Genomic DNA, 115343 nt, shown 5'->3' with positions numbered 1-115343 from the left:
CCCATTCGGGACTGCCGGGCGGGCCCCACATCGCGCCCGCGTCGAAACCGCCCGCGTCCTTGTTGGCGAAGGTGATCGCCTGCGGCATCCCGAGTGTCGTCGTGGTGAGCAGGCCCGAGTACGAGGCCACGTATTTCATCAGCCCCGGATTGCGGCCGGCGAGGTTCATCGCCGCCGTGCCGCCCATCGAAAGTCCTTGTACGCCACGCACATCCGTGGTTCGCCAATCGCGTTCCAGGATCGGCGGGAGTTCCTTGGTCAGGAAGGTCTCCCACTTGTAGGTGAAGCCGTTGTCGGGCGCGAGCCAGTCGGAGTACCAGCTCGACTGACCACCCACCGGCAGCACCACGTTGACGTTCTTGTCGGCGTAGAAACCCTCGGCGTCGGCGTCTTTGGTCCAGCCGTTCTCGTCGTCCTGCGCGCGCAGACCGTCGAGCATGAGCATCATCGGGAACTTCGCGTCGGGGCGCACATTCCAGTCCCGCGCCAACAGCATCTGCACCTGGATCGGGGTCTTCATGGCGGCCGAGTAGACCCACAGCGCCACCCGCCGATCCGAGAGCCAGTCCACCCGCTGCACCGCCGACACCGCGGGTTGCGCCTGCGCCGGCACGGTGACCGTCGGCGCGAGCAGCGCCGCCGCCATGGCCGCGATGCCGAGGATCCGCCGCATCGGCGCTGAAACACTATGAACCGAGACACGATGTTTCATCACACGCGACCCTCCTCATCCCGGAATTGGGACACAGCATCACCGTCGGTTGTACCGCAATAATGAGCGATAACTGGGGAGGACACGCGAGCCGTGTGCACAGCAAAAAGACCGGCCCACCCTGGGGGTGAGCCGGTCTTCGAGTTGTTGCTGAGCGGAAACTACTAGGCGCCCAGTGCATTCAGGATGTGCGGACGCGCCTTCCACAGCTCGTCTTCCCAGTACTTCCACGAGTGGGTACCGGCGGCACCGACGTCGTAGACGGCGTTGATGCCGAGGGTGTTGAGGCGACGCTGGAACGCGAGCGTGCTCACGAACGAGATGGCCTCGATGCCCATCGCGTTGGCGGTGTTGTAGGCACCGCCGAGGCCGGCGGGCTTGTCGTGCTGGGCGGGCAGGCCGTTGGCCGAGGAGATGAACATCGGCAGGCCGCGCAGCTCGGGCGCGAACACCATCGGGTCCATCCGCAGCCACGCCGAGCTCCACGGCGCGGCCATGGCGTCGACGTTGAAACGGCCCGCGTCGAGCATCATCACGCGGATGGCCTCACGCATGCCGGGAGCGCCCCAGTTCAGCGGGCCCGAGAGCGAGGACGCGTGCTTGAACTGATCGCGGTTCAGCGCGGCGAGGCGCAGCGCGGCCGGACCCGACATCGACAGGCCGAGCACCGCGTTGTTCGAGCGGGACACGCCGTAGCCCTCGAGGAAGGCCGGGAGCTCTTCGGTCAGGAAGGTCTCCCACTTGTAGGTGGTCTTCTGGCCGTTGGTGTTGCTGGCGGCGGTCCAGTCGGCATACCAGCTGGACTGGCCACCGACCGGCATCACCAGGGTGACGTTGTCGTTGCTGAACTGCTGCATCGCGTTGGTCTCGAACGACCAGGCGTTGCGGTCGTCCCGGGCGCGAAGGCCGTCGAGCAGGTAGAGCGCGGCGTTGCCGCCGTTGCGCGCCCACTGCACCTGGACCTTCACCGGGCCCATCTTCGAGGGCACCATGAGTTCTTCGTAGCCACCGGCCGGTGCGCGCAACACGGGTGCCGACACCGACGGTGCGGCAAGCGCGGTCGGGGCCGCTCCCGCGGCGATCGGCAGCACAAGGGCTGCAGCGCCGACAGCTAGAATTCGATTACGCCAACCACGAGATGCCGGCGCGACGGCCTTGCCGAAACGCATGTGAATTCCGCTCTCTTTCTGCTGTTATGGCATGCCAGTCTCGTCTGCCGTCCTCGACGCGGCCCCGACAGCCCGGTCGATCAGACGGATGAAACAACGATCTGGTCACACTTACGCTCGCTGGAGGATATTCGACCCGCCAATTAACCGCAAGGCCAACAGAACTCAGCTGTGAAATGCCCGTATGGGCGGCGTGTCGGGCAGGGTTGGTCAACCCAGGTAGACCTGGGTGGCGAGGGGCCGACGGGAGAAATTAAACGCCCGGCGCAGTTATGCGCCGGGCGTTTGTGAAGATCAGATCGGCTAGCCGATGTTGTTCGACAAATCCGGGATCATCCGCAGTGCTTCGTCATTCCAGTTGTTCCAGGCGTGGATGCCGAAGGCCGGGAAAGAGTAGGTGACGTTACGGGCGCCCAGAGTCGCCATCCTGACTTCGAAAGCCTTGGTGTTGGCCAGCGCCAAGGCTTCCAGCGCCATCCCGTTGACGGTGCCCATGTTCGGGCCGTCGGTACTGGTCGGCAAGCCTGAGCCCGCCGCTATCCACAGCCGGGTGTTGTTGCCTACCAGGTTGGGGGCGAACACGAACGGGTCCATCCGCAGCCACTGTGGGCCCCACGGCGGTGCCATGGAGTCCACGTTGTAGCCGCCCGCGTCGAGCATCGCGAGCCGGATGGCCTCGCGCATGCCGGGCGCCGAGATGTTCAGGTACCCCGAATACGCACCGGCGAAGGAGAACTGGTCCGGGTGGTAGGCGGCCAGCGTCAGCGCGGCCGAGCCGCCCATCGACAGGCCGAACACGCCGTTGCGGAAGCGGTTGAAGCCGAGGCGGTCGGCGAGAGCGTTGCGCAGTTCGCCGGTGAGGAACGATTCCCACTGGTAGCGGTAGCTCTTGCCCGGCCCACCGGCCAGCGCGTTGCCCGCGCCGGAACCCGACGACGGCGCGCCGTTGCCCGCGATACCGAAGAAATCGCTCGGCGCGTTCCAGTCGGCGTAGAAGCTCGACATGCCGCCGACGGGCATCACCACATTGATATTCGCGGCGGCGAGCGCGTTGGGGATATCGGTTTCGATCTCCCAGCCGTTGAGAGTCTCCGGTGCGCGCATGCCGTCGAGAACGTAGACGACCCGGTTGGTATTGCCGTCGGCGGCGCGCAGCACGCGCGACTTGATCGGACCCATCCCGGAATCGACCCAGAAATCGAAGGCATTGCCGTTGAAGCCGGCCGAGGCGGGAGCGATCCCTCCGGTGACGGCCGTCGCGATCGGAACGAGCAGAGCCATGGATACGCCCGCGGCCCAGCGCCGAGCCCACGAACCAGGGGCGGCGGTCTTCACGGGCCTACGCTTGCGGCGCAGTGTTCGCATTCGACTAGACCTTTCTCGCAGACCGAACGCGCAAATCCCGAGCTACGCAGTCGGATCCCTCATCGGACGTCGAGAGAAACCAATCCAGGGCAAAACGGACGATTCAACCTCGACGCATGCTCACTGTGTATAAATCGGCGACGAATGGTCTACATGTTGCTGGAAAGTGACCCAGAGCACAACTCCCGGTGATCTGTCGCACATGATTCGTCACCGCCTGTGGCTCGGATCGTGACGAAAACGAAGAAAACCGCCCGGCGCTGACGAGGCACCGGGCGGTTTTCGGGTCGAGCTGGAGTGACTAGCCGATGTTCGCGGACAGGTCCGGGATCATGCGGTTGACTTCGGTCTCCCAGTTGCGCCAGTTGTGCACGCCGGTGATCGGGAAGTCGAAGTGGGCGTTGCCGCCACCGAGGGTGGCCATCCGGACCTGGAACGCGCGGCTGTTCACCATCGCGAGCAGCTCCAGCGGGACGCCCTGGACGATCTCCATCGGGTTGGACACGTCACCGGCGCCGGGGATACCGCTGGCCGCGGAGACCCAGATGCGGGTGCCGTTGCCGACCAGGCGCGGGGCGAAGACGAACGGGTCCATGTGGAACCACTGCTGGCCCCACGGCGGCGCCATCGCGTCGATGTTGAACGCGCCCGCCGAGACCATCGCCACGCGCATGGCTTCACGCATACCGGGCGCCGAGATGTTCAGGTACCCGGAGAACGAGCCCGCGAAGCTGAACTGGTCGGGGTGGTAGGCGGCCAGCGTCAGCGCGGCGGAGCCACCCATCGACAGACCGAACACGCCGTTGTTGTTGGGGTTGAAGCCCAAGCGCGCCGACAGCGCGTTGCGCAGGTGGCTCGTGAGGAAGGTTTCCCACTTGTAGGTGTTCTTCTTGCCTGCCACCTGGGTGGGCGCGACCGACGAACCGGTCATCGCCGAACCGGTGGCCGCCGAACCGGTGGAGCTACCACCCGAACCGGCGTCGAGGCCGAAGAAGCTGCTCGGCGCGTTCCAGTCGGCGTAGAAGCTGGACTGGCCGCCGACCGGCATCACGACGTTGATGTTGGCGTCCATCAACGCGCGGGCGACATTGGTGTCTTTCTCCCAGCCGCTGAGGTCGTCGCCTGCGCGCATACCGTCGAGCGCGTACACGACCCGATTGGTGTTGCCATCGGCCGCGCGGAAGATCCGCGACTTGATCGGGCCCATCTCCGAGTCGACCCAGAAGTCGAAACCTGTGGGATCGAAGGCCGCCGTCGCGGTGCCGGTGGGACCGGCCACAGCCGCACCGATCGGCAGCACTACAGCCAGGGAGAGAAGCACCGATCGTTTGAGCCAGCCGGCTCCCCGGGCTCTGAGACGTCCGCCACGCATTCTGTTATGGGCCTTTCCTCATGCGGTTCGCGCGGAACCGCGGTTGCAATGACCGCCGACTAGTTACCGGCACACCAGTGCGCCGACGGGCCGTTCCTCCAGTGACCATATCGCTACATACATAGCTTGGCGTTACCGAAAAGTGATTTAGCGGCGAACACCACTAAATAAGGCCTGGCCAGCCGGTGTGTGTCATAGGTCGACGGGTGTCGATACCGACCGGCCGGGCCGATTCAGCGTGGGGGCTCCGGGAAAGGATCAACCAGCCCACAACGCTGGATTTCGTACTTGGGGACCCGGTCGATCCGGTACTTCGAGAAGGCGAGGGCATTGCGGAAGTTGTGCTTGAACCGGTCCAAGGTGAGCGGTTCGCGCACAGAGATCATCAGCGCCTGGGTCTGCGGGCACGACATCGCCGTGCGCGCCTGGGTGACCCATTTCTCGTCCATGTACCAGGGCATCCACGGGTGGATGTCGACCATGCCCGAGTCCGCCACGACCCAGTCCGGCAGCAGGCTCTTGTCGTGGCCGATGCGGCCGTCGGCGAGCCGGTCCGAGTGCGCGGCCAGCGGGTAGGCCAGGCCCATCGGGTCGATCACGCGGACGTCCAGCGGCACGTTCATGCTCGTCATGCCCAGGTTCAGGAAGTAGACCGTGTGCCCGGAACCCTCCTCGGGGATCGGCTCCGGCGGCGGGTCGAGGTACCAGAACGTGAACGCGGGCGAGTTCAGCAGCAGGCCGCCCTTGGGGTTGGCGGCGATGTCGTTGACCATGGCCCGCATGCGCGGGTAGTCGAGGTAGTCCTCGGCCAGGATCGGGTGGTCGTGGCCGGTGTTGAGGACGTAGTAGATGCGCTCGTCGACGATGCCCGACGAGCGGATCTTGGTGCCGGTCGTGATCGCCGTCGTGTTCGACGCGTACAGCGACCAGCCCGCGGTGCCCAGCAGCGCGATCAACAGCAGTGCGACAGACCAGTCGCTGCGCCGCGATCGCACCGGAATCGGGACCACGGCCACCGGCAACAGCAGCAGGAACAGCTGGGTGAGCAGCATCCGGCCGTGCATGAAGTCTCCGCCGACGCGCACCGCGTACACGGTGAGCAGCAGACCGCTGCCGAGCACCATCACCACGACCGCGCTCGGCGAACGCAACCACGCACGCAGGCCCGCCACCGAGAACTGCGGCAGCGCGAAGCCACGCGCGACCCCGGCCACCACACCGGCGATCAGCAGCACGAGCAGCGGAATCCACAGGTAGTACGGTCCGACCAGGTCCCACAGGTAGATGGCGCCCTGCCCCCACTTGGCCCCGCCCGCGTCCTTGGCGACCGCCGTGTTCGGGTAGGGCAGGCCGTAGTAACCCATCCGCCAGATCTGGTACCCCACCGGCACGATCCCGGCGACGAACACGATCAGCGCCCGCAGCGCGATCGGCCCGAACCGGAACGCGGGCATCGGCGCCAGGAAGATCATCCCGAGCGCGAGCACGCCGATCAGCGTGGCCTCGGGACGAACCAGCGGCGCGAGCCCGGCCAGGAACACCAGGCCCAGCAGGCTCGGCACGCGGACGACGGCGGCCTGACTCCAGCGGATCATCAACCACCACAGCAGCCCGACCCAGCAGATCACCAGGCCGCTCTCCAGCCCGGAGGTCGCGTAGTCACGCGCGGGCGGCAGCGCGATGTAGACCAGCACACCGGCCGGAATCAGCAGCTGACCGCTGGTTCCGCCCCACAGCCGCGCGGTGCCGAGCATCGCGAACACCACCGCGAGCACCGAGACCACCAGCGCCACCCCGAGCACCACGTACTCGAGGCGGGCCTGGGTGAGCCAGGAGAAGAACCAGACCAGGTAGGTCCACGCGGTGCTGGTGTTCGCCTCGACCCGCTCGTCGGCATTGAAGACCGGGCCGTTGCCCGCGAGCAGGTTGCGGACCGTGCGCAGCACGATCAGGCCGTCATCGGCGATCCAGCGCCGCTGCCACGCACCCACCGTGAACAGCGCGGCGGTGGCGACCACCCCACCGACGAAGATGGCGCGGGACAGAACCGGAAAGCGCGCGTCAGGACGCGGCGACTCGTCGTCGCGTAGCTGCTCGTCTTCGGTTGAATCCTGCTCCGCTACCAACATCTCGTCAGGTGAGATAGACAGCGACACCTACCGCTCCGATCCAGGCAATAGCGAGGAACTGCAGGATGCGGTCCCCCAACGCGATCTCTTCGGGTTCACCGGCCTCGCCACCATCGACGTCGACCGCGTAACGCAGGATTGCGATGGTAAACGGGATCATCGAGATCGAGTACCACTGGGTGTCTCGAGCCGAGTCCTGCTGGAAAGCCCAGAGGCCGTAGAAGACCACGACCGCGGTGGCCGCGAGCGTCCAGATGAAGCGCAGGTAGGTCGGGGTGTAGTACTCGAGCGACTTGCGGATCTTGGCGCCGGTGTCGAGCGCGATCGCCAGTTCGGCGTACCGCTTACCCGCGGCCATGAACAGCGAGCCGAACGCCATGATCAGCAGGAACCACTGCGACAGCGCGATTCCGGCCGCCGCGCCACCGGCGACGGCGCGCAGCAGGAAGCCCGAGGACACGATGCAGATATCGAGCACGGCCTGGTGCTTGAGCCCGAGGCAGTAGGCCAGCTGGATGCCGATGTAGATCGCCATCACCACGGCCAGGTGCCACGATGCCAGGAACGAACCGGCGATCGAACCGACCAGCAGCACCGCCGACAGCGCGTAAGCCAGGTTGACAGGAACGACGCCCGCCGCGATCGGCCGGAACCGCTTGGTCGGGTGCGCCCGGTCGGCGTCGACGTCGAGCGAGTCGTTGACCAGGTAGATGCCCGAGGCCGCCATGCAGAACACGATGAACGCGATCGCGACATGCACGAGCACGCCCGCGTCGCCGACCGCTTCCGGCCCGACGGCGAGCGGTGCGGCGAGCACCAGGACGTTCTTGACCCACTGACGTGGGCGCATGGCCTTGATGACACCACCGAGCAGCGTCTTCGGCGGGCCCTTCACAGCACCCTCGTCAAGGACGGCGGCGGACGGTTCTTCGCTCATCTGGGCCAAAGTTCTTTCAGTTGCGGTCACTGTCGGAGTCTCTTTTCGGCGGCTAGCACGGCAGCAGCCGACGCGGCCCCCAAAGCGGAACCGGCGATCACGTCGGAAGGGTAATGCACCCCGAGCACAACTCGGGACAGCAGCATCGGTGGGACGATCACCGCTGGCAAGGGTAGCCCGGTCAGCCGCCCGAGCAACACCGCCGCGGCCGTGGTGGACGTGGCGTGCGAGGACGGGAAGCTCAGCTTGCTCGGCGTCGACACGTTGACCTGCACCGACGGATCGTTGGGGCGCGGACGGCGAACGATCCGCTTGATCACGATGGACGCGGCGTGCGCGCCGACCGCGCCGACCGCGACACCGGCCCACTGGCGGCGGCGCGGCTTGTCGACCAGCCAGCCCGCGGCGGCGATGCCGACCCAGCCGAGCGCGTGCTCGCCGAAGTGCGACATGCCGCGCGCGGCGGAGACGACGGCCGGGCTGCTGCCGATGGTGCCCTGCACGGCGTTGAGGATCGCGACCTCGACCGGGACCTCCACGTAGTCGCCGCTGCAATCGCAGCCGCCGCAGCAGCCTTCCTCGGCCATCTCGAGCTCGGGCAGTTCGGTGTCGGTCACTTCTCGGTTCCGTTCAGGCCGAAGGTCTTCTCCCACGCCGCCGTGCTGGTGAGCTCGGCGTGCGCGGCCCGGTAGCGCTGCTGCATCTCCGGGAAGCGGGCGGTGAGTTCCTTGCGCAGGCGCATGGCTTCCTTGAGCAGGTCGCGGGCCTGGCGCGGGTCGCGCTTGCGGTAGACGACGCCGCGGCCGTCAGCGGTGGTCACGGTGACGCCGTCGACCTGCGAGAGCAGGTACCAGCGCGCGTCCAGTGTCGGCACGTTGAGCTGCGGCGTCTCGTAGGCGGCCGGATCGGCCTTGCGGAAGTTGTGCACCACACCCTTGGCCAGGCGCGCGACCTTGGCGATGGGGTTGCCCGGTTCGCCGACCGCGCCGACGCCGTGGCGGTTGGCCAGCGGCAGTTCGGTGGACGAGGGCACGACCACGGCGTCCGGGAACTCCTTGCGCATGCCGTGGATCTTGCCCAGCGCGGTGGGCAGCAGGTCGAACAGACCCTCTGGACCGGCCAGGAAGTCGCGGATCGCCTCGTTCTGGATGGCGACCGTGGAGTACTCCAGGCACAGCAGGTGCTTGAGGGTGGCCTTGATCGTGTTCACGATCATCGGCTTGCCGTCGCCGGGCAGGTGCAGGGACGCGACCACGAGGCGGTTGCGCAGGTGGAAGTAGGCCTGCCAGTCGATGGCGTCGTCCTTGTCGGACCAGGCCATGTGCCAGACGGCCGCACCCGGCAGGGTGATGGTCGGGTAGCCGGCTTCGCGGGCGCGCAGGCCGTACTCGACGTCGTCCCACTTGAGAAACAGCGGCAGCGGCTGACCGATCTGTTCGGCGACCTGACGCGGGATCACGCAGGTCCACCAGCCGTTGAAGTCGACGTCGATGCGCCGGTGCAGCAGCTTGGAGTTGTCGCGGTCCTTGAGCGGGTACTTCGAGAAGTCGTGGTCGTATTCGACATTGGGCGCCGAGGACCACATGAAGATCCCGTGGTCGACGACCTCACCCATGCTGTGCAGGTGCGAACGCTCCTGCAGGTTCAGCATCTGCCCACCGACCAGCAGCGGCGACTTCGCGAACCGGGAGAACGCGAGCGCACGCAGAATCGAGTCGGGTTCGATCTCGATGTCGTCGTCCATGTAGACGATGTACTCGGCGTCGGTCTTGAGCGCCTCGTACATGACCCGGCTGTATCCGCCGGAACCACCGAGGTTGGGCTGATCGCAGATCGAGAGCCGGTCGCCGAGAGTCGCGGCGGCTTCGGTGAAACCGGGCTCGTCGACCACCTTGCGGTTGCCCTGGTCCGCGACGATCACCGCGGCGATGTTGTCGAGCACCAACGGATCCGAGCCGAGCGCGCCGAGCGTCTTGACCAGGTCGGTCGGCCGGTTGAAGGTGGGCATGCCGACCGCGATCGACCCGGTGCCCGCCGCTTGCTGCGGTGCGTACCAGCCGCCGGCCAGCAGCGTGACGGCCGTGTCGGTGGTGATGTCGAACCAGATCCAGCCACCGTCTTCGAACGGGCCGAGATCGGTTTCGAACTCCACGACCACCGAGTCCGCGCCCTGCGCGACGGCGAACTCCTTGCCCTGCACGTGAATTCGCGAACCGTCAGCCTTGGACCGGTAGACGTCGGCGCGGCCGTGCCCGGCCAGTTCCAGGCGAAGGACCACCGACTTCAGCACGCTCCAGCGACGCCAGTAGCTGGCGGGCAGCGCGTTGAAGTAGGTGCAGAACGACACCTCCGACTCCGCGCCGATCGACAGCGCGGTGCGGCTGGTGGCGTGCGCGCGACGGGCGTTGGTGGTGGACTCCTCCAGGTAGAGGGTCCGCACGTCGAGGGGCTCACCCGGCCGCGGCAGGATGACCCGCTGCAGCAGCGAGATGGCGCGAGTTTCGGCGGTCACGTCTTCGAGCATCGCTGTGGTCATGCCTCGTCCACCAGCGGCGCGCCGGACTCCAGGTGCGGACGCAGCACGTTCTCGAACATGCTCAGCGCCGAACCGATCGCCATGTGCATGTCCAGGTACTGGTAGGTACCCAGACGGCCGCCGAACAGCACCTTCTTCTCGGCGGTCTCCTGCTTGGCCCGCTCGCGGTAGGCCAGCAGCTTGGCGCGGTCCTCGGGGGTGTTGATCGGGTAGTACGGCTCGTCGCCGGTCTGCGCGAAGCGGGAGAACTCGCGCATGATGACCGTCTTGTCGGTCGGGTAGTCGCGCTCGGGGTGGAAGTGGCGCGGCTCGATGATGCGGGTGAACGGGACGTCGGCGTCGTTGTAGTTCATGACGCTGGTGCCCTGGTAGTCACCGGTCTCGAGGACTTCGGTCTCGAAGTCGATGGTGCGCCAGCCCAATTCGCCCTCGGCGTAGTCGAAGTAGTGGTCCAGCGGGCCGGTGTAGACGACGGGCGCTTCCGGGTTCGCCGCGACGAGCTCGTCACGCACGTCGAACCAGTCGGTGTTCACCCTGACCTCGATGAGGTCGGAGGCGGCCATGTTCTCCAGCCACTTCGTGTAGCCGTTCTTGGGCAGACCCTCGTAGGTGTCGTTGAAGTAGCGGTTGTCGAAGGTGTAGCGCACCGGCAGGCGGGTGATGTTGCCCGCGGGCAGTTCCTTCGGGTCGGTCTGCCACTGCTTGGCGGTGTAGTCGCGGATGAACGCCTCGTAGAGCGGGCGCCCGATCAGCGAGATCGCCTTCTCCTCGAGGTTCTGCGCGTCGGCGGATTCGACCTCGGCGGCCTGCTCGGCGATGAGCTTGCGGGCCTCTTCCGGGGTGAAGTAGCGGCCGAAGAACTGCGAGATCATGCCGAGGCCCATCGGCAGCGGGTACGCCTGACCCTTGTGCAGCCCGAACACCCGGTGCTGGTACCCGGTGAACTCGGTGAACTGGGTGACGTAGTCCCAGACCTTCTTGTTCGACGTGTGGAACAGGTGGGCGCCGTACTTGTGGATCTCGATACCGGTTTCCGGTTCGGGTTCGGAGTAGGCGTTGCCACCCAGGTGGTAGCGGCGGTCGATCACCAATACCCGCTTGCCCAGCACGTTCGCTGCACGCTCGGCGACGGTCAGCCCGAAGAAACCGGAGCCGACCACGATCAGGTCGTACTGGTTTGCCGGGGCATTGGAATCTGCGTTGACGGAGTTACCCGAGGACGATGCGGCGGTCACGGGTGCCCAGCGTATCGGAAGACCACAGTTTGTCCCGGCGGAGTCTCCGACCACGCCTTGACCAGGGCCGATCCATCCCTCCGGAAAACGACCGACCCAGCAGACGCTGTCAGTACCCCTGCGGCGGGTATGCGCCGGGCCGCCCGGCCCGGATCCAGCGGCCCGTGGACGGTGCGGCGGCCAGGAGCAGGATCAGGAGGGGGATGATGCTAGTGATGATGCCGCCGATCAGGGTGACCGCAGGCTCTTCCGACCCGCTCGAGACCGCCGCCGCGATCGATATCGCGCTGAAGATCAGGGCAAGCGTGGACAGCAGGATGAGGATCACCCGGCCCGCGGTCTTGCGACGGAACAGCAGAATCGCGCCGAGCAACCACAGCAGGCCCACCGCGGCCCCGACCAGCAGGCTGACGGTCGCCGCGGATCGAACCTCGTCCCCGGCGGCGCTCCCGGTGTTCTCGCCGAACAGGATCACCGCGGCGATACCGAGGCCGGCCAGTGCGAGCAGCGACAGCAGCAGTGAGATGACCGCGGCGGTGATCGCCGTGCCGCCGCCCGCTCGCGGCTCACCGTAGCCCGGCGCGTACGGATAGGGCGCGGCGCCGTAAGCCGGTGCGCCATAACCATTCTGGACGGGTGCGCCGTAGGGCTGCGGATAGCCCGGCTGACCGCCGTACGGGTCGGGTCCGTAGCCAGGCTGCGCATACCCCTGCCCCGCGTACGGGTCATAGCCTTGCTGTGGGCCGTACGGATACCCCATGGTGTTCCCCCTCCTGGCGAGCTGTCCCTCTAGCCGCTATCTCGTTTCCCGGCCCCCGAGGCAATGCTGACCTGCTGAAACTATACGTTCGGTCCGACAACATCGTCCGGGCGAGCGAGTGTGTAGGCCGCGGTCCACGGCAGCGCCGCGGACAACAGCACGAGCCCAGCGAACAGCGCGCCCGAAAGTGCCGCCGCCCAACTGTGATTCACAATCGCCGTCACCGCGCCGGGTACCCCGCCGAGGCCGGTCGAAATCGAGCGGATGACGGGTTCGTCGGCGAACCAGTGGATTCCGTACCCGGAGTCGTAGTTCACGAGCGTGGCGAGCAGGCCGAGCACCCCGAGGGCGAGCTGCGCGCCGGCGGCGACCACGATCACCCAGCGCCCGGTGTCGTCCCTGCGCGCCAGAAGCAGGCCGCCGTAAGCGAACGCGAACATCGACACCAGCGCGCCGAGCGTGGCGAACAGCGTGAGCGAGTCGTCGAGTTCGCCGGGATCGCTCAGGAACGACCGCACGAGAACCACCGCACCCACCAGATTCGCCGCGGCGGCGATCCCCGCGAGGCACACAGCGACGATCGCCGCCACCTCACCGCTCTTCGACTTCGTCTCCAGCACGACCATCCCCCGACCGTAGCGCCATCAGCCGCGGCGTACCGAGTTCGAGAACCACGCGCGTCGAGCCGACCGCCACCGCCACGGCCTATCGCGTGATGGTCCAGCGCCGCGTCGGCTCACTCAGGCTGAGCGCGAGGATCACCACGTTGAGCGCCAGCCACGCGTCCAGCGGCCCGAACCGCCAGCCATGACTGGCCCCGTTGAGTACGACGACCAGCAACGTCGCCCCCGCCATCACCGCGGCCATGGTGAGCAGCATGCGCCTGCCGAGCATTCGCCGCCGCAACAGCAGCACCGCCCCGAGCAGATACACCACCCCCAGCCCGCCGACGATCCCCGCGCCCACGTAGTCGAGGTCGATCTCGCGCCCGAGCACGCGGAGTACGGCGGTCGCCGTGCCGACGAAGATTCCCGCCGCGCCGACCAGCACCCCGAGCCAGCCCGCGATCAGCGCGGTCACCGCACGCGAAGGCCGCTCCGGCCGCACCTGTTCCACCACTGCCCCCGCTGTTTCTCGACGTCGCCGTCAGTTATACGGCGCGACGCCCGATCGAGCACTGTGTGGGCGATTGTCACCTCACTACCCGATCGTGCGCCCGTCAACCGCTCAGGCGGGATGAGCTGCGACGTAAGCGCGGAAGGCTTCGAGGATGTACTCGGCCACGCCTTCGCCGTGCACGTCGTAGTTGCCCCGGAAGCGGGGGTCGGCGACGTACATTTCGCCGAGGCCGAGCAGGTATTCGTTCGATACCGCCTTGCCCTGCGTGCCGACGCCGAGCCAGGCGCGATGCCGGGTGACGATCGCCTGGACGACGTCACCTTCCACGGGAAGTCCTGCGGTGAAGGCCTTTCCGAAGTCGGTGGCGATGTCGAGCTGGGTCTGCTGGAAGCCCTTCTTCTCGGCCTCGGTCAGCGAACGCCACCAGCGATCGCCGCTCTCGTAGGCCTCCTTACCCCAGCGCTCGGTGACTTCGTCCTTGTATTGCGTGTGGTCGAAACCATCGAAAACCTCGGCGGCCATGAGTGGTTCACCTCTTTCCGTCTTGTGCAGAGTGGTCGACACCGATTCGATCTGTCGCGCCACCCGATCCTGCAGCTGTCGAAGCAGTTCCAGATGGGTGCGCAGCGCACCGGCGGTGTCCTGTTCCCCGGCGAGGACCTCGGCGATCACGGGAAGGCCGAGGCCGAGTTCGCGCAGCAGCAGAATTCGCTGTAGCCGAACAAGGGAGGTCTGGTCGTAGTAGCGATAGCCGTTGGCCCCGATCCGGCTCGGCTCCAACAGCCCGAGCTGCCCGTAGTGGCGCAACGTACGACTGGTGGTTCCCGCGGCTTTCGCGAGGTCCTGAATGGACCATTCACCCACCATGACCTGCTCCTTTCTCGTCGGTACCTCCACTCTGCAAGTTGACGCTACGTCAATGTCAAGAGGCGAAACCGACCTCGACCTCGACCGTGTCGCGCTCGGTGTACATCTGCCACAACCGCGCGCCGAGCTCGGCATTGCCGATCCGCGGCAGTACCAGCCCGGCGGGCACGAGGTCGGGGTCGGCGTCGATGACCGACTGGACCGCGCTGTTCTCGATGAGCGAGCCGATGGCGAACAGCCCGACATAGACGCCGCTGCCTTCCACTTCGCGTGCCAGCTGCCGCACGTAGGCGCGCTGGGCCCCCAGCGCGACCCCGACATTGGCCAGGTAGGGCTGCAAATACTCCTCGGAGGCGCCGGAGGTGAACAGCAACGTGCCACTGCCGCGGGCGAGCATCGCGGGCAGCAGAGCGCGGGTGAGAAGGATCGGCGAGTGCACCTTGAGCGCGATCGGCAGCGCGAGGGACGGCAGGTCGACGTCGATGGTCGTGGCGCTGCGGACCGACATATCGGCGGCCGCCGAATGCAGCGCGACATCGATCGGCCCCAGCTTCTCCTCGACCCGGCCGATCACGTCGAGCACTTGCGCGGGATCGGTGACGTCGGCGATGAACGGTTCGGCGTCGATGCCCTCCGCACGCAGGGCCGCGGCCCGTTCTACCGGGTCGCGGCCGATCACCGCGATCCGAAAACCGTTGCGGCCGAAGTGTCGTGCTGTCCCGGCGCCGAGTCCTGGTCCGTAGCCGAAGATCGCGAGCGTGCTCATCCGATACCCTTAAGTTGAGTGTTGGTTCAAGTTATGCCGAACGTAGCACTGAGTTGAACCCATGCTCAAGATATTTCGGCCATCGGATTTGTAGGATCAGCGGATGCCCGAGGACAAGCCGTTGCGCAGCGACGCCGAACGCAACCGCGTCGCGCTGGTGACGGCAGCCCGCGAGATCTTCGAAGAACGCGGGCTCGACGCCCCGCTCAAGGACATCGCCGCCCGCGCGGGCGTCGCGATCGGCACCCTCTACAACCGCTTCCCCACCCGCGACGCACTGATCGCCGCCGCCGTCGCCGACCGGCTGGAAGCGGGCGGCCGGGTCGCCGAACAAGCACTCGACATCACCGACCCGTGGGAGTCGTTCGTCTTTCTGGTCGAGAAGATCTGCGAACTCCAGGCGTCCGACCGCATTCTCGGCGACCTCGCCCTGCGAAATCCCCCCAGCGCCGCCGTCGAGCACGCACGCGAATACGGCCACAGCCTCATGCGCCGCATCATCGTCCGTGCCCAGGAAGCCGGTGCCCTTCGCCCGGACTGGACCCTCGAGGACATCGCCTTCATCACCTGGTCCCACATCAGCGTTCTCGCCGCCACCAGCACCGTCGCCCCCGACCTCTGGCGGCGCAACCTCGCCCTCATCTTCGACGGCCTACGCGCGAAAGCCGCGCACCCCCTGCCGGTTCCGGCCCTCACCGAGGACCAGTTGATGCAGGCGATGCGCGGCTGACCCGATCAGCGCTCAGACCCGAACTGTCGCCGAAACCAGCTCCGGTGCACCCGAATTCACGGTCGGCTCGGCATCAGTGCGCCACTCGGCCGGATCCGGCGCCACACCCGCAGGCGAATCCTGTTCTCCCGCCACATCTGCGACGGGGCCGTCGACAGACTTCGACGGCATCTGCCCGAAGACGGTAGCCGCGAGCGCGACACCGAGGCCGAGGATCTGCAGCCCGGTCAGCGCCTGACCCAGCGCGATCCAGCCGATCACCGCGGCCGACACCGGACTGAGCAGACCGAGGAAGGACACCGAAGTCGCCGGCACCCGCGAGATTCCGCGGACCCACAGCCAGTAGGCCAGCGCGGTGCCGATGATGCCGAGGTACAGGTAGCCGCCGACGGCCTCTCCGTCGAGCGCGGGCGGCGCGCCTTCGATGAGCAGGGCGAGCGGCGCGATGAACAGCCCGCCCGCGGTGAGCTGCCACCCGGTCATCGCCAGCGGGCCGACACCGTCGGGACGTCCCCACTTCTTGGTGAGCACGGTTCCCGCGCCCATCGAGGCCGCACCGGCGAGACCGGCGACCACACCGAGGAGATCGAGTTCGACGCTGCCACGGAGTACGACCAGCGAGACGCCGAACACCCCGACGACGCCCGCGATCACCTTGCGCCGCGTCGGCGCTTCGGCCAGCAGCACCGCCGCGAATCCGAGCGCGAACATCGGCGCCACCGCGCCGAGTACCCCGGCGACACCACCGGGCAGCCGATATGCGGCCAGGAACAGCAGCGGGAAGAACGCGCCGATATTGAGCACGCCGAGTACCGCGGCCCGACCGAGCCACTTGCCGTGCGGCAGCACCCTGGTGAGCGCGAGCAAGATCAATCCGGCGGGGAGCGCGCGCATGAGCGCCGTGAACAGCGGCCGGTCCGGGGGCAGGTATTCCGTGGTCACCGCGTAGGTGGAGCCCCACACGATCGGGGTGAGAGCCGTGAGCGCGAGGGTGCCCGCGTAGCCGGTGGAGCGGGTTGCGGTCGTCATGTTCACTCCTGATTGATAATCTCAACGTTGAAATATCTACTCGCCTAGGTATCTCTGCGTCAAGTAGATGAACATTAAGAGTTTCAACCGAGAGGAAAAAGCAATGCGCGACGCGGTCGACCTGATCACCGAGCACTGGAACATCGAGCGCCCGGATGTCGACGTGTCACCGATGGCGATCGTCGGCCGGATCACCCGGCTCTCGCGTGTCCTCGAACAGGATCTGAAACGCTTCTTCGCAGGTCACGGCCTGGAATTCTGGGAGTTCGACGTGCTGGCCACGCTGCGTCGCTCCGGCGGCGAGACCGGCCTCACCGCCGGTGCGCTCAACCGTGCCGCCATGGTCACCTCGGGGGCCATCACCAACCGGATCGACCGCCTGGCCGCGAAGAACCTGGTCCGGCGCGTCCCCTCCCCCGACGATCGCCGCTCGGTCTTCGTGCGGCTCACCGCCGAGGGCCGCGAACTCGTCGACCGGCTGCTGCCGCTGCATGTGGCCAACGAGCAGCGCCTGCTCTCCGCCCTCGGCGCCACGGACCGCGAGCAGCTCGCCGACCTGTTGCGCACCCTGGCCGTCGCGCTGGACGACACGACGCTCGACTGACCCACGCAGAGCGGCCCAGCGTTTGCGGCTGTCTACTCCCCGTCGTGCACGCCGGGGACGGCGACCGGCCCGTGCGGTACCCCATCAACGGCCGGGCTGCGTGGTACCCCGATATGTGCGCCGGGCGCAGCGGGATTCACCGGACCGTGTACCGGCTCGCCCCTGACCTCGGCATCCGAGGGGAACTGCACGCCTTGCGGATTGCCCGGTGAAACGACCTGGGGGACAGTGCCTTCCGGCATCGTCAGTGTGGGCCGGCCCGAAGCCGTCGCGGGCAACTGGTCACCCGCGTCCGGAACGAGCTGGAGCAGCGTGGAGAAGTCGACGACCTGCGCGCCGAGCGTCTTCGTCGCGACGATCACGCCGTTGGTGTACAGCCGATACGTGCCCGCCCGTTGCGGCAGCAGCATTTCCGGACCGATCGGCTCGCCCACCGAACTGCTCGCACCGCCGATCCGCCGGTACTCGGTGTCGATCACCGACTCACCCGCCAGTGCCTCGATGGTCAGATCCGGCTGGGCGGGTGCCGCGGGAACCACTGGGGCGGGGGCGGATTCGACGAGTTCACTGGGCGCCGGTCCGACCTCGAAGGTCTGGATATCGGCCGGCCTGCCGCCATCCGGCGCCGCCGAGTATTCCGAGCGCAGGATCTGCCCGTCACGCAGTAACACCGTGCCCGTGGTGGCGGCGACGGCCTCGGTACTGCGCGAATCCTCCTTCACCGTACCGGGATACGCCTGACAGTCGGTGGTGTCGCAGGTCTGCGCGTAGGCGTAGCGACTCTCGGCGAGCGCGTAGGAGCGAGCCGCGATCGCTTGCGCGCGTAGGGCTTCGAAGGCGCCCTGGTCTGCCCAGTTGGCCTGCATTTCCGCGGGTAGTACGCCGGCTAAATAGTCGTCTAGGTCCACCTGGTTGACGGTGCGGAAGGACTCGCCTTCGAGCGCCACCCCGAGCGCGCCGCGGTAGGCGGTGCCGCCGCAGAGGGTCAGATGTTCGTCGGCGGGTCTGCCCGCACCGGCGCCGACCGGGTAGACGAACGGATCGTCGGTCGCGGCCTGCCACAGAACTTCGCCGTCGCAGCCCGCGGTCACCACCACGTTCGCCCCGCCGTCGGGCAGGGGCGTGAGATGGGCCGCGTCGCCGGGTCCGATCGTGCGACCGGCGACCTGCGCACCGGCGGCGGCGAAGGTGTCGAGGGTGGCGTCGTCCTGCGCCTGGAGCCGGACACCGATCGTTGTCGGGCCGATTTGCCCGAGATCAGCCCCGGGGTAGTAGTGCCCGAGAATCTCCTCGGCCGTCCAGCCCGCCCGCGCGTTGTCGAAGGCCCCGACCTGACTCATGCCGCGACCGTGTCCGGCGCCGACGGTAGGCGTGATCTGCCCCGGCACGATCTGCCACAGCCCGATCGCCCCGGCCATCGCCAGCACAGTTCCGCTGACCAGCACCGGCAACGGCACGGTCCGGATCATCGGCACGGCCCGGCGACGGGTGCCACGGCCGGTACTGCGGGTGATCTTGGTGTCCGCTCTCATACTGCGCTCCCACGGTTTCGCGGTTCGACCGGCGGAGCTCGCGTCGGCATGTCGTCGTCGCCTAGCGGGATCCGAGGGCTACATTCGAGCAATCACATAAGTCTCGAGTTGAGGTTGAGATGTGTGACGTATGTTAACTAGTGTGATGCGTGAGGTTAGAGGAAGCAAGCATCACATGCGCGGAAAAACACGAGCTCGACCCGATAGGAGTCGCACGTGCGATACCGAAAGCCGAAACGTTCCTACGTGCTCCCGGTGGTCACGACCCTTGTTGTCGCCGCACCGATCGGCGCGTTCGCCCTCAGCGACTCGACCGACTACCGCAGCGCGAACGATTCCCAGGTCGCGGCCGTGCCGACGCAGCTGGCCGAGGTCGCGCTGACCTCGGCTCCCGACATCACGGTCCCGCTGCGTGACCTGACCGGCCTCGACCTGCCCGACCTGCACCTCTCGGACCTGCGCATGTTGCAGCTGCCGAGCTCGATCCCGATCCCCCCGGGATTGCCGGTGCCCCCGGGCGTGGCGCTGCCCACGGAGATCCAGCTGCCGCAGCTGCCGACGAAGCCGCAGCCGACCCCGACGCAGCAGGCCACGCCGGGCGCCGCGGCACCTGGGGCCGCAACGCCTGCGCGCCCACCGGTCCCGAGCACGTCGGTCCCGACCGCACCGCCTGCGCCGCCTGCGCCGCCTGCGCCGCCTGCGCCGGCCGCGACACCCCAAGCCCAACCTCCCGCGCCGGGCGCGCCCGCTCCGGGCGCACCCGAAGCTCCCGCCGGAGCCACGCCGACCTCGGCCACACCGGCGCCCGCCGCCCAGCCTCCGGCCGCGCCCGCGACCGGCGCCCCGGTGTCCCGAAGCCGTTCCGGTGGAGCCGAGTTCATCGCCGACCCGGAAAACCTCGAACCCGGCACGACCCCCGACACTCCCGCCCTCTCGCCGGGCGCGGTCGGCGCGGACGTCATCGACCAGGTGGGCGCGCAGGTCAAGGAACTCACCCAGGACACCCCGTTCAGCATGGTCGCCGTCACCGCCCGCGACATGGCGAACACCACCACCAAGCTGCGAGCTCGCCAGCTCGACGGCAACTGGGGCCCCTGGTACAACGCCGATCCGGTCGATACCAGGGCCACCGATCAGACCCCGGCCGACGCACCCACCGGCACCGAACCGATCTACGTCGGCGAGACCACCGCGGTGCAGATGCTGGTCACCCGCAAGCCCACCGCGGGCCCGGACCACGACCCGGCCCACCTCACCGAGGCCGCGCTCAAGGCCGTCCTGATCAATCCGGGGCGGGCCGCGATCGATGCCGCGCTCAACGACGTCGCCGCGGCGCTGCCCGGTGGCGGACCGAGGGTCATCACCCGCGCGCAGTGGGGTGCCGACGAGTCGATCCGCTGCGAGGAACCCACCTACGATGACGGCGTCGGCGGCATCACCGTGCACCACACGGCCGGTCGCAACGACTACAGCCGCTCCGAGTCCGCGGGCATCGTCCGCGCGATCTACGCCTATCACGCCGAGACGCTCGGCTGGTGCGACGTCGGCTACAACGCCTTGGTCGACCAGTACGGCCAGATCTTCGAGGGCCGCTACGGTGGCCTCGACCGCGCGGTCCAGGGCGCGCACGCGGGCGGATTCAACGAGAACACCGCGGGTGTGGCGCTGATGGGTAACTACGAGACCGAGGAGCCGAGCAACGAGGCGATCAACGCGATCGGCAAGTTCATCGGCTGGCGGGCCAAGCTCGCCGGGATCGATCCCAAGGGCACGACCACGATGTACTCCGAGGGCACCGAGTTCACGCCGTACGCCCAGGACGAAGCGGTCGATCTGCCGGTGGTGTTCGCCCACCGCGATGTCGGCAACACCGACTGCCCCGGAGACGCCGCCTACGCGCTGATGGATCGCATCCGCGGGATCGCGGCGGGCAATTCCGGCACCTACACCTCGCCCCCGACGGTGAACCGTCCGCCGAGCCAGCAAGCCCGTGCGCCGCAGGGCAATATGGCCGAACTGGGCGCGATGGTGGACAAGTTCCTCGGCCTGTCCGTCGACAACGCGATCGCCAAGCACTGGGTCGCCAAGGGCGGGGTCGACGGTCCGCTCGGCGCACCGCAGTCGGACCTGATCTCGGGCGCGCAGGGCCGCCAGTACGCGAAGTTCGCCAACGGTTTCGTCTATTCGGGCGAGGGCGGTCAGGTATTCGAGGTGGTCGGCGCGATTCTCGACAAGTATCTGAGCCTGGGCGCCGATTCGGGCGTCCTCGGCCTGCCGACCGCGAGTTCCTATCTCGTCCCGAACGGTCTACGCACCGACTTCCAGCACGGTTCACTGGTGCTCAACGAGCTCACGGGCATCGTCACGACGTTCTGGAAGACCTACGACGAGACCTACAAGCAGGAGATGAACGGTCAGCCGAAGCCGGGTCAGGCCCCCACCGCCCCGACGCTCGGACTGGCGGTTCCGGCGCCGGCACCGGCCGACCCACAGGTCCCCGCGGAACCGCAGGCCCCACCTGTACCCGCTGAACAGATCCCCCTCGAGCAGGCTCCGGCAGACCCGCCGGCTCCCGAACCCGCCCCGATCGGCTAACCCCCGGTCACGGCGAAGAACGGCCGGTGCACCCTCCGAGCGAGGGGCACCGGCCGTTTTATCGGCGTGCTGGCGCTAGCGCCACCAGCGTTCGAGGACCATCGCCACACCGTGGTCGATATTGCTGCCGGTCACCTCGTCGGCCGCCGCCCGGGCCTCGGGATGGGCGTTGCCCATCGCGACGCCGTGCCCGGCCATCGCCAGCATCGGTACGTCGTTGGGCATGTCGCCGAAGGCGACGATCGACGAATGTTCGGCGCCGATCCGGCGCGCGACCTCGGCCAGCCCGGACGCCTTCGTCACCTGCGGCACCGCCAGCTCGATCAGCCCGCTCTCGGTGGAGTAGGTGATCTCGGCGCGGTCGCCGATCAGCGGAGCCAGCGCCGCGCGCATGTCGGAACTGCGGGCCGAACTGAGCCGGATGAGCATTTTGATCGCGGGTGAGTCGATCACCTCGGCGTGTGAGACGACGGTGTCGTCGGGGTTGAGCCAGGCGTGTTCGTAGGTCGGTGAGCTGACGAACTGCGGGGTAACGGCGTCGTGCGCGCTGGCCCCGACCCGCTCGGTGGCCAGGCCGCAACCCGGCAGCGCGTGCTCGGCGATGTCTGCCAGCCAGCTCAGGGTCTCGACGTCGAGGGTGTGGCTCGACAGCACCCGATCGGTGGCGCTGTCGTAGATGACCGCGCCGTTTCCGCAGATGGCGAGCGGTGCGTACCCGAGTTCGCTGACGACCGGGTCGATCCAGCGCGGCGGGCGGCCGGTGGCGAGCACGAAGGTGGCGCCGTCGGCGACGAGGGCCCCGACGGCCGCTTTGGTGCGCGCCGAGATCTTGTCGGAATCGTCGATCAAGGTGCCGTCGACGTCGCTGGCCACCAGCAGCGGTTTCGGGTGCAGGTGCGTCATCCCATCTATCCTGCCGCACGTCGCCACGCGGGGACGCCGGACTGTCCCTATGATCAGGGCCTGATTACCCGATCCAGAGGGGACTGATGACCGGCTTCTTGTTGCGGCGCACACTCAACTACGTTGTGCTCCTTCTGCTGGCATCATTTCTGACGTTCAGCCTCGCATCACTCACGTTCAACCCGCTCGAGAGTCTCGAGCAGCGCAACCCACGCCCGCCGCAGTCGGTGATCGAGGCGAAGGCCGACCAGCTGCATCTCGACGAGCCGATCCCACAGCGCTATCTCACCTGGCTCGGCGGCGTCGTGCAAGGAGATTTCGGGACCACCCTGGCCGGGCAGCCGGTGAGCGAGGAACTGGGCAGGCGGGTGGCGGTGAGTCTGCGGCTGCTGATTCTCGGTTCCGTCATCGGCACCGTGCTCGGCGTGCTGATCGGCGCGGCGGGGGCGATCCGGCAGTACAAGTTCAGCGACTATTTCTCGACGGTGCTGTCGCTGCTGATCATCTCGACACCGATCTTCTTGCTGGCGACACTGCTGAAATACGGTGCGCTACAGATCAATACGATGACCGGTTCACAGATCTTCCTCTACACCGGCGAGACGTCGGCCACTCAGGTCAATGGTTTCTGGAACGAAATGGTCGACCGCGCACAACATCTGGTGCTGCCGACCCTGGCTCTGGCGCTCTACGGCATGGCCGGCTACAGCCGCTACCAGCGCAACGCCATGCTCGACGTACTGCAGAGCGACTTCATCCGAACAGCGAGAGCCAAGGGCCTCAGCCGTAATCGGGCCCTCTACAAACACGGCCTGCGCACCGCGCTGATTCCGATGGCCACCCTGTTCGCCTACAGCCTCGGCGGCCTGATCACCGGTGCCACCTTCGTCGAGAAGATCTTCGGCTGGCACGGTGTCGGCGAATGGCTGGTCGATTCGATCAATGCCCAGGACCTGTACGTCGTGGTGACGGTGACGGCGTTCGCCGGCCTGGTGGTGCTGGTGTCGGGCCTGCTCTCCGATGTCGTCCTTGCCCTGCTCGACCCGAGGGTGCGTGTCTCATGACCGAAACCGAACTCATCGCCGTCGGCGCACCCGAGGTCGCCGCCGCCGGGCGTCGCAAACTCGTGTGGCGCCGTTTCCTGCGCAACAAGCCCGCTGTGGTCGGCGCGGTGATCCTGGTGGTGCTGCTGGTCGCCAGTTTCGCGCTGCCGCCACTGCTGCCGTGGGACTACCAGCAGATGGACTACAAGGCGCTGCTGAAACCGCCGAGCCTCGAGCACCCGTTCGGCACCACCCAGATCGGTCAGGACGTGCTCGCCCAGACCATGCGCGGCCTGCAGAAGTCACTGATCATCGGCTTCTGTGTGGCGATCTGTTCCAGCGTCATCGCCGCGACAGCGGGTGCGGTGGCCGGGCTGCTCGGCGGCTGGACCGACCGCGCGATCATGTGGTTCGTCGATCTGCTGCTGGTGGTCCCCAGTTTCATCATCATCGCGCTGTTCGCGCCGCGCACCAAGGGATCCGGATCGATCGCGATCCTGATCGTGCTGCTGAGCGTCTTCGGCTGGATGATCGCCGCGCGCATCGTCCGCGGCCTCACCTTGAGTCTGCGTGACCGCGAATTCGTCCGCGCCGCGCGGTATATGGGCGCACCGACTCGCACGGTGATCCTCAGTCACATCGTCCCGAACATCGCCTCGATCCTGATCATCGACACCACCCTGGCCGTCGGCGCGGCGATCGGCGCCGAAACCGGTTTGAGCTTCCTGGGTTTCGGTGTGCAGCCGCCGGACGTCTCGCTGGGTTCACTCATCGCGGCGGGCACCAAATCGGCGCTCACCTATCCGTGGCTGTTCCTGTTCGCCGGTGGCCTGCTGATCACGATCGTGTTGTCCGCCAACCTGGTCGGCGACGGCCTGCGTGACGCGTTCGACCCCGGTGCCCGCGGTGCGCGCAAGTCGCGCAAGGAGGTCGCCGAGCACAAGGACCAGGCGCAGGTGGAGTTGAAGAAAGCCGAGAAGCGATGACCGCGTCGACCGCACCCCTGCTCGAGGTCACCGACCTGCGGGTCTCGTTCCCCGGCGAGGAAGGCCGCGTCGAGGCGGTGCGCGGGGTGAACTACACCGTCGCCGACGGCGAGGTGCTCGCCATCGTCGGCGAGTCCGGTTCGGGCAAGTCGGTGTCCTCCCTCGCGGTGATCGGCCTGCTGCCCGACCAGGCACGGGTGCAGGGATCAGTGCGCCTGCGCGGCCGCGAACTGCTGGGCCTGGGCGACAAGCAGATGTCGAAGCTGCGCGGTTCCTCGATCAGCATGGTCTTCCAGGATCCGCTCTCCGCACTGACACCGGTGTACCGGATCGGTGATCAGATCGCGGAAGCTCTGCTCGCGCACGGCGAGATGAGCCGCAAGGACGCGGGCGAGCGGGCCGTCGAGCTGCTCGAGCTCGTCGGCATCACCGATGCCAGGGCCCGTTCCAGGGCGTTCCCGCACGAGTTCTCCGGCGGTATGCGACAGCGCGTGGTGATCGCCATGGCCATCGCCAACGATCCCGCGCTGATCATCTGCGACGAACCGACCACCGCGCTCGACGTGACGGTGCAGGCCCAGATCCTCGCACTGCTGCGCAAGGCGCGCGATATCACCGGCGCGGGCGTCATCATGATCACCCACGACATGGGCATCGCGGCCACCGTCGCCGACCGGGTTGCCGTGATGTACGCGGGCAAGGTCGTCGAAACCGCACCGGTCGCAGAGCTTTTCGCGGCGCCGCGCATGCCGTACACCGTCGGCCTGCTCGGCTCCATCCCGCGCATGGACGGCCCGCCGCGCACCCCGCTGATCCCGATTCTCGGCGCCCCGCCCGCCATGCACGCCCTGCCGCCCGGTTGCTCGTTCGCGCCACGGTGCCCGGTCTCGATCGGCGACTGCACCGCCGCCGAACCTCCGCTGGAGAAGGTGAGCCCCGGTCACTCGGTCGCCTGCATCCGCACCGCCGAGGTCGGCACGCACCAGCTCTTCGAGGCCTACCGCAAGGAGATCCCGGCCCCGGCGCACCCCGACCGCACCGACGACGACGTGGTCCTGCGCGTCACCGACCTGGTGAAAACCTTCCCCCTCACCTCCGGGGTGCTGCTGCGCCGCCGCACCGGCGAGGTCCGCGCGGTCGACGGCATCAGCTTCTCCGTGCGCGCCGGCCGCACCCTGGCGCTGGTCGGCGAATCCGGTTCGGGCAAGTCGACCACCCTGTCGCAGATCATGGACCTGGCGCCCCCGCAGTCGGGCAGCATCGAGGTGCTCGGCAACGACGTCGCCACCCTCACCAAGGCGCGCACCCGCGAGATCCGCCGCAAGATGCAGATCGTCTTCCAGGACCCCAGCTCGTCGCTGGACCCGCGCCTGCCGATCTTCGACGTCCTCGCCGAGCCACTGCGCATCGACGGCCGGTCCCGAGAAGAGGTCAACCGGCGAGTGCCGGAGCTGTTGCGGCAGGTCGGGTTACGTCCCGAGCATGCCGATCGCTACCCCTCGGATTTCTCCGGCGGCCAGAAGCAGCGCATCAGCATCGCCCGCGCGCTGGCCCTCGACACCCAGCTGCTGGTCCTCGACGAACCCGTCTCGTCGCTGGACGTGTCGATCCAGGCCGGTGTCCTCAACCTGCTGCGCGACCTACAGGCCGAGCACGGACTGTCCTACCTGTTCGTCTCCCACGACCTGTCGGTGGTGCGCAACCTCGCCCACGACATCGCGGTGATGCTGCAGGGCAAGATCGTCGAATCCGGTCCGGCCGAGCAGATCTTCGCCGATCCTCAGCACGAATACACGCGCTCGCTCATCGCGGCCGTACCGGAACCCGTCGTCAGCGGCTGAGAACGTCGGTCCAGCCGAAAGAGGAGGCGCCATGAGAACCCGTCGAATGCAAGCAGGGCGTAGTGCTCGATTGCGATGTGCTGCCGTGGTGGTGGCTGCCGGGATGATCGTGGCGGGTTGTGGGGGTGGTGGCGACGAGTCTGCGACCGGGCTGAGTGACGCGATCGGATCCACCAGCGACATCAACCCGAAAAGCGTCGATGAGCTGCGCGAGGGCGGCAATCTACGCCTCGCGACCACCGACTACCCCGCCAACTGGAACATCCTGTCCAATGACGGCAACAACGGCGAGATCGGCTACATCGTGCGCGCGATGCTGCCGCGGTCCTACGAGATCGACGCCGCGGGTCAGCTCAGCATCGATACCGATTTCTTCACCGATATCCAGTTGACCAGCACCGATCCGATGCAGGTGACGTATTCGATCAATCCGAAGGCGGTCTGGTCGGACGGTTCGCCGATCACCTGGGAGGATCTGGCCTCCCAGGCGCACGCGCTGAGCGGGCGCGACAAGAGCTATCTGATCGCGATCACCAACGGTTTCGAATTCGTCGACAAGGTAGAGCGAGGTGCCGACGACCAGCAGGCCGTCCTCACCTTCAGCAAGCCCTACGCCGACTGGCGCGGCCAGTTCTCCGGCAACTCTGCCCTCTACCCGAAGTCGGTGACCAGCACGCCAGAGGCGTTCAACACCAGCCTCGCCGAGGCGATCACGCTCACCGCCGGGCCGTTCACCGTCAGCGCCACCGACCGTGGCCAGGGCCGAATCACCCTGGGCCGCAACCCCAAATGGTGGGGCGACAAACCCGTTCTCGACACCATCACCTACAGCGTTCTCGACGCTACGTCGTGGGTCCAGGCATTGCAGAACAACGAAATCGACCTCATTCGCCTGACCACCCTCGACGACGTGAAAACAGTGCGCGGCACCGAGGGACTCGTGGTGCGCCGCGCACCCGGTAATCGCTGGCGCCACATCACCTTCAACGGCGCGCCCGGCTCGATCCTGGCCGAAGAGGGTGTACGCGTTGCCATCTCGAAGGCCATCGATCGCCAGGGCATCGTCAACGCGATGCAGAACGGACTGGTCGAGGACCCGAAACCGCTGAACAACCACATCTTCCTCCAGGGCCAAAAGGGCTACCAGGACAACAGTCTCGGCTTCGACCCTGCCGCCGCGGCGCAGCAACTCGACGACCTCGGCTGGAAACTCAACGGTGAAGTGCGCGAGAAGGACGGCCGCAAACTGGTGATCCGCGACGTCATGTACAACGACCCCACCTGGGTCCAGATCGCCCAGATCATCCAGCAGAACCTGGCTGCCATCGGCGTTCAGCTCAACATCGACACCAAGCCCGCCGCCGGTCTTTTCACCGACGTCATCCAGCCCGGAGACTTCGACGCCGCCCAGTACGTCTACGAGGGCGACCCCTTCCCACTGAGCAGCATCCGCCAGATCTACTACTACGACCCCACCGACCTCCAGTCCAACTACGGACGCATCGGCTCCCCCGAACTCAACGCCCTCATCGAGCAAACCCTCACCGAACTGGACCCCCAGAAGTCCATCGCCCTCGCAAACCAGGTCGACCGCAAGGTATTCGAAGAAGGTCACTCCCTCCCCCTGATGCAGTCCGACGGCAGCTTCGGCGCCCGCACCACCCTCGCCAACATCGGCTCCCCCGGATTGGCAACGTACGACTACACGAAGATCGGATTCACGAAATGACCACAGCAACGTACGCCAGGCGGCTCCGCCAGGCAGGTTTCCGCATCGCGGTGCCCGTTTTCGCTATGACGTTGGCGATTGGTGGTTGTGCGTCCGATGACAGTTCGCAGCTCGGCGCAGATTCCATCGGTGCCGTGAACGACATCAATCCCAAGGATGTCAGTGAAGTCCAGGACGGTGGCAACTTCCGCCTGGCGCTGACTGCTTTCCCTGAAACCTTCAATTCGGACCACGTGGACGCGAGTGCCGATGTCTCGGCAGTCGTCGGATGGACGCTGCCGGGCACGGTCACGTCGAACGCGGCGGGTGAGCTGTCGGTCGACCACGATTACTTCACCGATATCCAACTCACCGGCACCGCGCCGCAACAGGTGACCTACACCATCAATCCGAAAGCAGTATGGTCTGACGGCACTCCCATCACCTGGGAGGACATGCGCTCCCAGGCGCAGGCACTGAGCGGCAAGGACGTCGCGTTCCAGGTCCGCGGCACCGACGGATTCGACAGGGTGGAGAAGGTCGAGCGCGGCGTCGACGATCGCCAGGCCGTGGTCACCTTCGCCAAGCATTACGCCGAGTGGAAAGGCATGTTCAACCCGCTCTATCCGAAGGCATCCACCGAATCACCTGCCACGTTCGAAAACTGGGCACGTAATAGTCTGCCCGTATCCGCAGGTCCCTTTATGGTCGGCGCGATCGACCGCGCACAACAGCGCATCACGCTGAATCGCAACCCCAAGTGGTGGGGCAATACGCCCAAGCTCGACACGATCACCTTCGCCGTGCTCGACTACTCCGCGCGCATGGCAGCTCTGCAGAACAACGAACTCGACGCGGCTTCCGTTTCCGGCATCGAGGAAGTGAAGACTGCGGCCGGTTCGCCGGGGCTGGTTGTGCGGCGCGCGCCATCGACGACCTACTCGCACTTCACCTTCAACGGTGCCCCGGGTGCGATTCTCGAGGATCCGCAATTGCGGGTTGCGATCTCGAAGGCGATCGACCGACAGACAATCGCGAACGCACGCCAGAACGGCTTGGTAGAGAAGCCGGAGCCGCTGAACAACCACATCTTCATGAAGGGCCAGAAGGGCTACCAGGACAACTCCGCTCCATTGTCCTACGACCCTGCGGCAGCCGCCAAGATGCTGGACGACCTGGGCTGGAAGCTCAATGGTGAGGTCAGGGAGAAGGACGGGCGAAAGCTCGAGCTGACCGACGTCATGTACCAGCAGGACGCCTGGGTGCAGATCGCCACGATCGCTCAGCAGAATCTGGCCGCGGTGGGTGTGAAGCTGAATATCCGCACCGTGCCGGGCAATGGTCTGTTCAAAGATGTCGTCGACCCGGGCAACTTCGATATCGTCCAGTTCAGCTGGTCCGGTGGCATTCTGCCGCTCGGCGTACTACCGCAGATCTACGCCTACGATCCGAACAACCGGCTGAGCAACAAGGGTCGAATCGGAACCCCTGAACTCAATGCGCTGATCGAAGAGACCATCGCCGAGCTCGACCCGGAAAAGGCCATCGAGCTCGCCAACAAGGCCGACCGGATGATCTTCGATATCGGGTTCTCACTCCCCATCGTGCAGTCCCCCGGCGCGATTGCGGTGCGTTCTACGGTAGCCAACTACGGTGCCTTCGGTCTCGCATCGACAGATGCGACCAAGGTCGGCTTCGTCAAGTAACTCTCCGCCACGCGCGGAAAGGAAGGATCACCATGCGAATTCGCTCGCTGGGTACCAAGTTCGCCATTCCGTGCGTGGCGGTCGGCCTGATCCTGTCAGGCTGTTCCTCCGACAACGCCGTAACACCGGGCACCGCCACGATCGGCAGCACCAACGACATCAACCCCCACGATGTGGCGGACCTGCGTGATGGCGGCAATCTGCGGCTGGTGTTGAGCTCATTCCCGGAGTCGTTCAACTATCTGCAGGTCGACGGCGGCACCGAGAGCACCGGTGACGTAATCGAACCGACGTTGCCAGTGGCATACACCAGCAATGCGGCCGGGGAACTGGCGATCAACCACGACTACTTCACCGATATCCAGCTCACCGGCAACAACCCGCAGCAGGTCACCTACACGATCAACCCCAAGGCGGTGTGGACCGACGGAACGCCGATCACCTGGGAGGACATGCGTTCGCAGGCGGCGGCGCTGAGTGGACGTGACACGACCTATCTGATGACAGCCACCAGCGGCTTCGAGCGGGTGGAGAAGGTCGAGCGCGGGGTCGACGACCGGCAGGCGATCGTCACCTTCTCCCAGCCCTATGCCGAATGGCAGGGTCAGTTCAGTCCGCTGTATCCGAAGGCCACCACCGAGTCCGCCGCCGCGTTCAACGACCGCGATCGCAACGGGCTCGCGGTGAGCGCGGGCCCGTTCCAGATCAGCACGATCGATCGTGGACAGAACCGAATCACGTTGACCCGCAATCCGGCATGGTGGGGCGCGACCCCTAAGCTCGACACCATCACTTTCAGCGTGCTCGACAGTTCGGCGTGGCTGCCCGCGATTCAGAACAACGAACTCGACATCGCCTACATGTCCGGCATCGAGAATGTCACCGGCGCGAAGCAGGCCGCCGGCGTAGTGCTGCGGCGCACGCCGGAGCCCAGCTGGTCGCACATCACGTTCAACGGCGCTCCGGGTTCACTGCTCGAAGATCCGCAGGTGCGAATCGCTATCTCCAAAGCGATTGACCGTCAGGGCATCGTCAACGCGTCCCAGAATGGCGTAGTCGACGATCCGAAGCCGCTCAACAACCACATCTTCATGAACGGGCAGAAGGGGTACCAGGACAATTCTGCACCCATCTCCTTCGACCCGACCGCGGCCGCGAAAATGCTCGACGACCTGGGTTGGAAGCTCAACGGCGACGTGCGTGAGAAGAACGGCCGCCGCCTCGAGATCCGCGATGTGATGTACCAGCAGGACGGTTGGGTCCAGACCGCACAGATCGTCCAGCAGAATCTGGCACAGATCGGGGTGAAGCTGAACATCCAAACTGTGCCGGGTAGTGGACTTTTCAAGGATGTGATCGACCCGGGAAATTTCGAGCTGGCGCAATTCAGCTGGGGCGGTAGTTATCTCCCGCTCGGCGCGTTGCCGCAGATCTACGCCTACGATCCGAACAACTTGCAGTCCAACAAGGCACGGATCGGTTCGCCGGAGCTCAATGCCCTGATCGAGCGGACCATCGCCGAACTCGACCCCGACAAGGCGCGCGAACTCGCCAATCAGTGCGATCAGATGATCTTCGCCGAAGGCTATTCGATTCCGCTGAACCAGGCTTCGGGTACGTATGCGGTGCGGGAGAATCTCGCGAACTACGGCGCGTTCGGGCTTGCCACCGCCGACTACACCAAGGTCGGCTTCCTGAAGTGAGCGACGGCCCGGCGCGCGCACTCACCTATCCGCTGCTCGTCACGAGCGGCACCCTCGTGGTGATCGCCGCGTGGGTGCCGTTCGCGGATGTCGATCAGCTGAGTGCGCTCGCCGTGGTCGCTCTCGCCGTACTCGCCTATACCGCGTATCAAGGCGGACTTGCCTTCGGGGTTTTCCCGACGGGGCTGGTTGCGACAGGGACTGTGCGCGGTAGGCGGGTTCGGCAGCAGTATCGGCTGGTCAGCCGGTCGTGGCTGGAGATCAGCAGTGGTGATCGGATGGTGTGGCAGCCGGTGTTCTATGAGCCGTCGCTGTCGGTGCTCACTCCGGCCGAGCTGGAGCTGACCGATCGATCCATTCATGAGGGGGACACGCGATTCTTCCCCTCGGGGCGTGTGCGCACCACCGAGCCGGCGGGCAAGCTCGTGGACAATCCCTCCCGGCCCATCGATCCGCCCACGTTCGGGATCGCCCGCCGTCTGGTCCTCGACCTTCAGCAGGCGGTCGGCGCTCCCCTCGTCGGCCTGCTGTGGGTCTATGTCATGAACGGCGGAATCGGCGCGTTCGTCGCCACCACGACAGTCGCCGCCGCCGCCTTCACCTGGCTTTCCGCCATTCGGGGCTCCGACCCCAGCTGACCGCTTCTTTCTCCTGCGTGTCTATTGTTCCGGTATGTTCATTCCGAATGAACATCGCCAGGAAGTGAACCCAGTACGGGTCCAGCCCGCCGAAATCACTCCACGAACCGCTGTTCGTGCTCGCCCAGAACTCCACTGATCATCGCGATGAGTCGCTGGTGTGACCTATCGAAGACACCACGCATGTCGCCTGCCAGGCGGACCTGCAGTTGAGGATCCTGGACCAGCGCTCTGACCTGAGCGAGTTCAGATAGATCGAGGAGGGCCGCGATGGCATTGCCAATCCTGTGGGCGCCCGCCAGCGCAGTGTCGTAGTCATACATCTCGACCAGGTCGAAATGGCTCACGTAGAGCTCCTCGAGGAGCTGTGCCGTATCACTCCATTCGAGCATCGTCCTGAGGTCGACCGCGTCCTTCGCGCTGGTCCAATGCCGGTCATACCATGCGACCAGTTTCAGCAGCACCTGCGCGGCGATCGAAGGGATGCGAACCATCAGTTGGTCAGGGAGCAAGACCATTCGGCAGACCCGAAGGCTTCACGAAATCCCAGCGTGTTCATCGTGAAATCGCCAGGCCGGGTGACGGTCCGGTCGGCGCGTTCGATCGCGCCACAGGGAATGATATCGACTGGAATGCCGCCGATGGCGATCCGATGCGAATGCCGACCTCGGGCACCGAACATCGACCCGAGCCGCCACACTTCGTCCCAATCGGCAACGCCGACGGCGATGTCCACGTCATGGGTTGCCCTTTCGGGAGTCGCACCGGTAATACTGTGCGCCAACATATTCCGTGCCGTAGCGCCGACGACTAGGAATTCGACCCCGGTCCGGCTTGCGACAGCGTCCAATTCTCGAAGGACTGTTGCAGCCGAGTTGATCTCAGGATCTGTCGATTTCGACAAGTCGAGGGTCACCGCTTCTGATCCTTTCAGCATGAGCGCGTTGGCGAGGATCGCCAGATGTCCACATGTCGGCATAGATCAAAGTACTGGGCACCAATGGATCGAGCGGTTCAGTGGGCCTCCAAAATCGCTGTCGAATAATCACATTCGGCTCGCCATCGACTCGACGCCATCGACGCTCGGCGGCCAGCGCTCGGGGCAGAGCGTCCACATAGAGGATGCCTGTCGTCGAGCTAAGCTCGGAATCCAGTTGCGAGCCCGCCGCTTCACCTCCTAATTGCGCCCTCTCGTCGACAAGGGCAGACCTCGCTTCCAGCCACCAGGTATTGGAGTTGTCGGCGAAATCCGCCAGGCTGATCCGTGGCACGACTGCAGTAGAAAACGCCTCTGTCCAGCGGTCCAGCAGCTCGCGCCCGTTCAGAAGCTGCCGTTGACCGCCGACCGTCACCACGTAGCCACTGCGTTCCAGCTCGCTCACGACGATCTGTGTGGTACCGAGAGATACCTCGCTGCGCTCGGCGATGGAACGCAAGGGCGTGTAGATCGCATCGCCCCAGCTGAGAAGTGTGAACAGCACCTTTGTCCCGGTGGGACTGAACGCTCGAGGAGCGCGCGCGGAGGCTGGTCTCGCCGTGGATCGCCCGGAATTGCCCACGACGGACACATACAGCGATGGCCACGCGAGAGTCATATTGCCGACCGTGTCTACGAAGTCGATCTCGCGGTCCTGCAGAACTTCGGCCGCCTCGCGCGAAATGTGCGGCGCTACCAGGAGCAGTGGTAGCTCGGTCGAACGCAGCGCACGAGCGACCGAACTGGTGATGCGTCCGCGGATTTCAACGACATACGTTCGATCACCGCGAGAGCCCGCATCGAGTCGTGCGATCAGATCGGAACCGGAGCCAGGCCGCTCGGTGGTTTCCAACGTCTCGAAGGAAACTCCACGGGCATCGAGATGGCTCCTGGCCGCGTCAAGGATGTTCATCATTCCTTGACGTTCATTCAAGGTGAACATGGGTAAATAATGAACGTTCATGACGCGACGCACAAGACCCCGCGCCACTCGGGATGGTGGACACCAAACTGGTCTGACCACTTGACCTCTTACCGCCGAGGGCGCATCATCGGGGTATGGCATGGACTCCCGTGGTGAAGCGCTCGGTTTCCGGTGATGTGTTCGAGCAGATCGCCGCCGAGGTGCTGGGCGGGGAGCTGGCGGCGGGAAGCACGCTGCCGAGTGAGCGGCAGCTGGCCGAGGCGCTGGGGGTGTCGCGGCCCGCGGTGCGGGAGGCGTTGCAGCGGTTGGCCGCGGCGGGACTGGTGGCCGTTCGGCAAGGCGAGGCGACGACGGTGCTCGACTATCGGCGCAGCGCCGGGCTGGAAGTGCTTCCGCGACTGCTGCTTCGGGGTGATTCGATCGATCCCGCGGTCGCTCGCAGCATTCTCGAGGCGCGGCTGCACAACGGGCCGAAGATCGCCGAGCTGGCCGCCGCGCGGGTTCGATCGCGAGGGGCGGACGATCCGCGCGTCGCGAGCGACCTGGCGCTGTTGGGCGACTCCGTCGATTCCCTTGTCGCCGAATCGGATCCACTCACCCAGCAAAGAATCGCCCTCGAATTCTGGGACCACATCCTCGACCTCGCCGATTCGATCGCCTTCCGGCTGATGTATTCCATGCTGCGCGCCGCCTACGAACCCGCCTTGGCCGCGCTGGCGCCGATCATGTCCGCCGAGGTGGGCAATGGCGTCGCCTATCGAGACCTGGCCGCCGCGATCGCCGCGGGCGAGCCGGAACGGGCCGCCGACACTGCCCGAGCACTGCTCGGGCCGGCGACCACCGCCCTGATCCATGCCCTCGACGGGGCATGATCCACCCGAGGAATGACATGACCGATCACCGTCCGACAACGACGTCGCACGATTCCGACGAATCCCGTGCGACCGAAACCCGCCGAACCCCTGACCGTGGCTCGCCACGGTCGATCCGGCGCAGCATGCCCCTGAGCGAGGCGGCCCGCGAATTCCTCCGGCATCCGTCACCCTGGATGATCGCCGCGGTCTTCGTGGTCGCGGCGAGTACCCGCATCGCCATCGGTGACTGGCAGCTCACCGATGCCCTTGTCCCCGTGGTGATTCTGGCCGTGTTCCCGCTCATCGAGTGGATCATCCACGTCACCGTGCTGCACTGGCGTCCACGGCATCTCGGCCCGCTGACTCTCGACAGCGAGCTGGCCCGCAAACACCGCGAGCACCACGTCGACCCGCGTGACATCCCGCTGATCTTCATTCCGCCGAAGTCGCTGCTGCTCACGATCGTCGCTCTGGTCGCGATCGCCCTGCTCGCCTTCCCCCGCACCGGCCTCGGCCTCACCTTCCTGCTGACCATCACCACACTCGGCCTGCTCTACGAGTGGACGCACTACCTGATCCACACCGACTACAAGCCGAAACACGCCCTGTACCGAGCGGTTTGGCGTAACCACCGCCACCACCACTACAAGAACGAGCACTACTGGTTCACCGTGACCACCTCCGGCACCGCCGACCGCCTCCTGGGCACCGCCCCCGACCCGGCCACGACACCGACCTCCCCCACGGCGCGCAACCTCCACGCCGGCTAGATCCCAGGCAACACCTCGGGGCAGCACTCGGACCCGGCTCGCACCATCAGGCGAGCCGGGTTTTTGCTTGACACATTAATACCCTAGGGGGGTATGGTACCGAGCACGGGACGCACTCCGCTCGAAAGGACGAAAGTCGTGACTACGCAATCGCAATCCACCAGGAAGTGGTGGGCGCTGGCGGTGATCGCCGCCGCGCAGTTCATGGTCATCATGGACACCTCGATCATCGGGATCGCGCTGCCCAAGATGCAGGCCGAACTCGGTTTCACGCCGGGCAATCTGACGTGGGTGTTCAACGCCTACGTGATCGCGTTCGGCGGTCTGCTGCTACTCGGCGGCAGGCTCTCCGATCTACTCGGCGCTCGCCGGGTATTCGCCGCGGGCTGGGTGGTGCTCGGCCTCGGCTCCGTCATCGCCGGTGCCGCGGGCAATGTCGGCGTCGAGCTGGCCGGTCGGGCGATTCAGGGTGGTGGTGCGGCGCTGATCGCGCCTTCCGCACTCACGCTGCTGATGATGCTGTTCGGCGGCTCGCCCCAGGAGCTCACCAAGGCGCTCGCCGTGTATGGCGCGGCCGCGCCCGCCGGCGGTACCGCGGGCGTATTCCTCGGTGGCGTGATCACCGAATACATCAGCTGGCCTTGGGTTTTCTACATCAACATTCCGATCGCCGTGCTGGCGCTGATCGCCGTGCCGCTGCTGATGCCCGCCGCTCCGGCGCGCAAGGGGTCCATCGATATCGCCGGATCCGTCACTGTGACAGCCGGTTTGGCGGCCGCGGTGTACGCGATCGTGCAGGCACCGGAGGTCGGTTGGGCCTCGGGTGAGACCTGGGGTGTGCTGGCGCTGGCCGCCGCGCTGCTGGCCGGCTTCGTCGCCATCCAGTCCCGGCGTGGCGAGCCGCTCATGCGGCTGAGCATCTTCCGCGCACCGAACCTGGCCGCCGCCAACTTCGCCCAGTTCGCGCTGGCCGCCGCGTGGGTACCGATGTGGTTCTTCCTCAACCTGTACCTGCAGCAGGTGCTCGGGTACAGCGCGTTCCCGTCGGGTGCGGCACTACTGCCGATGACCACGCTGATCATGCTCGGCATGGTGGTGCTCGCCCCGAAGGCGATGCAGCGTTTCGGTGCGAAACCGATGATCGTGACCGGCCTGATCGTGCTCGGCCTCGGCCTCGGGGTGATGTCGCTGGTGCGGCCGACCGGCAACTTCTGGATCGACGTGCTGCCCGCCTCGCTGATAGCCGCAGGGGGTATGTCGCTGGCCTTCATTCCCTCGCTCGGCACCGCCATCTCGGCGGCACGACCCGAGGAAGGCGGGCTGGCCTCGGGCATCGTCAACGTCAGCTACCAGGTGGGTTCGGCGCTCGGCCTGGCCGCGATGACGGCGGTGGCCGCCGCGTTCGGCGCGAGCGAGCTCGGCGACGCCTCGGCACTGACCGACGGCTATTCCGCGGCCTTCCTGGGGGCGGGCGTGCTCGCCCTGGCAGGCGCGGGAATCACCGCGGCGACCATGCGGACCCCGGCCGCCGACAAGGCCGGCGCGACTGTTTGACAAAGTACCCTAGGGGGGTATGGTAATGATCGAGAGCGAAACGAGGAGAGTTCCATGAGCACCACCACTGTCACCGTCACCGGCATGACCTGCGGCTGCTGCGTCAACAAGGTCCGCGACAAGGTCGGCGCCCTGCCCGGCGTCACCGGTGTCGATGTCGACCTGGCCGCAGGCTCGGTAACCATCGACGGCACCGAGCCCGAACGCACCGCCCTCGCCGACGCCGTAGCCGCGGCCGGCTTCCAGCTCGCAGACTGAACGGATACGGAGCATCCCGATGAACGCAACAGGCAAGTTCGCCGGATTCACCCTCGGCCTCGCGGCGGTCTTCGGGATCGCTCTGGGCGCAGGTGCCCTGGTCGGTCCGCAACCTTCCGAACCGGCCGGGCACGGCGAGCACTCGACCGCGGCGGCACCGTCCACCGATCTCCCCGGCGGGCTGCTCGCGACCGACCAGGGCTACACGCTGGCCCTGGACAAGCCGAACACCACCACCGCACCGCAGTCGCCCACAAGTTTTCGCATCCTCGACGCGAACGGCGCACCGGTGACGAAGTACGTGAACAGCCATGACAAAGACCTGCACCTGATCGTGGTCCGACGCGACATGGCGGGCTTCCAGCACGTCCACCCGGTCCTCGATCCGGCCGGAACCTGGACAGTCCCGCTGAACCTCAGCCGGGGCGGCGACTACCGCGTCTACGCCGACTTCACCCCCGAGGGTGGGTCGAACCTGACGCTCGGCGCCGATCTGCGGGTCGCGGGCAACTACGACGTGCAGGCACTGCCCGCCCCCGCCGCCACCGCGCAGGTCGGTGAGTACACGGTCGCGCTGAACGGCACGGTCGCCCCCGGCGCCGCGTCGAAGGTGACGCTGTCGGTCAGCCGCAACGGCACCCCGGTCACCGACCTGCAGCCCTACCTCGGGGCCTACGGTCACCTGGTAGCCCTGCGCGCCGCCGACCTCGCCTACCTGCACGTTCATCCCGAGGGCACGCCCGGCGACGGAGTCACCCCCGCCGGACCCGGCATCGACTTCATCGTGAACGCACCGAGCGCCGGCGACTATCGCCTGTTCCTCGACTTCCAGCACCAGGGCGTGGTGCGCACCGCCGAGTTCACGGTGCGGGTCGCCGCGCCGAACGCCACCGGTGCGAGCAACCCCGCCCCGACCAGCGCGCCCGCCGACCACGGCACCCCCGGCCACGGCCACTGACCCCACCTGTTTCACCCGTGATCGCTCAGCAAGAATTGCTATCAGGAACGAAGGAGCACCCCATGACCGCCGTGACACACCCACCGGGCACCGGCCAGGTAGAACTGGTGATCGGTGGCATGACCTGCGCTTCCTGCGCGAACCGGATCGAGAAGAAGCTCAACAAGCTCGACGGGGTCACCGCCACGGTCAACTACGCGACCGAGAAGGCGCGCGTCGACTTCACCGGTGACGTCTCCCCCGAGGCGCTGATCGCCACCGTCGAGCAGGCCGGCTACACCGCGGCACTCCCCGCGCCGAAGAAGCCCGAGACCGACGAAACGCCGGTCGCCGACGCGGACCCGACGGCCTCGCTGCGCACCCGGCTGATCGTGTCGGCGCTGCTCACCGTGCCGGTGATCGCGATGGCGATGATCCCGGCGCTGCAGTTCACCAACTGGCAGTGGCTCTCGCTCACGCTGGCCGCACCGGTAGTGATATGGGGCGCGCTGCCCTTCCACAAAGCCGCGTGGACCAACCTGAAGCACGGCACCGCCACCATGGACACCCTGGTCTCGATGGGCACGCTCGCCGCGTTCGGCTGGTCGCTGTACGCGCTGTTCTGGGGCACGGCGGGCACGCCGGGAATGAAGCACCCATTCGAGTTCACCATCGCGCGGATGGACGGCACCGGCAGCATCTACCTCGAAGCCGCGGCGGGCGTGACCACGTTCATCCTGGCCGGGAGGTATTTCGAGGCACGGTCGAAGCGACGGGCGGGCGCGGCACTGAGGGCCCTGCTCGAACTCGGCGCGAAAGACGTCGCGGTTCTTCGCGGCGGCGTCGAGACGCGAATTCCGGTGGAACAGCTGGCCGTCGGTGACGAGTTCATCGTGCGGCCGGGCGAGAAGATCGCCACCGACGGTGTGATCACCGAGGGGACGTCGGCGGTCGACGCGTCCATGCTCACCGGCGAGTCGGTGCCGGTCGAGGTCGGCGTCGACGATGGCGTCACCGGCGCCACCGTGAACGTCGGCGGACGACTCGTCGTGCGCGCCACCAGGATCGGCGCCGACACTCAGCTCGCCCAGATGGCACAGCTCGTCGAGGACGCGCAGACCGGCAAGGCGCAGGCACAGCGGCTGGCCGACCGGATCTCCGGCATCTTCGTCCCGATCGTCATCGCGCTCGCCGTGGCCACCCTCGGATTCTGGCTCGGCACAGGCGGATCCATCGCCGCCGCCTTCACAGCGGGCGTGGCGGTGCTGATCATCGCCTGCCCCTGCGCCCTCGGCCTGGCCACCCCGACCGCGCTGATGGTCGGCACCGGACGCGGCGCGCAGCTGGGCATCCTGATCAAGGGACCCGAGGTGCTCGAATCGACCCGCAAGGTCGACACCATCGTGCTGGACAAGACCGGCACCGTCACCACCGGCAAGATGACGCTGCTCGACGTGATCCCCGCCGAGGGCGAACTCGGCAGCAAGGTACTGGAACTCGCTGGTGCGCTGGAGGATTCGTCGGAGCACCCGATCGCGCAGGCCATCGCCAAGGGCGCACGCGACGAGTTCGGCACCCTGCTGCCGGTGGAGGGTTTCGCCAATGTCGAAGGCCTCGGCGTGCAGGGCGTGGTCGACGGTCACGCGGTGATCGTCGGCCGGGCGCGACTGCTGGCCGACTGGTCACAGCCGCTCGACGAGACGCTGGAAACCGCACTGGCGGAAGCGGAATCGGCGGGCAAGACCGCGGTCGCGATCGGCTGGGATGGCAGAGCGCGCGGCGTGCTGGTTGTCGCCGACGCGGTGAAGCCGAGCTCGGCGCAGGCCATCGCGCAGTTCCGCGAGCTCGGGCTGACGCCGATCCTGCTCACCGGTGACAATGCCCGCGCGGCCCGCACCATCGGCGACGAAGTGGGCATCGACGAGGTCATCGCCGAGGTGCTGCCGCAGGACAAGGTCGACACCGTCAAGCGGCTGCAGGCCGAGGGCAAGGTCGTCGCCATGGTCGGTGACGGCGTCAACGACGCGGCCGCCCTGGCCCAGGCCGACCTCGGCCTGTCGATGGGCACCGGCACCGACGTCGCCATCGAGGCCAGCGACCTCACCCTCGTCCGCGGCGACCTCCGCGCCGCCGCCGACGCGATCCGCCTGTCGCGGCGCACCCTGGCCACGATCAAGGGCAACCTGTTCTGGGCCTTCGCCTACAACGTGGCCGCCATCCCCCTGGCCATGGCGGGCCTGCTCAACCCGATGCTGGCCGGCGCCGCTATGGCGTTCAGCTCGGTCTTCGTGGTGAGCAACAGCCTGCGCCTGCGCCGGTTCAGGTCGACCGCGCAGTAGGCCCTCGGCCAGAGGCGAGGTCCGTGGATCTACGGACCTCGCCTTGTCAGAACAGGTACTGCTGGTCTGCCGAGATGAAGAAGCCGTGACCGCCGGCGTCGCAGCGGACGCCCTGCTGGGTGGAGGTGCAGGCGGCGCCGCGGACGATGATGGTGTCGCCGTAGTTCAGGGTCTTTCCGCCGCCCTTGTTGGTGCCGTCCACCGGCTCGCCGACGAAGAAGCCCTGGTTGGTACACAGGAATTCCGCTGTGCCGCCGTAGATGTGGGCGGCGACCTTGCGGGCCGGCGAGTTGTCGCAGGTGGGGAGTTCGGGCGGGATCACGTGTGTATCGGCCAGCTGGCAGCCGACGCCGAGGGTGCCCTCTTCGACGAAGCCGCACAGGATGTTGCCGGTGGGCGACTGGAAGTAGAAGTTGTTGCGCTGCTGGTAGTCGCGGGCGTCGACGGTGGCGTCGTCGCGGGTGGGCAGGTCGGCCGGACTCGGGCCGGTGCCGGGCGCGGTGGGTGGCTCGTTGGAGGCGGGCGCGACGGTCGAAGCGTTGCCCTGATCCGCGGGCTGGGTGGTCACCGGAACGCGCGATTGCGTGGACGCACCGTCACACGCGGCGAGCCCACCGGCGAGCACCGCCAGCGCGGCCACCGCGATTACTGATCTCATGATCTCTCCCCTCGATGTCCGACCCCATTCGAAGGAAGAATCGACAGCAGGAGCGGATTCGTTTCCTTCGCTCATGAACCGTGACCCACCCGAGGTGAGCCCGTGACGACAGCTCAGCACGTCTGGTACGCCGCGTACGGCTCCAACATGCACGCCCGGCGGTTCGCCTACTACCGCGAGGGCGGCACCCCGCCCGGAACCGACCACACCTATCCGGGGTTCCGTGACCGGTCCGCACCGGCCGCCGTCGCACCGCTCGACCTACCGGGAAGCCTGTATTTCGCCTGGCAGAGCCCCGTGTGGACGGGCGGAGTCGGGTTCTATGCCGCGCGCCCGGCGGCGGGCTGGCCGATCGGCGCGGCGGCCCGGGGGTACTTGCTGACCGTCGGTCAGTTCGGCGACCTGCTGGCGCAGGAGATGTATCGAAGCCCGGCGATCGACTTCGATCCGGCGCCGGTTCTCGCCGACGGTGCGGTGCGGCTCGGGCCGGGGCGGTACGAGACGGTGGTGCACGCGGGGACGCACGACGGGATTCCCGTCCTCACCTTCACCTCACCGTGGGACCCGGAAACCGTTGCGCTGCGACGGCCCTCGGCCCGATATCTGACGATGATCGGCGCCGGGCTGCGCGAATCACACGGCTGGGAGCCCGATCGCGTCGTCGAGTACCTGCGGGTTCGGCCCGGAATCGCCGGGCACTGGACCGAAGCCGACCTGCGCGGCGCGCTACTCGGCGGCACCGGACTCGAGCCGCCCTAGATTTTCGTCGCGCCGATCGCGGGTACTCCCCTGGTGCGGGACGTCGACCACCGGGAGCACACGCATGGAGTGGTTCACGGCACCGGAGTACTGGCAGGGCAGGCTGATCTTCCAGCGTGGCCTGGCGGTGATCTACGCCCTCGCCTTCCTGACGGCGGCGCTGCAGTTCCGCGCGCTCCTCGGTGAGCGCGGGATGCTGCCCATCCCGCGATACCTGGCCCGGACGCCGTTCCGCCGTTCACCCAGCCTGTTCCACCTGCGCTACTCCGATCGGTTCTACGCGGGCATCGCCTGGTTCGGTGCGGTGCTCGCGGCGGCGGTCGCGCTCGGCCTCGCCGATCTGGTGCCGCTGTGGGCGGCCATGGCGCTGTGGTCGCTGCTGTGGGCGCTGTATCTGTCGATCGTCAATGTGGGGCAGACCTGGTACTCGTTCGGCTGGGAATCACTGCTGCTCGAGGCGGGGTTCCTGGCGATCTTCCTCGGCAACGACACCGTCGCGCCGCCGCTGCTGGTGTTGTTCGCCGCGCGCTGGCTGCTGTTCCGGGTGGAGTTCGGGGCCGGGCTGATCAAGATGCGCGGCGATCGGTGCTGGCGCGACCTCACCTGCCTGTACTACCACCACGAGACCCAGCCGATGCCCGGTCCGCTGAGCTGGTTCTTCCACCATCTGCCCCGGCCGCTGCACCGGGTGGAGGTCGCCGCCAATCATGTCGCGCAGCTGATCGTGCCGTTCGGGCTGTTCGCGCCGCAGCCGGTGGCGAGCGTCGCGGCGGGCATCATCATCGTCACGCAGTCGTGGCTGGTGGTCTCCGGCAATTTCGCCTGGCTGAACTGGGTGACTCTGCTGCTGGCCACCACCGCCGTCAGCGCGTACCCGGTACTGCCGGACGCGCCGCCGGTGGCCGAGCCGCCCGGATGGTTCCTCGGCGCCGTCGTCGCCTTCGTCGCGATGGTGGTGGTGCTGAGCTTCTGGCCGGTGCGCAACCTCCTCTCCGCACAACAGGCGATGAACGCCTCGTTCGACCCGTTGCACCTGGTCAACACCTATGGCGCGTTCGGCAGCATCACCAGGGTTCGCCAGGAGATCGTGCTCGAGGGCACCGATGCCACCCACCTCACGCCGGACACGGTGTGGCGCGAATACGAGTTCAAGGGCAAACCGGGCGACCCCCGGTACCGCCCACGCCAGTGGGCGCCCTATCACCTGCGGCTGGACTGGTTGATGTGGTTCGCCGCGCTGTCGCCGGCCTACGCGCGATCGTGGGCACTGCCGCTGACGATCCGGCTGCTCGACAACGACCCCGATACCCTGCGCCTGCTGCGGCGCTGCCCCTTCCCCGGCGCACCGCCGCACTACGTGCGCGCCCGGCTGTACGAGTACCACTTCAGTACGCCCGCCGAACTGTTCCGCGAACGGATCTGGTGGCGCCGAACCCTGATCGGCGAGTTCCTGCCGCCGCTGAGTCACGCACGCCTCGACCGGCACCGGGAATGAGAAAAGCCCGGCACGATGGCCGGGCTTTTCGTTGAGCGGATGACGAGATTCGAACTCGCGACCCTCACCTTGGCAAGGTGATGCGCTACCACTGCGCCACATCCGCGTGCCTTCCGAAACCGATCCGGCGAGCGCCGGTGACTTCGTCGTGCGAGTACGAACTTTAGCGCGAAACTCCCGAACTACGAAATCCGGGCTCACTCAGCACCCGGGTCGGCGGTGAGGACCCGCGTCGGCGGACACCGTTAAGCAGGTCACAAGGATGCGGAAAAGGCTGCGGGGGAAGGTCTTTCGCAGGCGGTCCTGACCGCGTGAATCATGGGAGGAACGGCAATGAAGTCTCTGGGGATGATCGCGGCGGGTGTTGCGATGACGGCGCTGACCGTGTTGGGGGCCGGACCGGCGCACGCCGACTTCACCGACCCGGTGGAGTACACCGACAGCGGGGAGAACGTGGAGGACGAAGGGTTCGGGGAGTACGCGGTCAACCGTTCCGACCCGAACTCGTGCCTGGTGGTGCAGAACCACACCGGCGGGCAGGTGACGGTTCGGTTGAACTACCCGACCAGCGGCGGAAAGTGGCTGTTCAACCACGATCAGGTCGGTGTGCTGATGCGCAACGGCAAGGTGGTCACCTCACCGTCCGGGAATTGGAATGTGCGGACGAACCCGCCGATCAGGTTCAACTGGGTCTACGACGGCAATATGAACACCCGCAGGGGCTGCAACGGGTCGTGGGTGCTGACGATGAACTGAGCCGCAGGGGTCCGGTGCGCCGCCACGCACCGGACCCGCCCGGTCAGCTCGGCTTCGACGCGCCGCCTGCGACGACGGGGGCGAAGGCGGCGCGGTGGTCGGCGGCCCAGGCGGCGTAGCCGCGAGGTGGTCTGCCGAGGACGCGCTCGATGTCGTCGGTGATGAGTTCGTTGTGGCCGCCGCGGATGAAGGCCTGGCCGGTCAGTGAGCCTTCCACGAAAGTGGGCGGAAGACCCGCGGCGACCATGAACGCGCGGGCGTCGGCTTCGGCGATGTCGGTGACGGCAATCGGGCGGTCGAGAACCCGCGCGAGAACGTCGGCCTGGTCGCGGGCGGTGTGCAGGTCGGGGCCGGTCAGTGTGTAGATGCGGCCGTGGTGGTCGTTCGAGCGCAGCGCCGCCGCGGCGACCGCCGAGACATCGCGTGGGTCGACTACGGCCTGCCTGCCGTCGCCGGTGAGGTTCGGGACGGGGTGGCCGTTGCCGAGCGGTTCGATCCAGCTGAACGTATTCGACGCGAAAGTGTTGGGGCGCAAGATCGTCCACTCCAAGCCGGAGTCACGCACGGCCTGCTCCCCTGGCACATGCCAGGAACCCGGCACGCCGAGACGTGGGTCGCCGGTGCCGACCGCGGACAGCTTCACCACTCGCCGCACACCGGCCTTTCGCGCGGCAGCCACCAGTGCGGCATCGGTGCCGGTGCCGTCCGGGCCGGGGATCCCGACGAGGAACGCGGCCTCTACGCCCGTCATGGCGGGCCCGAACGTCGCCGGATCGCGGTAGTCCACCCGCACCACCTCGACTCCGGCGGGGAACCCTGCCCGCGCCGGGTCGCGGGTCGCCGCCCGGACCGCGACGCCCTCGGCTGCCAGCTGTCGGACGATGTCGCTTCCGATGGTGCCTGTCGCACCGGTGATGAGGATCATGGAACGAGCATGGCCGCCGGGCTGCCTGCGGATATAGGAGAAATCGGCACGGACATCCCGCCGCGTGCCGCCTACAGTCGACCAGGTGGAGTATCTGACCCCGGCGCACATCGAGACGCCCGTGACGACACCGGAATCGTTGCGCCCGTGGCTCACCGAACTCACCAGCACGCCGCTGTTCGACGACCTCGCTCAGCCGTTCGCCCATCCGCCCGTCTCGACGACCACGGTCGTCCTGCGCACCGAAAAGTCCGGTCGCGGTAGCGCGTTCGTCGTCGGCGCGCAGACGAAGGCGTCCTACTCGACACCCGAGGAGCCCGCCGGGTGCGTGCGGCTGCGCCTGGAACCGGGCGTGACCCGCCAGCTGCTCGGCGTGACCGCGGGCGAACTCACCGACCGCGTCGTTCGCCTCGACGAATTGCCGGGTCCGCTGGGCGGTTTCGCGACGGAACTGACGGGCGTGCCCACCGCACACGCGATCACCCATCTAGAAGATCTACTGCCGCACAGTATCTCGGAGTCGGATACCGATCGGGCGCACCGGATCGTGCTGCGCGAGGCGATCTCGGCGCTCACCGCCGACAACGCCCCCGCACTCTCCGAACTCACCGCGCGCCTCGCTGTCAGCGAGCGCCAGCTGCGCAACCTGTTCACCACGGGAATCGGCCTGTCCCCCAAGCATTTCGCTCGCATTCAACGCCTGCGCCGGGTCCTCGCCTACGCGGGCGACACCCCATGGTCACACCTCGCGGCGAGTACCGGCTACTACGATCAGTCCCACCTCACCGCCGACTTCCGCACCCTCATGGGCGTCCCACCCGCCGCCTACCTTCGCGGCAAGCTGCCGGCACCGACGCGCTGCCGGATTCCGCGCTGAGTCAACCCTCGGCGGGCATCCACCACACCGCCGAACGGGCACGGCGGCGATCACGACGCGGGCGCGGTCACCACCCTGATCGTGGGCGGATGTCGCAGGCTCTGACCGACCACGCAATAACGCTCGGTGAGTTCGCCGAGCTTGACCAAGGTGGCCTCGTCGACGGCATCCGAGGTGGTGACGGTGATCGTCACGGCGATCGGTGAAACCCCGACCTCCGCGGTCCGATCGATGCCCAACGTGCCGGTGGCGTCGAAGGAAGCTGCCGCCTCCACGTCGGCGCCCGTGATCGGCAGGCCCATCGCGGTGGCGACGCTGCGGCAGGTCACCCCGGCGCAGGCCGCCACCGCCTCGAGCAGCATGTCACCCGAGCAGGCGTCGGCGCCGTCACCGCCGGTGGCGCGGTGCAGCCCGGCACGGACCGGGCCCGCGAAGGTCCGCACCGTGCAGGTGATGCCGGGTTCGGTGAACGAACCAGCGGCGCGCAGGGCGGTGACCGCGGCGGCCGGGTCGTCCCGGTAGCGCTGTTTCACCGGAGCTTGCAGGGCCTTCAACTCCGCCGCGGTGGTCATCTCCCGAGCGTATGCCCGCCCGAGGCCGAAATGTCAGCCCTCGGTGTCCTGCGTTTTCTCTGCCTTGCGGGCGAAACGTTCGGCCGCTTCGGCTTCGTCGAGGGCGGTGGCCTCTTCGAGGGAAGGGGCACTGCCACCGAGCCGTTTCGGGACCCAGTAGGCGCCGGGCTCGTGCTCATAGGATTCTTGCAGGTCGGCGAGCATTTCCTGCATGGTGGAGCGAAGCTGGGCGGTGAGGTCGGCGGCGGGTTCGTAGGGCTGGATGGGGGTACCGACGGCGATCGAGATGGGGGTGTTGGTGCGGCCGAGCCGCTTGGGGAAGCCCTTGGTCCAGACGCGCTGGGCGCCCCAGATGGTGATCGGGATGATCGGGACGCCCGCCTCCAGTGCCATGCGGGCCGCGCCGGACTTGAATTCCTTGATCTCGAAGCTGCGGCTGATCGTGGCCTCGGGGTACACGCCGACGAGCTCGCCGTCGCGCAGGTACTGCACCGCCGATTGGTAGGAGTCGGCGCCCGCGGTGCGGTCGACCGGAATGTGCTTGAGAGTGCGCATGATCGGGCCGGAGATCTTGTTGTCGAACACTTCCTGCTTGGCCATGAACCTGATGTAGCGACGGGGGGTGCGCACAGGCAGACCCGCGTAGGTGAAGTCCATGTAACCGGTGTGGTTGACCGCCAGCACGGCGCCGCCGGTGGCGGGGATGTTTTCCGCCCCCTTGACGGTGAACTTCAGACCTTCGAGGAAGAACAGGGTTCGGGCCACGCCGATGATCGAGAAGTAGAGGGGTTCCACAAGTACGCAAGCGTAGTCGTAGATCCCCGCATCGGCAGGGGTGCCATCGGCGCGGGCGGCCACCGTAGAATCGCGGCGTTCGCCCGCGCAGCGAATCCGCTTCGCGCACACCGGTCTACACCCCGGCGAGTCCGCTCGCCCCGACAGTCACTCCCCCGCCGTCGTCACAGGCGGGTGCCACGACCTAGGAATCGAGGAACGTCGTAGTGGAACGCGCCCAGCTTGCCCAGACCCGCCCGCACCGCGCCTACGCGCTGGTCACGGGATTGACCGTCGCCGCGGCACTGGTCGCCGGGTGCGATTCGGTGTCGGGGATCCCGGGCGATCCGGTGGAAACGACCACTACCGCGTCGACCACGACCGCCGCGGCGCCGACGACCGCGACTCAGGCCATCGCACCCGGTGAACCGGCGCCCAACAGCCCACTGCCCGCCGACGCCCCCCAGGTCGGCGCGGTCGCAGGCCACGCCGACGCCGTCACCGCCGTGCGCCGCTGGGCCGCCGACCTACAAACCGGCACGGTGCAAGAACTCCAGGACAACTGCTGGACCATTCCGCCTGCCACCGTCGCCGAGATGTACGCCGACCCCCAGTCGGTGCTGGCTGCCCTCGCCACCCCGGGCACCGCGACCGCCGACACCGTGACCTGGCGTAACCGAACCGTCACCGTCACCGTCGACCGCGAGTCCGTGGCTTCCGGATATGCCTGCGGACGGGTGTCCGCCGCGGGCGTCGAGCCCGGTTACGACGACGCCGACGCGCGCCACGCCGTGCGCCGCTACCTCGCCCGCGCCACCGGCAAACCACTCAACGCGGCAGACATCGAAGCAGACCATCCGCTGACCTGCAAGGCCTCGCCCGCGAGCTGGGATCCCGAGGGCACCGGCAACCCCGTAGCAGCCCCCTTGACAGGCGACTCGGGCAAAGTAGGCAATGTCACCTCCTACACCGGCGAGGAGCTACGATCCGAGCAGGTTCGTGGCGACTACCTGGCAGTTCACGTCCCTGTGACCACCTCACCCGGGGGCACGCGGACGCGCACTTTCACGGTTGTCGCGACCGCTGAGGGCTATTGCATCGGTGACGTAACGATTTAGCCACTACCCTGGTTGGCTGGTACGCCGAAGCAGTCAGGGGGCCCGAGGCGGTAGCTCGCCATTGATCCGGCGAATCAGATCCTGGTAGGAGGAAACAGCTCGTGCAGATCACCAGCGTCGGACACGCCGGCTTCCATATCCGAACCGAGGCCGGCACGATCCTGTGCGATCCCTGGGTGAACCCCGCGTACTTCGCGTCGTGGTTCCCCTTCCCCGACAACTCCCAGCTCGACTGGGAGACCCTCGGCGATGTCGACTACCTGTACGTCTCGCACCTGCACCGCGATCACTTCGACGCCGCCCACCTGGCGAAGTACGTGAACAAGGACGCCACGATCCTGCTGCCCGACTACCCGGTGCTCGACCTGCGCCGTGAGCTCGAGGCGCTGGGGTTCACCAAGTTCTTCGAGACCGAGGACTCGGTCAAGCACACGATCACCGGGCCGAAGGGCTCCGTCGACATCATGATCGTCGCGTTGCGCGCGCCCGCCGACGGCCCGATCGGCGACTCCGGCATTCTCATCTCCGACGGTGAGACCACCTGTTTCAACATGAACGACGCCCGACCGGTGGACATGGACGTCATCCACGACGCGTTCGGCGATATCGACATCCACCTGCTGCAGTACTCGGGCGCCATCTGGTACCCGGCCGTGTACGACATCCCGGCGCGGACCAAGGCCAACTTCGGCAAGCAGAAGCGTCAGCGCGGGATGGATCGCGCGCGCTCCTACATCGAGCAGGTCGGCGCGACCTGGGTGGTGCCCTCGGCCGGTCCGCCGGTGTTCCTCGACTCCGAGCTGCGCTATCTCAACGACGATCGCGGCGACGAAGGCAACATCTTCCCTGATCAGATCGTGTTCCTCGATCAGATGAGCATCCACGGCAACCCCGGCGGGATCCTGATGATCCCCGGTTCGGTCGCCGATGTGCGCGGCAAGGAGCTCGACCTCACGCACCCGTTCGACCCGGATCGGATCTACGGCGACAAGGCCGCCTACATCGAGGAGATGGCGCAGCGTTTCGCGCCGGTGCTGGCCGCGGAGAAGGCGTCGTGGGAGACCGGCGAGGGTTCGCTGCTCGAGCCGCTGCGTGAGCTCTTCGAACCGATCATGAAGCAGAGCGCGCTGATCAGCGACGGCATCGGCTACCCCGTTGGCCTGGTGATCGGCGAGGAGACCATCGTCCTGGACTTCCCGCACCGCACCGTGCGCGCGCCGCTCGAAGGCGAAGGCCGCTACCGCTACGGCTTCCGCATCGCCCCCGAACTGGTGCGCACCGTGCTGCGCGACAACGAGCCGGACTGGGTGAACACGATCTTCCTGTCCACCCGCTTCCAGGCGTGGCGCATCGGCGGCTACAACGAGTTCCTCTACACCTTCTTCAAGTGCCTCACCGACGAGCGCATCGCCTACGCCGACGGCTGGTTCTCCGAGGCACACGACGACTCCGCCGTCACCGAACTCGACGGCTGGGAAGTCCAGCGCCGCTGCCCCCACCTCAAGGCCGACCTCTCCAAATTCGGTGTGGTGGAAGGCAACAACCTCACCTGCAACCTGCACGGCTGGCAGTGGGATCTGGAATCGGGTCGCTGCAAGACCTCGAAGGGTCACGAGCTGCGCTCGCGCAAGCTCTGAACCTTGAACCGGGGACGGCGGCCGGAGTAGCTTGAGTTCGGGGACCGTCGAGATCCACCCGCCCCGTCTCCACGATCACACACTGCGCTTGTTCGGCTCATTCCCTACCCGACCAGGGAGCGACGATGACCGGCACACAAGTATCGACCTTGCTCGACGCGATCCGCGGTGAGGTGATCACCGCGGACTCACCCGGCTACGACCAGGCGCGCTCGGTCTACAACGCGATGATCGACCGCCGACCCCTCGCGATCGTCCGCGCGGTCGACGTCGCCGACGTGCGGACCACCGTCGACGCCGCCCGCGAGAGCGGACTCGACCTCGCCATCCGCGCCGGCGCTCACAGCGTGCCCGGTTTCGGTACCGTCGACGACGGCATCGTCTTGGACCTGAGCGCCATGAAGGGCATCCGCATCGATCCCGAGCGGCGGATCGCCCGCGTACAGGGCGGCTGTAACTGGGGCGACTTCGACCACGCCGCGCACTCCTTCGGGCTCGCCACCACCGGCGGCATCATCTCGACCACCGGCGTCACCGGCCTCACCCTCGGCGGCGGTATCGGCTACCTCGCCCGCGCCTACGGTCTGTCCATCGACAACCTCCGGTCCGCCGATGTGGTGCTGGCCGACGGCACCTTCGTGACCGCGAACGCGACCGAGCACCCCGATCTGTACTGGGCGCTGCGCGGCGGCGGCGGCAACTTCGGTGTGGTCACCGAAATGGAGTTCGACCTGCACCCGGTGGACACGATCTACGGCGGACCCATGTTCTTCGAGCTCGACGTCGCCGAAGAGCTGCTGCGGACCTACCGCGACTGGATCGCGGCGGCACCGCGCGCGATGGGCGCCTTCCCCGGCTTCCAGATCGCGCCGCCACTGCCGTTCATTCCCGAGGAACGCGTCGGCGAACCGTTCGTCCTCCTGGTGTCCTGCTTCAACGGCACCGATCAAGAGGCCGAAGCCCTGCTCGCGGACCTGCGGGCGGTCGCGACACCGGTGGCCGAGCACGTCGGCCGGATGCCCTACCCGGCCCTCAACAGCGCGTTCGACGGTCTCCTTCCTCCCGGCCTGCAGCACTACTGGAAGGCGGCGTTCCAACCCGAACTCACCGACGGCGCCCTCGCCGCCCATCTCGAGTTCGGCCCGCGAGTGCCCGCGGTGCAGTCCACCATGCACCTCTACCCGATCGACGGCGCCGTGCAGGACGTCGCGGTGGACGACACCGCGTTCGCCTACCGCACCGCGAATTTCGCCCCCGTGATCGCCGGGATGTGGCCCGAGGCGAGCGACAACGACGCCAACATCAAGTGGGTGCGCGACTACCACGCCGCGCTGGAGCCGCACACCGCCGACGGCGGCTACATCAACTTCATGGCCTCCGACGACCAGGGCCGCATCCGCGCCAACTACGGCCCGCACTTCGACCGCCTGGCCGCCGTCAAGAAGACCTACGACCCGGCCAACCTGTTCCACCTCAACCAGAACATCGCACCGGCGCAGTAGTCGGCTACCGGCCGTTCCCACCATCGTGCTGCGGCTCTGCATGGAGGCGCTCGACGGAGCCGTCGGATCACACCTTCGGCTCGACTCGGTGCCGGTGGTCAAGAAGTGAGATCGGCGGGTTCGGCTACGTGGCGGGCGTATTCGAGAATTCGCAAGGTTTCCACGGCGTCGCGGGGGTCGACCGGGACCGGAGCTCCGTCGAGCAGGGCGGCGGCCATTCCCGCGTAGAAGGCGGGGTAGTTGCCGGGGAGGGTGGGGATCGGGCGTAGATCCTCGCCCGCGCCGAAGGTGCCCCACTTTTCGGGTGGGACTGTGCCCCAAAGTTTTCCGTCGTCCGGGCGGCGGCCTGCGCGCAGTTCGTCTTCCTGGGGGTCGAGGCCGGAGACGGTGTAGCCGTTGGTGGATCCGAGCACGCGCAGACGCGGACCCAGTTGCGGCGCAACGGCACTCATCCACAACTGCGACCGGGTGCCGTTGGCGTGGGTGAGGGCGATGAAGGCGTCGTCGTCGGCTTTGACATCAGGGCGGCGGCGGTCGAGTTCGGCGTAGACCTCGGTGACCGGGCCGAACAGCGTCAGCGCCTGGTCGACCAGGTGACTGCCCAGATCGAACAGGATGCCGGCACCGTCCTCTGCCTCGCCCACTTCACGCCAACCACCCTTGGGAACCGGCCGCCACCGCTCGAACCTGGACTCGAACCGGCGGACCTCACCCAGCTCACCGGCATCCATCAGCGCCCGTACGGTCAGAAAGTCGTTGTCCCAGCGACGATTCTGGAAAACACTCAGTGGCAGATCTGCCCGCGCGGCAGCGTCGACCACTTCGTCGGCTTCGGCCGCGGTCACCGCGAACGGCTTGTCCACCACTACCGGCAACCCAGCGGCCAGCGCCTGCAACGCCAGCGGCGCGTGCGAGCGATTCGGCGTGGCGATCACCGCGAGATCGACATCCTCGTCCTCGGCGAACATCTCCTGCGCCGACGCCCACACCCGCACCCCCGGATGCTCGGCCCGCGCCTGTGCGGCCCGCTCCTCCGATGAGGTCACCACCGCGGCCACCCGCATCCGCGGATCGGCGGCGACGAGCGGTGCGTGGAACACCGAACCGGCCAGGCCGTATCCGACTACCGCTACTCCGAGCTGGTCCATCGTTGCCCCTTCGTGGTGGTCTGCGGAATCGCAGTATTCACCGTAGCCGGGCCTGCCTCAGCGCTCGGGCAGTTTCCCGACCGCCTGTCGCAGCAGGGACGAGGCGATCGCGCAATAGTCGTCGCGGAATCCCTCGGTTCCGTGTACCGAGACCTCGATGGTCTCCTCCCCGGCATCCGGCATCAGGTAGGCGCGGGAGCAGATGGCCTTCGAACCGCCCTTGCCGAGATGGATCTGGACCCCGTCGACCGTGACGATCTCCAGGTCCTTGCCCTTGGTGCTCGTACTGGTGCTGACAAGCTCGAGGGTGACTCGCACGCGCCCGTCCCACCGGCAGGTGTGCGCGTCGGCGATCGTGGGCTCGGGTGGCAGGACGCCGATCTTCTCGGCGACGGCGTCGCGGTCGAGCAGGGCGCACGGTTCCAGCAGGGCCAGCGAGTCCTCACGGCCCTCGGCGCGCGGTGCGGTCGTCAGTGAACGGGCGAGGTTGGCCGCGACGTAGTCGAGACCCGCGCATTCCTTCACCCCGGACGGATTGTTGAGCATGATGACGATGCCGGACTCGCTCTCGGCGCCCGGGCTCGCGATGGCCCGCGTACACGCTGCCGCGCTGCCATCGATGATCGGAACCCCTTCTACCACCGTTTTGTTGGGCGTCAGGTATTCGTCCTCCCGTCCCAGATACAGATAGAAGGAGTAGCGGTTGGAACTGGCGGTACACCCCCAGCTCGGGGACGGACTCAGCTCCCATGTTTCCGCGGCCAGTGGCGTCGGCGCCACCGGCACGGAGTCGCCAAGAGCCGAGGTCAGCCAGGGGCAGGCATCGATCTGCCGCAACTGCGCCAGAGTCAGCCCGGTCACCGGCCCCGGCTCACTCTCTTCACGCGTCGCGAAGTAGGTGATCCCGGCGAGCGCCACGAGCAGAGCCGCCAGTCCGCCTGCCAGGCCGGTGCGTGCCCTCGGACTCGCCGCACTCCACCGAAGCCGCCCGGATTCCAGCGCACGCCTGCCGTTTTCGATGCTCGCTCGACCCGCCTCAGCCATGACCACCGAGAAAGGCCGTCCAGGTGCGGGTTCCGGTGCGGTGATCGCGGGCAAAGCGGCGAGCAGCGCCGAGATCTCGTGCTGCTGGCGTCCGATGTCATCGAGCACGGGGGCGGGCCATGGCGGCGGACCGCTCGGCTGGGCACCGAGATAGTCGAGGATCTGCCCTGGAGTCGGGCGGGCTGCCGGATCCTTGCGCAGGCAGGCGGCCAGCATCTCGAACAGCGGCTCCGGTACCCGGCTCAGATCGGGTTCACGCTGAGCGATGTTGAACAGCGTGTACGGCACCGACGGTGCGGCGAACGGTGCGACGCCGGAGGCCGCGAATGCCAGGACGGAACCGAGGGAGAACACATCCGAAGCCGGTGTCAGCGCATACCCGAGCGACTGTTCCGGTGACAGGAAGTCCGGCGTACCCATGGCCGTCGCGGTGGCGGTCCCGGCGGCCGGGGTGATGCCGACTTCACCGAGACGTCCACTGTCCCTGGCCAACAGCACCGTGTCGGCACGGATGCGCTGATGCACGAGGCCTGCGGCATGCACGGTCCGCAGCGCCGCGGCGAGGGCGGCGGCCAGGGCACGAACGGCAGGCACAGGCAGTGGCCCGTGTTCGGCTACGGCGGTGTCGAGGCGCATGCTCGGGACGAATACCGATGCCAACCAAGGCTTCTCAGCGTCTGCGTCGACGTCGATCACCGTCGTGTTGGCGGATCCGGAGACCCTCATGGCGGCAATCGCGCTGTGCCGCATTCTGATCCGGAACTCCGGCTCGTCGAGCAGTTCCGGTAGTGCCTGTCGCACGACGACCAACGAGTCATCGGGGCCGGTGGCGAGCACGGACCGGAATCCGGCCGCGGACTCGAGTGTGCCGAGCGCTCGGTAGCGCCCGATGGTGGGTGGATCGCCGGGGCCGAGGGGAATGATCGTCATGATGGGGGCAACTTCTCGAGTACGGGTTCGAGCAGATCGCCGGCAGTCTCACAGTTCCCACCGGCCCGCGCGGTGTTCGAGAAGTACTGGGCACGCACTTGCTCGGCCTGATCGTCTTTGGTCGGCATCACCATCACGATGAAGGTGCAGTATTCGGGACTGCTGCCGTCGAGATAGACCGTGTGATCGCCGATAGTGCTTGTTTGCCGGACCCTTCCGCCCGTAACACTGTCCGGCCGGGTGCGCTCGTTGATATCGAGCGAAAAGGAGCCGTCAGCGCCGGTCAACGCGCAGCTATGGGGAGTCGACGAGCGCACGGGATCACCGACCAACGAACGAGTGGCCGCGATGTCGATCAGCGAGCACGGGTCCAGTGGCAGCAGCGAGCCCTGCGGGAAGGTCCGCAGCGGCGGATTGACCGACAGACGACGGACCACCGCCGCGAGCGCGCGCTCGGACGCCGGACAGAGGTCGCCTGCGGGCGGATAGGTACTCGCGCCCATAGTCAGCGCCATCGGCAAACCGCTCTGGGTCACCACTATGCGGTCACAGGAAGCGGACTCTTTGTGAAGTCCGAGTACCGGCATCCAATTGATGGAGCTACCCATCGGCTGTCTGTCATCACGTACCTCGGCGACATTGTCGTTGTTACGCAGGCTGAAAGACACCGTGCGACCGGCCTGATCGCGATACCCGACGGTGCAACCGCCGATGGCGTTCGAGACGACTTCACTTGTCGCAGTGCCTAGTTCACCGAGCACTGACGGATCGAGCAACGCGCAGAGGTCGAGGCGGCGGGATTCGTCGTGGGTCAGCGCCAGTGGCGGATCATCCATCGCCACCGCGTTGCCCTCGACGCCGACGCCACAAATAGCGATGGAAGCCAGCACCAGTGCCGACACCGTCGCGGCAGCGAGAACCAGTCGCGCCCACTTCGGCTTCGGCTGTTCGGGTGCGATCGACGCTGTGGCAGCAGCGGTTCCGTCTGCCCAGCGACCCGCCTCGGCCTGGCAGTCGGCGATGCGTCTGCGGATCCGGACCGGCCAGACAGGTTCGGCGTCGATCCCGCTCACCGCGTCGAGCAACTGCTCGGGGGTCGGTCGCGCCGACGGGTCCTTGGCGAGGCAAGCATCGACCAGCGCGCGGATCTGCTCCGGAATTCCGGTGGTATCCGGGGAGCTGTAGAGCACGTTGTAGAGGACCTGCGGGGTGGAGGCCGCGTCGAACGGGCTCGCGCCGGTGGCCGCCATCGCGAGAACCGCACCGACGGCGAAAACATCGGAAGCTGTTGTCAAAGGGCGGCATTCGGCCTGTTCGGGTGACATATACGCGGGCGATCCGATCACCGCTCCGGTGGCGGTGAGGTTGACGTCGTCCTCGAGCGCCCTGGCGATGCCGAAGTCGATCACGCGTGGACCGTCGTTGGTGAGCAGGATGTTGCTCGGCTTGAGGTCGCGGTGCACCAGGCCGGTGCGGTGGATCTCGAGCAGCGCCATCGCCAAGCCGGTGGCCAGAAGTTTCAGCCCGTTCAGGTTCAGGCGGCCGAACTCGCCGATCATGTCCTGCAAGCCCGGGCCCGCGATGTATTCCGAAGCCAGCCATGGCTTTTCGGATTCCGCGTCGTGGTCGACCACGCCCGCGGTGTAGGCGCCCGTGACCTGCTGCGAAGCCAGCACCTCCCGCCGGAACCTGGCACGGAACTCCGGATTGCCGGTGAACTGGCGGTGGATCTGCTTCACCGCGACCAACCGGCCATCCTGGCCCTGGCCGAGCAGCACCTGTCCCATGCCGCCCCGGCCGATCACGGCCAGCAGGCGATAGCGGCCCAGCTGTTCGGGATCCTGCGAACCCAGCGGTTTCATCGCCGCGCCTCCCGTGTTCACCACGACCCGCTCAGTAGCGCGTGCTGCGCGACCGCCTGCTGCCGAATGTCGATTTCCTGGTTGCTGTAGAGGCGGACCACGAACTGGTTGTGGCGCACCAGGCAGGAGAACCGCCGGGCGGGAACCGACCTGTTGTCCGGCCTCGCCGCGCGGTAGCAGGAAACACCCGAGAGTCCCGGCGGACCCGCGATCGGCGTGTAATCGGCTGCCAGCGAATGCTTTTCCTCGATGTCGGCGTAGGTCTTCGCGGCTTCGCTGTCACGGGTGCGGTACAGGAACTTGTTGTACGACACCGCGATCGCGTCGATCGAGCTCTGTTCGAACTCGCGCAGGTTGATCGACGGGTCGTCGCGCAACAGGGCATAGGAACGAGGCCCGTAGACCATGAAATCCCACTTGTCGGGCCAGTAGTCGCCGGTCTTCACCACGTGGGTGAGCAACTTGTCGCTGTCGAGTTTCAGCTTCGGCACGTCGGCAGCGCGCGTCGGAACGAATGTGTCGAGCTCGGCCAGCTGTGCGCGGTAAGTCCGCGTGAGCAGATCGGTCAACAGTTTGGGACTGGGCTCGATGATCTTGGCGTACAACCTGATCACCAGGTTCTTCCACACCAGCCAGCTCCCGACCGTCGGCACACCGGGTCGCCAATGGGACAGTGCGGCAGGATATTCCGGGAGAGGCAGGGGAGCGTTCTCGGTGTTCGCGGTGAAATCCGCGGCCGCCATCGCCTGCGCGGCCGCCATCGCCTGGGCCTCGTCGGGGAGGGACAGGATCGTGATCGACAGCAGCTTGTGCTTCGATTCGTTGTCCGACTGGCCGTTGCTCGCGATCGCGCCGTAGCCGGCCAGCACGTCGAACGGCCCCAGTGCGGTTCGCTGTACGCCCGAGAGCAGATTGTCGACGCCGTGTACCCCGACGACCAGGCCGCCACCGTTGCCGAAGGTCAGCTGCGGGTCGATACGGTCGGCGAACAGCAACCGCTCGCCGATGCGCACGGATTCCACCAGCGTTCCGCGCACCGTGTTCGGGGCGTCGTCGTAGTCGCCCGCCACCGGCTCGAGGGCGTAGTCACCGTGATCGGGTGCGGCGTTGTCACCGCATGCCGCGGCGAGCAGGGTGAGCGACAACAACGGCGCCAGCCAACGCAACCGATTACGCACGTACATTTCCCCTCCGACCGCAGCGTCGAACGCCAGGCCCCTCCCGAACTCTGCCGTGAAACTATCACCTGCGAGTTCGGCGCCGCTACCGCGCGGGCAACCGTCCGACCGCCTGCTTCACGAGCGGATCGGCGATCGCGCAGAGTTGTCCATCGCGCTGGTTCGGGTTGCTGACCGACACTTCGACATCCTCGCGGAAGGTCTCGCCGACCTTGCGGAACTGATACACCCGGCGGCATTCGTTCGACCCCAGCATGACGCTGCCGAGATCCTCGACCAGCACACCGTCGCCGATATCGATCACCTTCTCCTCCATCGAGGTCGCTCGGCGCCGTGGCTGCGACAACGTGATCCGCACGGTGGAATCACCCAACCACTCGCAGGAGTGCGCGGATTTCGCGACGGCGGGGCCGAGGGCAGCGAAGGCCGAATTGTCCACCAGGGCGCAGGGATCCACCGATGACAGCGACTTCTGCGCGGCGGCGTCGGGACGCAGTTCGCCGAGCGAGGCGGTGAGCCGCTCGAGGACGTGGTCGGCGAGGCCGCATTCGGTGCGCGCGAAGGTGTCGACGATGATCCCCCAGCGCGCGGCTTGCTCGCCGCCCTCGATGGCGAACGCGCAGTCGTCGCCGCGGCGGGCGATCGCGTAACCGTTGACCACCTGCTTGCCGACTTCGAATCCGTCCAGCGCGGCACCGATCTCGACGGCGATGCGCGCGCCACCCGAGTTGCCGTCGCATCCCCAACTCGACGTCGCCTGCCAGCGCCAGGACGAGACATCCGGCGAGGCTTTCGCGGCGACCTCGGTGGGCAGGGTCTGTCCGAGCGCCTGCGGCACCCAGGTGCACGCATCGGTGCCACGTAGCTGGTCCAGGCCGGGGAGCGTCGCGGTCGGTATCGCCTGCGGCGTGTTCTCAGGCGTTGTCGCGGAGTCGTTGCCGCGCAGGACAACCGCGGTGAGCGCGCTGGCGATCACCACCGCGATCGCCGCGACGATTCCCAGCCGAAGTGCGGTCCGGCGCTTCTCAGCAGGCACCTCGGCGGGTGGCGGTGAGCTCGGCGTGTACGCCGGAATGATCTGGGTCGCTTCGGGGTCCGAGGTCAGCGCGACCAGTTTCTGTGTCTGAGCCGCGATTTCGGCATGGACGGGCGCGGGCCACGGCTGCGCTTGAACGGGCAGGACTCCCAGGTAGTCCAAGATCTGCGCGGGTGTCGGTCTGGCCCTCGGGTCCTTGCGCAGACAACCCGCGATCAGGTCGCGCAGCGGCGCGGGGACATCGTCGAGTTGCGGTTCGCTGTGGACGATGTTGAACAGGGTGTAGGGAGCGGAGGACGCCGCGAACGGTGCCGTTCCCGTCGCGGCCATGCACAGCAGCGAGCCGAGGGAGAAGACGTCGCTCGCGGAGGTCACCGGTTCGCCGTTCGCCTGTTCCGGTGACATGTACGCGGGCGAGCCGACCACGGCACCCACTTCGGTGAGCGCGGCCCCGGTGCCGACCGCCTGCGCGATACCGAAGTCGATCACGCGTGGTCCGTCCGCAGCCAGAATCACGTTGGCGGGCTTGAGATCTCGATGCACCAGGCCGGTGCTGTGGATCGAGTGCAGCGCGGACGCCATGCCGGAAGCCAGGGTGCGCAACGCGGGGACCGGCAGTGGGCCCAGCTCACGCACCGCTTTGTCCAGCTCGACCCCTGCGATGAATACCGATGCGAGCCACGGTGTTTCGCCGGTTGTCTCGAAATCGACCACTGCGGCGGTGAATGCCCCCGACACCCGGGCGGAGATGGCGACTTCACGTTCGAACCGCGCCCGGAATTCACGATCGTCGAGCAGATGCGAATGAATCTGCTTGATCGCGACGAAGCGCCCGTCGGGGCCCGTCGCCAGGACGACCCGGCCCATCCCGCCCGCACCGAGCACACCGCGCACCCGATAGCGCCCGATCATCGGCGCGTCACTCGTCGACAGCGGCTCGATCAATTCGGTACTCCCCCAACTCGCTTCTCCGCCGCACCGGGCGGAACGGCCGAGATTCCAGCCGCACTTCGCCAGAAACCTAGCATTTCGGCGTCTGGGTCAGCGACTGCTGCGGCTCGCCACCACCACCGCCGCCAGCACGATCACACAGCTCACGACGGTGGTGAGCGACAGTCTCGCGTCGGCGGCGTCGAGCACCATTGCCGCGACCAGCTGGCCCGCCACCGAGGTGAGTCCGAGCAGCAGAACGCCGATCAAGCCGACTGTCACGGCGGCCAGGGCGATGAACGCGACGCCGATCAAGCCGCCGGTGTAGAGCCAGAGGTCGGTGGGGAATTCGGTGGGCAGGCCCGTGGTGGCGAGGGTGTACAGGTCGAGCAGGAGCAGCGCGGTGAGACCTACACCGAAGTTGAGCAGGGTGGCGGTGAAGGGGCCGCCGGTGGCGCCGACCCGGCCGTTGACCGCCTGTTGCCAGGCCAGACCGATGCCCGCGAGGGCGGGCAGGACGATGAGCAGGGCGGGGATGTCCGGGACGCCGGTGCTGACGGTGGCCGGGGCGGCACTGCCGCCTGCCGAGAGCACGACCCCGGTGATGCCGAGGGCGGCCGCGACGAGGCGCCACGGGGTGATCGGGGTTCGGCCGTTCGGGGCGAGGCCGAGTCGGTCGACGACGAGGCTGCTCAGGAGTTGGCCCGCGACCACCGCGACAGTGAACGCGGTGACGCCGATCGCCGCGACGGTGAGTCCCTGTGCCGCTACGAAGAACGCGCCGCACAATCCGCCGAGCAACTGCCAGGGCGCCAACCTGCCCTCCGACACCGCCGCGCGCACCTCGGTGACACCCGCTCGCAGCGCCGGGCTGACAGCGAACGCGATCAGCAGCGCGATGAGCCCGGTGCCGAAGCTGATGGTGGCCGCCGCGATCCCGTCGGCCAGCCGCGCACCCAGCGCGCCGTTGATCCGCCCCTGTACCGCGACTCCCGCCCCGATGGCGAACCCGAACACGAGCCCGACGGTCTTCCGTCTGCCAGCGAAGCTCGTCGCTCGTCCGGGACCTCGACGGTTGGCAGTCGGCGTCACGTAATGGGCGTCCTTGGTGCGAGGTGGGCGGGAGGCTACCCGGGTTCTCCCCCTTGATCAGGGGTTGCGTTCTCAGTCCTACCACGCTCGGTGCCGTGACGCGGCGGCAGCCAGGTCGGCGTCAACGTGGCGGCGACCAGCAACACCGAACCGAGGAGCGCGATAGTCGTCGACATCGCGAGCCACTGCGTCGCGACCGCGACGAACGCGAACACACCCAGCGCGACGATCTCGGAGAGCAGCCCGGACACCGAGGTGACGGTGGCCCTGGCCGGGCCCTCGATCGCATCCTGGAGCCGCGCGCCCGCGATGACCTCGGCGTTGAAGTCGATGCCGTAGGCGATGCCGATGCCGATGAATCCCACCCAGACCAGCGCAGGGCCCGCCGCCACCCCGACCGCCAACGCGCCCGCGATGAACAGGATTCCGGCGACGAACAGCGCGATGGCCAACGTGCGGGACGACACGACCTCGGTGCGGCCCGCCAGCAGCGAACCGATCAGCGAACCCGCGACGGTGACGCCGACCAGCAGCGCCGAGGTGCTGGTCGACGCGCCGCCGGACACCGCGAGCAAGCCGAAGTATTCGTCGAAGGCGGTGACGCCGTAGAGGAGTGCGCCGAGCAGCACGCCTCGACGCACCCTGCGGACGTGCAGTGCTTCGGAGAGGCCGGTTTTGAGCATGGCGAGGTAGCGCGACGAGGTGGAACCGTCCGAACTCGCCTGCGGCGCCACCGCTCCCGGTTTGACGTGCGGGCCGACCGGTCCGGGTGCGGGCTCGTCGTCGAGATCGTCGACAGCGGTGGCGGAGATGGCGACGGGCGCGTTGGGCAGAGCCAGCGCGGTCAGCGTGTGCAGGAGGCCGACACCGACGCTGACCCAGCCGACCAGCGCATAACCGCCGACGGCGAACAACGGTGCGGCGGCGACGATCGCCACGAGCACGGTGCTCTCCTGCGCGCCGCGGGTCCACCCCATGATTCGCGCATAGGCCGACGGCTCACCACGCGCGACCAGATCGTCGTAGATCAACGCATCGAAAGTTCCCGATTCCAGTGCGCCCGCGATACCCCAGACCAGGAAGCCGAGCGCGAAGCCGACGAACGACGGCACCAGCATCCAGAGGATGAAACACGCGGCCTGCAACACACAGCTCAGGACGAGCAGACGTCGGCGCGACACCGTGTCGGCCCACGCACCCGACGGAACCTCGAGCAGGAACGCGGTCACCGACCAGATCGCCAGCAGCAGCGAGATCTGTGCGGTACTCAGCCCGTGATCGGCGAAGAGAACGCCGTAGAGGGCATAGATCGGTAGCAGGTCGCGGGTGCCCTTGAACAGGACCGCGCGCACCGTGAGGTCGCGGACACCGGTCGGCTCACGCCTCAACCAGGCCACCGCGTGCCGGAGCGGGGAAGATCAACAGCCGTAGACGAGCATCCGCATGGGCTCTATCGTTCGCGTCACGACCGGTCGGGTCAAGCGATTATCCGAGCGGGATCCAGCCGTTGGCGGCGAGGGAATCGTCCTCGTCGGTGGCGCTCACCAGCGGCCGGCCGTCGTTGAGATCGTTGATGAGCTCCGAGACCGGGTGCGAGTCGCTGTAGTGGTAGCCCTGGGCCAGGGCGAAGCCGAGTTCGGTGAGGACGGCAGCCTGGTATTCGGTTTCCACGCCCTCGGCGATGACCTGCAGGTCGAGCGATTTGCTGAGCGCGGCGATAACGCTCAACAGCGGTGGGGCCGGGGAATCGGAGCGGATGGCGGCGACGAAGGACTGGTCGACCTTGAGGATGTCGCTGGGGATGGTGGCCAGGCGGCTCAGCGAGGAGTAGCCGGTGCCGAAATCGTCGATGGCGATGCGCACGCCACGGTCGCGCAGGGTGTGCAGGTTGGTGATCGCGGTCTGGGATTCGGCGGCGAGTTCGCTCTCGGTCACCTCGAGGACGAGCTGGTCTGCGGGCCAGCCGGTATCGGACAGGATGGTCGCGACCCGCTCGGCGTATTCGGTTTCGGCCAGTTCGAGGCCGGAGACGTTCACGTTGAGGGTGAGGTTCAGCGACGCGAAGCTCTCCTGCAGACGGGCGGCGTCGGCGCAGGCGCGGCGCAGAACCAGCTCGTCCAGGTCGGAGATGAGGTCGTATTCCTCGGCGACGCGGATCAGGCCCTCGGTGGTGACCTCGGGCTGCGCGCTCGACGACCAGCGCAGCAGCGCCTCGACGCCGACCGCCTGGCCGCCGTCCTCGGTGAGGCTGACAATCGGCTGGTAGTGCACGTCGAGCGCACCGCGGTCGATGGCCTCGCGCAGTTCCACCGCCAGCGGGAGCTGACGCGACGATTCCAGCACCGTGCGGTTGCGGCCCGCCTGCTTGGCCCGGTACAGGCCCACGTCGGCACGGCTGACCAGCAGCGAACCGGACTCGCCCGGCTGCCAGGAGGTGACACCGGCCGAGCAGCCCATGGTCACCGCGGCCCGCAGTTGTTCGGTGAGCAGGATCGCGGCCTGCTCGGTGGTCCCGGGCAACAGCAGCGCGAACACGTCGCCGCCGAAGCGGGCCAGCACCTGGCCGGGCGCGAGCAGGTCGAGCCAGGTATCGGCGACCCGCTGCAGGACGGCGTCGCCCGCGCGGTGGCCGAGGTGATCGTTGATCTTCTGGAATCGGTCGAGGTCGACCAGCACCAGGGCCATGCCCTGACCGCCGCGACCGGCCGCGTCGATCGCCGGGTTGAGCTGCTTCTCGAAACCGCGCCGGTTGAGCAGGCCGGTGAGCACGTCGATATCGGCTTCGGACGCCATCCTGGTCAGGATGCCGACCACCACGCCGGCGCCGAAGGTGACACCGGCCGGGATGAGCCCGGACCACCACGGCAACCCGCGCGCGGGCAACACCAGCAGGCACAGCACCATCGCGAAACCGATGTGCGCGGCGGCCTGGGTCCAGGCGAAGAACAGCGCCGCGTCGCAGGCGACGAAGACGAAGAACGAGGCCAGCGTGATGGCGCCGACCAGGTTGGGGAAGTCGTAGACCGCGATGGCGACGAGCACCGCCGCGGTGGCGAGGTAGGCGTGGTGCAGGCCGTGCGGCATCCGCGGGCCCCACGCGAGCAGCGTGAGGCCGAGCACCACCGAGATCGCCGCCGCGGTGCCGACCACGGCGCGATTGCCGTCGTCGCCCGGCGCGACGGCAGTGATCATCAGGCCGAGGACACCACCGAGAACGTAGAACGCCCCCGTTGTCCTGGCCATGACTTTTGCCGTCGCCAACGCCGATGCCGCCCGCACCCGGGTTCGGGTATCGCCGCGCGCCCCGATTCCTCGCACGTGCACCAGCCTAGATGTTGATGGGTCAGGGTGTTTGCCACATCCGACAAATGGGTCGCCAGCAAACACTGAGCATCTTACGGCTTCAGGATATCGGTACCCACGAATGGGACCAGCGCCTCGGGCACCCGCACCGAACCGTCGGCCTGCTGGTGGTTCTCCAGGATCGCCACGATCCAGCGCGTAGTGGCCAAAGTGCCGTTCAACGTGGCCGCGATCTGCGCTTTCCCGTTCTCGTCGCGGTAGCGGACCGAGAGCCTGCGCGCCTGGAAGGTGGTGCAGTTCGAGGTGGAGGTGAGTTCGCGGTAGGTCTGCTGAGTGGGCACCCAGGCCTCGCAGTCGAATTTGCGCGCCGCCGAGCTACCCAGGTCGCCACCCGCCACGTCGATCACCCGGTAGGGCACATCGATGGCGGCCAGCATCTCGCGCTCCCAGGCCAGCAGCCGCTGATGCTCGGCATCGGCCTGCTCAGGGGTGGTGTAGACGAACATCTCGACCTTGTCGAACTGGTGCACGCGGATGATGCCGCGGGTGTCCTTGCCGTAGCTACCGGCCTCGCGGCGGAAGCACGACGACCAGCCCGCATAGCGCTTCGGGCCCACGCTCAGATCGAGGATCTCGTCGGAGTGGTAGCCGGCCAGCGGCACCTCCGAGGTCCCGACGAGGTAGAGGTCGTCCTCCTCGAGGTGGTAGACCTCGGCCGAGTGCTGACCGAGGAACCCGGTTCCCGCCATGATCTCCGGTCGCACGAGCACCGGCGGGATCATCATGGTGAACCCGTTGGCCACGGCTTTCTGCGCGGCCAGCTGCAGCAGACCCATCTGCAGCAACGCGCCGTAGCCGGTCATGAAGTAGAACCGCGAGCCCGACACCTTGGCGCCACGTTCCATGTCGAACAGGTGCAGCGACTCGCCGAGCTCGAGATGATCCTTGGGCTCGAAGTCGAAAACCGGTGGGGTGCCGACGGTTTCGAGCACGACATAGTCGTCCTCGCCGCCCGCGGGCGCGCCGTCCTGCACGACATTGGAGATGGCGCGCTGCGCCGCGTCGAGTTCGGCGTCGGCGGCGTTCTCGGCGAGTTCGGCCTCTTTGACCTTGGTGGACATGTCGGTGGCGGCGGCCAGCAGCGCGGGGCGCTCATCTTTGCTCGCCTTGCCGATCACCTTGCCCATGGCCTTGTGTTCGGCGCGCAGGTTGTCGGCGGTGGCCACGGCGGCCCGGCGCGCGGCGTCGGCTTCGAGCAGGGCGTCGACGAGCGCGGGGTCCTCACCGCGGGTCCGCTGCGAGGCACGGACGGCTTCCGGGTTCTCGCGCAGGAATCGGAGGTCGATCATGAGAAAACAGCCTAGTTGAAGTGCCAATCGGGCAGCACAGGGGCATAGTTGCGGTGTGAGTACCTCTTTCGACACCGCCGTCATCGATACCGCGCTCGCCGATCTCACCCAAGGGGAAAAGACCTGGGCCGCGACCGACCTGCGTCGCCGCCGCGAACTGCTCGACGAACTGCACGCGCTCACCGCCCGCGACGCCGAGGCCTGGGTCGCCGCCGCCCGCACCATCAAGAAACTCGACGCCGACAGCCCGCTGCTCGGCGAGGAGTGGATGTCGGGCCCGATGACGATGCTCGCGGGCGCGCAGGCGCTGAGCGAGTCGATGGCGGCGCTCGAGAAGGGCGCGAGCCCGATCGACGGTGTCGACCTCACCACCGCCCCCGGCGGCCGGGTGGCGGTGCCCGCGCTGCCGCACGGCGTCTACGACAAGCTGCTGCTGAGCGGGTTCAGCGCCGACGTGTGGCTCAAGCCCGGCGTCGATGCCGCGACCGCGCGCCGCAAGGCCGGACTGGCCCAGCGCGACCCCGCCAAGACCAACGGTGTGGGCGCGGTGCTGGGCGCGGGCAACATCATGTCGATCGCGCCGCTGGACACCCTCTACGAGCTCTACGCCAACAACCGCGTCGTGGCGCTCAAGCTCAACCCGATCACCGATCCGCTGCTGCCGGTGTTCCAGGCGATCTTCGCGCCGTTCATCGAGCTCGGGGTGGTCCGCATCCTCACCGGCGGAGCCCCCGAGGGCGGCTACCTGGTGAACCATCCGCTGGTCGCGCACGTGCACATGACCGGCGGCGCGCCGACCCACGACGCGATCGTCTGGGGTCAGAGCGCCGACAAGTCCGGCGAACCCATCCTGGACAAGCCGATCACCAGCGAGCTCGGCGGTGTCGCGCCGTGCATCGTGGTACCCGGTGAGTGGTCGGCCGCCGACCTGAAGTTCCAGGCCGAGCACGTGGCCACCCAGCGCCTGCACAACGGCGGCTACAACTGCGTCGCCGCGCAGACCGTGGTGCTCGCCGCGGACTGGCCGCTCAAGGAGCAGTTCCTCACCGAACTGCGCGCCGCGATCGACAACGCTCCCGCACGCACCGCCTACTACCCGGGCAGCGACAACCGCGTGGCGGGCGCGCTGGCGAGCTACCCCGACGCCGCTCGCGCCAACGGCCGCCTCCTGGTCGAGAACCTGCCCGCCGGCGACACTCCGCTGCTGCGCACCGAGTACTTCTCGCCGGTGCTCGGCGTGGTCGAGCTCCCCGGCGCCGGGGCCGAGTTCCTCGGCAACGCGGTCGACTTCGCCAATGAGGAGCTGATGGGCACGCTCGGCGCCAACATCATCGCCGACCCCGCGACCATCACCGAGCTCGGCACGACACTCGACACCGCGATCGAGAACCTGCGCTACGGCACCGTCGCGCTCAACGCCTGGACCGGTCTCGCGTTCCTGACGCCGCGCGCCAGCTGGGGCGCCTACCCCGGCCACACCATCGACGACATCCAGAGCGGCATCGGCGTCGTACACAACGCCTTCCTCCTCGACGATGTCGAACGCACCGTGGTCCGCGGCCCCTTCCGCCCCGCTCCGCGTTCGATTCTGCGCGGTGAATTCGCCCTCACCCCGAAGCCGCCGTGGTTCGTCTCGAACAAGACCGGCACCTCCACCGGCCGCAAGCTGACCGATTTCTACGGCGACGGCAAACTGCGTCGCATACCGGGCATCTTCGTGTCGGCTCTGCGGGGCTGACCCGGCAGTCCGCCGCGACAAATACACTCGTCGACGATGTCGAAGAAGCAGAGCAACCCAGCCGAGGGACCCGCCGCGCCCAGTCGCGGCGGCGCCCTGCACCTGTCCGCGACAAAACTGCGTTGGGGGCTGCTGATAGGCGCCCTCGGAGCGATCATCGCGGCCATGGTCACCATGGCCGTGACAGGCTTCGACACCGACAAGGTGGAAGCGCACCAACCCGGCGCCGAACCGGTGGTGCGTGACAAAGAGTTCAGCAGCGCGGCGCAGGGCGACTGCCTGACCTGGTCCAAACCCGACCGCAGCGACCTCGTGAAGGTGGGCTGCGGCGACAAGCACCTCTTCGAGGTGGCGGGTGTCATCGACCTCAGCGCCTATCCGGGGCGTGAGTTCGCCGAGGGCACCCGTCACCCCGATTCGCTGCGCATGACCGAGCTGCGCGACGAGCACTGCGTGACCGCCGTCCAGAAATACCTGGGCGGCCGGTTCGACCCGCGCGGCAAGTTCATGGTGAATGTGATGTCGCCGAGCCCGGCCGGTTGGCAGCACGGCGACCGGACTCTGCGCTGCGGTGTCCAGGTCGCGGCCACCGCCACGAGCCCGGCCACCACCGGCAGCCTCGCCGAGAGTGATCAGTCCAAGATCCATGCCACCGGCACCTGCCTCGGCATCAATCAGAACCTGCCCACCGACCCGGTCGACTGCGCCCAGCCGCACTCGGTGGAGATCGTCGGCACCGTCGACCTGGCCACCGCCTTCACCGGCGGACCGCCGTCGGAAGCCGATCAGGACAAGTTCGTCGAGGCCGAATGCAATCGGCTCTCGGGCGACTACCTCGGCAGCCCCGATGCCATCCGCAACAAGACACTCACCCTGTTCTTCGACTATCTGGAGCCCGCCAGCTGGCTCGCCGGCAGCCACAAATTGGACTGCTGGCTCGGAAAAGGCGCCGACCGTGAGGGTTTCGCGCCCATCGTCGGCTCGGCCCGCGGCGAGATCCTGATCGACGGACAGGCCCCGGTGCCCCCGCCCAACACCGGACGTTCCACCCCGGCGCCGCTGCCGGGCGCCGCGCCGCTGCCGCCGCAGCCCCAGCCGAGGTGACGTTGTCCGAGCGGATGCCGGAGCGGCGTTTCGAGGAGTTGGTCGGTGACGCCCTCGACCAGATCCCGGCGGAACTGTCCAGTGCCATAGACAATGTTGTGGTGCTGGTAGAGCCCCGAAACGACGAGGAACCGTCGCTGCTCGGGCTGTACCACGGCATCGCCCTCACCGAGCGCGACAGCTACTACGCCGGATCGTTGCCGGATACGATCACGATCTATCGAGAAGCTATTCTCGACATCTGCAACAGCGACGACGAGGTGGTCGAAGAAGTCGCGATCACCGTGATCCATGAAATAGCACACCATTTCGGGATTGACGACGACCGGTTGCATGAGCTGGGATGGGGTTAGCGAAACTGGGTGGGGAATCGATGGAACCGAATGAACCGCTCTCGCGTCCTAGTACTCGTAGGGGGAATTCTCGTGGTTCCCGATAGCCGCCACCAGAAGGAGTCGGGTCATGGTTGGACACGTTCTCGTTGCACCTGAAATCGTCCTCGCCGCATCCGCGGAGTTGGATCTGCTCGCCGAGCGCCTCGCCATCGCGGCCGGGCTCGCCGGGCCGACCACGCACGTGCTGCCTTCCGGCGCCGAAGAGGTATCGCTGCTCGCGGCGACCCACTTCAACACCGCGGCGGGCAAGCACGACGGTTCGGTCGCCCAGGCGATCCTCGAGCTGCACCACGCGGCCGCGACCCTGCGCTCGCAGCTGACCACTCATATCGGGGAAGACGTGGCTCGCGCGGCGACGATCAACGCCGTCCAGGTGTAGTCGCACCGATCCTGTCGACGATCATTTACTCAGGGGAGAAACAAGCATGACCGCAGGGATCACCGGGGTGTTCTGGCTGCCTCGTATGGCCGAAGTCAACTCCACCACCCTCAACGCGGGCGCACACGCGATCCCGATCAGCGCCGCCGCCACCTCGTGGGGCACGCTGGCGGCCGCGTGGGGCGACGCCGCCTTCACCATCACGCGCGTGATCGCCGAAGTCGGGGTCGGCCTCCAGGGTGTCAACGGCATCGCCGTGCTCGCTCGTCTGGCGCCGTTCGCGGGCTGGGCCAGCCAGCAGGGCATCGCGTCCGCGGCGATCAGTGCGAAGTGCGCGGCCAACGCCACCGCGTACACCGTCGCGTCGATCGCGATGCCGAGCCTGCCCGAGATCGTCGGCACCAACGCCGCGGTGGCCGCGTCGGCCAACCCGCCCGGTGTCGTCTCCGGCGCCTTCGAGGTCGCCGAAGTCGCGCGCCATGCCATGGACATCCGCGCCGCGCTGGTGATGGAGACCTACGAGGCCGCCACGTCGGCCACCGTCGCCATCCCCAGCGAGTTCACCATGCCGCCTGCCATCGCCAGCGGTGCGGGCTCCGCCTCGCAGGGCGACTTCGGTGGCGGCGATCCGCTGCAGACCGCGGCGGCCGCGGCGCAGGCCTTCGTCACCAACCCCGGTGTGGTCAGCGCGGCCACCCAGGCGGCCAACACCGCGGGTGGCGTACTCACCGGCGGCGTCAGCACGGTCGGCAACATCGGCGCTTCCGCGATCTCGGCGGCCACGGCCACCGTGCCCGCGGGCACCGCCGCCGCGCCCGTCATGACGGGTGTGGGGGCCGCCGGCGCCGCGGTGGGTGGCATGGCCACCACCTCGGCCGGTCTCGGTGGCGTCAGCGCGGGGTCGCTGAAGCTGCCCGAGGGCTGGGGTGCGCCCGCCGCGAACGCGTCAGCGAGCGCGCCGGTCTCGGAGTCGGTCGTCAACCGGGTCGAAAGCGCCCCCGTGCGCAATGCCAACAGCGGCGCCAACCCGCTGATGGGCAACCGGCAGAAGGGCGAGGAAGACGACGAGCACGATGGCGTCGACTACGTGCGCTCCGACGAGTTCACCGACGGTCGCTACGCGGCCGAAGGCGTGATCGGCGCCGACCTCGCCGGAACGGCCAAGTGACGGTTCTCGGCACGGGCAGCGGAGGTTCGCTGCTCGGCGCCGTCGTGCTCTCGCTCGACGACATGCAGTTCCTCCTGGAGAAACTGGAGTTCGACGAGATGCCCGTGGTGCTCGACGCCATGGGCCGCTATGACAACGTCACCGCGCACGACGCCGCCATGAATGTGGCACAGGCCGCCCTGGCCGAACGCGAGCTGCTGTTCGGCCAGGTGGTGGCACCCGAGCTCGCCGAACGGCTGCGGGTGCTCTACCGGCCGCAGTGGATCATCGCGCTGCGGTGGGTGGTGGCCGGCCAGGTCAACCGATTCTGTCTGGCGCAGGGCGACGACCGCGCGGTCGTCGCCCTGCGCGGGCCGCAGTCCTACGTCATCGACGACGCCGGGCTCGATCTGCCCGGCGCGGTGCTGCAGGCGCTCGGGCCGGTCGAAGCGCTCGAGCTGTACGGGATGAACGCTCCCACCGACCAATTGGCGCCGATCTTCGGCGACACCGGCGACGCGGCCGCCACGACGAAACGCCTGGCCGAGGTGGGCAATCCGGCCACCGACGCACAGGTACTGGCCTCGGCACTGGTGGAGATCCACTCCTACGCCGAGATCGTCGGCGTGGCCTACGGCGACGGCACCCGCGATATCCAGGACAACCACATCGCCGTCTTCAACACGCGCGCAGGCAGATTCATCATCACCGCCAGCGTCGCCGACGACGGCGTGAAGTGGTCGTCCATCGCCAGCGGCACCAACGCCCGCCTCCGCACCGCGGTAGCCGACCTCATCGAGTCCCTCCCGGTCCGCACCGAATTCCCTACCGCGGCAGCCGCTAACCCGGCGTAAGCCCACCCACCGCGACCGCCCCCACCAAACGCCCCCACAACTCAGCCGTAAACCGTAGGCGCAGCCGGAGCGTTTAACCCATGGGGTCGTCGGCGGAGGAGTCGGCTTTGATGGTGAACGGTGGGGTGAATTTGCCCCAGCGTAGGCATTCCCAGCCGCCGTCTTCGGTGGGGAGCAGTTCGATGGTCTCGGTGTTGTCGAGGTGGTTGTTCGTTGTGAACGGCGGCGCCACCCCGGCCAGCGCCTTGCCGACCAGGCGCATGGCGGCGCCGTGGTTCACCACCACTACGTCAGCGTCGGCGTCGGGGGTCAGGAATTCCTCGCGCAGGCCGTCGAGGACGGGCAGGATGCGGGCCAGCACTTCGTGGCCGGATTCGCCGCCGGGGGCTCTCACGTCGAGTTCGCCGAGGTGCCAGCCGCGATAGATCTGCTGGAAGAGTTCGTGCGCTTCCCGGTCGGAGCGGCCGTGCAGATCGCCCACCTGCACCTCGTACAGGCCGTCGAGGACGTAAGCCGGTGTGCCGGTGGCTTCTTCGATATGGCTCGCGGTCTGTCGGGCGCGCAACGCGTCCGACGACACCAGCACCTGGGGCGCGCGCTCCAGGCCCGCGCCGAACGCTTTCGCCTGCGCCACACCACGTTCGGTCAGCGGCAGGCCGGGCACGGCGGTGTCGAGGATCTTCGCGACATTGCCCTCGGTCTCGCCGTGGCGCACCAGAATCAGTTTCGCGCGGGTAGTCATAGGTCCGCGACCCCCTTTCGCAATTGCGTCAACCATTCTGCCGCCGGTTCGTCCGACGGCGGAGGCGTGCCGACTGCCGCTGTCGCGGGCCATGATCCGAGGAAGCGGACATGGGTCGTGCGATGCAGGGCCTTCAGAGTTTCCGCTACCGCCGGGTCGTCGATGTGTCCGACACAGTCGAGATAGAACCGGTAGGTGCCCATGCCGGTGCGGGTCGGACGCGATTCGATGCGCGTGAGATCGACCCCGCGCGTGGCGAATTCGGCGAACGCGCGCATCAGCGAACCGGGCTCGTTGGGCAGTTCGAGAACAACGGAGGTTCGGTCGGCACCGGTGGCGGCGGGGGCGATGCCCGGCTGGGTGACCAGCACGAAGCGGGTGATGGCCTGGTCGTGGTCGGCCACGCCCGCGGCCAGGGTCTGCAGGCCGAGTCGTTCGCCCGCCAGCGCGGTCGAGATCGCGGCGTCCGCGGTGCCCGCGGCCACGTCTTCGGCGGCGGCCGCGTTGGACGCCGAGGTGAACGGGCGCGCCTGCGGCATGTTCCGGGCCACCCACTCCCTGACCTGCGCCGCCGCCACGGGATAGGCGGCGAGTGTGCGCACATCCGCCAGCGAGGTGCCGGGTCGCGCCAGGATCGTGAAGGTGACCTCGAGCTCGGTTTCGGCCATGATCTGCAAGCGCGGTCCGATGGCGAGGGAATCCAGGGTCGCCGGGATCGAGCCCTCGACCGAACTCTCGATCGGCACCACTGCCCCGTCGACCTCGCCGGTCCGGATCAGGTCGAGCGCCGCCCCTTGACTGGGCGCGGCAATCCGCTCGACCGGCCCGTCGAAGGCCCCCAAGTTCTCGAACTTGACCAAAGCCATCTCGGTGAAGGTCCCGGACGGCCCGAAATACGCTATAGACGGCACACAGAAAGATTAGCTGGACTGCCGCCGTGGGCGGCCCGCCTCAGGAATCCAGGACGCGCAGGGCTTCGGCGACGGCCTGTTCGTCGGGGGTTTCGATGGCCAGCAGGACGGTGCGGGTGGCCTCGATAGCGGCGGGTTTCAGGGATTTGAGGAAGGGGAGGTCGGGGGTGCTGAGGGCGGTGGGGATGTCTTCGCCGCAGAGGGCGGCCACGGTGCCCGCGACGATCGCCAGGGCGCGGGGGCCGCTGGTGGTGCGGGCGACGAAGCCGTGGTCGGCGTGGGCGATGCCGGCCAGGAAGGCGGTGAGGTCGGGGTCGGGGATGTCGACGTCCACGGGGGTGGGGGAACTGCCGTCGGGCCGGACCAGGTCGGCCACGAGGCTGCGGCGGGCGGGGGCCGACAGGTTCAGCAGGACGGGTTCGGCGGGGGCGGAATGGTCGTCGCCGTGGTCGTCGTGCGTCATCCGTCCACCGTATCGGCTCGATTCATCGGGGTGTCCTCTTGCGTGTCGGGCGTTTGTAACTTAGCTTAGGTTTACCTAATCAAACGTTCGCGGAGGTTGTCATGTCGAGCCCCACCACGATCCTCGCGCCGACCACCGCCGAGCGGGTGCGAAGTGCGTGCGCTCATGCCGAGACTGCGGTGCTCGCGCTCCCCGGGATCGACCCGGTTCCCACCACGCTGCATCACCTGCGCCGTTGCGGCGACGCGGTGATCGCGGTGCCCGGGTCCTCACTCGCGGCCGCGCTGGCCGCCACGGCCAACGAGACCTCGGCGGTCCTCGAACTCACCGATCACGCTCCCCTGCCGCTGCGCGAGCCGGTCAGGGCGCTGGTGTGGTTGCGCGGTTGGGTGCGCCAGGTACCGGAGCAGGCGCAGCGCGCGCTCGCCATCGAAATCGCCAAGGAGTACCCGCATCCAGGTCTGCTCGATGTCGGGCACGGCGTCACGCTGCTGCGGATCGTGGTGAACTCGGCGGTACTGGCCGACACCGCCGGCGCCGAATCCGTCGACCACGCCGACCTGCGCGCCGCCACGGCAGATCCGTTCTGCGAGCTGGAAAGCGCCTGGCTGCAACACATGTCCGAGGATCACGCCGACGTGGTCGCCCAGCTGGCCCGCCACCTGCCGACTCGGCTGCGGGGCGGGCTGGTGCATCCACTGGCCATCGACCGCTACGGGCTCACGCTCCGGGTCGAGAGCAACGACGGCGACCACGATGTCCGGCTGCCCTTCCCCACCCCGGCCGACGACATCGAGTCGCTGAGCCGCGCGGTGCGCGTGCTGGCCGGCTGCCCGTTCTTGAATGGTCTGCGCCGCATCTGATTTGTGATTTTGGAGCGCTGGCGCGCTCGAGCGGGGCCCTGGAGGCTCCTTTGGTAGAGACACATCAGGATCACCCGGCCCAGGCTGTGTGGGGTTCTGCGTTGGGGCTCGGGGTGGGGGTGCGTCTCACTTCGGGTTGCCGGGCTCGGCGGGAACCTGCTGCGACGCGTTCGCTGCTTACACTGCGCGCATGCGTGTCGATCCTCCCCAGGCCCCGCTGAGCGAACGGGACAGGTTCGGGCTGCGAGTCGAGATCGCGATCGTTCTGCTCGTGACCTTCGGGTTGAGTGGGATCAGTGCCGGTCTGTCCCTGCTCGATTCGGCGTTGTCGCCGGGTGGGGTCGGCGGACGCACGGTCGCGTTGAACGCGTCGCGGTCGAACAACTCGTTCCTCGATCTGCTGTTCCAGCTCGTCGGGGTGACCCGGCTGCTGGCGTGGGCCGCGCTGGGACTGTATCTGTTGTGGCGCAGCGGGATCGGGCCGAAAATGATCGGGCTGGCGCGGATCCGGCGCGGCGATGTCGTGGCGGGTCTGGTGCTGGCCGCGGTGATCGGGGTGCCGGGGCTCGCGCTGTATCTGATCGCGCACGCGATGGGGGTGAGCGTCACCATCGTGCCGAGTTCGCTGTCGGAGCACTGGTGGCGGCTGCCGGTGCTGGTCCTGTCGGCCTGTGCGAATTCCGTGGCCGAGGAAGTGCTGGTCGTGGGTTATCTGATCACCCGGCTGCGCAGGCTCGGCTGGTCGGAGAACTCGTCGCTGGCCGCCTCGGCGCTGTTGCGCGGCAGCTATCACCTGTACCAGGGGATCGGCGGCGGCCTCGGCAATATCGTGATGGGCCTGATCTTCGGCCGCTACTGGCAGCGGACCAACCGCCTGTGGCCGCTGATCCTGGCCCACGCGACGATCGACGCTGTCGCCTACCTCGGCTACAACGTGCTGCGCGGACGCGTCGGCTGGCTGCCGTGAGACGCACCGGCAACGTGCCCGTTCACTGATGCGGACGGCGTGTCGCGGCGAGTTTCACCACATCACCGCGTTTCGCGCTAACAGTGGCCCGCCGACGGGGTATCCCAGTAGTAACCGAGCGCGCAGAACCGACTCGCGCTCTCCACGATCAGTAGAGTTTGACGGTGATGAACGGCGACGATCCCCGCGAGGACCCCCGTAGACGCCGGGTGCCGCCGGCGTCCGGCCGCCCCGCGGTGCCCCCACCAGGTCGTCCTGTGCCGCCGCCCGGCCGCGCGATGCCGCCCGATCCGCGCTATGGCCGTCCGCCCGGCGGCGATCGCCGCCCGAATCCCGAGGACGGGCCGACTGTGCGCTACAACCCGGCGCCCCGCCGCGGCGCATCGCACGTGGAACCCACCCAGGTGCTGCACCGCGGCAACTCCGGCGACCAGCCGCTGGCCTACTCGCAGATGCCGTACGAGCGCGAGAAGCCGCGTCAGCCACCACCGCCGCCACCACGTCGTGAGCAGGTCAGACACGCGCCGACCCAGCGGCCGGTCCCCCATCACGACGCGCTGCCACCCCGCCGCACTCCCCCGCCGATCGACGCGGGCAGGCAGCCGCGGCCGCCGCGGCGCAGGCGCAAACGTCATCCGTTCCGGTGGTTCACGCTGATCGTCGTGCTGCTGATCGTCGGCCTCATCGCCGCGGTCGTGCACCTGGACAACTCGCTGACCCGCATCACCGCACTGCCCTCCTACAGCGACCGCGTCAGCAATACCCCGGGCACCAACTGGCTGCTCGTCGGCTCCGACGGCCGCGGTGACCTCTCGACCGAGCAGGAACAGGAACTCGCGACCGGCGGCGACACCGGGCCCGAACGTACCGACACGATCATGATGGTGCACATCCCGTCCTCCGGCCCGACCACGATGGTGAGCCTCCCGCGCGACTCCTACGTGAACATTCCCGGCCACGGCAAGGACAAGCTGAACGCGTCATTCGCGCTCGGCGGCGCTCCGCTGCTGGTCCAGACGGTGGAGGAAGCCACGGGAGTCCGAATCGACCACTACGCGCAGATCGGTTTCGGTGGTTTCGCGAGCGTGGTCGACGCGATCGGCGGGATCGAGATGTGCCTGGACGAGCCGATCGACGACCCGCTGGCCGGGCTCGACCTGGCCGCGGGTTGCCAGAAACTGTCCGGCCCGCAGGCCCTCGGATTCGTGCGCACCCGCGCGACCCCGACCGCCGATGTCGACCGGATGAACCGCCAGCGGATGTTCATGGCGGCGCTGCTGAAGAAGGCGACGGGCATGGGCACCCTCGCCAATCCGTTCGCCTTGTGGCCGATGGCAACCGGGGTCGCGGGTTCGCTGAAGGTCGACGATGGTGACCACATCTGGAACCTGGCCGCGCTCGGCTGGGCGATGCGCGGCGACACCGTCACCACCAGCGTCCCGATCGGCGGATTCGACGACACCGACGTGGGCAATGTGTTGCTCTGGGACAAGTCGAAGGCCTCCGGGTTCTTCGAGGCGCTCGCCACCGATCAGCAGATCCCGGAGGAGCTGCTGACGCGGTAACGTCGAGGTATGCCCGAGAACCTGTCGTTCACCGAACTCTTGCGCGACCAGGTCAGAGCCGGTCTGACCACGGCTCATCAGTATCTGGCCGCCGCCGTCTATTTCGACGCGCAGGATTTACCCGAGCTGGCCGGGCAGACCTACGCGCGTTCGACGGCCAACCACGGGCACGCGATGCGCATGGTGCAGTACCTCCTCGACCGCGACGTGCCGATCAGCATCGGCGGGCTCGACGAAGTGCGTTCGGAATTCGATTCCCCGCGCGCCGCGATCGCCTTTCTGCTCGACCGTGAACGGGTCACCACCGCGCAGATCAGCGCGCTCGCAGCGGCCGCGCGTGACACCAATGATTTTCTCGGCGAGCAATTCATGCAGTGGTTCCTGGGCGAGCAAGTCGACGATGTCGCCGGAATGACCACGCTGCTCACTGTGCTCGACCGGCAGGACAACCTGTTCGACGTCGAGGAATTCATCCGCCGTGAACTGCGCGGCGCGGTACGCGTCGACACCACGGCACCCCGAATGGCAGGCGCGAGTACGGGATAGCCTCGCCTGCGCGGCGGCCGTGCGCTGCCCAGAAATGGCTGCACATCGGCGTTTATTAGGAAATACTTGGTTAGGGAATACTGCCCTCAATAAGGCTGCACTTGGATGACAACCCCCTATGACCAGCATTAATGTTGCCGCCATGTCGATTCATCCGGAAGCCCCGCGAAGCAAGTTCCATACTCTGCTCCAAGACCAGATCCGGCATGAGTTCAATGCCGAGCACCAGTACATCGCGATCGCGGTGTGGTTCGACAACAACGACCTGCCGCAGCTGGCCAAGCGTTTCTACGCACAGTCGGTGGAAGAACGAAATCACGCGATGATGATCGTGCAGTATTTCGTCGACCGCGACATCTCCGTGGAGATCTCGGGCATCGACGCGGCGAAGTCGAAGTTCGAGTCCGCGCGTGAGCCGATCGAACTGGCACTGGCCCAGGAGAAGACGGTCACCGACCAGATCGTGCAGCTGGCGAGCACCGCCCGCGAAGAGGGCGACTACCTCGGCGAGCAGTTCATGCAGTGGTTCCTGAAGGAACAGGTCGAGGAAGTGGCGCACATGACCACGCTGCTCAACATCGCCGATCGCGCCGGGTCGAACCTGTTCGATCTGGAGGCGTTCATGTGGCGTGAGCTGAGCACCCCGAAGGACGCGTCCGGCGCACCGTCGGTGGCCGGCGGCAGCGTCTAGCTCGAACGCGGAAGGATTCGGCTCGCGGGCAGCGAGCCGAATCCTTCGCGTGCGCTTTACCAGCCGGAGCCGGAGCCGCCCGAGCCGGTGTTGGCCAGCACGGTGCCGATCAAGATCTGGGCGAGACCGGCGATAGATCCGAGAAATTCCACGATGCCTCTTACTTTCCTTGTCACCGATTGTCCGGTTCAGTCGTGAACCTAGCCGACCGAATCTGTGAAAGAGGCATGTTTCATTAAGTTCAGCGCAGGGTGACCTGACGCGACCGCAAACCGTCGCGCGAACGACGCTCTTCGCTGGTCATCGGCGCGTCGGAGGCCAGCGCCTCGGCCAGGCGAGCACCGAATTCACGTGCCGGGGCCTCCCATTCGGCCGGGTGCCGCTCGGGATCGAGGTCGAACACCGGCACCAGCAGACCGTGCGTGCGGAACGAACCGGCGAAGCGCGAACCCTCACCCAGGTGCAGACCACCGGTGGCGTGCACGCGAGCCAGCGCCAGCATCAGCGCGTCCTCGTCCTCGGGACGCACCCAGCGCACATGCGCCTTCTCGCCCGCGTCGACCCACCAGGCCGCGCCGACGGAATCCGGGCCGAGGTCCAGCCGCGCCGACGGCATGATGGCCTGCTTGGCCTGCTCGATCGTCGCCGCCACCTGCGGATCCGGGGTGACGCCCTCGGGCACCCACCAGTCGAAGTCCTGGTGCACAGTGAGCTCGAGATCGGCGCCGGGATCGATGACATCGGCCAGGCGCGGACCGCCGTCGGCAGCCTCGGCGGAGTTCAGCGACTCACCGGGCTCGGCCGACTGGGTCCACAGGATCGCCGCCGCGATATCGGCCGACGGGTCCTCGCCACGGAACTGCATCTGCGTGCCGACGAAGCCGACCGGCTCGTCGCCCGCCCGCACGAGCGCGGCCACCGCGCCGGGCAGCACCGTCGCCAGGGTGACCTCACGCTGCGCGGCCACACCGGGCGCGAGCTTCAAGGTCGCGGTCGCCGACGGCACGAACTCCCGCAGCGCCACCAGATCACATTCGGCGGCAAGACCCTCGAACGGCCGTGTCACGGCCGCGGATGCCTGCTCCTGCGCCGCACGCCGCTGCGCGAGACGCTGAGCCCGATTACTGTCGGGCTTCGGACTGTTCCGCTTGCTTTTACCCACGCGTGGAGTTTATGGCCGAGCGGCAAGTTCGCTTACCGCGCCCCCTGCCCAGGCCGTGTCCGGTCAGACTCCGGCGAGTAGCGCCTTGGTACGACCGGGGTGGTTGGTCGCAACCCAGCTGACGCCCAGGTCGGCGCACAACGTCACGTCCTCGGGATCGTCGACGGTCCAGCAGTAGGTGGCCCGCCCCGCCGCGGCGGCCTTGTCGACGAGTTCGGGATGCTCACGCAGGGTTTTCACCGACGGCCCCACCGCGGTAGCGCCGACCGTGGTGGCCGCGCCGCCGCCGAGGAACCGCGACGATTCGCCGAGCAGCACCGTCGGCAGAAGTGGTGCGGCGCGGCGGATCCGCCAGACCGCGGTCGCCGCGAACGACATCACCACTGCGCGGGAATGATCGGCCGAGGCGGGTGTGGCGATGCCGAAGCGCTGCAGTTCGGCGAGCACCTTGTTCTCCACCAGGGCGCCGTAGCGCACCGGGTGTTTGGTCTCGATGAACAGTTTCGTCGGGCGGGTGCGCCAATCGAGGACGAGTCCGATCAGATCGCTGAGCGCGAGCACGCCCTGCGGTGCTTCGTCGGTGCCGAAGTTCATGTCGCGCAGCTCGTCCAGCGTCAGCTCGCTGACCAGGCCGGTGGCATCGGCGGTGCGGTCGACGGTGCGGTCGTGCACGCAGACCAGGTGGCCGTCGCGGGTGAGCCGGACATCGCATTCCACACCGTCGGCCCCCTCCTGCAGGGCTAGCTCGTACGCGGCGAGGGTGTGCTCGGGTCGTGCCGCCGACGCGCCACGATGCGCCACCACGAAGGGTGGGCGATTGTTCTGGCTCACTTGGCCACGACCTCCTCCTGCGTATTCTCGCCTGCCCGGACAGCATCCGCGCGTTCGACCTCATCGTGCCCGGCGTCGTCGCGCGCCGCGACAGCGCCCGGCTCGACGGGCGCGATGACGACCTGCGCGGGGTCGGCCGCCATCACCCAGCGGTGCGCGGACCTGATGTCGCCGCGCAGGTCGCGACCTTCCAGCGTGCGCACCATCCAGAGCGTGAGCATCGCGAACCCGGCAGCGCACAGGTTGGTGAAACCGGTGAACGAGACACCGTCGGCCTCGGCCTGCAGGGTCGACGCGTCGCGCCACAGCGTCGCCGCGATCAGCAGCAGCCCGCTGAACACCCAAGCGGCCCACCAGATCCGCACGGCCCGCCACGAGCGCGGATCGGGGTCGGCGCCGAGGAGTTCGGTGAGGAACACGCCCGGCCAGATCAGATTGACGCCCGGCACAAGGCATCCCGCGATCAGCGACCAGCGTTTGCGTGGGTCTCGCTTGCCGTAGGCGGTGAACACGATCGTGCGCGCCTCGATCAGCCAGGCGACCAGCGCCACCGCGGTCACCAGCGCGTAGATCGGCGCGATGACGCCGAACACCAGCACCGTCGCGTCGGAGATCGACAGCAGCCAGCCGGGGATGAGCCGGGCGCGGTTCTGCAACAGGATCAGGTAGCGGCCGTACTCGGCCAGCCCGGCGAGCAGGAAGACGATCGTGGTACCGAGCAGCAGCCGGTCGCGGTGGGCGGCGATGCCGCGCAGCGGGCGTTCGGGCGTGCGAGCCGGCGACGGCGGCGGGTCGAGCAGGCCCCAGCGCGGGGTCTGGGTGTAGCTCGGGGTCGGCCCGAGCGGGGCCGAGGTGGTGGCGCCCGCCTTACGGGTGCGGTGGTCGGGTCGGCGCGCGACCCAGCGGTAGTTGCGCTGGGTGGCGGGCGCGTCGACTTTGCCGGGCGAGAGCAGCACCCCTCGGCAGCGCGGGCACCAGTGCATCGGCGCGCCCTGCACGGCCCACCGCGCACCACAGCGTGCACATGGTTGCACCACCGAACTCACCCGCGCACCCCGCTTCCGGCTAGTAGATCTTGGCTTCGTGGTCGCCGTCGGCGACCACGGGGCGGCCGGTCCGCTGCCAGGCCACCATGCCCCCCGCGACGTTGACCGCTTCGTACCCGATGTGGGCGAGATACCGGACGACCTCGATGGACCGGCCGCCCTGTCGGCACACGACGTAGAGCTCGGCGTCGATGTCGAGCTCGTCGAGGCGGGCGGGCACGTCGACCATCGGGATGTGGATCGCGCCCGGCGCGTGCCCGAGGTTCCATTCGTCGGGTTCGCGCACGTCGAGCAGCTGCGCACCCGGCGCGGGGTCCGCGTGGTCGAACGCGGCGGGTACCGCACCCACCGGCACGGCGGGGACATCGGAGCTCGTCACGCCTCGATCCTGCCATGCCGCGCGCGTTGCCGGGCGAGCCTGTGCGAGGACGAGGTGCCGCGCGGGCCTCAGCTATCGGTCAGCACACGGCCAACGGGAACCGGCTGCCGACAACGCCGACAGCCGGGTGGAACCAGCCGGGAACGACCGATCCGGGACTCCCCTCCATGTCATCCCGGAGCGGTCGTTCGCCGCTGACGTCGGGATTCGTGGAGTGTGTTCTGTCCCGACATCTACTTGGACGCAAGCGGGACCGATTCGGTTCCATAAAAACGAGAACACTAGAGAAAATCTTAAATCCTGGGATCTGGGCGGCCAGATCGGTAGCCTGGGCGCATGAACGTGAGCAGGGGGCTACTCGACAGTTTCGACATCAACGGCTTGAATACCGCTTTGTCCGAATCCACGTGTCTAGGGGTAGAAGTGGATGCCGCGGCGGGCCGGCTGCAACTCGCTCTGGAGGTGCTGACGCTACCCACGGATGGACCCGCGCCGATCGACACGAAAGTTCTGCTCACCTTCACCGGAGTCACCCGCGTCGCGGCCTCCCTGCGCATCCAGCGCTGGGACGATGTCGACGCCCGTGTGCTTCCCCTGAGCCTCGACCAGCTCGACGAGGCCATCGAGAGCTTCGGCGGCGGCGGGTTGCACGGCTGGGAATTCATCGACCTCGACGACAGCGGCTGGACGCTGTGGAGCGAGTTGCTCAGCTTCGACACGGTCCTCGATCAGCGGATCGCCGCGCACGTCATCGAGTTCTCCCAGGAAGAAGGCATCGACCCGCGCGAGCTCGACGTCCGCGTGTGGTTCGACAAGATCTCCGTCACCGACACCGCGGGGCGCGAGATTCCGATGAACGAGTTCATCGACGGTGGGCGGCGCTGGTGGGACGCGCACGCCACCGGCGACGCCAGGACCACAAAAGCCGACATCGCACCGCCGCTGTAGTATTCGCGGCCCGCGACCGCGGGCCACGCCCGCGAAGTTTCCATCTCCGTGATCGCAAGGGAATGCGGAACCGCGTGTGCGGGGTTGCAGCGAGCGGGTATACGAATGATGGTTGGTGTTGTCGTCCGAACTGGGCGCACACAGCCCGACACACGGAAAGGGACATCGTGGCCGTCTACACGCTGCCGGAACTGGATTACGACTTCGGCGCACTGGAGCCTCACATCTCCGGTGAGATCAACGAGATCCACTACACCAAGCACCACGCCGCCTACGTCGCAGGCGCGAACAAGGCACTCGAGCAGCTCGAGGAAGCCCGTGAGTCCGGCGACCTGGCTGCCATCCTGCTGCTGGAGAAGAACCTGGCCTTCCACCTCGGTGGCCACTACAACCACTCCGTCTGGTGGAAGAACCTCTCCCCCAACGGCGGCGACCAGCCGGACGGCGACCTGGCCGCGGCCATCGCCGACCAGTTCGGTTCGTTCGACAAGTTCCGCGCGCAGTTCACCGCTGCCGCCAACGGGCTGCAGGGCTCCGGCTGGGCCGTCCTGGGTTACGACACCCTGGGCCAGAAGCTGCTGACCTTCCAGCTGTACGACCAGCAGGCCAACGTGCCCACCGGCATCATCCCGCTGCTGCAGGTGGACATGTGGGAGCACGCGTTCTACCTGCAGTACAAGAACGTCAAGGCCGATTACGTGACCGCGTTCTGGAACGTCGTCAACTGGGCCGACGTGCAGGACCGCTTCGCCCGGGCCGTCGGCCAGGGCAAGGGCCTCATCTTCGGCTGATCCGCCTCAGGTGTAGCGCGAAAGACCTCCCAGTCATTGGCTGGGAGGTCTTTTGCGTAGATTGCCCGTTCTGGCACTCACTGGTACTTGTGTGCCAGACGGGTTTGGGGTTATTCCTGTCATACGGGCACAGTCGCCCCCGTTAGTCGGGAGGCCATCATGAATACACAGGGTCCGATCGGGATCACGCCGTTTCAGGCGCGGGGACGATTGAGCGGGTTCGTGGTGTCGGGGCGGTGGCCGGATACCACCAAGGAATGGGCACAGGTGCTGGTGCTGGCCGTGCGGGTGGCGTCGATGCCGGGCTTGCTGGTGACCAGCACAGTGTTCGGGGTGCGCGAGGAGCTACCCGACGACCCGGAACCGGGCACGGTGGGCCTGGTGATGGCCGAGGGGCCGGTACTGGGCGATCAAGCGATCGAACCCGGCCGGTTCGCCGCGCACACCCCGCCGGCGCTGCTGATGCTGCACCCACCGTCGGAGACCCGTCCGTCGCTGCCCGAATGCGCGGGCGCGGCCTCGGGCTGTGTGTTGCTGCCCGGCGTGCCGCACCTCGGTTTGGAGCATCGCGCGGCGTGGGCCGAGGCCGAACTCGACGGCACGATCACCTCGCTGGTGAGCCGGGTCGGGATGGATCTGATCAGCGATCCCGATACCGCCGTGCTCGCAATGCTGCTGGCGGCCTGAGTCTTTCGCCCGCGACGGGCGGGCGAATGTCTGGCAACGGGTCTGCGTGCCACTGAAATCAGGGAAACCGAACTATCACCGCCGCACACCCAAACTTATTGTGCCCATTGAGATTTGGATTACCAGGACTTGGCATACCGGGAGCAACCGGTCTAGAGTGGTGGACAGCGAAGGGGAGTAGCCCGCAATCGCCCAGTCGACATACTGATCGCCGCCGAATTCGGCGCGGTCCGGCTGCGTGAACCGGTGACCACCGGTGGGCGAGACCTTCGGCCACGAACCGATCCGTCGACCGGTGTGGCTGAAGGCGCACCCGTCTTTCAGCCGCAGGCCGGAGTATTTCCTGGGAGCTGACTTCATGATCGCCACGATCCTGCTGAGCTTCGGCGTGCTCTTCCTCGCCGAACTCGGCGACAAATCCCAACTCATGGCACTGACCTTCTCGCTGCGCTACCGCTGGTGGGTGGTGCTGGCAGGCATCAGCGTCGCCAGCGTCGCCGTGAACCTCATCGCCGCGGGTGTCGGGCACTTCCTCGGCACCGCCCTGCCCGCGAACGCCATCGCCGTCGTCACCGCGCTCACCCTGCTGGTGGTCGGCCTCTGGACCCTGCGCGACGCGCTGAGCAGCGACAACGACTCCGAAGAAGCCCCGGAGCCGCCGAGCGCCCGCAACGCCTTCCTGGTGGTCATCTCGGCCTTCACCCTCGCCGAACTCGGCGACCGCACCATGTTCGCCGCCGCCGCCCTCGCCTCCAGCAACAACTGGCTGGCCGTCTGGATCGGCTCGGTCGCCGGCATGGTCGCCGCGGGCGGACTGGCGATCCTGGTCGGCAAGTTCGCGGGCAAGCACCTCCCCGAACGCGGCATCGCCACCGCCTCGGGCCTGCTGTTCCTGTTCTTCGCGGGCAAAACCGTCCTCGACGCGTTCGTGCCCGCGCTCAGCGGTTGGGGTTCGGCGGGCCTCGCCCTGATCGTGCCCGCGGTACTCGGCCTCGGCGTCCTGGTGTGGCGCAAGCGCGGGCTGTCCGCGGCGCGGGCGAGCGAGCCGGCCGGCGTCCGGAGCCGAGCTCTCGAAAAGGGCGTCCTCGAAAAGGGCTAGGCGAAGGCGTTGCCGTAGAGGGTGCCGGAGCGGCGGGCCAGGGCGATCAGCTGGTCCTTGATGCCACGCAGGCTTTCCGGGTCGTCGGCGGCGATGCGGCCGGTGACCATGGCGCCGATGGCGGCAGCCAGGGTCGCGCAGGCGAATCGCTGGTCCTCGGATTCGGCGCCGAGCATGGTGGAGACCACCTCGACGAATCGATGCTGCAGGGCCATCCGCGCCTCGATGGCCGACGGGCCGACCGCGTAGACCTCCACGAGGAACAGCCGGGCCGAGGCCGGGTCGTCGATCATGTGGTCGAAGTAGGCGGTGAGGATGCGGTCCATTCTGGTGAGCGCGTCGGTGTCGGCGCAGTCGGCGATCACCGTTTGGAGCTTCTCGGCCAGTGCGCTCGACACCCGGTCGAAGGCCGCGTTGAAGCAGTCCTCCTTCGACCGGAACAGCTCGTAGAACGTTTCCCGTGAAACCCCGGCGCGCTTGAGCACGGCCGCCACCGGCGTGCCGACATAGCCGCCCACGGTCATCGCCTCCCCCATCGCGACGAGAATGCGCTCACGCTGAGAGGCGATCACTTCTTCGCGCGACAGATGGTGGCGTCCACGCGGAAGTTGTTGCCGCAGGGTCGAATCGCTCATGACTGCCGTTCCATTCTGCGGGGCCGGGCCGGCTGTTCGGTGGTGAAGGGGACGTCCTCGGTGCGGGCGATGTCGATGGCGCGGGCCAGGCGGTCGCCCTGCACGCGCTGCACGACCAGTTGGGCCAGCAGCCGGAACGGCCGGACCAACGCTACCCACCAGGGAGAGACCACGGTCTTGCGTCGTCGGGCGATGGCGCGTTCCAGGGCTTCGACAGCGGGCCCGACGGGTGAGCTCCCGGTGAGGCTGGTCTCCCCCAGCACGGTGTGCGCGGCGGCCGTACCGAATCCACGCGCCGTCATGTCGGTGTCGATCCCGGCGAAATAGCTGACCCCCACCTTGGCCCCGGTCGACCGGAGTTCCGCGCGCAGCGTGGCGCCGAGCGAGGCGACCGCCGCCGCCGAGGCGCTGTAGGCCCCGCCGAGCGGCAACTGTACGGCGGTGGAGATCGACGACATCATCAGCACATACCCGCCCGGATGCGAAAGATGCGCGCCCGCCGCCGACACCGTGTAGGCGACCCCGAGCACGTTCACCGCGAGGGTTTCCTCCAGCACCGACGGATCTCCGCCGATCATCGCCATCTGCTTGGCGACTCCCGCGTTGGCCACCAGCACATCGAGTCCGCCGAGTTCGGCGACCAGCACCTCGACCACCCGCTCGACCTGCCCCCGGTCGGCCACATCGCAATACCGCCACGGCACATCGCCGCATTCCGCGGCCACTTCGGCCAGCAGTTCCGGCTCCAGCCCGAGCAAGGCGACGTGGGCCCCGCGCGCGGCCAGCCTGCGGGCGAGCGCGGCACCGATCCCACGAGCGGCCCCGGTGATCAGGACCCTGCGTCCGGCTACCGACGGACCGGCGAACGATCTCATGACGGCACGCTACCACCGGTAAACACCGGTGTTCACGACGATTTCCCCAGCACTCCGGATGCGTGTTCCAGACCACACCCGGTTCACGCTAGGGTGCCACTATTGGCAAGCGGCACAATAAGCCGCCATTCAATACAGGAGGATTTGTCGTGGAGATTTCGGGTTCCGCTGCCATCGTTACGGGAGGCGCGTCCGGTCTCGGTGCCGCCACCGCCAAGCGCCTCGCCGACGCGGGCGCCACTGTGTTCGGGCTTGACGTTCCCGCGTCCATCGAGCGCGCGGGCGACAACGTGCCCGCCGGCGTCACCTTGATCGCGGCCGACGTGACCAGCGGTGACGAGGTCGCCGCCGCGATCGCCCAGATCACCGAGGGCCCGGCGCCGCTGCGCATCGTGGTGAACTGTGCCGGTGTCGGCTGGGCGGGTCGCATCCTGTCCAAGAACGGCCCGCACGACCTGGAGCTGTTCCGCACCGTCATCACCGTCAACCTGCTCGGCACGTTCAACGTGATGCGCCTGGCCGCCGACGCCATCGCCAAGACCGAACCGGTCGACGAGTACGGCCAGCGCGGCGTGGTGATCAACACCGCCTCGGTCGCGGCCTTCGAGGGCCAGGTCGGCCAGATCGCCTACTCCGCGTCCAAGGGTGGCGTGCACGGCATGACCGTCCCCGCCGCGCGCGACCTCGCCCAGTTCGGCATCCGCGTCAACACCATCGCCCCCGGCATCATCGACACCCCGATGCTCGCCGGCGTCACCCCCGAATACCGCGCGGGCCTCGAAGCCGGCGTCCCGTTCCCGTCGCGTCTCGGCCGTCCCGACGAGTACGCCCAGCTGGTGGAGTACATCGCGGCCCACGACTACCTCAACGGCGAGACCATCCGCATGGATGGTGCGCTGCGTATGGCCCCGCGCTAGTCACGCGGCACACCCACCCGGCGCTCTGCCCACCCCGGGCAGGGCGCCGTCGGCGTCTCAGGGTGCGGTGCCGATGCCGAAGAGGGCGGTGGTGCGCAGCGGGGTGTTCGGGCGGTAGGTGACGGTGAGGTGGGCGATGGCCGCTTCGCTGCGGCGCTGCCATTCCTGCTCGCCCACTTCGTCTCTCACGACAGCCAGCGGCGCGCTGCTGCGCGACACCGATTCCCACAGGGCGGCGGCGTCCGGGTAGCGGAGTTCGGCGGTGTGCTGCTGGATCCGCACGTCGAGCAGGCCCGCCGCGCGCATCTCCGCGTCGAACACTCTGGGATTCTGGAGGCTGCGCGAATCCGGCTGCGGGAGTGTGGCCGTCGGGTCCGCTGCGGTCAGCGCGCCGAACAACGCTCGCATCAGGGAGGATTCGGCCGCGGGCGCCCAGGCGGCGACCACCGCGGTGCCGCCGGGACGCAGGACGCGGCACAGCTCGGCGAAGCCCGCGGGCCGGTCGGGGAAGAACATCAGCCCGAACAGGGAGAAGCCCGCGTCGAATCGGTTGTCTTCGTAGGGCAGGGCCTGTCCGTCGCCGACCTGCGCGGTGATCGTGGGGTGGTCGGCGGCCGCCGCGACCAGCTGGTCGATCATCGACGGCGAGAGATCGATGGCCTGCACCCGGGCGCCGAGCTCGGCCGCGGCGATGCTCAGCAACCCGGTACCCGCCGCGACGTCGACGATCTCCGATTCCGAGCTGAGAGTGACGTATTCGAGTGCGTGCGCGGCGAAGGGCGCGAGCACGGTCGCACCGGTCTCTGCGTATCCCTCGGCGACGAGGTCCCACGGACGAACATCGGAGGACAACTGTTCTGACATAACAACATTCATACCGGGCGGGAGAAGGTGATCAAGGCACGGCCGGGGCCGTTGTAGTCCGGGACGGGACCTGCGACCGCGAAACCGAGGCTGCGGTGGAAGTCGATCGAGGTGTAATTGGCGGGCGAGGTTATCGCGGTGACGGTGGTGCGGTTGTCGGAGCGGGCGATGGTGAAGAACGCTTCGTAGAGGGTTCTGCCCAGGCCTGCTTTGCGGGCGTCCGGGCGGACGGCGACGAAGTGGATGTAGGCGGTGTAGGGGTCGGAGGGTGAGCCGAAACCCACCAGGAAACCGGAGATTCCGTTGTCGTCGGAGGCGATCAGGCTGGTGCGATGGAAGTGGTCGAGGAACATGCGGGGAAGGTTGTGGACGGCCGCTCTCCCCCACCAGTTGTCGACCACGCCGATGATGCTGTCGTAGTCGTCGGGTCTTGCGCGACGAATCTCGTGCCCCACCATCACTCCATGGTGACCCTGATGTGCCCGCTCAGCACCAGAATTGCCGGTGAACAAAACTGCCCGCCACCGAAACGGCAGCGGGCAGTTCAGGATTTCGCAGATCAGACGGTGCGGGTCAGGCGTTCGGTCAGCAGCTGGGCGAAGCGGGCGGGGTCTTTGAGTTCGCCGCCCTCGGCGAGAACCGCCGTGCCGTAGAGGAGCTCGGCGGTTTCGGCGAGTTCGGGGACCTTGCCCTCGTCCGCGTCGGACTTGCGGGCGTCGTAGGCGTCGCGCAGGCCCGTCACCAGGGGGTGGGTCGGGTTGAGCTCGAGGATGCGCTTGGACTCCGGCAGGGCCTGGCCCGAGGCGCGGTACATGCGCTCGAGCATGGGGGTGAAGTCGTAGACGTCACCGACCAGGCAGGCGGGCGAGGTGGTGAGACGGTTGGTGAGGCGGACTTCCTTGGCGACGTCGGTCAGCGTGCCGCCGAGCCAGGTGAGCAGGTCACCGAAATCCTTGTCCTGCTGTTCGCGCAGGGCTTCGGTTTCCTTCTTCTCGTCCTCGGTTTCCAGGTCGACCTCGCCCTTGGCGATGGACTGGAACGTCTTGCCCTGGAATTCCGGTACCGAACCGACCCACATCTCGTCGACCGGATCGGTGAGGATCAGTACCTCGCGGCCCTTGGCCGTGAAGGCTTCCAGGTGCGGCGAATTCTCCACCTGCGCACGGCTTTCGCCGGTCATGTAGTAGATCGAGTCCTGCCCGTCCTTCATCCGCTCCACGTACTGCGCGAGCGTGGTGAGCTCGGATTCGGAGGCGGTGGAGGCGAAAGACGAGACGGTGAGCAGGGTTTCGCGGTTGTCGGTATCGGAGAGCAAACCCTCCTTGAGGACTCGGCCGAACTGCGCCCAGAACGTCTGGTACTTGGTCTGATCCTCGGCGCCCTGCATATCCTTGACCGTGGACAGCACCTTCTTCACCAGGCGCTTGCGGATCATCTGGATCTGGCGGTCCTGCTGCAGGATCTCGCGGGAGACATTGAGCGAGAGGTCCTGGGCGTCGACGACGCCCTTGACGAAACGCAGGTACTCCGGCATCAGTTCTTCGCAGTTGTCCATGATGAACACGCGACGCACGTAGAGCTGCACACCGCGCTTGTGCTCGCGGGTGAACAGGTCGAACGGCGCGATCGACGGAATGAACAGCAGCGCTTGATATTCGAAGGTGCCCTCGGCCTTCATCGGGATGATCTCGAGCGGCTCGTCCCAGGCGTGGCTGACGTGGTGGTAGAACTCCTTGTACTCCTCCTCGCTCACCTCGCTGCGCGGCCGCGTCCACAACGCCTTCTGCGAGTTGAGGATCTGGTCCTCGACGATGGTCTTCTCGACCTTGTCCTCGCCCTCGCCCTCGGTCACCGTGCGCTCGACCTGCATGCGGATCGGCCAGGCGATGAAGTCGGAGTACTTGCGGACGATCTCGCGCAGCTTCCATTCCTGCGTGTAATCGAAGAGGTGATCGTCTTCGTCGGCGGGCTTGAGCTCGAGGGTCACCGAGGTGCCCTGAGGTGCGTCGGCGACGGTATCGATGGAGTAGGTGGAGCTACCCGCGGCGGCTTCCCAGCGGGTGCCTTCGGTCTCGCCCGCCTTGCGGGTGGTGAGGACGACCTTGTCGGCGACCATGAAGGTGGAGTAGAAGCCGATACCGAACTGGCCGATCAGCTCCTCGGCGGCGGCGTCGGACTTGGCCTCGGTGAGCTTGCGGCGCAGGTCGGCGGTGCCGGATTTGGCGAGGGTACCGATCAGGTCGATCACTTCGGCGCGGGACATGCCGATGCCGTTGTCGCGGACGGTCAGGACTCGCTTGTCCTGGTCGACCTCCAGCTCGATGTGCAGGTCGGAGGTGTCTGCGCCCAGGTCTTTGTCCTGGTAAGCGGCAAGTTTGAGCTTGTCCAGCGCATCGGAAGCGTTCGAGATCAGCTCCCGCAGGAAGGTGTCTTTGTTGGAGTAGACCGAGTGGATCATCAGCTCGAGGAGCTGGTGGGTCTCGGCCTGGAACTCGAGGGTTTCGACGTGCTGCTCAGTCACGCCCCCGATGGTATTACCGACCGAAATCGGCCAGTGAGGGAACCTCGTCTACGGCCCGCGTCGACATCCAATCGCGCAGCACCTGGGTGGCGCGGACATCGTCTTCGTTGTAGACGAACAGCCGGGTGCGCTGTGACATGTCGATGGCATCGTCGTAGCCGACGGCACGGCGGTACCAGCCCATCGATGCCTCGCCGCCCGCTTCCGGATCACGCCAGCCGAACCCGGCGACCGGCGCGATCTTCTTGAGCCCCTTGCCGTTCGGGCAGATGAACTGCTCGGTGACGGCCTGGAACATGTCGACCCATTCCTTGGAGTCGACGAACGCGCGCACTTCCTCGTGGGTCGGCACGCCGGGGCGGCCGGCGAACCGGCGGGCCGATTCGTAGAGCCACTTGTCCTCGGCGGTTCGCGAATAGCAGTAGGCCGCAAAGGTTTTGCCCTGGGCGTGGGCTTCGGCGCGCCGCTCCATCAGCCAGGTCCAGAACTCACCGAACGAGCGGCCCTCGTCCTCGGTGGGCAGCGGATCCCAGGTGACGAACGGGCGGTAGACGTCGTCGAGCAGGGTGCCCCACAGGTAGGCGCCGTCTTCCTGGTAACTCTCCAGGTCGACGTCGATCTCCACATCGGCCCGACGCACGCTGACCTGCTCGAACCGGCGCACCAGCGGGGCGCCGTCGATCCAGGCGCGGGCGGTGACGACGGTTTCGGCGAACGGTCCGTGCTGCCAGTCGTCGGGATCGTCGCCCTCCCAGGCGGCCAGTTCGTCGACCGTTTCGATCCCGTGCAGGCGCAGCACATCAGCCCGCGAACCCGGCGCGACCAGGCTCACATCCCGCATCTGCGCCAGCGTGGCCTCACAACTGGGTTCAGCTGTGCCTGACTGCTGCGGGTCGGGCCCGCGCAACCACCACGGGCACTGCCTGCACTCGGGCACCTTCGACGGTTGGGTCGGCAGTTCGCCGCGCACCACCGCGATCCGGTCGGCGTAGCGCTGGTCGTAATCGGCCAGCACGTTCGTCAGATCGTGCACCAGGATGCGGTCGCTGACCAGGCCGATCGCGCCGCCGATCAGGGCGGGGCTGGCCATTCCGTAGCGCTGCAACATGCGGTACAGGTGGGCGAGGCGCTGCTGGTCGCGCGGCTGCGGGCGCAGTTTCACGTGTTTGTCGCGGCGGGGCTGCCAGCGGAACAGGTCCGAGGTCAGCGGGTGGAAATCGGCCGGGTCGGGCCTGCGCGGGTCGGTGACCTTGTGGTTGACCACGATGATCGGGATATACCCGCCACGATCGTCGTCGCGCAGCAGGATCTCGACACCGCCGCGTCGCCCGGTATCGGCTTCCTGGGGCAGCAGCCCGCCCCAGATGCGCGGGGCGCCCGCCTCGATCGCGGCCATCGTCGCCGCGGCCTTGGCGGCGCCACGCAGGTCCGGGTCGATCACCACCCAGTCGGCGGGGGCGGCCGCGACCAGTTCGTCGCGGACCTTGATGCGATGGGCGGTGGCGGCGTCGCGCCGCTGCTGCACGCCCGGATCCTCGCGGACCTCGGCGAGCACGCCCGGATTCTCGGCATCGAGGCGCAGGCGATGCCTGCATCCGATCAGTGAACGCGCGTCCAGGAAGGCGGTGCGGAAATCCGCAGCGGAAGCGGGGACCGGGCTACGCACCGGCCCGCCGTCGAAGTCGTCCTCGGCTGCACGCACGCAAGCAGTATGGGCCTTACCCCCGACACAATGCCCAATCGCTACCCTCATCCCACTACGCTACGAAGAACGGCAGGCCGCTTGCAGGCGGTCCTGCCTCATGACTTGGCGAGCATGACGGAGGGCCTGATCCCATGGGGTTGTTCAGCAAGCGGAAGCGGCGGCCGAGCCGACGCGCTGAGGCGAAAGCACTCAAGCACAAAGCCGCGGTGGAGGCGAAGCTGAGCGCCAAGAACGAGCGCAAGGCGGCCAAGGCGGGCGAGCGCGTCACCCGGCGCGCGGCCAAGGCTCAGGCACGCACGGCCGACAAGGTGGCCAAGGCGCAGATCGCGACCCTGCAGGCCGAGGAGAAGGCCGCGCAGAAGGCGGCCGCGAAGGCCGATCGCGAACTGTTCAGCGCGAGCCAGATCCGCAAGTACATCGGCGTGGCCCGGGTGCTGATCCCCGTACTCGCCCCGCTGGCCTATCGCGGCGCGACGATGGTGCGCGGGCAGCTCGACGCGCGCAAGGCCCAGCAGCTCGGTATCGGCATGGACCAGCTGAGCGAGTTCAGCGGCCACGGTGCGCGCCTGCAGGCCCGCATCACCAATACCGAGGAAGCCCTCGACAAGATCGCCGCCGACAAGACAGGCGATGCCGACACCACGAAGTTCGTCGAAGCGGCCCGCTCGCGCATGGCCGATCTGAACGTGGCCGTGCGCACGGCCGAGCAGATGCCGGCCGCGCGTCGCAAGGCCGTGCACGCGTCGATCTCGGCCGAGCTGTCCGTGCTGGAGAACGACGTGCTCGCCCGCCTCGGCGTCCGCTGATTCTGTCGTGACAACGCCGCAGCTCACCTCCCGCTTGCGCGGTGGTGGCTGCGGCGTACTTGTGGGCGGGCTGGCGGTGGCCGCCCACGGGGCAGGCGGCGGCGGGGTGCCGCGGTCGTCGGAAATCGCACTGCTGCTGCTGGTTTCGCTGGCCGCCGGGATGTTCGCCCATGGCACCGGGCCACGCGGGCACTCGTCCCGATTCGCGCAGGCCGCGACGATGCGCACGGCCACCGCGTTGATCGGTGGTCAGTGGGCCGGGCACTTCGCGCTGTCGGCGACACTCGACCATCACGGGCTACTGCATCTGCCGAGCCTGTCGATGATCGCCGCGCACCTGGTGGCAGCGTGTGCCTGTGCCGCCCTGATTCTCGTCGCCGAGCGGCTGTATCTGGTTGCGTCGAGCGTGATTCGGGCGGTACTCGGCAGTCCCTTCGCTGTTGTCCACCCGGCCGTTCGCTGGTTCGGCCCGCTCGCCGTCGCGCGCGGGGCTCGTCCGAGGGGTGCGCGATGTCCGCGCGCACCGCCGTTGTTCGCCTGATTCGCGACCACCTCAGAATTCTTCGGACGACAAGGCATTCCATGCACAACTTCATCACCCGCGGCACCGGCACCGTCGCTCTCGCGGCGGGCCTGGTCCTCGCTGCCTGCGGTTCGGCGGCCGCACACGTCACCGTCGACGCTCCGGGCGCCGCCCAGGGCAAGTACACCGTCGCCACCTTCAAGGTGCCGACCGAATCCGATACCGCGTCCACCACCGCGCTGCGCGTCACCGTGCCGAACCTGAAAAGTGTTCGGACCGAGCCGATGCCGGGCTGGACGTCGAACGTCGAGCGCAACGACAAGGGCGAGACGGTAGCCGTGGCGTGGTCCGCCGATCCGGGTAATCCCGGTATCGGACCCGGCCAGTTCCAGCGGTTCGTGCTCTCGCTCGGCCCGCTGCCGACGCAGGACACCGTGAACTTCCCGACCCAGCAGACCTACAGCGACGGCAAGGTCGTGGCCTGGGACCAGCCGAGCACCGGCGGCGCCGAGCCCGAGCACCCCGCGCCGACGATCACGCTGACCGCGAAGGGCGGCGCCGAGGGCGGCGATCACCAGGTCGCCTCCGGTGAATCGACCCAGTCGGAGACCGACGATGTCGCCCGCTGGATGGGTGGCATCGGCCTGGCTCTCGGCCTGTTCGCCGCCGCGCTCGGCCTCGGCCTCGTCTTTCGCTCCCGGCGGTCGTCGTGATGCGCAAGATGCTCGTCGGCCTGCTCGCGGTGCTGTTCGCCTGCGCCTTCGCGGCGGCAGGCACGGCGAGTGCGCATTCCGGCGCGGTGAGCAGCGTGCCCGAGAACGGTTCGACGGTCGAGGTCGGACCGGCACGGGCCAGCGTCACCTTCAACGAGGAACTGCAGCAGAACTTTCCGTCGCTGACCGTGGTCGGGCCGGATGGCAGGCTGTGGTCGAAGGGCAAGGCGCTGGTCGAAGGACGCAGTGTGAGTGTGGAACTGGGTGAGCTGGGGCCGGTCGGCGAGTACACGATCGCGTTCCGGGTCACCTCGGCCGACGGTCATCCCGTGAGCGGCACGAGGACTTTCACGCTGAGCAAGGCCGGCACCGGCACGCCGGGCGCCCGTCCGGGTGAGGACACGGCCGACGACGGCGGCGACGGCGGTGTGCCCGTGTGGGTGTTCATCGCCGGTGGCGTGGTGCTGTTCGGCGCGGGCCTCGCGGTGGCGTTGCTCGGCGGCCGGTCCGGCCGCAAGAAGTAGTCGACGATGACGACCGGTCGCCGGGTGCCCGGTGCCGTGCTGCGGCAGTGGCGTGTCCTGGTGCCGGTCGTGGTCGCCGCGCTGCTCGGGGTGGTGCTGGCCTGGATATTGCGCAGCTCCGGCGGGTTCGCGTGGGTGGCGTTCGCGCGCGTGCTCGCCGATGGCGTGGGGGCGGCCGTGATCGGCCTCGCCGCGCTGCCCCGGCTCAACGACCGGCTCACGGTCACCTGGCGACCGCTGGCCGCGCTGGCCGGTGTCTGGTTCGCCGCCGAGTTCACCGTGCTGGTGTGTGAGGCCGCCGAGATCGTCGGCGTGCCCGTGACCCAGCTCGACGCGGGCGATTTCATCACCTTCCTCGGCAGGCTCAGCGGCGGCCAGATCGGGATCGCGATCCTGTTCTGCACCGGCGCGATCGCCTGCTACTCGGCACTGGCCTTCCGCAGACCCGACACCGCGTCGGCGGATCTGGTGCTCGTGTTCGCGGCGGTCGCGCTGTCGCTGCGGCCGATCACCGGGCACATGTCCCAGCAGATGTTCGGCTCGGTACTCGCCGCGGTCCACGCACTCGCCGCCGCCTTGTGGCTCGGCCTGCTGCTCGCGATGGTCCTGGTGCTGCGCACCCGGGGCGAATGGGCCGCGACGCTGCCGCACTACTCGCGGCTCGCCGCGCCCCTGGTCGTTGTCGTCGCGGTCACCGGCCTGATCAACGGCCTGGTCCGCCTCGGCGGCGTCACCTCGCTGCTGACCAGCGGCTACGGACGGATTCTGCTGGCGAAGCTCATCATCCTGTGCGCGCTCGTCGCGCTGGGCTGGTGGTGGCGTCGATCCTGGGTCCGCAAGGCCGCCGACCACCGCGTCACCGCCGAGGTCTCCCTGCGCAAAGCGGCGACCGAGGTACTGGTGATGGCGGTGGCATTCGGCCTGGCAGCGACGCTGGCGGTGACCGGGTAGTCACCTCGATCACGTTCGGCGCCGAGTGCCGTTCGACGTCGATTCCACCGATTAGAGTGGCCGGTATGACCGAAGTGAGGATTGCCGAAGATTGCGCCGCGCCCGCCGAAGCGGCGTTCGCGTTCATGAACGACTACCGCAATCTGCCGAAGTTCTGGTACGGCATCGAATCCTTCACACCCCTCACCGCGCAGACCGACGGCCTCGGCGCGACGTTCGACGGGAAGATGAAGCTGGGCCCCGCGTCGCTGACCTCGCGTGTCGAGGTCGTCGGCTGGGAAGAGGGCCGCTTGATCGCCACCAAGTCGATCAAGGGCATCGAGATCGTCGCGACCTTCAGGTTCATCCCCAAGGGTGACATCGCGTGCACAGTGGACGCGGACATCGATTTCTCCGTCGGCGGCGGCATCACGGGCAAGATGCTCAGCAAGACGATCGAGCCGTTCGTGAAGATCGCGGTTCAGCACACCACCGACGCGCTCATTCGCGAGATCGAGAAATCACACAGCGAGCAGGTCTGAGAGCCTACGAATGGCGCGGCCGGGCGGGCCTGACACAATCTGATCCATGACCGAATCAGCGAATGTTGTGGCCACCGCCGATCTGGCCGACGAGATCGGCCCCGAGATCCGTAGCTGCGATACGCAGTTCATCCAGTTCGGCGGCCGCGCCGAATTCTCGGGCCGGATCACCACGATCCGCTGCTTCCAGGACAACCTGCTGGTCAAGCAGACGCTGAGCGGGCCGGGCGAGGGCAAGGTGCTCGTCGTCGACGGCGGCGCGAGCGTGCACACCGCGCTGGTGGGCGACATCATCGCCGGCCGTGGCGTGGACAACGGCTGGGCGGGCGTGATCGTGAACGGCGCCGTGCGCGACTCCGCGATCCTGCGCACCCTCGACATCGGGGTGAAGGCGCTGGGCACCAATCCGCGCAAGAGCACCCAGACCGGCAGCGGCGAGCAGGACGTGCCCGTCGAGTTCGGCGGCATCACCTTCGTGCCGGGCGAGATGCTCTACAGCGACTCCGACGGCGTGGTCGTTCGCGCCGAGGACTGAGGGCGACGCGGGTGTTCGAGGATCAGCCCTCGGACACCCGTACCTTGTTTCCGGCGAGGATCACGATGTCGCCGATCTGCAGTTGCCTGCCGCGGCGTAGCTCCACTTCGTCGTTGACGCGCACCAAGCCCTGCGCGATCACCGTCTTGGCCTCGGAACCCGAATCGATCAGGTTGGCCAGTTTCAGGAATTGCCCGAGCCGGATGACAACGTCATCGATCGGCACATCAACTGGTTCCGACATGCGCTAATACTTACCCGGTCGCGCGAAACCGGTCGCCACCGGCCCCAGCGTTGCGGACGGTGACGAACACGCCGCAGCCACCGCCACCCGGATCCGGCTCGATTGGACGCACACTGGATCGGTGACTCCCACGCAGGCCGAGCAGCACCCCATCGTCGAGGACCGCACGCCGGTGCCCCATCGCGCGCACGGCAAGTTGTCCGAGGTACCGCACATCGCCGGATTGGTCCTCGGTGTGTTCGCCGTGCTGCTGTTCTTGTGGAGTGTTTCGCCCAGCCTGCGGATCCTCACGCAGGTGCCGCGGCACTACGTGGACACCTACTATTTCGATGCCCCCGACACCAGCCTCGTGTGGGCGTTGATCGTCGGCCTGCTCGCCGGGGCGACCGCGGCCCGCAAGCGGATCGCCTGGTGGCTGCTGGTCGTGTACCTGCTGCTGTACGCGATAGCGAACATCCTGGACTTCTTCGCTGACGACGATGTGGACGCGCTGGTCGCCTTCGTCGTGCATATGGTGGTCATCGCGATACTGCTGGCCGCGCGTAAGGAGTTCTACACCCGGGTTCGGCCCGGCGCGCTGTGGAAGGCGCTGGGCGTGCTGGTGTCCGGGCTCGCGCTCGGCTGCCTGCTCGGCTGGGGCCTGGTCGAACTGTTCCCCGGTTCGCTGCCCGCGGGTGTGCAGCGTCCGCTGTGGGCGGTATATCGAGTCACCGCCGCAGTGCTGGTGAACAACGAGCATTTCGACGGGCATCCGCGAGCCTGGGTGAACTTCCTGCTCGGCCTGTTCGGCGCGCTCGCGCTGCTGGCCGCGGTGGTCGTGCTGTTGCGTTCGCAGCGCGCCGACAACGCGATGACCGCGCTGGACGAGTCGGCGATCCGCGGCCTGCTCGCGAGCAGCGATGTCGAGGACTCACTCGGCTACTTCGCGACCCGTCGTGACAAGGCGGTGGTGTTCGCGCCGAACGGCAAGGCGGCGATCACCTATCGCGTCGAGCTGGGTGTGTGCCTGGCCAGTGGTGATCCGATCGGCCCGAAACAGGCGTGGCCACAGGCGATTCAGGCGTGGCTCGAGCAGGCCGACCGGTTCGGCTGGCAGCCCGCGGTGATGGGCGCCGGCGAACTCGGCGCCACCGCGTACCGCAAGGCGGGCCTGTCGGCGCTGCGGCTGGGTGACGAGGCGATCCTCGACACCCGCACGTTCTCGCTGGCGGGCCCGGAGATGAAGCAGGTGCGTCAGGCCGCGAACCGGTTGCGCAAGAACGGCCTCGAGGTGCGGATCCGCAGGCACCGCGACATCCCCGCCGCCGAGTTCACCGAGATCGTCGCGCGGGCGGACGCCTGGCGCGATACCGAGACCGAACGCGGCTTCTCGATGGCGCTGGGCCGCCTCGGCGACCCACTCGACGGCGACTGCCTGCTGGTCGAAGCGGTGGACCACGACGACCGCGTGCACGGCATGCTCTCGCTGGTCCCGTGGGGGCGCACCGGCGTCTCGCTGGAACTGATGCGGCGCGACCCGCAGAGCCCGAACGGCGTGATGGAGCTGATGATCTCGCAGCTCGCCCTGAACTCCGACCAGTACGGCATCACCAAGGTGTCGCTGAACTTCGCGGTGTTCCGATCGGTGTTCGAAGAAGGCGGCCGGATCGGTGCCGGGCCGATCCTGCGGGCCTGGCGCGGAGTGCTGCTGTTCTTCTCGCGCTGGTGGCAGCTCGAGGCGCTGTACCGGTCGAACGTGAAATATCACCCGCGCTGGGTGCCACGGTTCTTCCTGTTCGAGGAACGCAGGCAGTTGCCGCGGGTGGCCACGGCGAGCGGGCTGGCCGAAGGGTTCCTGCCGCGCATCGGCAAGGCGCCCGACGCGGGCGTGCACACCGGCACGAAGGCCGCGGTCCCCGCGACGGTCACCGGCCTGCACGCCGACGGCAGCGCACCGGACGCACCGGAGGGCGCCGACGCCGAACAGGGTCCACGCAGGCCCGAACAGGTGCGGGTGCGCCTGGACAAACTCGACCGGCTCACCGCTTCGGGCATCGATGCCTATCCGGTCGCCTACCCGCCGACCCACGACATCGCCGAGGCCAGACGCTGCCCCAAGGGCACCACCGTGCGTATCGCGGGCAGGCTCTTGCGGATTCGCGACTACGGCGGCGTGATCTTCGCGCTGGTCCGCGATTGGACCGGCGAGATCCAGCTGGTGATCGATCGCGAACGGGTGGGCGCCGATCGCAGCGACGAGTTCACCGAATTCTTCGACCTGGGCGATCTCATCGAGGTGAGCGGGCAGATCGGCGCCAGCCGCAACGGTGAGCTGTCACTGCTCGCGCAGGACTGGAGGATGAACGGCAAATGCCTGCATCCGCTGCCCGACAAGTGGCGTGGGCTGGCCGATCAGGAAGCCAAGGTCCGGCAGCGCTATGTGGACATGGCGATCAACCCCGAGGCCCGCGAGGTGATGGCCAAGCGCAGCGCGGTCCTGCACTCGCTGCGCGATTCGCTCCATGCCTGGGGCTTTCTCGAGGTGGAGACGCCGATCCTGCAGCAGGTGCACGGCGGCGCCAACGCCACTCCGTTCCGCACCCACATCAACGCCTACGACCTCGACCTGTACCTGCGCATCGCCCCCGAGCTCTACCTCAAACGGCTGTGCGTCGGTGGCATGGAGAAGGTGTTCGAGATCGGCCGCACCTTCCGCAACGAAGGCGTCGACTTCAGCCACAATCCCGAGTTCACGATCCTGGAAGCCTATGAGGCGCACAGCGATTATCAGCAGATGATGCACCTGTGCCGCAGGCTGATCCAGCACGCGGCGATGGCCGCCAACGGTGCCGAGGTGGCGTTGCGGCCCAACGACGACGGCGGCTTCGACACCGTCGACATCTCCGGCGAGTGGCGGGTGAAGACCGTGCACGGCGCGGTCTCCGAGGCGATCGGCACCGAGGTGACCGCGCGTACCGAGCTGGCCCGGCTGCGCGAGCTGTGCGACGAAGCGGGCGTGGCCTACCAACACGGTTGGGACGCGGGCCAAGTGGTGCTGGAGATGTACGAGCACCTGGTGGAATCGCAGACCACCTACCCCACCTTCTACCTGGACTTCCCCACCTCGGTCTCCCCGCTCACCCGCTCGCACCGCAGCATCGAGGGGGTTGCCGAGCGCTGGGATCTGGTGGCCTGGGGCGTCGAGCTGGGCACGGCATACAGCGAACTCACCGACCCGGTGGACCAGCGGCGCAGGCTCACCGAGCAGTCGATGCTGGCCGCCGGTGGCGATCCCGAGGCGATGGAACTCGACGAGGACTTCCTGACCGCGCTCGAACACGCGATGCCGCCCACCGGCGGACTCGGGATGGGCGTCGACCGGGTGGTCATGCTGATCACCGGACGCAGCATCCGTGAGACGCTGCCCTTCCCCTTGGTGAAACCACGGTGAAATCGGGTACAGGTGTATACGGATCGCGGCGCGTTCGCGATCAACACATGCTCTGTGTGGCGCTTGCGAGGCTTTCTAACCGAAAGCCACAGTGAGACCGTTACTCTCGGAGTTCCGGCACCGGGAGGATGTCGGGCCACCAACACATCGGGATGGGATTTCATGTATCTGGACTTGCTGACCACAGCCGCACTCGTCGATCCGCACATGCTCACCAGCAGCTTCGACACCCTGGCGAGTTCGGACGCAGTCAACACCGCGATGGAACTCGCGGCCAAGAAGAAAAAGAAGAACAGCTCCGGCCTGATCATCGGCGGCATCTGCTGCCTGATCATCGTGGTGCTCATCGTCGGCGGCATCTTCCTGCTCAAGAACAAGAAGAAGGGCGACCAGCCGCCGTACAACGGTGGTCAGCCGCCGTACAACGGCCCGCAGGGTGATCAGCCGCCCTACGGCCAGCCGCCCTACGGCCAGTCCTGACCTGACCGGAGGACTCGCGGCGATACCCTCGGTCGATGACGAGGGATCCCCGCGAGTCCTCCAACGACCACCCGTTCGCCAAGGGCTCTCCGCCCCGGGATGACATCGCCGGCCGCGAGGAGATCGACCCGCAGCCCTGGTCCCCGGCGAATAGGGCAGAGTGTTGATCGTGCAGCTGATACTCGTGCGTCATGCCCAACCCGAACGCGTGGTCGGCGACACCACCGCCGCCGACCCCGGCCTCACCGACATCGGCAAGCTCCAAGCCGAACGCGTCCCCGCCGCGCTCGCACCCCACGACATCGCTCGCATCGTCAGCAGCCCGCAGCGCCGCGCCCGCGACACCGCGCTCCCCACCGCGACCGCCCGCGACCTACCGGTCGACGTCATCGACGACCTCGCCGAATACGACCGCGACCTGCCCGCCTACATCCCGATCGAAGACGCGAAAACCGAATTCGCCGACGCCTACGCCCGCATCAAGGCGGGCCACCTCCCCGACCAGATCGACGGCCCCGCCTTCACCACGCGAGTCCTCACCGCCGTCGAAACCCTGGTCGCCACCACAGCTCCCGGCGACACCGTCGTAGCCTTCGCCCACGGCGGCGTCATCAACGTCCTCCTGGCCGACATCCTCGCTCTCCCCCGCCCCCTCACCTTCCCGATCGACTACTGCTCGATCACCCGAATCCTCTACTCCCGCACCGGCACCCGCACCGCCGCAACCATCAACGAAAACGGCCACGTCTGGAACCTGCTCCCCAGGGCCCTGTCGCGAACCACACCCTGATCCGCGGTCGCGGACATACGAAAGAGCCCGGCACCGCCGAAGCGATGCCGGGCTCTGCGCGAACGACTCAGGCCTGCTGAGCGATCCAGTTGTGCATCCAGGTGATAGCGGTCTGCCCGCCACCCACCGAGTAGCTGCCGTACAGCGTGTGCGCCTGCGAGCGGTAGAACTGCTCCAGGTCCTTGGCCCGCTTCTGGTTGGCCGCGTCGGTCAGCTGCGCCCCCAGCGTCGGGATGCCGCCGAACGACATCAGGTCGCTGACGATCGCCCCGGCCTCGAGCTGGTAGCGCCACAGGTTGGCCGGGTTCGCGTCCGAGCTCTGGGCGAGGAAGCCGGCGAACCGCGTCACGAAGTCGTCGGTGGCGGTCGCGCAGTACAGATCGTCGACCGCGCAGATCGTGCGGGTGCGGTCGCTCAGCCAACCGAAACCACCCGGCCGAGCGCCACCGGCACCGGCGCCCGCGGCGTGCGGGCCGACCTGGATATCGGTCGGCGAACGACGGGGATCGGAGATGAGGCCGACAGCGGCGACCCGGTCCTGCGGGATCGGGCTGATGCCCGTGCCGATCTCGGCGGCCAGATCGCCTGCGGCGTCGGCACCCTGGCTGTAGCCGACGATCGCGGCCTTGGTGTTACCGCAGGAGGCCAGCTTCTCGCTGATCAGCCCGCGGGCGGCGTCGACCGCCTGCTTCTTGGAGTTGCCGTAGACATCGCCCTCCCAGGGGAACGCGGTCGCGGCGTAGGTGACGTAGTCGACGTCGGTGTTTCTCGGTAGGCCGTTGGTGACGCCGGCGAGCATGCCGGGGCCGGGGGCCTTCTCGTGGCCGGTTTCCCAGGTGCCGGGAATGGCGACGACATAAAGACTCGGGCAGGCGGGCGCCGCGCTCGCGCTCGTGCTGCCGACAACAATTCCGGACATCATCGCCGCGGACGCTCCCAGAGCCGCGACAACCTTCTTCAACTGCATACCGCTCCAGTTCACCCTTGCTCGTCGATGTGAGAGCAAACCCCGAATACTGACGTTGTGGCCCCAGACCTCGCCGCGAATCACAATAGGCGTACGAGCCATCCCGTGCCACACGACCTCTCGATTTTATGGCCGGAAACACCGGCGGATCGAGCAGGGCCACGCACCGGAGTGATGGGATGCCGGCGGCACGTCACCGCCGACACGCCCCCCGTTCACGAAACTCACACCTCCAGGTCTTCTTCGATGCCCTTGAGCTTGTGCCGCGCCAGCGCCAGATTGGCGCGGCCGCGATCCAGTGCGAGGTAGAGGAACAACCCTTTGGACTTGCGACCGGTCATCGGGCGGATGATGTGGTATTGCGTGCCCAGGGTGATGAGGATGTCCTCGATGTCCTCGTTGAGGCCGAGCTGTTCGATGGTGCGCATCTTCGCCCGCACCACCTCGGTGTTGCCCGCCGCGGCGACCTGCAGGTCGAGCGACTTGGTGCTGCTGAGCATTCCGAGGGCCATGCCACTGCTGTAGTCGACGATCGCGGCGCCGATCGCGCCCTCGATCACCATCATGTCCTTCAGAGCCAGATCCATATTCGACATGTTGTGCCTTTCAATCGTTGTGCGCCGCCGCCAGATGGCCGGCGATCGCGCGAGCTACCGGTCGCGACTCCAGGTGGAGCCGGCCGACATTCACTTCGGGTCCGGCGAGCACGGTCAGCGAGGTGCGCCCGGCGGCGTAGATCACCACCTGCCCCTCGGTGCCGTGCACGACGACCTCGCTGAACCCGCCGCCGTGCGCGGTGTTCGCCAGCCGGTACGACAGCGACAACTGCGCGGCCGACAGCGCGGCCAGGCCGGCGGGTTCGAGATGGGCGGGGAGGTCGTGCTCGATGAGCAGCCCGTCGCTGGAGGCCACCAGCGACCCGGTGAGCTGAGGTAGCCGTTCGCGCAACGACTGCAGTTCGGCCTGCACAGCCGGGTAGTTCTGGGGCGCTGTGTGTTCGGGCACCCTGGGTTCGGGCGTGGTCATCGCCACCTTGGTCAACCTTCCCCTCCATTCACCGAGCAGCTTCTTCCGCACGGTCACGCAAGCTCCTCCAACGCCGCCCTGAGCCGGATGAGTGTTTCGCGGTCGACCTGCTGCCAGCGTTCGGGTTCCCCTGCGCCGGCCGGTTTTCCGCGGTGTCGGGCGGTCGCGGTCGCTTCCTCGTCGATCGCGTGCCTGCCCTGTCGTGCACCCGTCTCCTGCTGGGGGCGGGTCGGTCCCGCGCTGCCCGGAACACGTCGGGGCAGCGTGGGCACGGTTGTTGCCGACCGAGTCGAGCTCCGGTGGTCGGCCGGGTCCGGTGCGAGGGCGAGGTGGCGCCCGCGCTGTGGTTGTTCGATCGAGACGGGTTCCGGCGCTTCGATCAGGCCCGCTGTGGTCAGATCGCGGACCGCGACGAGGCAGCCGTAGGTGGTGCGGCCCAGGTCGCGGGCGATGTCGGCGATGCTGCGGCGGGTGTCGGCGGCGGCGAGGACTTCGGCCTGACTTCCGGTGAGTACCACCTGGTTCCGCTTGATCCGGCGGGCGGGGACCACCGGAACCAGGGTGACGAGGTCGGCGGTCCACGGGCCGTACTCGTTGTCGGTGCGGCGTTCGCATTCGTGAACAAGCGCGCGGGGTGCGATGTGGCAGACCGGCGCCAGCCAGTGTTCGGTTGTCGGACGGAATTCCGGCTCACCCGCGGAGGCCAGCAAAAAATAGGCGGCGTCGAACACCGACAGCAGCGCGAGGGTTTCCAGTTGCGGCTGGTCCAGCAGTGGACCCGGGTCGCCCGCACCGGCGCGACGCCAATCCTCCGCCGTTGCTACGCCCGCTTCGACTACCAATCTGTCGAGACCGATGGTTCGCCCGCAGCCGACCGAGGCGATAGTTCCACGCACCAAGTGGAATTCGCCGTCGCCTGCGCGCAATACTCCGGTCGAGCCTTCTTCGCCGAGCCGATGCAATTCATCGGCGAGCGCGACACTCATCGATCCCCGCCCGTCAATTCTTCCAGTGCCGACCTGAGCTGATAGCGGGCCATCCCGAGATTGCCGGTGTCGCCGTCGAAGACGACATGCATGAACAACCTGCCGTCGAAATCGCCGTCGACCAGGTGAAGGAGGTGAAATCCCCTGGTCCGGCACACCACGATCTCGGTGAGGTCGTCGTCGGAGCTCCCGAGGGCAGGACACGCGAGCGCGGCCCGCACCACATCGGTGGTCCCCGCCGCGTCCTCGTGCTCGTCGACGCCTCGGCGCTCGCCCGCACCGGCGACGGCCAACCCGCTCGCCCCGTCCACCAGCGTCACACTGCGCGCCCCGGGAATATCCATGATGCGTTTCAGACACCCATCAAGAGAATTCACCGAGCCCCCGAACCGTCATCGACTATTGATCGAGACGAGACGTTATACCCCTCCGCTATTCCTCGCATCTCGAACGCCGGAAAATTGCTGCCGCACAATATGTTTGCTGATGGTTGCTGGAAAACCGCTCGGTATCAATACTTTTGAGTAACTTCGGTGCCCATTCGCTGCGGACCGCTATAACCGGTGATCACTCGCCTATTCCATCCGCCAGCGATCTTCGCGTAAACATCGAAAATTGTGTCTTCGCAGACCTCGCCGACCTACCCGCACACCGGTCCCCAACGATGTGCTCGAAGTGTGCGATCAGCCGGCGGCGCGGCGGTACCAGGTTTCCGCTTCGCGGTGGGCGCCTTGGGATTCCAGCAGGGCGGCGAGGTTGGCCATGGCTCGGGGGTGGCCGAGATCGGCCGCGCGCCGGAAGCAGCGACGGGCCTCGGTGGTGGCGCCGCGGTGGCACAGCAGGATGCCGAGGTTGTTCACGGCGTCGATGTCGCCGTGGTCGGCGGCCTCGCCGAACCAGGCTTCGGCGTCGTCGAGGCGGTCCTGATCCTCGAAGAGGCGCGCGAGGTTGTACATGGCGTCGACATGGCCCGCCATCGCGGCGTGGTGGTACCAGGTCTCGGCGTCCCGGCGGTCACCGCACTGGTAGAGCATGGTGGCCAGATTGAACATGGCGTTGGCATTGCCCGCGGCAGCCGCACGGCGGTACCAGGACTCGGCCTCGTCGAGTTCACCGAACTGGTCGAGCAACACGGCCAGGTTGTTCATCGAGCGCGTGTGCCCCGCGGCGGCAGCGCGCCGGAACCAGTACTCGGCGGCTTCGAAATCGCTGTGGTCGTGGTAGAAGTGAGCGAGATTGTGCATGGCGGTACCGTCACCACGCTCTGCGGCGCGGCGAAGGTTCGCCAACGCTTCCGGCGGCAACGGCACAGCTCCCCCTCGGATCTCCCGTACACCTCGACACGGAAAGTCTATGTGCTGCAGGGAAGATCAGCCACGTCGTTTGCTCGCCTACCGAACCCCTTGCACCCCTTCCACGTTCACCCCCCTACGCACATTCCCCGCAAACCCGCAGGTATCCGGCAAGGCGCCCGGATCCGCCGGGCCACCTGCCTCGTGTGGGGGGAATGACAAAAAAAGACGCCCGCGGGCTCGAAAGCCTGCGGGCGCCTTGCTGGTTCAGCGGCTAGCGCTGGGCGACAGCCGTCGGGGGGATCGGCGCGGGCAGCGCGGTCTCGCCCTCGAGGAACTTGTCGACGGCCGACGCGGCGGCGCGGCCCTCGGCGATGGCCCAGACGATCAGCGACTGGCCACGGCCCATGTCACCGGCCACGAAGACGCCGGGGATGTTGGTGGCCCAGCTCTTGTCGCGCTGGACGTTGCCGCGACCGTCGTAGCCGACACCGAGATCGGTGAGCAGGCCCGGCTTCTGGGGACCGACGAAGCCCATGGCCAGCAGGACCAGGTCGGCTTCGAGGGTGAAGTCGGTGCCCTCGACCTTTTCGAAACGGCCGTTGACCATCTTGACCTCGTGCGCGTCGAGACCGGTCACCTTGCCGTCCTTGCCGACGAAACGCTCGGTGTTCACCGAGAACAGACGTTCGCCGCCCTCTTCGTGTGCCGAGGCGACCCGGTACATCAGCGGGTAGGTCGGCCACGGGGTCGAGCCCGCGCGCTCCTCGGGGGGACGCGGCATGATCTCGAACTGGTGCACCGACTCGGCGCCGTGACGGTGCGAGGTGCCGAGGCAGTCGGCGCCGGTGTCGCCACCGCCGATGATGATGACCTTCTTGCCCTTGGCGTGGATCGGCGGCAGGCCGTCCTCGTCGGCGATGTCGTCACCGAGCTGCACCCGGTTGGACAGCGGCAGGAACTCCATCGCCTGGTGGATGCCGTCGAGCTCGCGGCCCGGGATCGGCAGATCGCGGGCGATGGTGGCGCCACCGGCCAGCACGATCGCGTCGAAACGCTCACGCAGCTGCTCGGCGGTGATGTCGACACCCACGTTGACGCCCGCCTTGAAGATGGTGCCTTCGGCTTCCATCTGGGCCAGACGACGGTCGATGACCGACTTCTCCATCTTGAATTCCGGGATGCCGTAGCGCATCAGGCCGCCGATGCGGTCGTCACGCTCGAACACGGTCACGGTGTGACCGGCGCGGGTGAGCTGCTGGGCGGCGGCCAGACCGGCCGGGCCCGAGCCGACGACGGCGATCTTCTTGCCGGTGAGGCGGGTCGGGTACACCGGGGTGACCCAGCCCTCGTCGAAGGCGTTCTCGATGAGCTCGACCTCGACCTGCTTGATCGTGACCGGCTCCTGGTTGATGCCGAGCACGCAGGACGCCTCACACGGAGCCGGGCACAGGCGGCCGGTGAACTCCGGGAAGTTGTTGGTGGCGTGCAGGCGATCGATGCCTTCGCGCCACGCACCCTTGTAGACCAGGTCGTTCCATTCGGGAATCAGGTTCCCGAGCGGACAGCCGTTGTGACAGAAGGGGATACCGCAGTCCATGCAGCGGCTGGCCTGGGTCTTCAAGGTGTCCTGGGAGAACTTCTTCTCCTCGTAGACCTCTTTCCAGTCGAGCAGACGCAGCTCGACCGGACGACGGGCCGGGGTTTCCCTCGAGGTGTGCTTCAAAAATCCCTGTGGGTCAGCCACGAGCCGCCTCCATGATCGCGGTGTCGACATCCTTGCCGGCCTTCTCGGCCTCGGAGATGGCGAGCAGAACCTTCTTGTATTCGCGGGGCATGACCTTCACGAAGTGGTTCACCTGCTGGGACCAGTCGCTCAGGATGCGTTCGGCCACAGCCGATCCCGTTTCGTCGCGGTGGATCGCGATGATGTCGCGCAGCCAGGTGAAGTCGTCACCGGAGAGCTGCTCGATCGCGTCGACCTGATCCGGGTTGACCCGGCCGGGCAGCTTGCCCTCGGGGTCGTAGAAGTAGGCGACACCACCGGACATACCGGCACCGAGGTTGCGGCCGGTGTCACCGAGGATGACCACGCGGCCACCGGTCATGTACTCGAGCGCGTGGTCGCCCACACCCTCGACGACCGCGGTGGCGCCGGAGTTACGCACGCCGAAGCGCTCGCCCGCGACACCGTTGATCAGGATGCGACCGCTGGTGGCGCCGAACATGATCACGTTGCCCGCGATGATGTTGTCTTCGGCGACGAAGGCTTCCGGAGCCGAAGCCGACGGGCGGACCACGATGCGGCCACCCGACAGACCCTTGCCGACGTAGTCGTTGGCGTCACCGAAGACCCGCAGCGTGATGCCGGCCGGGACGAACGCGCCGAAGCTGTTGCCCGCCGAACCGGTGAAGGTGATGTCGATGGTGTCGTCGGGCAGGCCCGCGCCACCGTAGAGCTTGGTCACCTCGTGGCCGAGCATGGTGCCGACCGTGCGGTTCACGTTGGTGATCTTGGTTTCGATCTTGACCGCCTGGCCACGCTCGAGCGCGGGAGCGCTCTGCGCGATCAGCTCGTTGTCCAGCGCCTTGTCCAGACCGTGGTCCTGGGTACCGGTGCACCGGGTGTTCTGGTTCATGAACGCCGTCTCCGGCATGTCCAGGATCGGCGACAGGTCCAGCTTGGCGGCCTTGTAGTGCTGCTTGGCCTTGGCGGTGTCGAGCAGGTCGACCCGGCCGACGGCCTCGTCGAGGGTGCGGAAGCCCAGCTCGGCGAGCAGCTCACGCACCTCCTCGGCGATGAACATCATGAAGTTCTCGACGAATTCCGGCTTGCCGGTGAAGCGCTCGCGCAGCACCGGGTTCTGGGTGGCGATGCCGACCGGACAGGTGTCGAGGTGACACACGCGCATCATGACGCAACCCGAGACCACCAGGGGCGCGGTCGCGAAACCGAACTCCTCGGCGCCGAGCAGGGCGGCGATCATCACGTCGCGGCCGGTCTTCATCTGACCGTCGACCTGGACGACGATGCGATCACGCAGGCCGTTGAGCAGCAGGGTCTGCTGGGTCTCGGCCAAGCCGAGCTCCCAGGGTCCACCCGCGTGCTTGAGCGAGGTCAGCGGCGACGCGCCGGTGCCGCCGTCGTGGCCCGAGATGAGCACGACGTCGGCGTGTGCCTTGGACACACCGGTGGCGACGGTGCCGACACCCGGCTCCGCGACAAGTTTCACGTGAATCCGAGCCTGCGGGTTCGCGTTCTTCAGATCGTGGATCAGCTGCGCCAGATCCTCGATCGAGTAGATGTCGTGGTGCGGCGGCGGCGAGATCAAGCCGACGCCCGGCGTGGAGTGACGCACCTCGGCGACCCACGGGTACACCTTGTGCGCGGGCAGCTGGCCGCCCTCGCCCGGCTTGGCGCCCTGGGCCATCTTGATCTGGATGTCGGTGGCGTTGGTCAGGTAGTGCGCGGTGACGCCGAAGCGACCCGACGCGACCTGCTTGATCGCCGAACGACGCCAGTCGCCGTTCTCCTCGACCTCGAAGCGAGCGGGGCTCTCGCCGCCCTCACCGGAGTTCGAGCGGGCGCCGATGCGGTTCATCGCGATGGCGAGTGCCTCGTGCGCCTCAGCCGAGATGGAGCCGTAGCTCATCGCACCGGTCGAGAAACGCTTCACGATCTCGCTCGCGGGCTCGACCTCGTCGATGGAGATCGACGCGCGCTGGTTCGACTTGAACTTGAACAGACCACGCAGCGCGGCCAAGCGCTCGGACTGATCGTCGACCAGCTTGGTGTACTCCTTGAAGATCGAGTACTGACCGGTGCGGGTCGCGTGCTGGAGCTTGAACACCGTGTCCGGGTTGAACAGGTGGTACTCGCCCTCACGACGCCACTGGTACTCGCCGCCGACCTCGAGCTCGCGGTGCGCGCGCTCGTTGCGGTTCTCCAGGAACGCGACGCGGTGGCGGATGGCCACCTCTTCGGCGATCTCGTCGAGACCGATGCCGCCCAGCGGGGAGCGCAGGCCGGTGAAGTACTCGTCGACCAGGTCCTGGGCCAGGCCGATGACCTGGTACAGCTGGGCGCCGTTGTAGGAGGCCAGGGTGGAGATGCCCATCTTCGACATCACCTTGAGCACGCCGTTGCTGGCCGCGGTGCAGTAGTTCGCGACGGCCTTGCGGAAGTCGGCGCCCAGATCGCCGGTGCTGCCCGGAATCTGCAGCGAGCCGCGCTCGAGCATGTCCTCGATGGTCTCGAAGGCCATGTACGGGTTGATCGCGGCGGCACCGAAACCGATCAGCAGGGCCATGTGGTGCACCTCGCGGGCGTCACCGGCCTCCACGACCAGGCCGACCATGGTGCGGGTCCGCTCGCGCACCAGGTGGTGGTGCACCGACGAGGTGAGCAGCAGCGACGGAATCGGCGCCAGCTTCTCGTTGGACTCACGGTCCGACAGCACGATGATGCGCGCACCACCGTCGATGGCGGCCGAGACCTGGGTGTTGATGGCTTCCAGCGCCCGGCGCAGACCCTCGCCGCCCTCGGCGACCGGGTACAGACCGCGCACGACCACCGAGCGCAGGCCCGGCTGGCTGCCGTCGTCGTTGATGTGGACGAGCTTGGCCAGCTCGTCGTTGTCCAGAATGGGCTGTTCGAGCGCGATCATGCGACAGGAGTCGGGGCCCGGATGCAGCAGATCGGCCTCGGGGCCGAGGTTGCGCTTGAGGCTGGTGACGACCTTCTCGCGGATCGCGTCGAGCGGCGGGTTGGTAACCTGCGCGAACAGCTGCGAGAAGTAGTCGAACAGCAGACGCGACCGGTTCGACAGCACCGCGATCGGCGTATCGGTACCCATCGAGCCCAGTGCCTCGCCGCCGGTCTTGGCCATCGGCGTGATCAGCAGGTTCAGGTCCTCGGTGGTGTAACCGAAGATCTGCTGACGGATCAGCACGCGGTCGTGCGACATGTGCACGTGCGGGCGGTCGGGCAGGTCGGCCAGGCGGCTGACGCCCTCGTCGAGCCACTGCTGGTACGGCTGCGCCGCGGCCAGCTCCGACTTGACCTCTTCGTCGGTGACGATGCGGCCCTTCTCGGTGTCGACCAGGAACATCTTGCCCGGCTGCAGGCGGATCTTCTGGACCACGGTGGCGGGGTCGATGTCGAGCACGCCGACCTCGGAGGCGAGCACGACGAGGCCGTCCTCGGTGACCCAGATGCGGCCGGGGCGCAGACCGTTGCGGTCGAGCACGGCGCCGATCTTGGTGCCGTCGGAGAAGCACACCGCCGCCGGGCCGTCCCACGGCTCCATCAGCATCGAGTGGTACTCGTAGAACGCGCGCCGGTCGGGGTCGAGGTTCTCGTTACGCTCCCACGCCTCGGGAATCATCATCATGATGGCGTGGTGCAGTTCGCGACCGCCCAGGTGCAGCAGTTCGAGCACCTCGTCGAAACGCGCGGTGTCGGAGGCGCCGGGGGTGCAGACGGGGAAGATCTTCTGCAGCCGGTCCTTGCCCGCTTCGTCCTTGCCGAACACGTCGCTGCGCAGCAGCGCCTCACGGGCGCGCATCCAGTTCTCGTTACCGGTGACGGTGTTGATCTCACCGTTGTGGGCGACCCGGCGGAACGGGTGCGCCAGCGGCCACGAGGGGAAGGTGTTGGTGGAGAAGCGCGAGTGCACGATGCCGATGGCCGACTCGACGCGCTCGTCCTGCAGGTCCAGGTAGAACGCACGCAGCTGGGGCGTGGTGAACATGCCCTTGTAGATGAAGGTCTGGCCGGACAGGCTCGGGAAGTACACCGATTCCTTGCCGACGGTGCCCTCGCCGGGGCCTGCCTTGCCGAGCTCGTGCTCGATCCGCTTGCGGATCACGTAGGCGCGACGCTCCAGGTCCATGCCCGAGAGCTGCTCGGCGGAGTTCTTCGGCGAGCCGATGAAGATCTGCCGGAAGGTCGGCATGGCGTCGCGGGCCAGCGCGCCGAGCGAGGACTCGTCGATCGGCACCTCGCGCCAGCCGAGCACGGCCAGGCCCTCTTCGGTGACGATCTTCTCGACGCCGTAGGCGGCCCGCGCGGCTTCGCGGCGGGCCTGCGGCAGGAAGGCGATACCGGAGGCGTAGGAGCCTTCCGGGGGCAACTCGAAAGCGGCACCTTCTTCGGCGAGGATCGCACGGAAGAACTTGTCCGGGAGCTGCAGCAGGACGCCCGCGCCGTCGCCGGAGTTCGGCTCGGCACCCGCAGCACCGCGGTGCTCCAGGTTCAGGAGGGCCGTGATGGCCTTGTCGACGATGTCTCGACTGCGTCGTCCATGCATGTCGGCAACGAACGCGACGCCGCAGGCGTCGTGTTCGAATGCCGGATCGTAGAGCCCGGTGACTCCGGGTGACCTGTGGCCAGGAAGTTGCGTCATGCCTCTGCCTTCAAGAAAGTCGGCTGTCGATGTCGGCCACCCAGCAAGCTGAGCGTGGGCCCTTCGTCGTTTCGCCTCCGTCAAGACTGCGTCCGTACGATCCGAAACCAGCGACGGTGGTGGTTTGCGGCGTTGACGTAGTTGGGGTGCTCAGAGGTAACGGGATGCTTACTTCTCCCTTACCTCTGCGCGGGGTTTCACCCGCTACTCTTGGCCCGGTTTCACCGGACCTCGAACAGGTGGTTGTGCCGAACTGGGTGCGTTCGGCGTAAGAGCAAACGATAAGTCAGACCGCAGACCCAACCAACTAAGGTTGTGCTAAGTAACCCGTCTAGCTGGGGTTTGTAACGGCTGCTTGCATCGTCGCGCGCGTCGTCCAGTGTAAAGCAGACCGGGGACCGGATCGATCCCGGACAACCCCCGCCTACCTGCGTGAACACTGCCGACGAGCAGACTCGGTTCCACCGTCGGCCGGGGGCCGAAAGCTGAACTCACCTGCACCGCAGCAGATTTCCCTGCAGATGCCCTGGTCAAACCTCCCACCTCCGCTAACCGGGGGTGGGGACTGTGAGATATTCCCGACACGGGCCCCCACAAGCGCTCCAGTCAGCCGACCGTACGGTCTGTATTGCGAAATGTGCGCCACAGCACACCGCTGGCAAACTTCTGGCAGTGTCGTTCGACACAAATCGGGCATGGAAGGCGGTGCGGCCCGGCTCGCCGCGCACGACACGCCGAGGTCGGCACAGAAATATTCCGGTCAGCGCGATGAATGGACCTATTCGACTGTGAGGCTGACCACAAGCAGTACCTCGGCACTCGGTGTGTCGGTCTCCGGCCTGTCACGCTGACACAACGAATCCATGCCAGTTTCGCCTTACCTACCAGTTTCGCCATGCCCAGTGGAGCGCACGACCCGGGGAGAACTCATGACCGGCTTACTCACCTGGCTCGGCGGAGGCCTCGCCTCGCCACGGCGCCGGGACCACGAATCGGGCGCCGACCTGGCTTTCAGCCATGAACAGGGCCGCTATCTCGTCACCGGTGCCGCCGTGACGCTGTTCGCCGTGATCGCCGGTCTCGTCGCGTTGTCCGCACTGCTCGCCGCCGACGCGGGCGTGCTCGTCGCGGTGCTGTTCGCGCTGGTCATCACCGTCGCCGCGGGTGCCCTCGGCCGGGCGCTGGCGACCACACGGCCCGGTGGTGACGACGACCGGTTCGGTATCGCGGCCCGGATCGGGGTCGGGGTGCTGGCCGGGGTCTTCGTCGCCGAACTCGCCGCCACCGTGCTGCTCGGCGGGACCGTCGACCGGGAACTGGATGTGCGCGCCCAGGCGAGCGCCGAGAACGCGCCGGCCGTGGTCGCCGCCCGCACCTCGTTCGACCTCGCCACCGCCGACCGTGCCGCGCTCGATCTGAGCATCGCCAAGTCGCAGGCCGACATCGACCGCGCACTGGTGATCGCCCGCTGCGAGTACAACCCCACCGCGGAATGCCCGCAGACCAGAATCACCGGGGTACCGGGTCGCGGTCCGGAAACGCAGACCGCCAACGACATGCTCGACGACGCCCGCAAACAGCTCGCCACGGCGCAGGGCCGCATCGAGGGCCTCGACCAGCGGGTCCGCGCCGAATCCGCCGCGCTCGCCACCGCGCGGACCAGCGCGTTCGCCGACGGCGACCGTGGCTTGGGCGCCCGCTGGCTGGCCATGAACAGCTACACCGCGTCACACGCGGGCGCCGCCGCGCTGCGCCTGCTCATCCTGCTCGCGGGCGTAGTCGTGGCCCTGCTGCCGCTGCTGCTGCGCTGGTGGCGCGGGGAGACCTCGCTCGACCGCCGGGTCGACGCGGCGGAGGTGGCCGATCGGGCCCAGCGCGAGGCCGACGCCGCCATCGCGGTGAAACGCGCCGAAGTGCGCACCGAGACGGCCGCCTTGCGCGCCGAACACGAGCTCACCACCGCGCAACTGGCCATCGAAGCCGATACCGTGATCGATCGAGAACGTCAGCGCACCAGGATCATCGCCGCGATCGGCGGTTTCGAGCTCGGGTTCACCGAGCCGCATCGAAAGGACGACTCCGTGTCTCTGGAGCCGAACGTCACATCGCAGCTGCCCGCGGGGTACGTCCAGCACGCGCTGCCCGCCGGCACCGCCGGGGCTCTCGTTCCCGCCCACCAGGCGCCCACGCAGCAGCCGCCCGCGCAGGCGCCGACCGGCGGTGGCGGTTTGGAGTTGCCGATCATCGGGACGGTGCCGTTCACCGACACCGCCGCCCGCTGGATCCGTCCGCTGGTACCGGCTTTCGTGGCCAATGCCTTCGACTCGGCCACCCACCCGATGCGGACCGCACGGCAGGCGTTCGAAGAGGTCGAAGAGGTGACGTTCACGCTGCGCCGCACGCGCAAGGTCACCGTCGACACCCAGGATTCCGCGCAGCAACAGCAGGTCCCCGCCGGATATCAGTTGCAGGGTCAGCCCGCGCAGGGTTTCCTGCCGCCGGGCGCCTACCCGCAGCAGCAGTACCAGCAGCCGTACCAGCCCTACGCCCAGCAGATCGCCTCGAATGTGGTCGACGCGCCGTCGAGCCGCTTCCACCCGGACCCGCGTCAGTACCCCTCGGCGCCGAACTACACCGCGCTGCCCGCTGGTCAGGGCAACGGCCTGCCCGAGGCCGGCGGCCACGGCGAGCTCGCAGGCGGCAACGCCAACGAGCTCCCCGGCAACCGGCGTCAGCTGCCGCCCGCCCGCTGAGCCGGAGGTGGCCGACAGCCCGCTGTC

General features: G+C 67.6%; 105 protein-coding genes and 1 tRNA gene (1 of these 106 running past the window's edge). 50 read left to right on the top strand and 56 right to left on the bottom strand.

Going from position 1 to position 115343, the window contains the following annotated elements:
• The 14 genes from ACFTS5_RS30965 to ACFTS5_RS30900 form a co-directional block, all read right to left on the bottom strand.
• Positions 1–673 carry the start of an alpha/beta hydrolase-fold protein gene (locus ACFTS5_RS30965; protein WP_378638007.1) on the bottom strand. Its footprint begins 1121 nt before the window's first position, so 673 of the gene's 1794 nt are visible here — the first part of the coding sequence; the start codon lies at positions 671–673; its stop codon lies beyond the left edge, outside the window.
• Positions 674–876: 203 nt separating this feature from the next.
• A complete protein-coding gene (locus tag ACFTS5_RS30960) occupies positions 877–1881 on the bottom strand; it encodes an alpha/beta hydrolase (RefSeq protein ID WP_378638005.1) in 1005 nt (334 codons plus the stop codon).
• A 303-nt stretch (positions 1882–2184) separates the two neighbouring features.
• Entirely contained in the window at positions 2185–3246 is a 1062-nt protein-coding gene (locus ACFTS5_RS30955) for an alpha/beta hydrolase (RefSeq protein WP_378638002.1), read from the bottom strand.
• 301 nt (positions 3247–3547) lie between these two features.
• Positions 3548–4618 (bottom strand): alpha/beta hydrolase, encoded by a 1071-nt coding sequence (locus tag ACFTS5_RS30950; RefSeq protein WP_378637999.1) that lies wholly within the window; start codon positions 4616–4618, stop codon positions 3548–3550.
• 233 nt (positions 4619–4851) lie between these two features.
• Entirely contained in the window at positions 4852–6747 is a 1896-nt protein-coding gene (gene zomB / locus ACFTS5_RS30945; protein ID WP_378637997.1) for a flagellar motor control protein ZomB, read from the bottom strand.
• 4 nt (positions 6748–6751) lie between these two features.
• Positions 6752–7684, bottom strand: coding sequence for a decaprenyl-phosphate phosphoribosyltransferase (locus ACFTS5_RS30940; RefSeq protein ID WP_378637995.1), 933 nt, complete (start codon positions 7682–7684; stop codon positions 6752–6754).
• 26 nt (positions 7685–7710) lie between these two features.
• On the bottom strand, positions 7711–8271 hold the full coding sequence (locus ACFTS5_RS30935; protein ID WP_378638104.1) for a phosphatase PAP2 family protein: 561 nt from the start codon (positions 8269–8271) through the stop codon (positions 7711–7713).
• 26 nt (positions 8272–8297) lie between these two features.
• Positions 8298–10220, bottom strand: a complete 1923-nt coding sequence (locus ACFTS5_RS30930) for a glycosyltransferase (protein WP_378637993.1) — start codon at positions 10218–10220, stop codon at positions 8298–8300.
• Entirely contained in the window at positions 10217–11455 is a 1239-nt protein-coding gene (gene glf, locus ACFTS5_RS30925) for a UDP-galactopyranose mutase (RefSeq protein WP_378637990.1), read from the bottom strand. Before glf ends, ACFTS5_RS30930 begins: the two co-directional genes overlap by 4 nt.
• A 109-nt stretch (positions 11456–11564) precedes the next feature.
• The gene (locus ACFTS5_RS30920) at positions 11565–12215 is read right to left on the bottom strand and encodes a hypothetical protein (RefSeq protein WP_378637987.1); all 651 of its coding nucleotides are present in this window, start codon (positions 12213–12215) and stop codon (positions 11565–11567) included.
• 80 nt (positions 12216–12295) lie between these two features.
• The gene (locus ACFTS5_RS30915) at positions 12296–12841 is read right to left on the bottom strand and encodes a hypothetical protein (RefSeq protein ID WP_378637984.1); all 546 of its coding nucleotides are present in this window, start codon (positions 12839–12841) and stop codon (positions 12296–12298) included.
• A gap of 79 nt (positions 12842–12920) precedes the next feature.
• Positions 12921–13331 carry a hypothetical protein gene (locus ACFTS5_RS30910; RefSeq protein WP_378637982.1) on the bottom strand — a complete coding sequence of 137 codons (411 nt, stop codon included), beginning with the start codon at positions 13329–13331 and terminating at the stop codon, positions 12921–12923.
• Between the two features lie 111 nt (positions 13332–13442).
• Positions 13443–14201 (bottom strand): MerR family transcriptional regulator, encoded by a 759-nt coding sequence (locus ACFTS5_RS30905; RefSeq protein ID WP_378637979.1) that lies wholly within the window; start codon positions 14199–14201, stop codon positions 13443–13445.
• A 55-nt stretch (positions 14202–14256) separates the two neighbouring features.
• A complete protein-coding gene (locus ACFTS5_RS30900) occupies positions 14257–14967 on the bottom strand; it encodes an SDR family NAD(P)-dependent oxidoreductase (protein ID WP_378637977.1) in 711 nt (236 codons plus the stop codon).
• Between the two features lie 103 nt (positions 14968–15070).
• Between ACFTS5_RS30900 and ACFTS5_RS30895 the strand changes: the two genes are divergently transcribed.
• Positions 15071–15697, top strand: a complete 627-nt coding sequence (locus tag ACFTS5_RS30895) for a TetR/AcrR family transcriptional regulator (RefSeq protein ID WP_378637974.1) — start codon at positions 15071–15073, stop codon at positions 15695–15697.
• 12 nt (positions 15698–15709) lie between these two features.
• Here ACFTS5_RS30895 and ACFTS5_RS30890 read toward each other — a convergent pair whose 3' ends face one another.
• Positions 15710–16726: an EamA family transporter gene (locus ACFTS5_RS30890; RefSeq protein WP_378637972.1), complete on the bottom strand. Its 1017-nt coding sequence runs from the start codon at positions 16724–16726 to the stop codon at positions 15710–15712.
• Between the two features lie 103 nt (positions 16727–16829).
• On the opposite strand from ACFTS5_RS30890, the gene ACFTS5_RS30885 reads away from it, so the two are divergent.
• On the top strand, positions 16830–17330 hold the full coding sequence (locus tag ACFTS5_RS30885; protein WP_378637969.1) for a MarR family winged helix-turn-helix transcriptional regulator: 501 nt from the start codon (positions 16830–16832) through the stop codon (positions 17328–17330).
• Between the two features lie 32 nt (positions 17331–17362).
• On the opposite strand, the gene ACFTS5_RS30880 is transcribed toward ACFTS5_RS30885, so the two are convergent.
• Positions 17363–18862 carry a SpoIID/LytB domain-containing protein gene (locus ACFTS5_RS30880; protein ID WP_378637967.1) on the bottom strand — a complete coding sequence of 500 codons (1500 nt, stop codon included), beginning with the start codon at positions 18860–18862 and terminating at the stop codon, positions 17363–17365.
• 216 nt (positions 18863–19078) lie between these two features.
• Between ACFTS5_RS30880 and ACFTS5_RS30875 the strand changes: the two genes are divergently transcribed.
• Entirely contained in the window at positions 19079–21457 is a 2379-nt protein-coding gene (locus ACFTS5_RS30875) for an N-acetylmuramoyl-L-alanine amidase (RefSeq protein WP_378637964.1), read from the top strand.
• Between the two features lie 75 nt (positions 21458–21532).
• On the opposite strand, the gene ACFTS5_RS30870 is transcribed toward ACFTS5_RS30875, so the two are convergent.
• Positions 21533–22360 (bottom strand): HAD family hydrolase, encoded by an 828-nt coding sequence (locus ACFTS5_RS30870; protein ID WP_378637961.1) that lies wholly within the window; start codon positions 22358–22360, stop codon positions 21533–21535.
• Positions 22361–22446: 86 nt separating this feature from the next.
• Between ACFTS5_RS30870 and ACFTS5_RS30865 the strand changes: the two genes are divergently transcribed.
• Genes ACFTS5_RS30865 through ACFTS5_RS30835 form a run of 7 tightly spaced genes read left to right on the top strand, consistent with a single transcriptional unit; the run spans position 22447 to position 31985 of the window.
• The gene (locus tag ACFTS5_RS30865) at positions 22447–23424 is read left to right on the top strand and encodes an ABC transporter permease (RefSeq protein WP_378637959.1); all 978 of its coding nucleotides are present in this window, start codon (positions 22447–22449) and stop codon (positions 23422–23424) included.
• Positions 23421–24389 (top strand): ABC transporter permease, encoded by a 969-nt coding sequence (locus tag ACFTS5_RS30860; RefSeq protein ID WP_378637957.1) that lies wholly within the window; start codon positions 23421–23423, stop codon positions 24387–24389. Before ACFTS5_RS30865 ends, ACFTS5_RS30860 begins: the two co-directional genes overlap by 4 nt.
• The gene (locus ACFTS5_RS30855) at positions 24386–26230 is read left to right on the top strand and encodes an ABC transporter ATP-binding protein (protein ID WP_378637955.1); all 1845 of its coding nucleotides are present in this window, start codon (positions 24386–24388) and stop codon (positions 26228–26230) included. The genes ACFTS5_RS30860 and ACFTS5_RS30855 overlap by 4 nt, the downstream gene beginning before the upstream one ends.
• Before the next feature lie 31 nt (positions 26231–26261).
• Positions 26262–27959 carry an ABC transporter family substrate-binding protein gene (locus ACFTS5_RS30850; protein ID WP_378637952.1) on the top strand — a complete coding sequence of 566 codons (1698 nt, stop codon included), beginning with the start codon at positions 26262–26264 and terminating at the stop codon, positions 27957–27959.
• Positions 27956–29644 (top strand): ABC transporter family substrate-binding protein, encoded by a 1689-nt coding sequence (locus tag ACFTS5_RS30845; RefSeq protein ID WP_378637950.1) that lies wholly within the window; start codon positions 27956–27958, stop codon positions 29642–29644. The genes ACFTS5_RS30850 and ACFTS5_RS30845 overlap by 4 nt, the downstream gene beginning before the upstream one ends.
• A 32-nt stretch (positions 29645–29676) precedes the next feature.
• Positions 29677–31347, top strand: coding sequence for an ABC transporter family substrate-binding protein (locus ACFTS5_RS30840; RefSeq protein ID WP_378637948.1), 1671 nt, complete (start codon positions 29677–29679; stop codon positions 31345–31347).
• The gene (locus tag ACFTS5_RS30835; protein ID WP_378637946.1) at positions 31344–31985 is read left to right on the top strand and encodes a hypothetical protein; all 642 of its coding nucleotides are present in this window, start codon (positions 31344–31346) and stop codon (positions 31983–31985) included. Before ACFTS5_RS30840 ends, ACFTS5_RS30835 begins: the two co-directional genes overlap by 4 nt.
• A 95-nt stretch (positions 31986–32080) precedes the next feature.
• On the opposite strand, the gene ACFTS5_RS30830 is transcribed toward ACFTS5_RS30835, so the two are convergent.
• Genes ACFTS5_RS30830 through ACFTS5_RS30820 form a run of 3 tightly spaced genes read right to left on the bottom strand, consistent with a single transcriptional unit; the run spans position 32081 to position 33904 of the window.
• A complete protein-coding gene (locus ACFTS5_RS30830; protein WP_378637943.1) occupies positions 32081–32479 on the bottom strand; it encodes a hypothetical protein in 399 nt (132 codons plus the stop codon).
• Positions 32479–32901, bottom strand: a complete 423-nt coding sequence (locus ACFTS5_RS30825) for a hypothetical protein (protein WP_378637941.1) — start codon at positions 32899–32901, stop codon at positions 32479–32481. The genes ACFTS5_RS30830 and ACFTS5_RS30825 overlap by 1 nt, the downstream gene beginning before the upstream one ends.
• Complete coding sequence (locus ACFTS5_RS30820) at positions 32867–33904, bottom strand: type IV toxin-antitoxin system AbiEi family antitoxin (protein WP_378637938.1); 1038 nt, start codon at positions 33902–33904, stop codon at positions 32867–32869. The genes ACFTS5_RS30825 and ACFTS5_RS30820 overlap by 35 nt, the downstream gene beginning before the upstream one ends.
• A gap of 116 nt (positions 33905–34020) precedes the next feature.
• On the opposite strand from ACFTS5_RS30820, the gene ACFTS5_RS30815 reads away from it, so the two are divergent.
• The 6 genes from ACFTS5_RS30815 to ACFTS5_RS30790 all read left to right on the top strand — a co-directional run bounded on the left by ACFTS5_RS30815 (position 34021) and on the right by ACFTS5_RS30790 (position 40598).
• On the top strand, positions 34021–34758 hold the full coding sequence (locus ACFTS5_RS30815; protein WP_378637936.1) for a FadR/GntR family transcriptional regulator: 738 nt from the start codon (positions 34021–34023) through the stop codon (positions 34756–34758).
• 125 nt (positions 34759–34883) lie between these two features.
• Positions 34884–35510 carry a sterol desaturase family protein gene (locus ACFTS5_RS30810; protein ID WP_378638102.1) on the top strand — a complete coding sequence of 209 codons (627 nt, stop codon included), beginning with the start codon at positions 34884–34886 and terminating at the stop codon, positions 35508–35510.
• Between the two features lie 138 nt (positions 35511–35648).
• Positions 35649–37064 (top strand): MFS transporter, encoded by a 1416-nt coding sequence (locus tag ACFTS5_RS30805; RefSeq protein ID WP_378637933.1) that lies wholly within the window; start codon positions 35649–35651, stop codon positions 37062–37064.
• Positions 37065–37118: 54 nt separating this feature from the next.
• Entirely contained in the window at positions 37119–37322 is a 204-nt protein-coding gene (locus tag ACFTS5_RS30800; protein WP_101464960.1) for a heavy-metal-associated domain-containing protein, read from the top strand.
• 19 nt (positions 37323–37341) lie between these two features.
• Entirely contained in the window at positions 37342–38280 is a 939-nt protein-coding gene (locus ACFTS5_RS30795; protein WP_378637930.1) for a hypothetical protein, read from the top strand.
• Positions 38281–38342: 62 nt separating this feature from the next.
• Positions 38343–40598 (top strand): heavy metal translocating P-type ATPase, encoded by a 2256-nt coding sequence (locus ACFTS5_RS30790; RefSeq protein ID WP_378637927.1) that lies wholly within the window; start codon positions 38343–38345, stop codon positions 40596–40598.
• A 46-nt stretch (positions 40599–40644) separates the two neighbouring features.
• On the opposite strand, the gene ACFTS5_RS30785 is transcribed toward ACFTS5_RS30790, so the two are convergent.
• Positions 40645–41256: a DUF6636 domain-containing protein gene (locus tag ACFTS5_RS30785; RefSeq protein WP_378637924.1), complete on the bottom strand. Its 612-nt coding sequence runs from the start codon at positions 41254–41256 to the stop codon at positions 40645–40647.
• A 102-nt stretch (positions 41257–41358) separates the two neighbouring features.
• On the opposite strand from ACFTS5_RS30785, the gene ACFTS5_RS30780 reads away from it, so the two are divergent.
• Entirely contained in the window at positions 41359–42015 is a 657-nt protein-coding gene (locus ACFTS5_RS30780) for a histone deacetylase (protein WP_378637921.1), read from the top strand.
• A gap of 64 nt (positions 42016–42079) precedes the next feature.
• A complete protein-coding gene (locus ACFTS5_RS30775; protein ID WP_378637919.1) occupies positions 42080–43510 on the top strand; it encodes a lipase maturation factor family protein in 1431 nt (476 codons plus the stop codon).
• A gap of 34 nt (positions 43511–43544) precedes the next feature.
• Here the strand turns inward: ACFTS5_RS30775 and ACFTS5_RS30770 are convergent.
• A tRNA-Gly gene (locus ACFTS5_RS30770) sits at positions 43545–43616 on the bottom strand.
• A gap of 227 nt (positions 43617–43843) precedes the next feature.
• On the opposite strand from ACFTS5_RS30770, the gene ACFTS5_RS30765 reads away from it, so the two are divergent.
• On the top strand, positions 43844–44266 hold the full coding sequence (locus tag ACFTS5_RS30765) for a hypothetical protein (protein ID WP_378637916.1): 423 nt from the start codon (positions 43844–43846) through the stop codon (positions 44264–44266).
• A gap of 43 nt (positions 44267–44309) precedes the next feature.
• Here the strand turns inward: ACFTS5_RS30765 and ACFTS5_RS30760 are convergent, their stop codons facing one another.
• A complete protein-coding gene (locus ACFTS5_RS30760) occupies positions 44310–45191 on the bottom strand; it encodes an NAD(P)H-binding protein (RefSeq protein WP_378637914.1) in 882 nt (293 codons plus the stop codon).
• 85 nt (positions 45192–45276) lie between these two features.
• Here ACFTS5_RS30760 and ACFTS5_RS30755 point away from each other — a divergent pair, with 85 nt between their 5' ends.
• Positions 45277–46068 carry a helix-turn-helix domain-containing protein gene (locus tag ACFTS5_RS30755; protein WP_378637911.1) on the top strand — a complete coding sequence of 264 codons (792 nt, stop codon included), beginning with the start codon at positions 45277–45279 and terminating at the stop codon, positions 46066–46068.
• Between the two features lie 50 nt (positions 46069–46118).
• Here ACFTS5_RS30755 and ACFTS5_RS30750 read toward each other — a convergent pair whose 3' ends face one another.
• On the bottom strand, positions 46119–46640 hold the full coding sequence (locus tag ACFTS5_RS30750) for an OsmC family protein (protein ID WP_378637909.1): 522 nt from the start codon (positions 46638–46640) through the stop codon (positions 46119–46121).
• Positions 46641–46673: 33 nt separating this feature from the next.
• On the bottom strand, positions 46674–47435 hold the full coding sequence (locus ACFTS5_RS30745) for a lysophospholipid acyltransferase family protein (protein ID WP_378637906.1): 762 nt from the start codon (positions 47433–47435) through the stop codon (positions 46674–46676).
• A gap of 206 nt (positions 47436–47641) precedes the next feature.
• On the opposite strand from ACFTS5_RS30745, the gene ACFTS5_RS30740 reads away from it, so the two are divergent.
• From ACFTS5_RS30740 to ACFTS5_RS30730, 3 genes are all read left to right on the top strand, one after another.
• The gene (locus ACFTS5_RS30740) at positions 47642–48532 is read left to right on the top strand and encodes a hypothetical protein (protein WP_378637904.1); all 891 of its coding nucleotides are present in this window, start codon (positions 47642–47644) and stop codon (positions 48530–48532) included.
• 101 nt (positions 48533–48633) lie between these two features.
• Positions 48634–50169: a Rieske 2Fe-2S domain-containing protein gene (locus ACFTS5_RS30735; RefSeq protein ID WP_378637901.1), complete on the top strand. Its 1536-nt coding sequence runs from the start codon at positions 48634–48636 to the stop codon at positions 50167–50169.
• A gap of 125 nt (positions 50170–50294) precedes the next feature.
• Positions 50295–51671 (top strand): FAD-binding oxidoreductase, encoded by a 1377-nt coding sequence (locus ACFTS5_RS30730; RefSeq protein ID WP_378637898.1) that lies wholly within the window; start codon positions 50295–50297, stop codon positions 51669–51671.
• 98 nt (positions 51672–51769) lie between these two features.
• Here the strand turns inward: ACFTS5_RS30730 and ACFTS5_RS30725 are convergent, their stop codons facing one another.
• From ACFTS5_RS30725 to serS, 9 genes are all read right to left on the bottom strand, one after another.
• On the bottom strand, positions 51770–52819 hold the full coding sequence (locus tag ACFTS5_RS30725) for a Gfo/Idh/MocA family oxidoreductase (RefSeq protein ID WP_378637895.1): 1050 nt from the start codon (positions 52817–52819) through the stop codon (positions 51770–51772).
• Between the two features lie 57 nt (positions 52820–52876).
• On the bottom strand, positions 52877–54793 hold the full coding sequence (locus tag ACFTS5_RS30720) for a protein kinase (RefSeq protein WP_378637892.1): 1917 nt from the start codon (positions 54791–54793) through the stop codon (positions 52877–52879).
• Positions 54790–56679 (bottom strand): serine/threonine-protein kinase, encoded by a 1890-nt coding sequence (locus ACFTS5_RS30715; protein WP_378637890.1) that lies wholly within the window; start codon positions 56677–56679, stop codon positions 54790–54792. Before ACFTS5_RS30715 ends, ACFTS5_RS30720 begins: the two co-directional genes overlap by 4 nt.
• Positions 56673–57839 (bottom strand): hypothetical protein, encoded by a 1167-nt coding sequence (locus tag ACFTS5_RS30710; RefSeq protein ID WP_378637887.1) that lies wholly within the window; start codon positions 57837–57839, stop codon positions 56673–56675. The genes ACFTS5_RS30715 and ACFTS5_RS30710 overlap by 7 nt, the downstream gene beginning before the upstream one ends.
• Positions 57840–57918: 79 nt before the next feature.
• The gene (locus tag ACFTS5_RS30705) at positions 57919–59814 is read right to left on the bottom strand and encodes a protein kinase (protein WP_378637884.1); all 1896 of its coding nucleotides are present in this window, start codon (positions 59812–59814) and stop codon (positions 57919–57921) included.
• 96 nt (positions 59815–59910) lie between these two features.
• Positions 59911–60816, bottom strand: a complete 906-nt coding sequence (locus ACFTS5_RS30700) for a DMT family transporter (protein WP_378637882.1) — start codon at positions 60814–60816, stop codon at positions 59911–59913.
• A 110-nt stretch (positions 60817–60926) separates the two neighbouring features.
• Entirely contained in the window at positions 60927–62288 is a 1362-nt protein-coding gene (locus ACFTS5_RS30695; RefSeq protein ID WP_378637879.1) for an MFS transporter, read from the bottom strand.
• Positions 62289–62376: 88 nt separating this feature from the next.
• Positions 62377–64209, bottom strand: a complete 1833-nt coding sequence (locus ACFTS5_RS30690; RefSeq protein WP_378637876.1) for a putative bifunctional diguanylate cyclase/phosphodiesterase — start codon at positions 64207–64209, stop codon at positions 62377–62379.
• A gap of 77 nt (positions 64210–64286) precedes the next feature.
• A complete protein-coding gene (gene serS, locus ACFTS5_RS30685; protein WP_378637875.1) occupies positions 64287–65543 on the bottom strand; it encodes a serine--tRNA ligase in 1257 nt (418 codons plus the stop codon).
• A gap of 55 nt (positions 65544–65598) precedes the next feature.
• On the opposite strand from serS, the gene ACFTS5_RS30680 reads away from it, so the two are divergent.
• From ACFTS5_RS30680 to ACFTS5_RS30655, 6 genes are all read left to right on the top strand, one after another.
• Positions 65599–67281 carry an aldehyde dehydrogenase family protein gene (locus tag ACFTS5_RS30680; RefSeq protein ID WP_378637872.1) on the top strand — a complete coding sequence of 561 codons (1683 nt, stop codon included), beginning with the start codon at positions 65599–65601 and terminating at the stop codon, positions 67279–67281.
• A 36-nt stretch (positions 67282–67317) separates the two neighbouring features.
• Entirely contained in the window at positions 67318–68385 is a 1068-nt protein-coding gene (locus tag ACFTS5_RS30675) for a septum formation family protein (protein ID WP_378637869.1), read from the top strand.
• Positions 68386–68399: 14 nt separating this feature from the next.
• Positions 68400–68738 carry a metallopeptidase family protein gene (locus ACFTS5_RS30670; RefSeq protein WP_378638101.1) on the top strand — a complete coding sequence of 113 codons (339 nt, stop codon included), beginning with the start codon at positions 68400–68402 and terminating at the stop codon, positions 68736–68738.
• Between the two features lie 109 nt (positions 68739–68847).
• On the top strand, positions 68848–69159 hold the full coding sequence (locus tag ACFTS5_RS30665; protein WP_378637867.1) for a PE family protein: 312 nt from the start codon (positions 68848–68850) through the stop codon (positions 69157–69159).
• 46 nt (positions 69160–69205) lie between these two features.
• On the top strand, positions 69206–70327 hold the full coding sequence (locus tag ACFTS5_RS30660) for a PPE family protein (protein WP_378637864.1): 1122 nt from the start codon (positions 69206–69208) through the stop codon (positions 70325–70327).
• Positions 70324–71160 (top strand): ESX secretion-associated protein EspG, encoded by an 837-nt coding sequence (locus tag ACFTS5_RS30655; protein WP_378637862.1) that lies wholly within the window; start codon positions 70324–70326, stop codon positions 71158–71160. The genes ACFTS5_RS30660 and ACFTS5_RS30655 overlap by 4 nt, the downstream gene beginning before the upstream one ends.
• A 73-nt stretch (positions 71161–71233) precedes the next feature.
• Here the strand turns inward: ACFTS5_RS30655 and ACFTS5_RS30650 are convergent, their stop codons facing one another.
• Genes ACFTS5_RS30650 through ACFTS5_RS30640 form a run of 3 tightly spaced genes read right to left on the bottom strand, consistent with a single transcriptional unit; the run spans position 71234 to position 73276 of the window.
• On the bottom strand, positions 71234–71902 hold the full coding sequence (locus tag ACFTS5_RS30650; RefSeq protein ID WP_378637859.1) for a histidine phosphatase family protein: 669 nt from the start codon (positions 71900–71902) through the stop codon (positions 71234–71236).
• The gene (pheA, locus tag ACFTS5_RS30645) at positions 71899–72813 is read right to left on the bottom strand and encodes a prephenate dehydratase (protein WP_378637857.1); all 915 of its coding nucleotides are present in this window, start codon (positions 72811–72813) and stop codon (positions 71899–71901) included. The genes ACFTS5_RS30650 and pheA overlap by 4 nt, the downstream gene beginning before the upstream one ends.
• A gap of 40 nt (positions 72814–72853) precedes the next feature.
• The gene (locus ACFTS5_RS30640; RefSeq protein ID WP_378637855.1) at positions 72854–73276 is read right to left on the bottom strand and encodes a hypothetical protein; all 423 of its coding nucleotides are present in this window, start codon (positions 73274–73276) and stop codon (positions 72854–72856) included.
• 101 nt (positions 73277–73377) lie between these two features.
• Between ACFTS5_RS30640 and ACFTS5_RS30635 the strand changes: the two genes are divergently transcribed.
• From ACFTS5_RS30635 to ACFTS5_RS30615, 5 genes are all read left to right on the top strand, one after another.
• A complete protein-coding gene (locus ACFTS5_RS30635) occupies positions 73378–74139 on the top strand; it encodes a DUF2470 domain-containing protein (RefSeq protein ID WP_378637853.1) in 762 nt (253 codons plus the stop codon).
• Positions 74140–74329: 190 nt separating this feature from the next.
• The gene (locus tag ACFTS5_RS30630; RefSeq protein WP_378637851.1) at positions 74330–75106 is read left to right on the top strand and encodes a type II CAAX prenyl endopeptidase Rce1 family protein; all 777 of its coding nucleotides are present in this window, start codon (positions 74330–74332) and stop codon (positions 75104–75106) included.
• A gap of 167 nt (positions 75107–75273) precedes the next feature.
• A complete protein-coding gene (locus ACFTS5_RS30625) occupies positions 75274–76671 on the top strand; it encodes an LCP family protein (protein ID WP_378638098.1) in 1398 nt (465 codons plus the stop codon).
• A gap of 9 nt (positions 76672–76680) precedes the next feature.
• Complete coding sequence (locus ACFTS5_RS30620; protein ID WP_378637848.1) at positions 76681–77217, top strand: ferritin; 537 nt, start codon at positions 76681–76683, stop codon at positions 77215–77217.
• A 142-nt stretch (positions 77218–77359) separates the two neighbouring features.
• A complete protein-coding gene (locus ACFTS5_RS30615) occupies positions 77360–77908 on the top strand; it encodes a ferritin (protein WP_378637846.1) in 549 nt (182 codons plus the stop codon).
• 241 nt (positions 77909–78149) lie between these two features.
• Here the strand turns inward: ACFTS5_RS30615 and ACFTS5_RS30610 are convergent, their stop codons facing one another.
• The 4 genes from ACFTS5_RS30610 to ACFTS5_RS30595 all read right to left on the bottom strand — a co-directional run bounded on the left by ACFTS5_RS30610 (position 78150) and on the right by ACFTS5_RS30595 (position 81326).
• Positions 78150–79070 carry a DUF5926 family protein gene (locus ACFTS5_RS30610; protein WP_378637844.1) on the bottom strand — a complete coding sequence of 307 codons (921 nt, stop codon included), beginning with the start codon at positions 79068–79070 and terminating at the stop codon, positions 78150–78152.
• A gap of 63 nt (positions 79071–79133) precedes the next feature.
• Positions 79134–79901: a glycerophosphodiester phosphodiesterase gene (locus tag ACFTS5_RS30605; RefSeq protein ID WP_101464998.1), complete on the bottom strand. Its 768-nt coding sequence runs from the start codon at positions 79899–79901 to the stop codon at positions 79134–79136.
• Positions 79898–80938, bottom strand: a complete 1041-nt coding sequence (locus tag ACFTS5_RS30600) for a DUF4328 domain-containing protein (protein ID WP_378637841.1) — start codon at positions 80936–80938, stop codon at positions 79898–79900. Before ACFTS5_RS30600 ends, ACFTS5_RS30605 begins: the two co-directional genes overlap by 4 nt.
• 28 nt (positions 80939–80966) lie before the next feature.
• Positions 80967–81326, bottom strand: coding sequence for a rhodanese-like domain-containing protein (locus ACFTS5_RS30595; protein WP_378637839.1), 360 nt, complete (start codon positions 81324–81326; stop codon positions 80967–80969).
• A gap of 336 nt (positions 81327–81662) precedes the next feature.
• Here ACFTS5_RS30595 and ACFTS5_RS30590 point away from each other — a divergent pair, with 336 nt between their 5' ends.
• The 4 genes from ACFTS5_RS30590 (at position 81663) to ACFTS5_RS30575 (ending at position 84851) form a co-directional block, all read left to right on the top strand.
• Complete coding sequence (locus ACFTS5_RS30590; RefSeq protein WP_301904288.1) at positions 81663–82274, top strand: hypothetical protein; 612 nt, start codon at positions 81663–81665, stop codon at positions 82272–82274.
• A gap of 167 nt (positions 82275–82441) precedes the next feature.
• On the top strand, positions 82442–83065 hold the full coding sequence (locus tag ACFTS5_RS30585) for a superoxide dismutase (protein WP_194825332.1): 624 nt from the start codon (positions 82442–82444) through the stop codon (positions 83063–83065).
• Between the two features lie 159 nt (positions 83066–83224).
• Positions 83225–83752: a peptidase gene (locus tag ACFTS5_RS30580; RefSeq protein ID WP_378637836.1), complete on the top strand. Its 528-nt coding sequence runs from the start codon at positions 83225–83227 to the stop codon at positions 83750–83752.
• Positions 83753–84110: 358 nt separating this feature from the next.
• Positions 84111–84851: a TMEM165/GDT1 family protein gene (locus ACFTS5_RS30575; RefSeq protein WP_378637833.1), complete on the top strand. Its 741-nt coding sequence runs from the start codon at positions 84111–84113 to the stop codon at positions 84849–84851.
• On the opposite strand, the gene ACFTS5_RS30570 is transcribed toward ACFTS5_RS30575, so the two are convergent.
• Together ACFTS5_RS30570 and ACFTS5_RS30565 are read right to left on the bottom strand one after the other, a co-directional pair.
• Positions 84848–85486, bottom strand: a complete 639-nt coding sequence (locus ACFTS5_RS30570) for a TetR/AcrR family transcriptional regulator (RefSeq protein ID WP_378637831.1) — start codon at positions 85484–85486, stop codon at positions 84848–84850. The genes ACFTS5_RS30575 and ACFTS5_RS30570 overlap by 4 nt on opposite strands.
• On the bottom strand, positions 85483–86361 hold the full coding sequence (locus tag ACFTS5_RS30565) for an SDR family NAD(P)-dependent oxidoreductase (RefSeq protein ID WP_378637828.1): 879 nt from the start codon (positions 86359–86361) through the stop codon (positions 85483–85485). The genes ACFTS5_RS30570 and ACFTS5_RS30565 overlap by 4 nt, the downstream gene beginning before the upstream one ends.
• Positions 86362–86510: 149 nt before the next feature.
• On the opposite strand from ACFTS5_RS30565, the gene ACFTS5_RS30560 reads away from it, so the two are divergent.
• On the top strand, positions 86511–87278 hold the full coding sequence (locus ACFTS5_RS30560; protein WP_358066424.1) for an SDR family NAD(P)-dependent oxidoreductase: 768 nt from the start codon (positions 86511–86513) through the stop codon (positions 87276–87278).
• A gap of 57 nt (positions 87279–87335) precedes the next feature.
• Here ACFTS5_RS30560 and ACFTS5_RS30555 read toward each other — a convergent pair whose 3' ends face one another.
• From ACFTS5_RS30555 to ACFTS5_RS30540, 4 genes are all read right to left on the bottom strand, one after another.
• On the bottom strand, positions 87336–88142 hold the full coding sequence (locus tag ACFTS5_RS30555; protein ID WP_378637824.1) for a class I SAM-dependent methyltransferase: 807 nt from the start codon (positions 88140–88142) through the stop codon (positions 87336–87338).
• Positions 88143–88150: 8 nt separating this feature from the next.
• Entirely contained in the window at positions 88151–88600 is a 450-nt protein-coding gene (locus tag ACFTS5_RS30550) for a GNAT family N-acetyltransferase (protein WP_378637822.1), read from the bottom strand.
• A 101-nt stretch (positions 88601–88701) separates the two neighbouring features.
• Positions 88702–90663, bottom strand: a complete 1962-nt coding sequence (gene htpG, locus ACFTS5_RS30545) for a molecular chaperone HtpG (RefSeq protein WP_378637819.1) — start codon at positions 90661–90663, stop codon at positions 88702–88704.
• Positions 90664–90676: 13 nt separating this feature from the next.
• Entirely contained in the window at positions 90677–92365 is a 1689-nt protein-coding gene (locus tag ACFTS5_RS30540) for a TM0106 family RecB-like putative nuclease (protein WP_378637816.1), read from the bottom strand.
• A gap of 134 nt (positions 92366–92499) precedes the next feature.
• Between ACFTS5_RS30540 and ACFTS5_RS30535 the strand changes: the two genes are divergently transcribed.
• The 7 genes from ACFTS5_RS30535 to rraA all read left to right on the top strand — a co-directional run bounded on the left by ACFTS5_RS30535 (position 92500) and on the right by rraA (position 96941).
• Positions 92500–93174 (top strand): DUF6474 family protein, encoded by a 675-nt coding sequence (locus tag ACFTS5_RS30535; RefSeq protein WP_378637814.1) that lies wholly within the window; start codon positions 92500–92502, stop codon positions 93172–93174.
• Between the two features lie 7 nt (positions 93175–93181).
• On the top strand, positions 93182–93715 hold the full coding sequence (locus tag ACFTS5_RS30530) for a hypothetical protein (RefSeq protein WP_378637811.1): 534 nt from the start codon (positions 93182–93184) through the stop codon (positions 93713–93715).
• A 41-nt stretch (positions 93716–93756) separates the two neighbouring features.
• Positions 93757–94410: a YcnI family protein gene (locus tag ACFTS5_RS30525; protein ID WP_378637808.1), complete on the top strand. Its 654-nt coding sequence runs from the start codon at positions 93757–93759 to the stop codon at positions 94408–94410.
• Positions 94410–94934: a copper resistance protein CopC gene (locus ACFTS5_RS30520; protein ID WP_378638097.1), complete on the top strand. Its 525-nt coding sequence runs from the start codon at positions 94410–94412 to the stop codon at positions 94932–94934. Before ACFTS5_RS30525 ends, ACFTS5_RS30520 begins: the two co-directional genes overlap by 1 nt.
• A gap of 6 nt (positions 94935–94940) precedes the next feature.
• A complete protein-coding gene (locus ACFTS5_RS30515) occupies positions 94941–95885 on the top strand; it encodes a CopD family protein (protein WP_378637806.1) in 945 nt (314 codons plus the stop codon).
• Positions 95886–95950: 65 nt separating this feature from the next.
• Positions 95951–96406: an SRPBCC family protein gene (locus ACFTS5_RS30510; protein ID WP_378637803.1), complete on the top strand. Its 456-nt coding sequence runs from the start codon at positions 95951–95953 to the stop codon at positions 96404–96406.
• 46 nt (positions 96407–96452) lie between these two features.
• Positions 96453–96941, top strand: coding sequence for a ribonuclease E activity regulator RraA (gene rraA, locus ACFTS5_RS30505; protein WP_378637800.1), 489 nt, complete (start codon positions 96453–96455; stop codon positions 96939–96941).
• 22 nt (positions 96942–96963) lie between these two features.
• Here the strand turns inward: rraA and ACFTS5_RS30500 are convergent, their stop codons facing one another.
• The gene (locus ACFTS5_RS30500) at positions 96964–97185 is read right to left on the bottom strand and encodes an RNA-binding S4 domain-containing protein (RefSeq protein ID WP_378637798.1); all 222 of its coding nucleotides are present in this window, start codon (positions 97183–97185) and stop codon (positions 96964–96966) included.
• A gap of 151 nt (positions 97186–97336) precedes the next feature.
• Between ACFTS5_RS30500 and lysX the strand changes: the two genes are divergently transcribed.
• The 3 genes from lysX to ACFTS5_RS30485 all read left to right on the top strand — a co-directional run bounded on the left by lysX (position 97337) and on the right by ACFTS5_RS30485 (position 101885).
• Complete coding sequence (gene lysX, locus ACFTS5_RS30495; protein WP_378638094.1) at positions 97337–100615, top strand: bifunctional lysylphosphatidylglycerol synthetase/lysine--tRNA ligase LysX; 3279 nt, start codon at positions 97337–97339, stop codon at positions 100613–100615.
• Positions 100616–100777: 162 nt separating this feature from the next.
• Positions 100778–101095 (top strand): hypothetical protein, encoded by a 318-nt coding sequence (locus ACFTS5_RS30490; protein ID WP_378637795.1) that lies wholly within the window; start codon positions 100778–100780, stop codon positions 101093–101095.
• Between the two features lie 169 nt (positions 101096–101264).
• The gene (locus ACFTS5_RS30485; RefSeq protein ID WP_378637792.1) at positions 101265–101885 is read left to right on the top strand and encodes a histidine phosphatase family protein; all 621 of its coding nucleotides are present in this window, start codon (positions 101265–101267) and stop codon (positions 101883–101885) included.
• Between the two features lie 67 nt (positions 101886–101952).
• Here ACFTS5_RS30485 and ACFTS5_RS30480 read toward each other — a convergent pair whose 3' ends face one another.
• The 8 genes from ACFTS5_RS30480 to gltB all read right to left on the bottom strand — a co-directional run bounded on the left by ACFTS5_RS30480 (position 101953) and on the right by gltB (position 112563).
• Positions 101953–102852, bottom strand: coding sequence for a cutinase family protein (locus ACFTS5_RS30480; RefSeq protein ID WP_378637789.1), 900 nt, complete (start codon positions 102850–102852; stop codon positions 101953–101955).
• Between the two features lie 224 nt (positions 102853–103076).
• Complete coding sequence (locus ACFTS5_RS30475; RefSeq protein ID WP_378637786.1) at positions 103077–103448, bottom strand: hypothetical protein; 372 nt, start codon at positions 103446–103448, stop codon at positions 103077–103079.
• 10 nt (positions 103449–103458) lie between these two features.
• A complete protein-coding gene (locus ACFTS5_RS30470) occupies positions 103459–103935 on the bottom strand; it encodes a roadblock/LC7 domain-containing protein (RefSeq protein WP_378637783.1) in 477 nt (158 codons plus the stop codon).
• Positions 103932–104864 (bottom strand): hypothetical protein, encoded by a 933-nt coding sequence (locus ACFTS5_RS30465; RefSeq protein ID WP_378637781.1) that lies wholly within the window; start codon positions 104862–104864, stop codon positions 103932–103934. The genes ACFTS5_RS30470 and ACFTS5_RS30465 overlap by 4 nt, the downstream gene beginning before the upstream one ends.
• Positions 104861–105208 (bottom strand): hypothetical protein, encoded by a 348-nt coding sequence (locus ACFTS5_RS30460; protein WP_378637778.1) that lies wholly within the window; start codon positions 105206–105208, stop codon positions 104861–104863. Before ACFTS5_RS30460 ends, ACFTS5_RS30465 begins: the two co-directional genes overlap by 4 nt.
• A gap of 339 nt (positions 105209–105547) precedes the next feature.
• Positions 105548–106108: a tetratricopeptide repeat protein gene (locus ACFTS5_RS30455; RefSeq protein ID WP_378637775.1), complete on the bottom strand. Its 561-nt coding sequence runs from the start codon at positions 106106–106108 to the stop codon at positions 105548–105550.
• Between the two features lie 322 nt (positions 106109–106430).
• On the bottom strand, positions 106431–107903 hold the full coding sequence (locus ACFTS5_RS30450) for a glutamate synthase subunit beta (protein ID WP_378637773.1): 1473 nt from the start codon (positions 107901–107903) through the stop codon (positions 106431–106433).
• Positions 107896–112563 (bottom strand): glutamate synthase large subunit, encoded by a 4668-nt coding sequence (gene gltB / locus ACFTS5_RS30445; RefSeq protein WP_378637770.1) that lies wholly within the window; start codon positions 112561–112563, stop codon positions 107896–107898. The genes ACFTS5_RS30450 and gltB overlap by 8 nt, the downstream gene beginning before the upstream one ends.
• Positions 112564–113492: 929 nt before the next feature.
• Between gltB and ACFTS5_RS30440 the strand changes: the two genes are divergently transcribed.
• Positions 113493–115316, top strand: a complete 1824-nt coding sequence (locus ACFTS5_RS30440; RefSeq protein ID WP_378637767.1) for a DUF4407 domain-containing protein — start codon at positions 113493–113495, stop codon at positions 115314–115316.
• Positions 115317–115343 lie beyond the last annotated feature (27 nt).

Origin of the sequence: Nocardia sp. NPDC056952, assembly GCF_042674185.1 — a bacterium.
Taxonomy (GTDB): domain Bacteria; phylum Actinomycetota; class Actinomycetes; order Mycobacteriales; family Mycobacteriaceae; genus Nocardia.
Note: the sequence above shows the minus strand (reverse complement) of the source record. Positions and strands in the feature narration are given on the sequence as shown.

What these genes read in the sequence shown, in the direction of transcription:
- ACFTS5_RS30960 (WP_378638005.1), bottom strand. Translation starts at nt 1,881, where the DNA reads ATGCGTTTCGGCAAGGCCGTCGCGCCGGCATCTCGTGGTTGGCGTAAT.
- ACFTS5_RS30955 (WP_378638002.1), bottom strand. Translation starts at nt 3,246, where the DNA reads ATGCGAACACTGCGCCGCAAGCGTAGGCCCGTGAAGACCGCCGCCCCT.
- ACFTS5_RS30950 (WP_378637999.1), bottom strand. Translation starts at nt 4,618, where the DNA reads ATGCGTGGCGGACGTCTCAGAGCCCGGGGAGCCGGCTGGCTCAAACGA.
- zomB (WP_378637997.1), bottom strand. Translation starts at nt 6,747, where the DNA reads ATGTTGGTAGCGGAGCAGGATTCAACCGAAGACGAGCAGCTACGCGAC.
- ACFTS5_RS30940 (WP_378637995.1), bottom strand. Translation starts at nt 7,684, where the DNA reads ATGAGCGAAGAACCGTCCGCCGCCGTCCTTGACGAGGGTGCTGTGAAG.
- ACFTS5_RS30935 (WP_378638104.1), bottom strand. Translation starts at nt 8,271, where the DNA reads ATGGCCGAGGAAGGCTGCTGCGGCGGCTGCGATTGCAGCGGCGACTAC.
- ACFTS5_RS30930 (WP_378637993.1), bottom strand. Translation starts at nt 10,220, where the DNA reads ATGACCACAGCGATGCTCGAAGACGTGACCGCCGAAACTCGCGCCATC.
- ACFTS5_RS30920 (WP_378637987.1), bottom strand. Translation starts at nt 12,215, where the DNA reads ATGGGGTATCCGTACGGCCCACAGCAAGGCTATGACCCGTACGCGGGG.
- ACFTS5_RS30915 (WP_378637984.1), bottom strand. Translation starts at nt 12,841, where the DNA reads ATGGTCGTGCTGGAGACGAAGTCGAAGAGCGGTGAGGTGGCGGCGATC.
- ACFTS5_RS30905 (WP_378637979.1), bottom strand. Translation starts at nt 14,201, where the DNA reads ATGGTGGGTGAATGGTCCATTCAGGACCTCGCGAAAGCCGCGGGAACC.
- ACFTS5_RS30900 (WP_378637977.1), bottom strand. Translation starts at nt 14,967, where the DNA reads ATGAGCACGCTCGCGATCTTCGGCTACGGACCAGGACTCGGCGCCGGG.
- ACFTS5_RS30895 (WP_378637974.1), top strand. Translation starts at nt 15,071, where the DNA reads ATGCCCGAGGACAAGCCGTTGCGCAGCGACGCCGAACGCAACCGCGTC.
- ACFTS5_RS30890 (WP_378637972.1), bottom strand. Translation starts at nt 16,726, where the DNA reads ATGACGACCGCAACCCGCTCCACCGGCTACGCGGGCACCCTCGCGCTC.
- ACFTS5_RS30885 (WP_378637969.1), top strand. Translation starts at nt 16,830, where the DNA reads ATGCGCGACGCGGTCGACCTGATCACCGAGCACTGGAACATCGAGCGC.
- ACFTS5_RS30880 (WP_378637967.1), bottom strand. Translation starts at nt 18,862, where the DNA reads ATGAGAGCGGACACCAAGATCACCCGCAGTACCGGCCGTGGCACCCGT.
- ACFTS5_RS30870 (WP_378637961.1), bottom strand. Translation starts at nt 22,360, where the DNA reads ATGACGCACCTGCACCCGAAACCGCTGCTGGTGGCCAGCGACGTCGAC.
- ACFTS5_RS30865 (WP_378637959.1), top strand. Translation starts at nt 22,447, where the DNA reads ATGACCGGCTTCTTGTTGCGGCGCACACTCAACTACGTTGTGCTCCTT.
- ACFTS5_RS30860 (WP_378637957.1), top strand. Translation starts at nt 23,421, where the DNA reads ATGACCGAAACCGAACTCATCGCCGTCGGCGCACCCGAGGTCGCCGCC.
- ACFTS5_RS30855 (WP_378637955.1), top strand. Translation starts at nt 24,386, where the DNA reads ATGACCGCGTCGACCGCACCCCTGCTCGAGGTCACCGACCTGCGGGTC.
- ACFTS5_RS30850 (WP_378637952.1), top strand. Translation starts at nt 26,262, where the DNA reads ATGAGAACCCGTCGAATGCAAGCAGGGCGTAGTGCTCGATTGCGATGT.
- ACFTS5_RS30845 (WP_378637950.1), top strand. Translation starts at nt 27,956, where the DNA reads ATGACCACAGCAACGTACGCCAGGCGGCTCCGCCAGGCAGGTTTCCGC.
- ACFTS5_RS30840 (WP_378637948.1), top strand. Translation starts at nt 29,677, where the DNA reads ATGCGAATTCGCTCGCTGGGTACCAAGTTCGCCATTCCGTGCGTGGCG.
- ACFTS5_RS30830 (WP_378637943.1), bottom strand. Translation starts at nt 32,479, where the DNA reads ATGGTTCGCATCCCTTCGATCGCCGCGCAGGTGCTGCTGAAACTGGTC.
- ACFTS5_RS30820 (WP_378637938.1), bottom strand. Translation starts at nt 33,904, where the DNA reads ATGTTCACCTTGAATGAACGTCAAGGAATGATGAACATCCTTGACGCG.
- ACFTS5_RS30815 (WP_378637936.1), top strand. Translation starts at nt 34,021, where the DNA reads ATGGCATGGACTCCCGTGGTGAAGCGCTCGGTTTCCGGTGATGTGTTC.
- ACFTS5_RS30810 (WP_378638102.1), top strand. Translation starts at nt 34,884, where the DNA reads ATGCCCCTGAGCGAGGCGGCCCGCGAATTCCTCCGGCATCCGTCACCC.
- ACFTS5_RS30800 (WP_101464960.1), top strand. Translation starts at nt 37,119, where the DNA reads ATGAGCACCACCACTGTCACCGTCACCGGCATGACCTGCGGCTGCTGC.
- ACFTS5_RS30795 (WP_378637930.1), top strand. Translation starts at nt 37,342, where the DNA reads ATGAACGCAACAGGCAAGTTCGCCGGATTCACCCTCGGCCTCGCGGCG.
- ACFTS5_RS30790 (WP_378637927.1), top strand. Translation starts at nt 38,343, where the DNA reads ATGACCGCCGTGACACACCCACCGGGCACCGGCCAGGTAGAACTGGTG.
- ACFTS5_RS30785 (WP_378637924.1), bottom strand. Translation starts at nt 41,256, where the DNA reads ATGAGATCAGTAATCGCGGTGGCCGCGCTGGCGGTGCTCGCCGGTGGG.
- ACFTS5_RS30775 (WP_378637919.1), top strand. Translation starts at nt 42,080, where the DNA reads ATGGAGTGGTTCACGGCACCGGAGTACTGGCAGGGCAGGCTGATCTTC.
- ACFTS5_RS30765 (WP_378637916.1), top strand. Translation starts at nt 43,844, where the DNA reads ATGAAGTCTCTGGGGATGATCGCGGCGGGTGTTGCGATGACGGCGCTG.
- ACFTS5_RS30760 (WP_378637914.1), bottom strand. Translation starts at nt 45,191, where the DNA reads ATGATCCTCATCACCGGTGCGACAGGCACCATCGGAAGCGACATCGTC.
- ACFTS5_RS30750 (WP_378637909.1), bottom strand. Translation starts at nt 46,640, where the DNA reads ATGACCACCGCGGCGGAGTTGAAGGCCCTGCAAGCTCCGGTGAAACAG.
- ACFTS5_RS30730 (WP_378637898.1), top strand. Translation starts at nt 50,295, where the DNA reads ATGACCGGCACACAAGTATCGACCTTGCTCGACGCGATCCGCGGTGAG.
- ACFTS5_RS30725 (WP_378637895.1), bottom strand. Translation starts at nt 52,819, where the DNA reads ATGGACCAGCTCGGAGTAGCGGTAGTCGGATACGGCCTGGCCGGTTCG.
- ACFTS5_RS30720 (WP_378637892.1), bottom strand. Translation starts at nt 54,793, where the DNA reads ATGACGATCATTCCCCTCGGCCCCGGCGATCCACCCACCATCGGGCGC.
- ACFTS5_RS30710 (WP_378637887.1), bottom strand. Translation starts at nt 57,839, where the DNA reads ATGTACGTGCGTAATCGGTTGCGTTGGCTGGCGCCGTTGTTGTCGCTC.
- serS (WP_378637875.1), bottom strand. Translation starts at nt 65,543, where the DNA reads ATGATCGACCTCCGATTCCTGCGCGAGAACCCGGAAGCCGTCCGTGCC.
- ACFTS5_RS30675 (WP_378637869.1), top strand. Translation starts at nt 67,318, where the DNA reads ATGTCGAAGAAGCAGAGCAACCCAGCCGAGGGACCCGCCGCGCCCAGT.
- ACFTS5_RS30670 (WP_378638101.1), top strand. Translation starts at nt 68,400, where the DNA reads ATGCCGGAGCGGCGTTTCGAGGAGTTGGTCGGTGACGCCCTCGACCAG.
- ACFTS5_RS30665 (WP_378637867.1), top strand. Translation starts at nt 68,848, where the DNA reads ATGGTTGGACACGTTCTCGTTGCACCTGAAATCGTCCTCGCCGCATCC.
- ACFTS5_RS30660 (WP_378637864.1), top strand. Translation starts at nt 69,206, where the DNA reads ATGACCGCAGGGATCACCGGGGTGTTCTGGCTGCCTCGTATGGCCGAA.
- ACFTS5_RS30650 (WP_378637859.1), bottom strand. Translation starts at nt 71,902, where the DNA reads ATGACTACCCGCGCGAAACTGATTCTGGTGCGCCACGGCGAGACCGAG.
- ACFTS5_RS30640 (WP_378637855.1), bottom strand. Translation starts at nt 73,276, where the DNA reads ATGACGCACGACGACCACGGCGACGACCATTCCGCCCCCGCCGAACCC.
- ACFTS5_RS30635 (WP_378637853.1), top strand. Translation starts at nt 73,378, where the DNA reads ATGTCGAGCCCCACCACGATCCTCGCGCCGACCACCGCCGAGCGGGTG.
- ACFTS5_RS30630 (WP_378637851.1), top strand. Translation starts at nt 74,330, where the DNA reads ATGCGTGTCGATCCTCCCCAGGCCCCGCTGAGCGAACGGGACAGGTTC.
- ACFTS5_RS30625 (WP_378638098.1), top strand. Translation starts at nt 75,274, where the DNA reads ATGAACGGCGACGATCCCCGCGAGGACCCCCGTAGACGCCGGGTGCCG.
- ACFTS5_RS30620 (WP_378637848.1), top strand. Translation starts at nt 76,681, where the DNA reads ATGCCCGAGAACCTGTCGTTCACCGAACTCTTGCGCGACCAGGTCAGA.
- ACFTS5_RS30615 (WP_378637846.1), top strand. Translation starts at nt 77,360, where the DNA reads ATGTCGATTCATCCGGAAGCCCCGCGAAGCAAGTTCCATACTCTGCTC.
- ACFTS5_RS30590 (WP_301904288.1), top strand. Translation starts at nt 81,663, where the DNA reads ATGAACGTGAGCAGGGGGCTACTCGACAGTTTCGACATCAACGGCTTG.
- ACFTS5_RS30580 (WP_378637836.1), top strand. Translation starts at nt 83,225, where the DNA reads ATGAATACACAGGGTCCGATCGGGATCACGCCGTTTCAGGCGCGGGGA.
- ACFTS5_RS30575 (WP_378637833.1), top strand. Translation starts at nt 84,111, where the DNA reads ATGATCGCCACGATCCTGCTGAGCTTCGGCGTGCTCTTCCTCGCCGAA.
- ACFTS5_RS30570 (WP_378637831.1), bottom strand. Translation starts at nt 85,486, where the DNA reads ATGAGCGATTCGACCCTGCGGCAACAACTTCCGCGTGGACGCCACCAT.
- ACFTS5_RS30565 (WP_378637828.1), bottom strand. Translation starts at nt 86,361, where the DNA reads ATGAGATCGTTCGCCGGTCCGTCGGTAGCCGGACGCAGGGTCCTGATC.
- ACFTS5_RS30555 (WP_378637824.1), bottom strand. Translation starts at nt 88,142, where the DNA reads ATGTCAGAACAGTTGTCCTCCGATGTTCGTCCGTGGGACCTCGTCGCC.
- ACFTS5_RS30550 (WP_378637822.1), bottom strand. Translation starts at nt 88,600, where the DNA reads ATGGTGGGGCACGAGATTCGTCGCGCAAGACCCGACGACTACGACAGC.
- ACFTS5_RS30535 (WP_378637814.1), top strand. Translation starts at nt 92,500, where the DNA reads ATGGGGTTGTTCAGCAAGCGGAAGCGGCGGCCGAGCCGACGCGCTGAG.
- ACFTS5_RS30525 (WP_378637808.1), top strand. Translation starts at nt 93,757, where the DNA reads ATGCACAACTTCATCACCCGCGGCACCGGCACCGTCGCTCTCGCGGCG.
- ACFTS5_RS30520 (WP_378638097.1), top strand. Translation starts at nt 94,410, where the DNA reads ATGCGCAAGATGCTCGTCGGCCTGCTCGCGGTGCTGTTCGCCTGCGCC.
- ACFTS5_RS30515 (WP_378637806.1), top strand. Translation starts at nt 94,941, where the DNA reads ATGACGACCGGTCGCCGGGTGCCCGGTGCCGTGCTGCGGCAGTGGCGT.
- ACFTS5_RS30510 (WP_378637803.1), top strand. Translation starts at nt 95,951, where the DNA reads ATGACCGAAGTGAGGATTGCCGAAGATTGCGCCGCGCCCGCCGAAGCG.
- rraA (WP_378637800.1), top strand. Translation starts at nt 96,453, where the DNA reads ATGACCGAATCAGCGAATGTTGTGGCCACCGCCGATCTGGCCGACGAG.
- ACFTS5_RS30500 (WP_378637798.1), bottom strand. Translation starts at nt 97,185, where the DNA reads ATGTCGGAACCAGTTGATGTGCCGATCGATGACGTTGTCATCCGGCTC.
- ACFTS5_RS30490 (WP_378637795.1), top strand. Translation starts at nt 100,778, where the DNA reads ATGTATCTGGACTTGCTGACCACAGCCGCACTCGTCGATCCGCACATG.
- ACFTS5_RS30480 (WP_378637789.1), bottom strand. Translation starts at nt 102,852, where the DNA reads ATGCAGTTGAAGAAGGTTGTCGCGGCTCTGGGAGCGTCCGCGGCGATG.
- ACFTS5_RS30475 (WP_378637786.1), bottom strand. Translation starts at nt 103,448, where the DNA reads ATGTCGAATATGGATCTGGCTCTGAAGGACATGATGGTGATCGAGGGC.
- ACFTS5_RS30465 (WP_378637781.1), bottom strand. Translation starts at nt 104,864, where the DNA reads ATGAGTGTCGCGCTCGCCGATGAATTGCATCGGCTCGGCGAAGAAGGC.
- ACFTS5_RS30460 (WP_378637778.1), bottom strand. Translation starts at nt 105,208, where the DNA reads ATGGATATTCCCGGGGCGCGCAGTGTGACGCTGGTGGACGGGGCGAGC.
- ACFTS5_RS30455 (WP_378637775.1), bottom strand. Translation starts at nt 106,108, where the DNA reads ATGCACAATCTCGCTCACTTCTACCACGACCACAGCGATTTCGAAGCC.
- gltB (WP_378637770.1), bottom strand. Translation starts at nt 112,563, where the DNA reads ATGACGCAACTTCCTGGCCACAGGTCACCCGGAGTCACCGGGCTCTAC.
- ACFTS5_RS30440 (WP_378637767.1), top strand. Translation starts at nt 113,493, where the DNA reads ATGACCGGCTTACTCACCTGGCTCGGCGGAGGCCTCGCCTCGCCACGG.